This is a genomic window from Tistrella mobilis KA081020-065, assembly GCF_000264455.2.
Lineage (GTDB): Bacteria > Pseudomonadota > Alphaproteobacteria > Tistrellales > Tistrellaceae > Tistrella > Tistrella mobilis.
Genome location: NC_017956.1, coordinates 647488 through 762830, shown reverse-complemented (window position 1 = coordinate 762830; position 115343 = coordinate 647488). Strand labels below are relative to the sequence as shown.

General features: G+C 67.8%; 97 protein-coding genes, 1 tRNA gene and 1 riboswitch (2 of these 99 only partly in view). Of the genes, 66 read left to right on the top strand and 32 right to left on the bottom strand.

Features of this window, described 5'->3' with window-relative positions; translation table 11 throughout:
* The 6 genes from TMO_RS32525 to TMO_RS03405 all read left to right on the top strand — a co-directional run.
* Positions 1 to 875: the 3' portion of an ABC transporter ATP-binding protein gene (locus TMO_RS32525; RefSeq protein WP_051045295.1), read on the top strand. It extends 736 nt beyond the left edge of the window; the window shows 875 of its 1611 coding nt (coding positions 737-1611); its start codon lies off the left edge, out of view; the stop codon is at positions 873 to 875.
* Positions 865 to 1914, top strand: coding sequence for an ABC transporter permease (locus tag TMO_RS03425; RefSeq protein WP_014744193.1), 1050 nt, complete (start codon positions 865 to 867; stop codon positions 1912 to 1914). The genes TMO_RS32525 and TMO_RS03425 overlap by 11 nt, the downstream gene beginning before the upstream one ends.
* An 18-nt stretch (positions 1915 to 1932) precedes the next feature.
* Positions 1933 to 2874, top strand: coding sequence for an ABC transporter permease (locus TMO_RS03420; RefSeq protein ID WP_014744192.1), 942 nt, complete (start codon positions 1933 to 1935; stop codon positions 2872 to 2874).
* Between the two features lie 3 nt (positions 2875 to 2877).
* Positions 2878 to 4170: an amidohydrolase family protein gene (locus TMO_RS03415; RefSeq protein WP_014744191.1), complete on the top strand. Its 1293-nt coding sequence runs from the start codon at positions 2878 to 2880 to the stop codon at positions 4168 to 4170.
* Positions 4171 to 4287: 117 nt separating this feature from the next.
* On the top strand, positions 4288 to 4599 hold the full coding sequence (locus tag TMO_RS03410; protein ID WP_014744190.1) for an AbrB/MazE/SpoVT family DNA-binding domain-containing protein: 312 nt from the start codon (positions 4288 to 4290) through the stop codon (positions 4597 to 4599).
* Positions 4596 to 4979: a PIN domain-containing protein gene (locus TMO_RS03405; RefSeq protein WP_014744189.1), complete on the top strand. Its 384-nt coding sequence runs from the start codon at positions 4596 to 4598 to the stop codon at positions 4977 to 4979. Before TMO_RS03410 ends, TMO_RS03405 begins: the two co-directional genes overlap by 4 nt.
* A 4-nt stretch (positions 4980 to 4983) precedes the next feature.
* On the opposite strand, the gene TMO_RS03400 is transcribed toward TMO_RS03405, so the two are convergent.
* The gene (locus tag TMO_RS03400; RefSeq protein ID WP_014744188.1) at positions 4984 to 7509 is read right to left on the bottom strand and encodes a cation:proton antiporter; all 2526 of its coding nucleotides are present in this window, start codon (positions 7507 to 7509) and stop codon (positions 4984 to 4986) included.
* A gap of 116 nt (positions 7510 to 7625) precedes the next feature.
* Positions 7626 to 8207 carry a hypothetical protein gene (locus TMO_RS03395; RefSeq protein WP_145978055.1) on the bottom strand — a complete coding sequence of 194 codons (582 nt, stop codon included), beginning with the start codon at positions 8205 to 8207 and terminating at the stop codon, positions 7626 to 7628.
* Positions 8208 to 8464: 257 nt separating this feature from the next.
* On the opposite strand from TMO_RS03395, the gene TMO_RS29000 reads away from it, so the two are divergent.
* Entirely contained in the window at positions 8465 to 9310 is an 846-nt protein-coding gene (locus tag TMO_RS29000; protein WP_051045294.1) for a class I SAM-dependent methyltransferase, read from the top strand.
* 36 nt (positions 9311 to 9346) lie between these two features.
* Here the strand turns inward: TMO_RS29000 and TMO_RS03385 are convergent, their stop codons facing one another.
* The 4 genes from TMO_RS03385 to TMO_RS03370 form a co-directional block, all read right to left on the bottom strand.
* Positions 9347 to 10615 (bottom strand): TRAP transporter large permease, encoded by a 1269-nt coding sequence (locus TMO_RS03385; RefSeq protein WP_014744185.1) that lies wholly within the window; start codon positions 10613 to 10615, stop codon positions 9347 to 9349.
* Complete coding sequence (locus TMO_RS03380; protein WP_014744184.1) at positions 10612 to 11223, bottom strand: TRAP transporter small permease; 612 nt, start codon at positions 11221 to 11223, stop codon at positions 10612 to 10614. The genes TMO_RS03385 and TMO_RS03380 overlap by 4 nt, the downstream gene beginning before the upstream one ends.
* 30 nt (positions 11224 to 11253) lie before the next feature.
* On the bottom strand, positions 11254 to 12300 hold the full coding sequence (dctP, locus tag TMO_RS03375; protein WP_014744183.1) for a TRAP transporter substrate-binding protein DctP: 1047 nt from the start codon (positions 12298 to 12300) through the stop codon (positions 11254 to 11256).
* Positions 12301 to 12397: 97 nt separating this feature from the next.
* On the bottom strand, positions 12398 to 13105 hold the full coding sequence (locus tag TMO_RS03370; RefSeq protein ID WP_014744182.1) for a GntR family transcriptional regulator: 708 nt from the start codon (positions 13103 to 13105) through the stop codon (positions 12398 to 12400).
* 116 nt (positions 13106 to 13221) lie between these two features.
* Between TMO_RS03370 and TMO_RS03365 the strand changes: the two genes are divergently transcribed.
* Positions 13222 to 14301 carry a malate/lactate/ureidoglycolate dehydrogenase gene (locus TMO_RS03365; RefSeq protein WP_014744181.1) on the top strand — a complete coding sequence of 360 codons (1080 nt, stop codon included), beginning with the start codon at positions 13222 to 13224 and terminating at the stop codon, positions 14299 to 14301.
* On the opposite strand, the gene TMO_RS03360 is transcribed toward TMO_RS03365, so the two are convergent.
* The 3 genes from TMO_RS03360 to TMO_RS03350 all read right to left on the bottom strand — a co-directional run bounded on the left by TMO_RS03360 (position 14292) and on the right by TMO_RS03350 (position 15369).
* The gene (locus TMO_RS03360) at positions 14292 to 14723 is read right to left on the bottom strand and encodes a DUF6644 family protein (protein ID WP_014744180.1); all 432 of its coding nucleotides are present in this window, start codon (positions 14721 to 14723) and stop codon (positions 14292 to 14294) included. The genes TMO_RS03365 and TMO_RS03360 overlap by 10 nt on opposite strands.
* A 62-nt stretch (positions 14724 to 14785) precedes the next feature.
* Entirely contained in the window at positions 14786 to 15133 is a 348-nt protein-coding gene (locus tag TMO_RS03355; RefSeq protein ID WP_014744179.1) for a DUF6152 family protein, read from the bottom strand.
* 161 nt (positions 15134 to 15294) lie between these two features.
* A tRNA-Val gene (locus TMO_RS03350) sits at positions 15295 to 15369 on the bottom strand.
* Between the two features lie 318 nt (positions 15370 to 15687).
* On the opposite strand from TMO_RS03350, the gene TMO_RS03345 reads away from it, so the two are divergent.
* From TMO_RS03345 to TMO_RS28995, 4 genes are all read left to right on the top strand, one after another.
* Positions 15688 to 16644, top strand: coding sequence for an N-formylglutamate amidohydrolase (locus tag TMO_RS03345; protein WP_014744178.1), 957 nt, complete (start codon positions 15688 to 15690; stop codon positions 16642 to 16644).
* A 137-nt stretch (positions 16645 to 16781) separates the two neighbouring features.
* Positions 16782 to 17357 (top strand): GNAT family N-acetyltransferase, encoded by a 576-nt coding sequence (locus tag TMO_RS03340; protein ID WP_014744177.1) that lies wholly within the window; start codon positions 16782 to 16784, stop codon positions 17355 to 17357.
* A 122-nt stretch (positions 17358 to 17479) separates the two neighbouring features.
* A complete protein-coding gene (phhA, locus tag TMO_RS03335) occupies positions 17480 to 18328 on the top strand; it encodes a phenylalanine 4-monooxygenase (RefSeq protein ID WP_014744176.1) in 849 nt (282 codons plus the stop codon).
* A 907-nt stretch (positions 18329 to 19235) separates the two neighbouring features.
* The gene (locus TMO_RS28995) at positions 19236 to 20171 is read left to right on the top strand and encodes a transglycosylase SLT domain-containing protein (protein WP_014744174.1); all 936 of its coding nucleotides are present in this window, start codon (positions 19236 to 19238) and stop codon (positions 20169 to 20171) included.
* Between the two features lie 72 nt (positions 20172 to 20243).
* On the opposite strand, the gene rpoH is transcribed toward TMO_RS28995, so the two are convergent.
* Positions 20244 to 21191: an RNA polymerase sigma factor RpoH gene (gene rpoH / locus TMO_RS03325; RefSeq protein WP_014744173.1), complete on the bottom strand. Its 948-nt coding sequence runs from the start codon at positions 21189 to 21191 to the stop codon at positions 20244 to 20246.
* A gap of 501 nt (positions 21192 to 21692) precedes the next feature.
* Between rpoH and TMO_RS03320 the strand changes: the two genes are divergently transcribed.
* Positions 21693 to 22277 carry a helix-turn-helix domain-containing protein gene (locus TMO_RS03320; protein ID WP_228382258.1) on the top strand — a complete coding sequence of 195 codons (585 nt, stop codon included), beginning with the start codon at positions 21693 to 21695 and terminating at the stop codon, positions 22275 to 22277.
* Between the two features lie 10 nt (positions 22278 to 22287).
* Here TMO_RS03320 and chrA read toward each other — a convergent pair whose 3' ends face one another.
* Positions 22288 to 23487, bottom strand: a complete 1200-nt coding sequence (gene chrA, locus TMO_RS03315) for a chromate efflux transporter (RefSeq protein WP_014744171.1) — start codon at positions 23485 to 23487, stop codon at positions 22288 to 22290.
* A gap of 251 nt (positions 23488 to 23738) precedes the next feature.
* Between chrA and TMO_RS03310 the strand changes: the two genes are divergently transcribed.
* Entirely contained in the window at positions 23739 to 26060 is a 2322-nt protein-coding gene (locus TMO_RS03310) for a xanthine dehydrogenase family protein molybdopterin-binding subunit (RefSeq protein WP_014744170.1), read from the top strand.
* 82 nt (positions 26061 to 26142) lie between these two features.
* Here TMO_RS03310 and TMO_RS03305 read toward each other — a convergent pair whose 3' ends face one another.
* The 4 genes from TMO_RS03305 to TMO_RS03290 form a co-directional block, all read right to left on the bottom strand.
* Complete coding sequence (locus TMO_RS03305) at positions 26143 to 26724, bottom strand: YqaA family protein (RefSeq protein WP_014744169.1); 582 nt, start codon at positions 26722 to 26724, stop codon at positions 26143 to 26145.
* Positions 26725 to 26885: 161 nt separating this feature from the next.
* Positions 26886 to 29039 carry a methyl-accepting chemotaxis protein gene (locus TMO_RS03300; protein ID WP_014744168.1) on the bottom strand — a complete coding sequence of 718 codons (2154 nt, stop codon included), beginning with the start codon at positions 29037 to 29039 and terminating at the stop codon, positions 26886 to 26888.
* A 281-nt stretch (positions 29040 to 29320) separates the two neighbouring features.
* On the bottom strand, positions 29321 to 30292 hold the full coding sequence (locus TMO_RS03295) for an NADPH:quinone oxidoreductase family protein (RefSeq protein WP_041605404.1): 972 nt from the start codon (positions 30290 to 30292) through the stop codon (positions 29321 to 29323).
* Positions 30293 to 30351: 59 nt separating this feature from the next.
* Positions 30352 to 31080 carry a TetR/AcrR family transcriptional regulator gene (locus TMO_RS03290; RefSeq protein ID WP_014744166.1) on the bottom strand — a complete coding sequence of 243 codons (729 nt, stop codon included), beginning with the start codon at positions 31078 to 31080 and terminating at the stop codon, positions 30352 to 30354.
* A 376-nt stretch (positions 31081 to 31456) separates the two neighbouring features.
* On the opposite strand from TMO_RS03290, the gene TMO_RS03285 reads away from it, so the two are divergent.
* The 3 genes from TMO_RS03285 (at position 31457) to TMO_RS03275 (ending at position 35358) form a co-directional block, all read left to right on the top strand.
* On the top strand, positions 31457 to 32668 hold the full coding sequence (locus tag TMO_RS03285) for an acyl-CoA dehydrogenase (protein WP_014744165.1): 1212 nt from the start codon (positions 31457 to 31459) through the stop codon (positions 32666 to 32668).
* A 173-nt stretch (positions 32669 to 32841) separates the two neighbouring features.
* Entirely contained in the window at positions 32842 to 33300 is a 459-nt protein-coding gene (locus tag TMO_RS03280) for a helix-turn-helix domain-containing protein (RefSeq protein WP_041605402.1), read from the top strand.
* 126 nt (positions 33301 to 33426) lie between these two features.
* Complete coding sequence (locus tag TMO_RS03275; RefSeq protein ID WP_014744163.1) at positions 33427 to 35358, top strand: PhoX family protein; 1932 nt, start codon at positions 33427 to 33429, stop codon at positions 35356 to 35358.
* Positions 35359 to 35446: 88 nt separating this feature from the next.
* On the opposite strand, the gene TMO_RS03270 is transcribed toward TMO_RS03275, so the two are convergent.
* The 3 genes from TMO_RS03270 to TMO_RS03260 form a co-directional block, all read right to left on the bottom strand.
* The gene (locus TMO_RS03270) at positions 35447 to 36493 is read right to left on the bottom strand and encodes a phosphotransferase (protein ID WP_041604810.1); all 1047 of its coding nucleotides are present in this window, start codon (positions 36491 to 36493) and stop codon (positions 35447 to 35449) included.
* Positions 36494 to 36661: 168 nt separating this feature from the next.
* The gene (locus TMO_RS03265) at positions 36662 to 37438 is read right to left on the bottom strand and encodes an SDR family NAD(P)-dependent oxidoreductase (RefSeq protein ID WP_014744161.1); all 777 of its coding nucleotides are present in this window, start codon (positions 37436 to 37438) and stop codon (positions 36662 to 36664) included.
* 79 nt (positions 37439 to 37517) lie between these two features.
* Entirely contained in the window at positions 37518 to 38294 is a 777-nt protein-coding gene (locus tag TMO_RS03260) for a glucose 1-dehydrogenase (protein ID WP_014744160.1), read from the bottom strand.
* A 168-nt stretch (positions 38295 to 38462) separates the two neighbouring features.
* On the opposite strand from TMO_RS03260, the gene surE reads away from it, so the two are divergent.
* Both surE and TMO_RS03250 read left to right on the top strand, forming a co-directional pair.
* Entirely contained in the window at positions 38463 to 39269 is an 807-nt protein-coding gene (surE, locus tag TMO_RS03255; protein ID WP_014744159.1) for a 5'/3'-nucleotidase SurE, read from the top strand.
* Positions 39270 to 39496: 227 nt separating this feature from the next.
* Positions 39497 to 41152 carry a 3-(methylthio)propionyl-CoA ligase gene (locus TMO_RS03250; protein ID WP_014744158.1) on the top strand — a complete coding sequence of 552 codons (1656 nt, stop codon included), beginning with the start codon at positions 39497 to 39499 and terminating at the stop codon, positions 41150 to 41152.
* Between the two features lie 48 nt (positions 41153 to 41200).
* Here the strand turns inward: TMO_RS03250 and TMO_RS03245 are convergent, their stop codons facing one another.
* Positions 41201 to 41662: a MaoC family dehydratase gene (locus TMO_RS03245; protein ID WP_014744157.1), complete on the bottom strand. Its 462-nt coding sequence runs from the start codon at positions 41660 to 41662 to the stop codon at positions 41201 to 41203.
* Positions 41663 to 42036: 374 nt separating this feature from the next.
* Between TMO_RS03245 and TMO_RS03240 the strand changes: the two genes are divergently transcribed.
* From TMO_RS03240 to bfr, 18 genes are all read left to right on the top strand, one after another.
* Complete coding sequence (locus TMO_RS03240; protein ID WP_014744156.1) at positions 42037 to 43302, top strand: branched-chain amino acid ABC transporter substrate-binding protein; 1266 nt, start codon at positions 42037 to 42039, stop codon at positions 43300 to 43302.
* A 262-nt stretch (positions 43303 to 43564) separates the two neighbouring features.
* The gene (locus tag TMO_RS03235; RefSeq protein WP_014744155.1) at positions 43565 to 44515 is read left to right on the top strand and encodes a branched-chain amino acid ABC transporter permease; all 951 of its coding nucleotides are present in this window, start codon (positions 43565 to 43567) and stop codon (positions 44513 to 44515) included.
* Positions 44512 to 45831: a branched-chain amino acid ABC transporter permease gene (locus tag TMO_RS03230; RefSeq protein ID WP_014744154.1), complete on the top strand. Its 1320-nt coding sequence runs from the start codon at positions 44512 to 44514 to the stop codon at positions 45829 to 45831. Before TMO_RS03235 ends, TMO_RS03230 begins: the two co-directional genes overlap by 4 nt.
* Positions 45831 to 46583, top strand: a complete 753-nt coding sequence (locus TMO_RS03225) for an ABC transporter ATP-binding protein (RefSeq protein WP_014744153.1) — start codon at positions 45831 to 45833, stop codon at positions 46581 to 46583. Before TMO_RS03230 ends, TMO_RS03225 begins: the two co-directional genes overlap by 1 nt.
* A 5-nt stretch (positions 46584 to 46588) precedes the next feature.
* Positions 46589 to 47284: an ABC transporter ATP-binding protein gene (locus TMO_RS03220; protein ID WP_041605401.1), complete on the top strand. Its 696-nt coding sequence runs from the start codon at positions 46589 to 46591 to the stop codon at positions 47282 to 47284.
* Positions 47285 to 47459: 175 nt separating this feature from the next.
* A complete protein-coding gene (locus TMO_RS03215; RefSeq protein ID WP_041604808.1) occupies positions 47460 to 49559 on the top strand; it encodes a 3-hydroxyacyl-CoA dehydrogenase NAD-binding domain-containing protein in 2100 nt (699 codons plus the stop codon).
* A gap of 238 nt (positions 49560 to 49797) precedes the next feature.
* The gene (locus tag TMO_RS03210; RefSeq protein ID WP_014744150.1) at positions 49798 to 50994 is read left to right on the top strand and encodes an acyl-CoA dehydrogenase family protein; all 1197 of its coding nucleotides are present in this window, start codon (positions 49798 to 49800) and stop codon (positions 50992 to 50994) included.
* 29 nt (positions 50995 to 51023) lie between these two features.
* Positions 51024 to 52172, top strand: a complete 1149-nt coding sequence (locus tag TMO_RS03205; protein ID WP_014744149.1) for an acyl-CoA dehydrogenase family protein — start codon at positions 51024 to 51026, stop codon at positions 52170 to 52172.
* Positions 52173 to 52332: 160 nt separating this feature from the next.
* Positions 52333 to 54144 (top strand): acyl-CoA dehydrogenase, encoded by a 1812-nt coding sequence (locus TMO_RS03200; protein WP_014744148.1) that lies wholly within the window; start codon positions 52333 to 52335, stop codon positions 54142 to 54144.
* Between the two features lie 60 nt (positions 54145 to 54204).
* Entirely contained in the window at positions 54205 to 55065 is an 861-nt protein-coding gene (locus TMO_RS03195; protein ID WP_014744147.1) for a 3-hydroxyacyl-CoA dehydrogenase family protein, read from the top strand.
* 120 nt (positions 55066 to 55185) lie between these two features.
* The gene (locus TMO_RS31140) at positions 55186 to 58425 is read left to right on the top strand and encodes a beta strand repeat-containing protein (protein WP_014744146.1); all 3240 of its coding nucleotides are present in this window, start codon (positions 55186 to 55188) and stop codon (positions 58423 to 58425) included.
* Entirely contained in the window at positions 58422 to 60494 is a 2073-nt protein-coding gene (locus TMO_RS03185; RefSeq protein WP_014744145.1) for a calcium-binding protein, read from the top strand. The genes TMO_RS31140 and TMO_RS03185 overlap by 4 nt, the downstream gene beginning before the upstream one ends.
* A gap of 83 nt (positions 60495 to 60577) precedes the next feature.
* Positions 60578 to 62803: an intermembrane phospholipid transport protein YdbH family protein gene (locus tag TMO_RS03180; RefSeq protein ID WP_014744144.1), complete on the top strand. Its 2226-nt coding sequence runs from the start codon at positions 60578 to 60580 to the stop codon at positions 62801 to 62803.
* 32 nt (positions 62804 to 62835) lie between these two features.
* Complete coding sequence (locus TMO_RS03175) at positions 62836 to 63030, top strand: YnbE family lipoprotein (RefSeq protein WP_014744143.1); 195 nt, start codon at positions 62836 to 62838, stop codon at positions 63028 to 63030.
* Positions 63030 to 63422, top strand: coding sequence for a YdbL family protein (locus tag TMO_RS03170; RefSeq protein WP_014744142.1), 393 nt, complete (start codon positions 63030 to 63032; stop codon positions 63420 to 63422). Before TMO_RS03175 ends, TMO_RS03170 begins: the two co-directional genes overlap by 1 nt.
* Positions 63423 to 63533: 111 nt before the next feature.
* Positions 63534 to 65183: an acyl-CoA synthetase gene (locus tag TMO_RS03165; protein WP_014744141.1), complete on the top strand. Its 1650-nt coding sequence runs from the start codon at positions 63534 to 63536 to the stop codon at positions 65181 to 65183.
* A 29-nt stretch (positions 65184 to 65212) separates the two neighbouring features.
* Positions 65213 to 65500: a bacterioferritin-associated ferredoxin gene (locus tag TMO_RS03160; RefSeq protein ID WP_322111259.1), complete on the top strand. Its 288-nt coding sequence runs from the start codon at positions 65213 to 65215 to the stop codon at positions 65498 to 65500.
* A 211-nt stretch (positions 65501 to 65711) separates the two neighbouring features.
* Positions 65712 to 66194 (top strand): bacterioferritin, encoded by a 483-nt coding sequence (bfr, locus tag TMO_RS03155; RefSeq protein WP_014744139.1) that lies wholly within the window; start codon positions 65712 to 65714, stop codon positions 66192 to 66194.
* A gap of 90 nt (positions 66195 to 66284) precedes the next feature.
* Here bfr and TMO_RS03150 read toward each other — a convergent pair whose 3' ends face one another.
* The 3 genes from TMO_RS03150 to TMO_RS03140 form a co-directional block, all read right to left on the bottom strand.
* Positions 66285 to 66668, bottom strand: coding sequence for a hypothetical protein (locus TMO_RS03150; protein ID WP_014744138.1), 384 nt, complete (start codon positions 66666 to 66668; stop codon positions 66285 to 66287).
* Between the two features lie 184 nt (positions 66669 to 66852).
* The gene (locus tag TMO_RS03145) at positions 66853 to 69126 is read right to left on the bottom strand and encodes a methyl-accepting chemotaxis protein (RefSeq protein ID WP_014744137.1); all 2274 of its coding nucleotides are present in this window, start codon (positions 69124 to 69126) and stop codon (positions 66853 to 66855) included.
* A gap of 184 nt (positions 69127 to 69310) precedes the next feature.
* On the bottom strand, positions 69311 to 70333 hold the full coding sequence (locus TMO_RS03140) for a nucleoside hydrolase (RefSeq protein WP_014744136.1): 1023 nt from the start codon (positions 70331 to 70333) through the stop codon (positions 69311 to 69313).
* A 200-nt stretch (positions 70334 to 70533) separates the two neighbouring features.
* Here TMO_RS03140 and TMO_RS03135 point away from each other — a divergent pair, with 200 nt between their 5' ends.
* From TMO_RS03135 to TMO_RS03115, 5 genes are all read left to right on the top strand, one after another.
* Positions 70534 to 71754: an MFS transporter gene (locus tag TMO_RS03135; RefSeq protein WP_014744135.1), complete on the top strand. Its 1221-nt coding sequence runs from the start codon at positions 70534 to 70536 to the stop codon at positions 71752 to 71754.
* A 185-nt stretch (positions 71755 to 71939) separates the two neighbouring features.
* Positions 71940 to 72686 carry a methyltransferase domain-containing protein gene (locus tag TMO_RS03130; protein WP_014744134.1) on the top strand — a complete coding sequence of 249 codons (747 nt, stop codon included), beginning with the start codon at positions 71940 to 71942 and terminating at the stop codon, positions 72684 to 72686.
* On the top strand, positions 72683 to 73507 hold the full coding sequence (locus TMO_RS03125) for an FkbM family methyltransferase (RefSeq protein ID WP_014744133.1): 825 nt from the start codon (positions 72683 to 72685) through the stop codon (positions 73505 to 73507). The genes TMO_RS03130 and TMO_RS03125 overlap by 4 nt, the downstream gene beginning before the upstream one ends.
* Positions 73504 to 74163, top strand: coding sequence for a LysE family translocator (locus tag TMO_RS03120; protein WP_014744132.1), 660 nt, complete (start codon positions 73504 to 73506; stop codon positions 74161 to 74163). Before TMO_RS03125 ends, TMO_RS03120 begins: the two co-directional genes overlap by 4 nt.
* Positions 74160 to 74744, top strand: a complete 585-nt coding sequence (locus tag TMO_RS03115; protein ID WP_014744131.1) for a peroxiredoxin — start codon at positions 74160 to 74162, stop codon at positions 74742 to 74744. Before TMO_RS03120 ends, TMO_RS03115 begins: the two co-directional genes overlap by 4 nt.
* A gap of 18 nt (positions 74745 to 74762) precedes the next feature.
* On the opposite strand, the gene TMO_RS03110 is transcribed toward TMO_RS03115, so the two are convergent.
* Positions 74763 to 76034 carry an MFS transporter gene (locus TMO_RS03110; RefSeq protein ID WP_014744130.1) on the bottom strand — a complete coding sequence of 424 codons (1272 nt, stop codon included), beginning with the start codon at positions 76032 to 76034 and terminating at the stop codon, positions 74763 to 74765.
* A gap of 170 nt (positions 76035 to 76204) precedes the next feature.
* On the opposite strand from TMO_RS03110, the gene TMO_RS03105 reads away from it, so the two are divergent.
* Positions 76205 to 76789, top strand: a complete 585-nt coding sequence (locus TMO_RS03105) for a TetR/AcrR family transcriptional regulator (protein WP_014744129.1) — start codon at positions 76205 to 76207, stop codon at positions 76787 to 76789.
* A gap of 6 nt (positions 76790 to 76795) precedes the next feature.
* Here the strand turns inward: TMO_RS03105 and TMO_RS03100 are convergent, their stop codons facing one another.
* Positions 76796 to 77737, bottom strand: a complete 942-nt coding sequence (locus tag TMO_RS03100; RefSeq protein WP_014744128.1) for a homoserine O-succinyltransferase — start codon at positions 77735 to 77737, stop codon at positions 76796 to 76798.
* Positions 77738 to 77778: 41 nt separating this feature from the next.
* Positions 77779 to 77900: riboswitch (SAM-I-IV-variant riboswitch) on the bottom strand.
* A gap of 77 nt (positions 77901 to 77977) precedes the next feature.
* Complete coding sequence (putA, locus tag TMO_RS03095; protein ID WP_014744127.1) at positions 77978 to 81160, bottom strand: bifunctional proline dehydrogenase/L-glutamate gamma-semialdehyde dehydrogenase PutA; 3183 nt, start codon at positions 81158 to 81160, stop codon at positions 77978 to 77980.
* Between the two features lie 180 nt (positions 81161 to 81340).
* Here putA and TMO_RS03090 point away from each other — a divergent pair, with 180 nt between their 5' ends.
* From TMO_RS03090 to TMO_RS03000, 19 genes are all read left to right on the top strand, one after another.
* A complete protein-coding gene (locus TMO_RS03090; RefSeq protein WP_014744126.1) occupies positions 81341 to 81823 on the top strand; it encodes an Lrp/AsnC ligand binding domain-containing protein in 483 nt (160 codons plus the stop codon).
* Positions 81824 to 82018: 195 nt separating this feature from the next.
* Complete coding sequence (locus tag TMO_RS03085) at positions 82019 to 83134, top strand: alkene reductase (protein ID WP_014744125.1); 1116 nt, start codon at positions 82019 to 82021, stop codon at positions 83132 to 83134.
* Positions 83135 to 83411: 277 nt separating this feature from the next.
* On the top strand, positions 83412 to 84890 hold the full coding sequence (locus TMO_RS03080) for an aldehyde dehydrogenase family protein (protein WP_014744124.1): 1479 nt from the start codon (positions 83412 to 83414) through the stop codon (positions 84888 to 84890).
* A gap of 45 nt (positions 84891 to 84935) precedes the next feature.
* Positions 84936 to 85403, top strand: coding sequence for a RidA family protein (locus TMO_RS03075; protein ID WP_014744123.1), 468 nt, complete (start codon positions 84936 to 84938; stop codon positions 85401 to 85403).
* A 74-nt stretch (positions 85404 to 85477) separates the two neighbouring features.
* The gene (locus TMO_RS03070) at positions 85478 to 87202 is read left to right on the top strand and encodes a thiamine pyrophosphate-dependent enzyme (RefSeq protein WP_014744122.1); all 1725 of its coding nucleotides are present in this window, start codon (positions 85478 to 85480) and stop codon (positions 87200 to 87202) included.
* A 122-nt stretch (positions 87203 to 87324) separates the two neighbouring features.
* Positions 87325 to 88461, top strand: coding sequence for a YjgN family protein (locus TMO_RS03065; protein WP_014744121.1), 1137 nt, complete (start codon positions 87325 to 87327; stop codon positions 88459 to 88461).
* 2 nt (positions 88462 to 88463) lie between these two features.
* Positions 88464 to 89642, top strand: coding sequence for a M48 family metallopeptidase (locus tag TMO_RS03060; protein WP_014744120.1), 1179 nt, complete (start codon positions 88464 to 88466; stop codon positions 89640 to 89642).
* A 225-nt stretch (positions 89643 to 89867) separates the two neighbouring features.
* Positions 89868 to 90707 carry an SDR family NAD(P)-dependent oxidoreductase gene (locus TMO_RS03055; protein WP_014744119.1) on the top strand — a complete coding sequence of 280 codons (840 nt, stop codon included), beginning with the start codon at positions 89868 to 89870 and terminating at the stop codon, positions 90705 to 90707.
* Positions 90704 to 92080 carry an ANL family adenylate-forming protein gene (locus TMO_RS03050; protein WP_014744118.1) on the top strand — a complete coding sequence of 459 codons (1377 nt, stop codon included), beginning with the start codon at positions 90704 to 90706 and terminating at the stop codon, positions 92078 to 92080. Before TMO_RS03055 ends, TMO_RS03050 begins: the two co-directional genes overlap by 4 nt.
* Positions 92077 to 92757, top strand: coding sequence for an acetyltransferase (locus TMO_RS28990; RefSeq protein WP_014744117.1), 681 nt, complete (start codon positions 92077 to 92079; stop codon positions 92755 to 92757). Before TMO_RS03050 ends, TMO_RS28990 begins: the two co-directional genes overlap by 4 nt.
* The gene (locus TMO_RS03040) at positions 92754 to 94478 is read left to right on the top strand and encodes an NAD(P)/FAD-dependent oxidoreductase (RefSeq protein WP_014744116.1); all 1725 of its coding nucleotides are present in this window, start codon (positions 92754 to 92756) and stop codon (positions 94476 to 94478) included. Before TMO_RS28990 ends, TMO_RS03040 begins: the two co-directional genes overlap by 4 nt.
* Positions 94479 to 94498: 20 nt before the next feature.
* Positions 94499 to 95047 (top strand): RBBP9/YdeN family alpha/beta hydrolase, encoded by a 549-nt coding sequence (locus TMO_RS03035; RefSeq protein ID WP_014744115.1) that lies wholly within the window; start codon positions 94499 to 94501, stop codon positions 95045 to 95047.
* 133 nt (positions 95048 to 95180) lie between these two features.
* A complete protein-coding gene (locus TMO_RS28985) occupies positions 95181 to 99050 on the top strand; it encodes a non-ribosomal peptide synthetase (RefSeq protein WP_014744114.1) in 3870 nt (1289 codons plus the stop codon).
* Between the two features lie 42 nt (positions 99051 to 99092).
* Positions 99093 to 99428, top strand: a complete 336-nt coding sequence (locus TMO_RS03025) for a hypothetical protein (protein WP_014744113.1) — start codon at positions 99093 to 99095, stop codon at positions 99426 to 99428.
* The gene (locus TMO_RS03020; RefSeq protein ID WP_014744112.1) at positions 99425 to 99823 is read left to right on the top strand and encodes a hypothetical protein; all 399 of its coding nucleotides are present in this window, start codon (positions 99425 to 99427) and stop codon (positions 99821 to 99823) included. Before TMO_RS03025 ends, TMO_RS03020 begins: the two co-directional genes overlap by 4 nt.
* 39 nt (positions 99824 to 99862) lie before the next feature.
* On the top strand, positions 99863 to 101035 hold the full coding sequence (locus TMO_RS03015; protein ID WP_014744111.1) for a GNAT family N-acetyltransferase: 1173 nt from the start codon (positions 99863 to 99865) through the stop codon (positions 101033 to 101035).
* Positions 101036 to 101132: 97 nt separating this feature from the next.
* Complete coding sequence (locus TMO_RS03010; RefSeq protein WP_014744110.1) at positions 101133 to 101411, top strand: hypothetical protein; 279 nt, start codon at positions 101133 to 101135, stop codon at positions 101409 to 101411.
* 16 nt (positions 101412 to 101427) lie between these two features.
* The gene (locus TMO_RS03005) at positions 101428 to 101697 is read left to right on the top strand and encodes a hypothetical protein (RefSeq protein WP_014744109.1); all 270 of its coding nucleotides are present in this window, start codon (positions 101428 to 101430) and stop codon (positions 101695 to 101697) included.
* 73 nt (positions 101698 to 101770) lie between these two features.
* Complete coding sequence (locus TMO_RS03000) at positions 101771 to 102439, top strand: DUF6445 family protein (protein WP_014744108.1); 669 nt, start codon at positions 101771 to 101773, stop codon at positions 102437 to 102439.
* Here the strand turns inward: TMO_RS03000 and TMO_RS02995 are convergent.
* From TMO_RS02995 to TMO_RS02975, 5 genes are all read right to left on the bottom strand, one after another.
* Positions 102372 to 103013 carry a hypothetical protein gene (locus TMO_RS02995; protein WP_145978053.1) on the bottom strand — a complete coding sequence of 214 codons (642 nt, stop codon included), beginning with the start codon at positions 103011 to 103013 and terminating at the stop codon, positions 102372 to 102374. The two genes, TMO_RS03000 and TMO_RS02995, sit on opposite strands and share 68 nt — an antisense overlap.
* Before the next feature lie 248 nt (positions 103014 to 103261).
* Positions 103262 to 105667 carry an ATP-dependent Clp protease ATP-binding subunit ClpA gene (gene clpA / locus TMO_RS02990; protein WP_014744107.1) on the bottom strand — a complete coding sequence of 802 codons (2406 nt, stop codon included), beginning with the start codon at positions 105665 to 105667 and terminating at the stop codon, positions 103262 to 103264.
* The gene (gene clpS, locus TMO_RS02985; RefSeq protein WP_014744106.1) at positions 105667 to 106011 is read right to left on the bottom strand and encodes an ATP-dependent Clp protease adapter ClpS; all 345 of its coding nucleotides are present in this window, start codon (positions 106009 to 106011) and stop codon (positions 105667 to 105669) included. Before clpS ends, clpA begins: the two co-directional genes overlap by 1 nt.
* Positions 106012 to 106289: 278 nt before the next feature.
* Complete coding sequence (locus TMO_RS02980) at positions 106290 to 107129, bottom strand: phasin family protein (RefSeq protein ID WP_014744105.1); 840 nt, start codon at positions 107127 to 107129, stop codon at positions 106290 to 106292.
* Positions 107130 to 107363: 234 nt separating this feature from the next.
* Entirely contained in the window at positions 107364 to 108107 is a 744-nt protein-coding gene (locus TMO_RS02975; protein ID WP_041604805.1) for a hypothetical protein, read from the bottom strand.
* 392 nt (positions 108108 to 108499) lie between these two features.
* Between TMO_RS02975 and TMO_RS02970 the strand changes: the two genes are divergently transcribed.
* The 3 genes from TMO_RS02970 (at position 108500) to TMO_RS02965 (ending at position 111467) form a co-directional block, all read left to right on the top strand.
* A complete protein-coding gene (locus tag TMO_RS02970) occupies positions 108500 to 110074 on the top strand; it encodes a D-alanyl-D-alanine carboxypeptidase (RefSeq protein WP_014744103.1) in 1575 nt (524 codons plus the stop codon).
* Between the two features lie 184 nt (positions 110075 to 110258).
* Entirely contained in the window at positions 110259 to 110414 is a 156-nt protein-coding gene (locus tag TMO_RS31510; RefSeq protein ID WP_014744102.1) for a hypothetical protein, read from the top strand.
* A gap of 33 nt (positions 110415 to 110447) precedes the next feature.
* Complete coding sequence (locus tag TMO_RS02965) at positions 110448 to 111467, top strand: PfkB family carbohydrate kinase (RefSeq protein ID WP_081598745.1); 1020 nt, start codon at positions 110448 to 110450, stop codon at positions 111465 to 111467.
* Here TMO_RS02965 and TMO_RS02960 read toward each other — a convergent pair whose 3' ends face one another.
* Positions 111468 to 112892: a methyl-accepting chemotaxis protein gene (locus TMO_RS02960; RefSeq protein ID WP_014744100.1), complete on the bottom strand. Its 1425-nt coding sequence runs from the start codon at positions 112890 to 112892 to the stop codon at positions 111468 to 111470.
* 300 nt (positions 112893 to 113192) lie between these two features.
* Here TMO_RS02960 and TMO_RS02955 point away from each other — a divergent pair, with 300 nt between their 5' ends.
* A complete protein-coding gene (locus TMO_RS02955; protein WP_014744099.1) occupies positions 113193 to 113873 on the top strand; it encodes a TerC family protein in 681 nt (226 codons plus the stop codon).
* A gap of 85 nt (positions 113874 to 113958) precedes the next feature.
* Here the strand turns inward: TMO_RS02955 and pgmG are convergent, their stop codons facing one another.
* A protein-coding gene (gene pgmG / locus TMO_RS02950; RefSeq protein WP_014744098.1) for a phosphoglucomutase/phosphomannomutase PgmG crosses the window boundary here: on the bottom strand, positions 113959 to 115343 show its 3' portion. Its footprint extends 25 nt past the window's final position; the window shows 1385 of its 1410 coding nt (coding positions 26-1410); its start codon lies beyond the right edge, outside the window; its stop codon occupies positions 113959 to 113961.

Genomic DNA, 115343 nt, shown 5'->3' with positions numbered 1-115343 from the left:
ACCGGGCCACGCTGGCCGAGCTGATGGTCGGCCGCAAGGTCTCAAGGCCCCGCCATACCGCGGCAAACCCGGGGGCCCCGGCTCTGGTCTTCGACCGGGTCTCGGCCACCGGCGCCGGCGGCAAGCCGAAACTGCACGAGGTGTCGCTGACCGTGCATGCGGGCGAGATCGTCGGCATCGCCGGCGTCTCGGGCAATGGTCAGTCGCTGTTGGCCGACCTGGCGGCCGGCATGGCCCGGGTCGAGGCCGGCCGGCTGACCATCCTGGACCACGAGACCCGCAGACCCGATCCGGCGGCGATGGTCCGGCTGGGCGTGGGCCGCATCCCGGAAGACCGCCATGCCGAGGGGCTGGTCGGCGACATGAATGTCTGGGAGAACGTGATCGCCGAGCGGCGCAACCGCCCGGAATTCTCGCGCTGGGGCTTTCTGCGCCGCGCCACCGCCCGCGCCCATGCCGCCGAGTTGGTGCGTGATTTCGAGGTGCGCTGCCCGTCGGTCGATGCGACCGTGCGCCAGCTGTCGGGCGGCAACATGCAGAAGCTGATCCTTGGTCGCGCGCTCGCCCTGCATCCGGGGCTGATCCTGGCCAATCAGCCGACCCGCGGCCTGGATATCGGCGCGGTCGCCTATGTCCATCAGCGCCTGCTCGAAGCCCGCGACGGCGGCGCCGCGATCCTGCTGATTTCCGAGGATCTGGACGAGATCCTGGCCCTTTCGGACCGGGTGGCGGTGATCCATGCCGGCCATCTGACCCCCGCCCGCCCCAGGGCCGAGGTCACCGTCTCGGGCCTCGGCCTGCTGATGGCCGGCGCCGGTGATCCCGATGCCGGCGATCCCCACCCGACCACGCCAGAGGCCGCCCATGCGTCTTGAACGCCGCGCCGAAACCCCGCCGCTTCTGTCGGTGGCGGTGCCGGTGCTGGCACTGCTCGCCGCCTTCATCATCGGCACCCTGCTGATCATGATCTCGGGCGCCTCGGTGCCCGCCGCCTATGCCGCGATGGCCGAGGGCGCCTTCGGCAGCCGGTTCGCGCTGACCGAAACCCTGACCCGCGCCGCACCGCTGATGCTGACCGGGCTTGCCGCCGCGGTCGCCTTCCGCGCCCGGCTGTGGAATATCGGCGCCGAGGGCCAGCTCTATGGCGGCGCGCTGGCGGCCGTCTGGATCGGCACGGCGCCGCTCGGCATTCCCGATACCCTGCTGCTGCCGGCGGTGATCCTGGCCGGCGCCGTCGCGGGCGGTCTGCTGCTGCTCGGCCCCGCGGTGCTCAAAACCCGTTTCGGCGTCGACGAGGTGGTGACGACCCTGCTGCTCAATTTCATCGTGCTGCTCTTCGTCTCGATGATGATCGAAGGGCCGATGAAGGACCCCATGGCCATGGGCTGGCCACAGAGCGAGACCCTGCCGATGGCGGCGGAACTACCCCGGCTGATCCCGCGCACCCGCCTGCATGCCGGGCTGATCATGGCGCTGGTCGCGGCCGGGCTGATCTATGTGATGATGACCCGCACCGTGCTGGGCTTCGAGATGCGGGCGGTGGGCGCCAGCCCGCGGGCGGCGCGCTTCGCCGGCATGGGGGTCGGCCGGGTGATGCTGCTGGTGGCGCTGATCTCGGGCGGTCTCGCCGGTCTCGCCGGCGTGAGCGAGGTGGCCGGCCGCACCGGCTATCTCACCCTCGACATGTCGCCGGGCTATGGCACCGGCGGTGTGGTGGTCGCCATGCTCGCCCAGTTGCACCCTCTGGGCGTGGTACTGGGAGCGCTGATGGTCGCCAGCATTTTCGTCGGCGCCGATGCGATGAGCCGCGCGGTGGGGGTGCCCACCTATATCGCCGATGTGCTGGTCGCCGTGTCGCTGCTCTGCATGCTGACCGCCATGCTCTTCGCCCGCTATCGCCTGCGTCGCGGCTGATCCGGAGGTCCCGATCCCATGGAATTCATCGACCTCCTGATCTCCGCCGGTCTCTGGGCCACGGTGCTCCGCATCGCGACCCCCCTGATCTTCGGCACGCTGGGCGAGCTGATCTGTGAACGGGCCGGCGTGCTCAATCTCGGCATCGAAGGCATCATGACCATGGGCGCCATGGTCGGCTGGATGGCGGTTTTCCAGGGCGCCGATCTCTGGACCGGCCTCGCGGTCGCGGCTGCGGCCGGCCTGCTGGTCGGCCTGCTTCACGGCCTGCTGACCGTGCCGCTCGGCCTGTCGCAGCATGTCACCGGCCTTGGCATCACCATGCTCGCGACCAGCCTGTCCTATTTCGCCTATCGCCTGCTGCTGCCCGAGACCACCACCCCGCCCTCGATCACCCCCTTCGCACCGCTGGGCGACGGCTGGTGGCAGGCGGTGCCCTGGCTGGGCGAGGTGATCGGCCAGCAGACCGCGCCCACCCTGCTGGCCCTGGCCCTGGTCGCGCTGGTCGCCTGGGTGCTCTACCGCACCCCCGCCGGCCTCGCGGTGCGGATGGTGGGCGAGAACCCGGCCGCAGCCGATGCCCAGGGCATTTCGGTCACCGGCGTGCGGCTGGCAGCCGTGATGGCCGGCTCGGCGCTGATGGCGGTGGGCGGCGCCTTCCTGACGCTGTCCGCCTTCAACGCCTTCTTCTTCAACATGATGGGCGGACGCGGCTGGATCTGCATCGCGCTGGTGGTCTTCGCCTCGTGGCGGCCCGGCAAGGCCCTGCTCGGCGCGCTGCTCTTCGCCTTTTTCGATGCCGTGCAGACCCGCCTGCAGCAGATGACCGGCGGCGCCCTGCCCTATCAGCTGTTCCTGATGCTGCCCTATCTGCTCAGCATCCTGGCGCTGGTGGTGATGTCGCGCCGTGCCGCCTATCCCCAGGCACTGATGGTGCCCTTCCGCAAGGGAGAACGTTGAGCCATGTCCCTCGACCTGTTGATCCTGAATGCCCGCCTGCCCGAGGGCGGCACGCCCGTCGACATCGCAGTCAGGGACGGGCGGATCGTCGAGGTGGCGCCCGGCATCGCGGCCCGCGGCACCCCGGCTGCCGAGACCATCGACGCTGCCGGCAACCTGGTCTCGCCGCCCTTCGTCGATGCCCATTTCCACATGGATTCGACCCTCTCCTACGGCATGCCGCGGATCAACCGCTCGGGCACGCTGCTCGAGGGCATCGCGCTCTGGAACGAACTCAAGCCCGAGCTGACCCATGAGGCTCTGGTGGAGCGGGCGCTCCTCTATTGCGACTGGGCGGTCGCCCGGGGCCTGCTCGCCATCCGCAGCCATGTCGATGTTTGCGATCCGCGCCTGCTGGCGGTCGATGCGCTGCTTGAGGTGAAGGCGAAGGTCGCCCCCTATATTGACCTGCAGCTGGTCGCCTTCCCCCAGGACGGGCTTTATCGCCGGCCGGGATCGGAAGACCTGCTGATCGAGGCGCTGAACCGGGGTGTGGACGTGGTCGGCGGCATCCCGCATTTCGAGCGCAGCATGGCCGATGGTGCGGCAAGCGTCCGCCGGCTGTGCGAGATCGCGGCCGAGCGCGGCCTCAGGGTCGACATGCATTGCGACGAAAGCGACGACCCGCTCTCGCGCCACGTCGAGACGCTCGCTTATGAAACCCAGCGGCTGGGGCTGCACGGCCGGGTGACCGGCTCGCACCTCACCTCCATGCATTCCATGGACAATTACTACGTCTCGAAGCTGATCGCGCTGATGGCCGAGGCGGATCTGGGCGCCATCGCCAACCCGCTGATCAACATCACCCTCCAGGGCCGTCACGATACCTATCCCAAGCGCCGGGGCATGACCCGGGTGCCGGAATTGATGGCGGCCGGGCTGACCGTCGCCTTCGGCCAGGACTGCGCCATGGACCCCTGGTATCCGCTGGGCTCGGGCGACATGCTGAGCGTCGCCGCCATGGGTCTGCATGTCGCCCAGATGACCGGGCTCGACCAGATGCGGAGCTGCTTCGACGCCGTCACCACCAACCCGGCCCGACTGCTGGGTCTGGAAGGCTATGGCCTGGCCGCCGGCTGCCGCGCCGACATGGTGATCCTGGATGCGGGCGACCCGGTGGAGGCGCTGCGCCTCAGCGCCACCCGCCTCTCTGTGATCCGGGCCGGCCGCGTCATCGCCCGCACGGCCCCCGCCGAGACCACGCTGATGCTGGGCGACGAGACCCGGACCACACGGTGCCGGCTGGGGCGGGGCTGACACTGTCGGCCTGATCAGCGCCCTTCCCATGTCGTCTTCACCGGCGGCGTGGCACGCACAGGGGGACCGCTCTATATTCGTAAGATGAGGGCGACAGACAGGGAGTCTCAGGGTCTCATGGTCGCATCCCGCAAGCAGAGTTCGGCTCCGCCGTCCGAGACAACCGGCCTGCGCGGCCATGTGAGCGAGACGGGGCGGCTCCAGCTTCCCGCAGAATTACGTCGTGCCGTCGGCCTCGAACGGGGCGGGCCCGTGCGGCTTGAAATCGTCGATGGTTCGATCAGGATCCAGACCATGAAGGACGTGAAGGAGCACATCCGGGCCCTGGCACGCGACAGCGGCCTGAGCGACAAGGCCAGCGTTGCCGATTTCCTGAACTGGCGAGAGAAGGAGCGTCAGCAGGAAACGGGCGAGGCGGACGACGCGTGATCGTCGTCGACGCCTCCGCAATCCTGGCCGCCATCCTCGGCGAGACGGGTGGCGATCGTGTTTTCGATCACCTCGACGATGCGCTGGTCAGTTCGGTCAATGTCGCCGAGGTCTATACCTATGCGACGGTCAATCGTCTTCCCGTCGGCGCAATCGACGCATTTTTCACGGAAACCGGGATCAACGTCGTCGCCTTCGATCACGCGCAGGCCGTGCTGACCGGGCAGCTGGCGGACATCACCCGCAAGAGCGGGCTGTCGCTCGGCGACCGGTCCTGTCTTGCCCTCGCAAAACTGCAGGCGGCCGAGGTGCTGACCGCCGATCGGGCTTGGCAGCGATTTTCTGACGCACTCGGGCTGACGATCACGCTCCTCAGGTGACGTCTCAGGTCGCCGCACTCCGGTTCTGCGCCGCGCGGGCGCGGGCGATGCTTTCGAAGGTTTCGAGCAGGTCGGGGTCGCGGCGCATCAGCCGGCGGAAATCATCGGCATCCAGGAAGAGCAGCTGGCAATAGCCGAGGGCGGCGATCTCGGCGCTGCGCGGGCGGTTGTCGAGCAGGGCCATCTCGCCGAAGAAGTCGCCGCGGCCGAGCCGGATGCGGCGATCCTCGATCCGGACCTCGACGGCGCCCGACGAGATGAAATAGACGCCGTCGCCCTTGTCCCCCTGCCGGAAGATCACCGTGCGCGGCAGCACGAAGACCGGCCGCAACAGCTGACGCACTCGGGCCCGCAGCTCGTCGCCGAGATCGGCGAAAAGCGGCAGGCGGCGCATCAGTTCGTCGGTGTCGAGGCCCAGATCCAGCCGGGGCAGGTCGTCCCGGCGCGACTGCGCCCGGGTGACGCCCCGATAGAGATCGTCGTAGAGCTCGGCATCGAGCAGGCCTTCCTGGGCGAGCGTGTCATAGCGGGCAAGCTCGTGCCGTTCGGCCATCCGGGCCAGGAAACGCCGCTCCAGCGCCTCGGCGTAATCGGGATACTGCAGGCGCATGGCGTCGAGCGCGCCCGCCACCTGTCGGGCGCGGCCGTCGAGCATATCGGCGATCAACTCGGCGATGCGCCGGCCCAGCATCGGCCGGATCCGCTCGTCGACATAGGGCCGCAATTCCTGGATCGCGAGGCGGAAGGCGAGCAGCATCTCGAAACGGTTGGCGAGCCGGCGGGCGAGCGGCCGGTCCATGCGCAGCCGGCGGTGCAGCCAGTAGGCGAAGCGGAAGCCGCGTTCGAAATCGAGCGCGGTGCGCACCACGCGCATATAGCCGAGACGGCCTTCATTGCGCCCGCCTTCGAGCAGCGCTTCGGTCAGCCGCAGCAGTCGGTCGACGGTGGCGGTGGACAAGGTCCGCCGGTCGTGAAGGTCCAGGATCAGGCCGCGCTCGCGCACCGCCAGCGCCACCAGCCCCACGCCCAGACGCTCGCGATCGGCGATTTCGGCCTCGACATCGGTGTCGCTGGTCACCTGATCGGCGCGGCGGGCATAGGACTGGGCGATCTCGCGCACCACGCTGGGGCTGACGTCATAGCGCCGGCCGGCCTCTTCGACCGCGCCGCGGACATCGGTCAGCGACAGGGCCAGAACCTGACGGCGCAGCACCTCGCCCACCGGCGACAGCCGGTCGAGCCCCAGCCACGAGATCAGCGGCCGGAGCGTGGTGCCGTTCACGAACAGGGTGAAGAGCACATAGCCTGTGGCGGTCACAGCCACGAAACGCTTGAGGCCGTCGGAGAGGCCCGGCGCCTCGACGACGCCGAGGGCCAGAACCAGGGTCAGCGCGCCGCGCAGCCCGCCCCAGAGGATCACCGCCCGATAGCGATGGGTCACCCGGGTGGACAGCTTCAACATGCTGAGCACCGGCAGCAGCAGCCAGAGGGTGATCGCCCGGCCGATCAGCGCGAAAAGCGCCAGCGCCAGGATGGTCAGCACGTCGTAGAGATCGACATCCGCCATCAGCCGCGGCACCACCAGGGCGGCGAGCACGAAGATCATCGACCCGGCCCAGAAGGCGATCTGATCCCAGACCGCCAGCAGATGGCGCCAGTTTTCGGGCGAGATATGCGCCCGGCCCTGGGCCGAGACCACCAGCCCCGCCACCACGGCCGCCACCACACCCGACACACCGATGCCGTATTCGCCGGTGACGAAGATGATATAGGCCGCCGCCACGGTCAGCGTCGCCTCGGCCGGCTTGATATCGTCCAGGAGCGGCAGCAGCATCACGACCAGCCGCCCCGTCAGGGCGCCGAACAGGGCACCACCGATCAGGCCGATGCCCAGATCGCTCAAGGCCTGCCAGGCCATGTCGGCATTGGGCTCTTCGATACCGGTAGCACGCGCGGTAACCAGCGCCCCCATCAGCACGGTGAACAAGGCGATGGCGGTGGCATCGTTGAGAATGCTCTCGCCTTCGACCAGCCGGGTCAGGCGGCCGGGGGCGCCGATATCGCGGAAGATCGCGACCACCGCCGCCGGATCGGTGGTGGCCACGATCGCGCCGAGTAGCAGGCAGCCCAGGATCGGCACGCCGAACACCGCCGAGAGCCCGAGGCCGATCGAGGCGGTGGTCAGCACCACCGCCACCACGGCGAGCAGCAGGATGGGGGCGATGTCTTCCACCAGCCGCCGCACATCGATGGTGAGCGCCGTCTGGAACAGCAGCAGCGGCAGGAAAATGGTGATGACCGTCTGGCTCTCGATCCTGAGATAGACGACGGCACGGGCGGCTTCGTTGAAGACGTCGGTGAAGGAGGTGAAGAGCAGAAAGGCCGCCAGCGCTCCGATGGCCACGCCCACGGCCGCCAGCAGCACGTTGGATGCCACGCCGAGGCGGCGGGCCAGCGGTTGTATCCCTGCAATGATGACCAGCAGAACGGCGAGCGTCAGTACCAGTCCCGTAATTCCGCCCGTCGTCACCCGTCGCTCTCCCCCGTCAGCCGCCCGAACGCCGCCGGATCATAGCAGAAACCGGCCGGCACCGCGGTAACCAGTCTGTGACGGCTCGTGCATCACACATCCGGACCGAGGTTCCGTCAGGATGCGGTCCCGATGCCATAGGCCATAATGCCGCCGAGCGTCAGCCAGGTGGAGGCATCGACCAGGCTGCCCGGATCGGGCGGAGCGACACCGCCCGCCACCAGATCCAGATCCTCGTCGTCGAATTCGAGATCGTCGGCACCCGCCCGCCGCCCGGCCATCGCCGGCACCCGTTCCGGCAGAATGATATCGATCAGCCCGGGTTCGGCATCGATCACGTCGACGACCAGCCCGGCCGCCATCTCGACCCCCTGCGCCCTGAGGGTCGCAACGGGTGCCACCCGCAGATCGGCCCGGAAGACCGGATCCGTCGCCGCCCGCCACATCGCGGCCTCAAGCGGCCCGAGCCCCGCCGGTACGGGCGCATCGGTGAAGGGCGGCAGGGTCAGCAGCAGCCGGCCGCGCCGCGGCCTGTGGACCCTGAGCTGCGCGCCTTCAGGCAGCAGGATCCCCATGGTAGCAAGCGCCGTGGCCGGGTCCGAAAGAAAGAGGTCGTGATAGCCGTCATCGGTCACCGCACGCGCCAGGGCGGCGCGCAGCACATCCGGATCCGGCAGGACGAGTGGCGGGACGGTCATGTGGCACCCCGGCGCGGGCGGTGATGGCGAATACAGAGGCAGGCGAAGAATGAGGCATCGGCCGGAAGGGCGCCCCCCGCACCGACATGTGACCATGGCAGTGTATTATGGGGTGCGGCCAGAGATCCCGTGTCGCCGATCAATCGCGGTTAATCGCATCCCGCGGCAGTGGCCGCTTCAACTCTTGCAGGGCCGCGAGAAGACCTGCATCGTCGTCCGGCAGACAGATGATCCATATGTGCCTCGAGGTGACATGCATGCCAAGTCCGCGCCGCTATCCGGAGGCCGCTCTCTCCCGCTACCTGGACAATGGGATCAACGCAGTCCACGGCTGGCTCGACGGCTTCAGCGCCAGGGCAATCGCAAGGCTTGGTGAAGCGCAGGCCGATCACGGCGTCGCCGGTGCGGTGGCCGAGATCGGCGTCCATCGCGGCAAACTGTTTCTGGTGCTGCAGCTCACCACCCGGGCCGATGAACAAGGGCTGGCGATCGATCTTTTCGAGCAGCAGGAGCTGAACATCGATCGGTCCGGGCGTGGAGACCGGTCCCGGTTTCTCGAAAACCTTCGCAAGCATTGTGGTTCGGAGGATGGGGTGGTGGTCCGCGCCTGCAGCTCCACCGATGTCGCGGCCAGCGAGATCCGGGCGACAGTCGGTCCTGTGCGCCTGTTCAGTGTCGATGGCGGCCATACCGAGGCGCTCACGGCGAACGACCTCAAACTGGCGGCCGACTCGCTTGCCGAAGGCGGGATTGTGGTCCTCGACGACCACTTCAACCCCTATTGGCCGGATGTCGCCGCCGGCCTCGGTCGGCACATCTTCGTCGACCAGTCGCCACTGCGCCCCTTCGCCATCACCCCGGGCAAGGTCTTCCTCTGCGCCCCGGAATGGTCGGAGACCTGGCGCGGCGTCCTGACCGCGGCCTTCCCGACCTCATTCGAGAAGCAGGCCGAGATGTACGGCGCGTCCGTAGCCATCCTTGGTATCGGCCGGTTTTCCATGCGCGCCGAGACTGAACGCCATGTGATGCAGCTCAAGGCCTTCGTGAAGACACGGCCTTCTCTCGCGGCCTGGGCTTTGAAAATCATGGGCCGCGAGAAATGACCATCTGCGGGGACCCGGCCCGCACACCGGCTGCCGTCACCGCATGGTCGACGGCAGCCAGAGCGCGATGTCGGGCCAGATCATGACCAGGACCAGGCCGATCACCATCAGGAACACATAAGGCGCGACGCCGCGGATCACCTCGCCCATCGGCGCCTTCGCGACCGCCTTGATGGTGAACAGGTTCATGCCCACCGGCGGCGTGATCAGCGCCAGTTCCAGGTTGATGGTCAGCAGGATGCCGTACCAGATCGGGTTGATGCCCAGATGGGCCATCACCGGCAGCACCACCGGCGTGGTGATCAGGATGATCGAGATCGTCTCGAGGAACATGCCGAGCAGCGCGATCAGCACCATCATCGCGATCAGGAAGCCGGCAACGCCCACATCCCAATGGACCACCAGCTCGACGATCTGCTGCGGCACGCGCATCTTGGTCAGCACATGGCCGAAGACGCCCGCCGCCGCCAGGATCATGAACAGCATGGCCGAGGTGCGGACCGAATCCATCGCCGACGCCCAGAGATCGCGCAGGCCGAAATTGCGATAGATGACGGCCGAGACGACCAGCGCCGCCAGCGCACCGGCCGCCGCCGCCTCGGTGGCGGTGAAGACGCCCGCATACATGCCGCCCAGCACGAAGACCGGCAGCGACAGGGCCCAGCCGGATTTGCGCAGCGCCCGGCCCATCTCCCACAGAGAGGCCCGCGGCTGACGGAGCGTCCCGCGATCGTTGACCGCACACCAGACGGCGAAGAGCACCGCGATCATCAGCCCGGGCAGAATGCCCGCCATGAACAGGCCGCCGATCGAGGTGTCGCTGATCACGCCATAGAGCACCATCGGCCCCGAGGGCGGGATCAGAATGCCGAGCGTGCCGCCGGCCGCCACCACCCCATAGGCGACGCGCGGCTTGTAGCCGTAATGGATCATCTGCGGGATGGCCACGGCCCCCACGGTCAGCGCCGTGGCGATGCTGGAGCCCGAGATGGCCGCGAAGATGGTGCAGGCGAAGACCGTGGCGATGCCGATACCGCCGGGCAGGTGCCGCAGCAGGGTATGGGCGGTGCCATAGAGATCGTCCACCACCCGGCCGCGGATCATGATATGGGCCATCAGGGTGAAAAGCGGGATCGCGACCAGCAGATAGCTGTCCAGCTGGCCGAACACCACCTCGCCGAGTGCCCCCAGATCCCCCTGGGTTACAAGCAGCAACCCGCCGGCGAACAGGCCGAGGCCGGTGAAGACCGGCAGGCCGGTCAGCAGCACCAGCACCACACCGACCAGGATGAGCAGGAAGGTCATGGACGCAGGCCCCCCTCTCCCGGTGCCGCGGGCGTGCCCGGCTCGTCGATCGGGGACAGCCCGGCCGCCATGCGGGCAAGGCCGCCGAGGGCGCCCAGCACCAGCAGGATGCCGCCGATCCCGACGAAGGCCTGGGGATATTCCATCGGCATGGCCAGATAACCGGTCGAGACGATGCCGATCATCCGGGTGAAGGAGACCATTTCCCAGGCCTCGATGATCAGGATCACGCCGACGATGCCGACGGCGACCAGCCCCGCCGCGGCGACCGCGGCCCCGGCCCGGCGGCCCAGCCGCTGGGTCAGCACGTCGACCGAGATGTGCTCACCGCGGCGCAGCGCATCCAGCGCCCCCAGCATCACGATCGCAACCAGGCCGTAGCCGACCAGTTCATCGGTCCAGACCACCGGCCGGCCGGCGAAATAGCGCTGCACGATCGACCAGCAGATCAGCACGAAGGCCGTGAGCAGCATCACCGCCGCGATCCCGGCGGCCAGAAGCGAGATCAGGCGCACCACCCGGTCGAAACCGAGCAGCAGGCGGGCGAGACCGCCCGCGACCACCGGGGATGGTGGCGGCGGGCGGTGACCGGTCGGTTCATGCGACATCGGCCGGGAGCGTCCCCTTGTCTTCCCCGCTCAGAGCGCGTTGACGAGGTCGACGAGCTTCGCCGCATCGGGGCTGGACGCCTTGAAGGCCTCCATGACCGGCGGCTGCATCACCGCTTCGAAAGCGGCCGCCTCTTCGGGGGTCTGGACATGGATGGTCATGCCCTTCTCCTGAAGCTGACGGATCGCATCTTCAGCGGTCTTCTCGGTCAGCGGGATCGACGCCGCCTCGGCCGACTGCGCGGCATCGTCGACCACCTTGCGCAGCTCCGGCGCCAGGCCGTCATACCAGGACGGGTTGACGTAGAGATGGAAATAGACGCTGAAGAAGGGCGAAACCGTGCCGTATTTCTGCACTTCGTAGAACCGGCGGCTATACGCGGCCGACACGTCGGTCAGGCCGGCATCGATCACGCCGGTCTGCAACGCCTGATAGACTTCCGAGCCCGGCATGGCCGCCGGTGCAGCACCGGCAGCGATCAGCCCTTCGTCGACCAGCTTGTTCAGGCCGCGGATCTTGATGCCCTTGAAGTCGTCGACCGCGACCAGCGGCTTTGCGGCCGAGGTAAAGATCGACTGGCGGGTGGTGTAGAACCAGGCGATGTTGCGCACGCCCTTTTCGAGCAGCTTCTGATCAAGCAGCTCTTCGGCGGGCGAGCCCGGGAACTTCTCGATCCGCTCCAGCTTCGTGAAGAAATAGGGCAGCGTGACGACGTTCATCTCGGGGATGGTGTTGCCCCACTGGAAATTCGTCGACACTGCCGCCTCGACCTGGCCGCGGGCCACGGCCGGGTGATTCTGATTGGCCTTGTAGGCCTGCTCGGCCCCGAAGATCTGGACGTCGATGGCGCCGTTGCTCTTCGCTTCGACATCGGCCGCGAACTGGTCGATCAGCTGCGCGATGTGATGCGCGGGCGGCAGCTGGTGGCTGATCCGCATCACCACCGGATCGGCGGCATCGGCGCCCTGGCCGGCGACCAGTGCCACGGCGAAGGCCGCCGCAGAAAGAAGCCCCGCGAGATGCTTGCGCAGCGGCCGCTTTGCGGCAGACAGCCGGGTGTCGGCAGGCGTGGTCATGACGTTTCGTCTCCCCTTGGATCGTCTCGTTGATCGTCTGAAATGAGGGCCGGTCACGGGTCCGGCCTCATGCGGGCCGGTTACCGCCGCCCCGTCGTCAATCCGCCTCGGTCCCATCGAGGACGGCAAAACCGCGTACCGCGAAGCCGCGGCGCTGTGTCTTCAGGGCATCGAGCAGCCGGTCGCGACCATGGCGGACATGGGACTGGATGGCAGCGGCCGCCGCCTCTCCATCCCCGGCCTTGACCAGCTCCACGATCCGTTCATGTTCGATGAAGGCACGCTCCCGCCCGCCGGTCGACCAGATCTCCAGCCAACGGCCGCGGGCGATGCGGGTCATCACATCGTCGATCGCGCGTACGAAAAAGGCGTTGCCGGCAAGCCGCGCCAGCTCGACATGGAAAGCGATGCCGATGTCGAACCACTCGTCGCTGGAGGTGTCCCGGACCTCGGGCAGGATCAGCGGTTCGATACCCGACAGGTCGAGCGCATCGGCGCGCGCGGCGGCAAGCCGCACGACCGTGGTCTCGATGGTCTCGCGGAAGACATAGGCCTGCTCGATTTCACCGATATCGATCGGCGTCACCACATAGCCGCGGCCCTGGCGCTGCACCAGCCCCTCGCCCTCCAGCCGGACCAGAGCCGAGCGCACCGGCGTGCGCGACGCCGCCAGCCGCCCTTCCAGCCAGCGTTCCGAGATCGCCTCACCCGGCCGCAATTCCACGCCCAGGATCGCATCGCGCAGCGACTGGTAGACGGATTGGGTCTGGGTCAGGCTGGGGCTGCGGTCGCGTGTCGCGGTCATCGGGGTCCGGGTTCGCTGGGGGCGTTGCTCAGAGAGTGGTATACCATCTGCCGGTCGCGCAAGGGAATTCGCCGGAGGACCGGCGATCCCTTGCCCGCGCAGAGGAGCAGAACGAGATGCGGATCATCGATCACGAGGTCTTGCGTGCCGCGGCAGCGGCGCTGATCGAGGCGGGCGGCAGCTCGCCCGAAGAGGCAGGCGTCGTCGCCCGCCACCTGGTCGAGGCGAACCTCGCCGGCCATGACAGCCATGGTGTGGGCATGATCCCGCGCTATCTGCAGAATGCCGCCGCCGGCGTTCTCCACCCGGGCCGCACGGGGCGGGTCGTGGCCGATGCCGGCGTCATGATCGTGATCGACGGCGAACAGGGATATGGCCAGGTGATCGCGAAAGCCGCCACCGAGACGGCGATCGCCCGCGCCCGCGAGACCGGGGCCGCCGTGCTGGCGCTGCGCAACTGTCACCATATGGGCCGGATCGGCAGCTATGGTGAGCAGGTGGCGGCCGCCGGCCAGGTGGGGCTGATGTTCGTGAACGTCACCGGCTCGCCGTCGCTGGTGGCGCCGCATGCGGGGTTCGACCCGCGCTTTTCCACCAACCCGATCTGCCTGTCCTTCCCCGGCGCCGATGGTGCGCCGCCGGTGATCTTCGACGCGGCCACCAGCGGCGTCGCGCTCGGCAAATGCCGGGTGGCGATGAACAAGGGCGAGCCGATGGCGGAGGGGCTGCTGATCGATGCCGAGGGCCGGCCGACCACCGATCCGGGGGTGATGTTCGCCGAGCCCCAGGGCGCGCTGCTGCCCATGGCCGGCCACAAGGGTTACGGGCTGGCCCTGTTCTGTGAACTTCTGGCCGGCGCGCTCACCGGTGCCGGAACCTCCCAGCCCGGCAATCCCCGCTCCGACGCCATCCTGAACAGCATGTTCGCGATCGTGATCGAACCCGGCCGGCTGGTCGACACCGCCTGGCTCGCGGCCGAGACCCGCGCCCTGCTCGACCACATGCGATCCTCCCGCTCGGCCCCGCGGCAACCGGTGCTGATCCCGGGCGAGCCCGAGATCGCCGCCCGCGCCGCCCGGCGGGCCGGGGGCATCCCGATCGACGACACTACCTTCGGCCAGCTGCGTGCGGCCGGGCTGGCGGCGGGAATGTCCGCCGCGCGGCTCGATGCGCTTGGACTCGACCTTCAGCCATAGGCAATCATCCGTCCCTCGACCGCGACCCAGCACCAGAGGGCAAGCGACACCGCCGCCTGAATGCGGAGCCCCGGCGGCATTTGCCGGCCGGGCTCCTGCCAGGCGGATCGACGCAGCCAGATGGCATGCACCAGGCCGGCATTCATCACCCCGGCCAGGATCAGCAGAAGCTTCAGCCGGAAGCCGTCATGCTTCGCCAGTGCCGTCGCATCGGCGGCAAACATGGCAATGCCCGAGGCGATCAGCAGGACCAGTCCCAAGCCCGCAGCCGGCACCATATAGCGTATCATCGCCGCTACCGGCAGGGCACGCACCGCTCCCAACAGACGGAGATCGAGCAGGCCGATACAGCCGATCAGCAGGACCAGCCCCGCCAGATGAACCAGATTTGCGAGCGGGTAGGCGAGAATGGATCCGCGCATGAACGTGCCTGCTGCCGAGGCCTCGACAGCCGCCGCGGTGAGCTCCGTCAGCACCCCCGCCATCAGCGCAGTTCGATGGTTTTGCCTTCAGCCGTGATGCGCTCGGCCCGGATTTCCGGGGTCCCATCCTTGCGCGGATAGCCCTCCACCGTCACTTCACGGCCTTCGGCAATCATGTCGGCCGAAAGCCCACGGGCGGTCATGCGCGACGGGGGCGCCAGAACCACGCTCCAGAGCGCGCCCTCGTGCCGGATTTCGAGAGAGCCATGGGGGTTGCCATAGGTTGATGAGACCACCGGCCCGGTGACGACCATGGGCCTGGAGGCATCGTAGCTGCTCCAGCCATGGTGAGCATAGGCGACGGCGGGAATGGCGAGCGCAAGGAAGGCGGCCGCAGTTGCGATGCGCATGAAACGTCTCCCCGATTGAGCGGCACAAGCTGTCGTGACGCGGTGCACTGCCCGGGATGTGGTTGACGCGGCCTGTGGCGCCCAGCATCGGCATGAACGGGCTGTGGCCTTTCCCACAGCCTGAAAACGACGAAACCCCTTGGTTTCCCAAGGGGTTTCGATGGTGGACGCGACAAGGATTGAACTTGTGACCCCCACGATGTCAACGTGGTGCTCTACCGCTGAGCTACGCGTCCATGTCCGCACCGCATGGGGCTTGTCTGCACCCGGTGTCGGTGTGGGCGTTCATATAACGCAGCCCGAAAGGCCGTGCAAGCCCGGAAATGCAGCCCCGTGACGGTTCCGTGTCGCCGCCCCGGGAATGCGCCGGCGCCGCAAGGTGTTGCCCATGCGACGCGGACATGACCGCCCTGTGCCGCGCGAGCCGGTCGCGGGGACCGAATGGCATGACATGGGGGGCGGAATGCCGTATTCATGTGGGCCTGGATCGATGCGGCACCCGGATGGGACCGGGCAGCGGGCATCGGCGGCAGATCGGGGGACAAGACCGACCGATGGCCGATTTGGGCTTCGATACGGAAGACCGCCTGGAGATGGCGGGGGCAGCGACGACCGGGACCGGGTTCGACGACTGGGTCGATCCGGCGGTCGAGGTGCTGCGCCCGGCCGAGCTCCGGCTGCCCTTCGTCTTCGCCTCGCCCCATTCCGGGAACTGCTATCCCGCAGGCTTTCAGGCCTCGTCGAAGCTCGATCCGCTGACGCTGCGCAATTCCGAAGACGCGTTCGTCGACCGGCTGTGGGCCGCCGCCCCGGCGCTGGGGGCGCCGCTGATCCGCGCGCGCTTCCCCAGGGCCTATGTCGACGTCAACCGCGAGCCCTGGGAAATCGACCCGCAGATGTTTGCCGATGCGGTACCGTCTTTCGTCAACGCCACGTCCCGGCGGGTGATGGGAGGGCTCGGCACCATCGCGCGCGTCGTAACCAACGGCCTGGAGATCTATGGTCGCAAGCTGTTCTGGGCTGAGGCGGAGCTGCGCATCGCCCGCTACTACTTCCCCTATCATGCGGCGCTGAAGGCGACCATCGAAGAGGTGCGCAGCCGGTTCGGTGGCGTGCTGCTGGTCGATTGCCACTCCATGCCTTCGGTGGGCGGGCCGATGGATCACGATCCGGGCGACCGGCGGGTGGATTTCGTGCTGGGCGACCGTTTCGGCGCCGCCTGCGCCCCCCGGGTGATCGATGCCGCCCAGCAGGTGCTGGAGGGGATGGGCTATAACGTCGCCCGCAACCGGCCCTATGCCGGCGGCCATGTGACCGAACATTACGGCCGCCCGGTCACGGGCGTGCACGCCCTGCAGGTCGAGATCAACCGCGCCCTCTATATGGATGAGAGCGTGGTGGAGCCGCTGCCGGAGTTGGCGCGGGTCGCCGCCGACCTCACCCTGCTGATCGAGACATTGGGTCGCGACAGCGCCCTGCTCGCCGCCCTCGGCGTGGAACGACGAGGCTGACCGCCGCGGTTCGCCGGCCCTCTGCCGCCGTCCCGGCACCCCGGCATCCCTTGCGGATGCCCGCTCATGGGTCCGACCGTCGCCCGCGGTCGGCTCCGCTGCCAGCCTCGACGCATTTCGAAGGGCGCCCCGATCAGATGGCCGTGCTCACCATGCCCAAACCCGATCGTCATCCGCTTCCCCAACCCGGGGTCGTCGTCCGCGACGCCACCGAGGCCGATATGGCCCAGGTGCATGCGATCTACAGCTATTACGTCTCCAACACCACGGTCAGCTTCGAACTGGCGGCACCGGATCTGAACGAGATGCGGGCCCGGCGGCTGGCGGCGCTGGATCGCGGCCTGCCCTTTCTGGTCGCGGTCGAAGCGGGCGAGGTGAAGGCCTTCGCCTATGCCTCACCCTTCCGGATGCGTGCCGCCTATCGTTTCACGGTCGAGAACTCGGTCTATGTCGGCCGGGGCCAGACCGGGCGGGGGCTGGGGCGGGCGGTGCTGGCCGAACTGGTCCGGCGCTGCACGGCGGCGGGTTTCCGGCAGATGGTGGCGGTGATCGGCCATCCGGGCAATCCGGCCTCTCTGGCGCTGCACCAGGGGCTGGGCTTCACCCATGCGGGCGAATTCAAGGCGATCGGCTACAAGTTCGGCCGCTGGATCGACGCGATCATGCTTCAGCGCAGCCTGGGCGAAGGCTCTTCCACCGCGCCGGAAGATTGAGCCCGGACTCTCAACCCGAAATTCGTTTCATTTGAAACTTTCTCGGCTTGAAAAAGCCGCGGGACGCACGCAGACTCGTCCTCAAACGCCCCCTTCAACGGTGCGACGAGGACTTGACGACCATGACCCAGGGTTATCGCGACCACGCGGCAGAGATCCGGGACGACTTCACCAGGGATCAGCATTGGGAGAAGCTGACCCAGGAGGAGCACGCGATCTGGCGCTTTCTGTTCGAACGCCAGGCCCGGATTCTGCGCGACCGGGCCGTTCCGGCCTTCATCGACGGGCTTTCAGGCCTGGGCATTGCCGCAGACGGCGTGCCGGAATTCGAGCGCCTCTCCGACGTTCTGGAAAAGACCACCGGCTGGCGGATCGTCTGCGTGCCGGGGCTGGTACCGGACGACGTGTTCTTCCGCCACCTGTCGGAACGCCGCTTCCCCTCCACCAGCTTCATCCGCACCCGCGAGCAGCTGGACTATCTGCAGGAACCCGACGTTTTCCACGACATCTACGGCCATGTGCCGCTGCTGATGAACCCGGTTTTTGCCGATTACATGCAGGCCTATGGCCAGGCCGGGCTCAGGGCCGATGCCCGTCACTGCCTGCACAATCTGGCCCGGCTCTACTGGTACACGGTGGAGTTCGGCCTGATCGCCACGGATGACGGCCTGCGCATCTACGGATCGGGCATCGCCTCGTCGAAGGGGGAATCGATCTATGCGCTGGAGGATCGGCGCCCCAACCGGCTGGGCTTCGACCTGCGGCGGGTGATGCGCACCCGCTATCGCATCGACGATTTCCAGGAGACCTATTTCGTCATCCGGTCCTTCGAAGAGCTGTTCGAAGAGACCGCGCAGGACTTCCAGCCGATCTATGACGAGATGGCCAGCGCCGGCGACTATGGCCCCGGCGACGTCCTGCCCGAGGACCGGCTGTACCAGCCCAACCCACCGGGCGCCGAAGCCGCCTGACCACCGGGCCATCGGCAGCTTTGCACCCCGTCATCCCCCGGATGACGGGGTTTTGCATAGGCACATTTCGCAAGTGCAACACAAGTCTGACCACCTCGCCCCAGCCAGAGGTCCGGACAAAAAAAAGGCCGTACCAGCAATCTGATACGGCCCAAGTCTAGGGAGGAAACGCCCAAGAAGATGGGCAGCATCACCAGACGCGAAGCGTCTTATGACGCACTGCAATATATACGCTGCGACGCAGCAGCGGTCAAGAGGGAATTGTAATCGGTTTCACACGCGCGAAACGGGCCTTCGCATTTGCGAAATCACAGACCCGCCGGCCCTTCGCGACGCACCATCGAGACAAAAAAAAGGCCGTACCAGCAATCGGTACGGCCCAAAGTCTAGGGAGGAAACGCCCAAAAACTGGGCTGCAACAGCGGCGCCGCCAAGCGCCCGTTACAGGCATGAAGATACGTTGCGGCGCACAAACGGTCAAGGGCCTTCTCGGGTGGAATGGACAAAAAACGCCGGGGAGGTCCAGGAATTCCGGGGGGTTATGCCGGTGCCGCATGCCCTGCATGCCAACCGGGCATCTGTGCAGGTGCAGCACGAACATCTTCCGACCTGATACGCGTCAGACGTCCGGCGCAAAAAAAAGGCCGCGCCAGCAGACTGACACGGCCCTAAGTCTAGGGAGGAAACGCCCAAGGATCTGGGCAGCGGCCGCGAACGCCTGAGCGTTCACCTGCCGCGCTGCAACATATAGAGCCTGCCCGCGAATGAGGCAAGAAGATTTCGTGCCTCGATATTGAGCAGCAGCTCTGCAACCGCCTCTCCCGACGGTTGGCACGGGATTTGAAAGAACGGAGCTGCACCGGCAGCCCCGCTGCAGCCCCTCCAACGCCACCCGGATCCGCCGATCATGTCCGAGACCCCCCGCCCGACCAGCCCGGAACGCCCCCGCCATGCCGCACGCCGCGGCGCGGTGCTGACCGCCATCCTCGTGGCCGGATTGGCAGCTTTCCTGGGCTCCGCCCCCGCCCGGGCCGGTGGCGACCCCGACGGAAAGGCCCGGGACTGGATGCTCTGCGACCAGGCCATCTCGGCGGCGGAGCGTCGCCACGGCCTGCCCGACGGGCTTCTGGCGGCGATCGCCCTGGCGGAATCGGGCCGCTGGAGCAAGGAGCGCTCGGCAAGAACTGCCTGGCCCTGGACCATCTATGCCGAGGGCCGAGGCCGCTACCTGCCGAGCAAAGCGGCTGCCCTGGCGGAGATCCGCGGCCTGCGCGCCAAAGGGGTCCGGAACATCGATATCGGCTGCATGCAGGTGAACTTCCACTTCCATGGCGAACAGTTCGACGACATCAACCAGATGATCGATCCTGCCTACAATGCCGACTACGCCGCCCGCTTTCTGAAAGATCTCCAGGGCGAGACCGCGACCTGGACCGAAGCGGTCGGCTTCTATCACAGCCGCACGCCTTCCAACTCCAAGCCCTACCGCAACCGGGTGCTGGATTTCTGGCTGGAGCGCAACGGCCATGCCCCGGCCGGCTCGGCTTCGGGCAAGCGCACGCCGGCGATCACGACCGCCGCCGAGGATGCCGCACAGCGCCAGGCACCGGCGGCTGACGAGACCCAGCTTGCCGCCGCCGACATGGCGCCCGAGACTGCCGGCGCTGACGACGCACCGGGCGCCATCGCCCCCCGCCCCGCCGCCCCGCGGGTGCATATGCCCTCTCCCGCCCGCGGCGCCACGCTCGGCCCCGTCACCAGTTCGACCCGCGGGGTCTATCGTGCACCCAGCGGTCAGGTTCTGCGCATGATGCGCCCCAACGGGGCGATCGGGCTGAACTAACGTTCCGCCACGAAAAACCCGCACCCGCCAAAAGGCGGGTGCGGGCACATCCGGCCGGCAGAGACTGGCGGATCAGTTCGGCTGGGTGCTGCCGCGCAGCTGACGATGGCCACCCGCCGCACGGGCGGCAATCATCTGATCCTCGTTGACCACGCCGTCGGCAATGGCCAGTTCCAGCGTCTTCTTCTGCACCTTCTCGAAGGCCCTCACCTCGATCTGGCGCACCCGCTCGCGGCTGATGCCGTAGACCTGGGCCAGATCCTCCAGCGTCGCCGCCGGCTCTTTCAGGCAGCGCTCGGTGAAGATGTGGCGCTCGCGCTCGTTCAGGTCTTCCAGCGCCGACTGCATCAGGCCCAGGCGCTTTGACTGCTCCTCGTCCTCGGCCACCATGGTTTCCTGGCTGGGCCGGCTGTCGGTCAACCAGTCCTGCCATTCGGCATCACCCTCGGCCGAGACCGGTGCGTTCAGCGACTGGTCGGGACCGGCGAAGCGGCGGTTCATCTCCACCACCTCGTGCTCGCCCACATCCAGCTCGGTCGCGATCTTCTTCACCACCTCGGGCGGCAGGTCGCCGGCCTCAATGGCATTCATCTGGTTCTTCAGCCGGCGCAGGTTGAAGAACAGCTTCTTCTGGGCGGCGGTGGTGCCCATCTTGACCAGCGACCACGAGCGCAGGATGAACTCCTGGATCGAGGCACGGACCCACCACATGGCATAGGTCGACAGGCGGAAACCACGGTCGGGATCGAACCGCTTGACCGCCTGCATCAGGCCGACATTGCCCTCGGCGATGACGTCTTCCAGCGGCAGACCATAGCCGCGATAGCCCAGGGCGATCTTGGCGACCAGGCGCAGATGGCTGGTGATCAACCGGCGCGCGGCGTCGGCATCGGCATGGTCCCGCCACCGGCAGGCGAGCATAAACTCCTCGTCGGCGGTCAGGATCGGGTACTTCTGAATCTCGTTCAGATAGGTCGACAGATTACTGCCGCCCGATATGGCGGGAAGTTGAGCGACCAAGACCTTCTCCTTTCGTCGTCGAGACCGAAGATGCGGCCGGACCCGGCGGTCGGCATCCGGACGGCATGTATCACGTCAAAATGGGGTGTCGCGGACGCAAGGGCAAGGGATCCCCCCGTGACCGTTGCATGTCTGTGCCGGGCCCGGAAAAGACCCTCGGCAAAGCTGCATCCATCCGGCTCATCGACGGCGTAGGGAGGTTGAGCATGCGCGCCGCCCGGGGGCGAAACCATGCGGTGCTTTGCCGCGGGCGCCCCGACCGCTCATGCGCCTCCGCTCGCCCCCCTGTTCACGGGGGACCGGGTGGCACAGGACTTGCGCTTTTGCCCTCAATCAATGCCGGACATGGCCGGCAGGGCCGGATTTCTGCGCCCCGCCTCGCGGAATGCGACGCGTATCGCAGTGATCGTTGCAAGTTGCGTCTCGGTGACGAAGACACAGCGCCCGCCGCCATCCGCCTGTCCACAGTCCGGGGCTTTGCCCTTGAAAGACGAGATGCTGATGAACCGTATGACACCTGTCACCGATCGCCGCCCCGCCCTGCTGCTCGTCGGCCGTGGCGACAGCTTTCCGGTGTTCGATCAGGCCTCGGGGTCGCTGATGCGGATGCCGCGCACAGCCGTGCCCGACGCCCAGCGCGCGCTTGCCGCCATCCGCGTCTCCCACCCGCCGGTGGTGATCGTGGGGCGCTTCGACGACATGCCGCGCGCCGGGCTGATCCAGCGGCTGATCGCCATCGTCCCGGACATCCGGCCGATTTTCGTGCGGCTGCCCGAAGACGACGACGAGGTGGTGGTCGGTGCCATGCGCGCCGGCGCCATCGACGTGGTGCCGCAGGACGCCTCTCCAAGCCGCATCGCCCATGCGGTCACCATGGCCATGACCTGGCGGGCCGGCTCCCTCGCCCTGCCCGAGGACGATCCGGCACAGCTGATCCGGCCGCTGGACGACGTGATCGACGAGACGATCGAACGCGCGATCCTGCTCTGCCAGGGCAATGTCACCCGGGCCGCCCAGCTGCTGGGCATCAGCAGCTCCACCATCTATCGGCGCCGGGAGCGCCGGGCCGGGAACGCAGCCGATTGACCTGCACCCGTCAACCGAGGGCAGCCACCGCCATACCGGCGGCGGCGGCCAGCGGCACCAGCACCCAGACCGGCAGCCGCCAGACCAGCAGCGCCAGCAGGACCAGAATGGCGAGCGCGGCGTCCCGTGGGCCGGAGACAGCTGTGACGAAGACCGGATCGTAGAGCGCCGCGGCAAGCAGCCCCAGCACCGCGGCATTGACCCCAGCCACAGCCCGCCGCGCCCCCGGATGGCCGGCGATGCGGTCCCAGAAGGGAAGCGCCGCCACCAACAGCAGCGCCGCCGGCACGAAGATCGCGATCAGGGCGATGATCCCCGCCAGCCATCCCGGCAGCCCGCCCCAGATGCCGGCGGCCCCCAGAAAGGCCGAGAAGGTGAACAGCGGCCCCGGCACCGCCTGGGCCAGACCATAGCCGGCCAGGAAGGCCTGGCCATCGACATGGCCGCCGGTTTCCGCGGCCAGCAGCGGCAGAACCACATGGCCACCGCCGAAGACCAGACTGCCGGCCCGATACATGCCGTCGACCAGCCGGCCGGTGGCATCGCCCGTGGCCGCCCAGAGCGGCAGCAGGATCAGCCCGGCCAGGAAGATGAGCAGGGCTGCTGCCCCGGCCCGCTTCAGGGGGCGCCGGCCGGCGGGAGCCGCGGCGGCGGGTGTCGCCGGCGGATCCAGAAGCGGAACGGCCAGAAGCCCGATCAGGATGGCGCCGAGCTGCCCGGCCAGCCCGGGCAGGGTCAGGGCGACCACGGCCGCGACGGCGGCCACGCTTCGCCGGGCGCGATCGGGCGCCAGACTGCCCGCCATGCCGGCCACCGCCTGAACCACCACGGCCAGCGCCGCGATCTTAAGCCCGGTGGTCAGTCCCTCGGGCAGCCGGCCCGCCTCGGCACCGGCACCGATGGCAAGCCCGGCCAGGATCATCAGCAAGGCGGAGGGCAGGGTAAAGCCGGCCCAGGCGGCGGCGGCCCCCGCCCAGCCGGCACGGCCGAAGCCGAGAGCGATGCCGACCTGGCTGCTTGCAGGCCCCGGCAGGAACTGGCAGAGCGCCACGATCCGCGCATAGGCCTCGTCGTCCAGCCAGCCGCGGCGGGCGACGAATTCGGTGCGGAAAAACCCCAGATGCGCCACGGGGCCGCCAAAAGCCGTCAGGCCCAGCTTCAGGAAGGCCCGGAAGACCTCGCCCGCACTGCCGTCGCTGCCTGTGCCCATGCCTCGCCCCCGCGCCGCTATCTTTCGCGGGGACGATATCGTTCGACCTGGCGCCCTGGCAATCCGGGCCGCGGGCGTCATGAAATCATCATGATCTCCCGCTGATGCCTGAATCGCCCGCCGATGCCTGAAAACCCCGCCTCTGGTTCCGCGGCGTGGACCCTGCCACCGGCAGCATTGCGCCGCCGCGCCGGGATCGGCTACCGTTCCGAAGTGACCCGCCGGACAGATACGTCAGGGAAGATCGCCCCATGCTGAAATTCGGAATCGGCCAGGCCGTGCGTCGCGTCGAGGACCGGCGCTTTCTGACCGGCCATGGCCGCTATACCGACGACATTTCCTTCGAAGGCCAGCTGCATGTGGCCTTCGTGCGCAGCCCCCATGCCGCGGCCCGCATCCTGGCGGTCGATACCGCCGATGCGGCGGCCGCCGAGGGCGTGGTCGCCGTCTTCACCGGCGCCGATCTGGATGCCGACGGCGTCGGCGGCGTGCCGGCGGTCGCGCGGGTGAAGAATGCCGACGGCAGCGGCATGCAGGCGCCGAAGCGTCCGGCGCTTGCCGCCGATGCCGTGCATTTTGCAGGCGAAGCGGTGGCGATGGTGGTCGCGACCGATCCGGTCGCCGCCCGCGATGCCGCCGAGCTGGTGGTGGTGGATTATGACGAGCGCCCGGCCGTGGTCGATCCGCTGAAGGCAGTGGAAGAGGATGCGGTGGTCGTGCATGACGGCACCCCCTCGAACCTCTGTTTCGACTGGCGCCAGGGCAAGGCGGCCGAGGTGGAGACGGCGATGGCGGCCGCGCACCAGGTGGTCGAGATCGACATCGTCAACAACCGGGTATCGGCCAATCCGCTGGAACCGCGGGCGGTGAACGCGACCATCGATGCCGAAACCGGCCAGACCGTGGTCTATACCAATGGCCAGGGCGTGCATGGGCTGCGCGGCATCCTGGCCGATGCCGTGTTCAAGGTGCCGGCAGACGAATTCCGGGTGGTGATGCCGGATGTCGGCGGCGGCTTCGGCATGAAGATCTTCCTCTACCCCGAACATGTCGCCGTGATCTATGCCGCCCGCAAGCTGCGCCGGCCGGTGAAGTGGACCGGCGACCGCTCGGAAAGCCTGCTGACCGACGCCCACGGCCGCGATCTGCGCACCCATGCCCGACTGGGGCTGGATGCCGATGGCCGCTTCACCGCCTTCGAGGTCTCGACCGTCGCCAATCTGGGTGCCTATGCTTCGCAGTTCGGCGCGATGATCCCGACCTCGGCCGCAGCCGGCCTTGCCACCACGGTCTATGCGATCCCCGTGGCGGCCCTGCATGTGAAGGGCGTCTTCACCAACACCGCCCCGGTCGATGCCTATCGCGGCGCCGGCCGGCCCGAGGCGAATTACCTGATCGAGCGGCTGATCGACACCGCCGCCCGTGCCACCGGCCGCAGTCCGGCGGAACTGCGCCGGATCAACTATATCCCTGCGACCGCGATGCCCTATACCAACGCCATGGGCACCACCTATGACTGCGGCGACTTTGCCCTGATGCAATCCCGCGCGCTGGAAGCGGCCGACATGGCCGGCTTCGCCGAGCGCCGCCGGCAGTCGGCGGCCAAAGGCCGCCTGCGCGGCATCGGCATGGCCAGCTATATCGAATGGACCCAGGGCAACCCCAAGGAAGAGGTGCGGATCCGCTTCGAAGCCGATGGCAGCGCCACCGTGCTGGTCGGGACCCAGTCCAACGGCCAGGGCCACGAGACATCTTTCGCCCAGGTGGCGGCCGAACTGCTGGGCATGCCCTTCGAAAAGGTGCAGGTGGTGATGGGCGATACCGCCCGGGTGAAGACCGGCGGCGGCACCGGCGGCTCCCGCTCGCTGCAGATGGCGGGCTCGGCGATCCGTCTGGCGTCCGAGGCGGTGGTGGAACGGGCACGGTCGATCGCGGCCGAAAAGCTCGAGGCCGCGGCGGAGGATCTGGTGTTCGAAGACGGCCGCTTCACGGTTGCGGGCACCGATCTCGGGATGGATATGGAGGCGGTGGCGCAGATCGCGCTGGATGCCGGCGCGCCGCTCGACGAAAGCCGGACCTTCGACCGCCCCGCCCCCACCTTCCCCAATGGCTGCCATGTCGCCGAGGTCGAAATCGACCCCGAGACCGGCCGGGTGGAACCGGTGCGCTATGTGGTCGCCGACGATTTCGGCAAGGTGGTCAACCCGATGATCGTGATGGGCCAGGTGCAGGGCGGCGTCGCCCAGGGGCTGGGCCAGGCGCTGATGGAACATGCCGTCTATGACGAGGACAGCGGACAGCTGCTCACCGGCAGCTTCATGGATTACGGCATGCCCCGCGCCGAGGACATGATCTTCCTCGACATCCGGCTCTACGAGGATCTGCCGACGGCGTCGAGCGGCCTCGGCTCCAAGGGATGCGGCGAGGCCGGCACCATCGGCGCCTGCCCGGCGATCATGAACGCGATCAACGACGCCCTGATCGCCGAGGGCGCGGGCGAGATCGACATGCCGGCAACCCCGGCCCGCGTCTGGGCGGCACTGGGTGCTGCACGCAGCACTGCCGCAGCCTGATCAGATGCCTCCATGAACGGAAACGGGCCCTGCGGTTTCCCGCGGGGCCCGTGTCATGTCGGGATACGGATGGATCGGTCGGTCAGAGGATGTAGCGCATCAGCACGAAACCACCGACCAGCAGGACGCAGAACAGAACCGTGAACAGGCCGAGCCGCTTCTCGACGATGGCAAGGGTCTTGGGCCCGAACCAGTAGATGATCGCGGTCACCGCATAGAACCGGATACCGCGCGCCACGATCGCCGACAGAATGAAGCTGACGACATTCATGGCCGTGACGCCGCTGGTGATGGTGATCACCTTGAACGGGATCGGCGTGATGCCGGCCAGCAGGACCATCACCCAGCCCAGCTCGTTATAGCGTGCGGCGGCGGCGGCGAAGTCCTCGCGCAGACCATAGATATCGAGGATCGCCTGGCCGACGCTTTCAAACAGCAGATAGCCGATCAGATAGCCCAGCACCGCCCCCGCCACCGAGGTGAGGGTGCAGATGAGCGCGAACCGCCAGGCCTTGGAGCGCTGGGCCAGCACCATGGGGGCGAGGATCACGTCCGGCGGGATCGGGAAGAACGAGCTTTCGGCGAAGCTGACGACACCGAGGGCACGTTCGGCGTGACGATGGCCGGCAAGCGCCATGGTCCGGTCGTAGAGGCGGCGGAGCATCGGGACCTTTCGGGATGGGTCGGCGAAGCCTGGAGACTAGCACCGGCCATGCCCCCCGGCATCCCCAATTCAGGGCGGCGAGAACACCATCTCCGCATGAAGACGCCCCGGACGGTTTCCCGTCCGGGGCGTCTTCGCCGTCAGGCGTGCGGTAAACCGGCTCAGCCGGCGCGCACCGCTTCAAGGAAGCTGCGGACTTCGCTGTCCAGATCGGTGGCCTGGCGGGCGAGTTCGCCGGCCGAGGACAGGATCTGCTGCGAGGCGCTGCCGGTGGCCTGGGCGGCATCGCGCATGTCGTCGACGCTGCGGCTGACCTGCTCGGTACCGCGGGCGGCCGCCTGAACGTTCGAGGCGATCTCCTGAGTCGCGGCACTCTGCTGTTCGACCGCGCTGGCGATCGAGGTGGCGATGTCGTTGATCTCGACGATGATCTTGCGGATACCCTCGATCGCGCCGATCGCCTGGTTGGTCTCGCCGCGCACCGCCGCGATCTGGGTCGAGATTTCCTCGGTCGCCCGCGCCGTCTGGTTGGCGAGGCTCTTGACCTCGGAGGCCACGACCGCGAAGCCCTTGCCGGCTTCGCCCGCCCGGGCCGCCTCGATGGTGGCGTTGAGCGCCAGAAGGTTGGTCTGCTCGGCAATGTCGGTGATCAGCCGCACCACGTCGCCGATCTTCTCGGCCGCGGCCGCCAGGCCATAGACGGTCTGGTTGGTGCGCTCGGCCTCGTCGACCGCGCGGCCGGCGATGGTCGAGGACTTGTGGACCTGCCGGCCGATCTCGGAGATCGAATGCGACAGCTCTTCAGCGGCAGCTGCCACCGTCTGCACGTTCTCGGTCGCCTGGGCGGTGGCATGGGCCACCTCGTCCGACTGATGGCGGGCGCCATCGGCGGTAGACGACATCGAGCGGGCGGTGGCATCCAGCTCGGTCGCGGCCGCCGTCACCCCGCGCAGCACGCCGCTGACCCGGTCGTCGAAACCGCGGGTGAGGCGCACCAGTTCCTCGGCGCGCTTCGACTTCTCTTCCTGATCAAGCCGCTGAGCCTCGGCAAGGCGCTGGCTTTCGACCATGGCGTCCTTGAAGACCTGCACCGAGGCGGCCATTTCGCCGATCTCGTCGCTGCGGTCGCGATCGGGAATGTCGATCGAGAGGTTGCCGTTCGAGAGTTCCTTCATCGCTCCGGTCATCCGGCCGAGCGGGCGGGTAACGCCGCGGGCGACCAACATGCCGATGGAGCCGACGATCACGATCAGGCCGACGGCCACCGCAGCGATCATGTTACGCATGTCGACGACCGGCGCCAGGATCTCGTCCTCGGCGACGTCGGCGATCACCGCCCAGCGCTGCCCCAGGAATTCGAGCGGCTGATAGGCGCTCAGCACGGCATAGCCACCGGGCCCGACATCCCGTACCGAGCCACTCTTTCCGGCAAGAGCCGCCGCAACGGCGTCGGTATTGACCTGCCGCTCCAGCACGGTTGTATCGGCCGACAGCCGCGAGTTGGACCGCATATAGCCGTCGGAGCCGACCAGATAGGTCTCGCCGGTCTCGCCCAGACCCTGGGCGCTCTGCATGACGTTGTCGACGCCGTTGACCGACAGACGCACGACCACGGCACCGACATAGCCGCCGTCACCGAAGACCGGCACCGCCAGGAAGGCGCTGACTTCGTTGTTGGCCTGGGGGTGATAGGTGAAGTCGATCAGCGACACCTGGCCCGGTTCGGTGGCCGCCTGCGCGGCGGCGACGGCGCGGCCGAGACCGGTCTGGCCGACATCGCTCTCGTCGAGCTTGACCGCAAAATCCGTGTTCTTCTCGACCGAGTAGACCACCCAGCCGTTCTTGTCGACGAGATAGAGATCGGCATAGCCCTTGGATCGTGAGGCTGCCCGCAGCCAGGGATGATAGCGCTCGTGACTGTCGCTGAAGAAGGTGCCGTCACCGGCCTTGTTCAGCACCGCCCGGTCGGTTTCGGGATTGTCGGTGATATACGACTTCTGAAGGATCTGATCGGGCTTATCGTCCATAAGCGAGATCAGCTCGAAGGCGTAGGTGAAGTCGATCAGGGTCTGGCGCAGCACCGAATTGTCGGCCAGCACCGCCACATCGGACCGCACCCGTTCCAGATAGTCGTTCAGACGGGCCTTGCGGCCCTCGGTGATCGCTTCCAGCTTGGTTTCCGATGCCTCCACCAGCTCGCGCGACGACACCAGATAGGCGACGACGCCGAGTACGATGGATGTGATCGCGACCGCAGCCACGATGGCACCGGGAATTTTATGAACGATGCGCAGCCCACGCGCCGCAGCCGCCATATCGGTGTCCCTCTTCCCAAGATGTCCCGTGAGCGGGTCTCTCACTGCCAGCCCGGACCCGCCATGCCCACTGTTCAATATCCCGAAACTCCCCCCGGTCGGAAGTTATCGCAGGGGAGAAGTTAATCATTTGTTAGGATCGGCAGGCAAATCGCCACGACGGGCACGAAAATGCGTCGCAATTCGCATATGCATCGTATTTTAGCTAAATGAAACCGGCCGCAGACCATAATCCACGACCGGCCATGCTTCCGGATGCAGCTCTGGCGAGGGTTCCCGGATCAGTTGAGGTCGATGACGACCTTGCCGGTCGAGCGCCGCTCCATCAGGGCCCTGAGCGCCTTGGGCGCTTCGACCATCGGGAAGGTCTCGGAGACATGCGGCTTGAGCTTGCCTTCGGCATACCAGCCGAGCAGGGTCTTCAGGCTGTCGCCCAGCACCTTGGGATCCTTGTGCATATAGGCGCCCCAGAAGGTGCCGACGACCGACACGTTCTTGACCAGCAGCAGGTTGGCGGGGATCTGCGGGATGGTGCCGCTGGCGAAGCCGATGACCAGGATACGGCCTTCCCAGTTGATGCAGCGGAGCGAAGCATCGAAGGCGGCACCACCGACCGGGTCGTAGACCACGTCGACGCCGCCGACCAGCTCCTTCACCTTTTCGCGCAGATCATCCTTCGAATAGTCGATCAGATGGGTGGCGCCATGGGCGCGGGCGACTTCCAGCTTCTCGGGGCTGCTCGCCACCGCGACCACCTCGGCACCCATGGCGGCGCCGATCTCCACCGCCGTCAGGCCGACGCCACCGGCAGCCCCCAGCACCAGAAGCTTCTCACCCGCCTTCAGATGCGCCCGATGGTCAAGCGCCACATGCGAGGTGCCATAGGCGACCGGGAAGGCGGCGGCGCTTGCGAAATCCATCATGTCCGGGATCGGCACGACGGCGGTCGCCGGCAGCACGACTTCCTGGGTGTAGGCACCGCTCTGCGCCATGCCCATCACCCGCTGCCCGGGCTTCAGATGGGTCACGTCGGCCGCCACTTCCATCACCTCGCCCGCCAGTTCGATGCCGGGCGAGAAGGGCAGTTCGGGCCGCACCTGGTACTTGCCCTGGATGATCAGCGTGTCGGCGAAGTTCACACCCGCCGCCCGCACCCGCACCCGCACATGGCCGGGCTTCATCTCGGGCGCCTGAATCTCCTTGATCTCAAGATCCTCAGGGCCACCCAGCTTCGTGCACAGAACCGCCTTGATCACGTCTTTCCTCCGTTCGACCGGTTTCGATCCGTATCCGTTTCAGTCTTGAGCGCCCGTCAGGACGCCGCCTCTACCGCCTCATCCTCTTCCGCCTGCGCGCGCGGCGACGCCGCCGGGGCGTTCTGGCCAAGGGTGAAGACGGGTATCTGGTGCAGCGGCGGCGCATTGCGGAAGCCCGCCGCGGCAAAGGCCACCATCCGCCGGATCAGCGCGTCGTAATCCTCCAGATCGCAGACGCCCTGCGAAATCGCCTCCAGGCGGCTGAGATCGGTGATGGTGTAGTGCATCATGCCCAGCGAGAAATGCAGCCGCCAATAGATCTCCTCGGCCGCCAGGTCCGGCAGCGCCCGCTGCAGGGCCGGCACGAAGCGGTGCAGGTGGCGCACGTCGCGGTCCAGCAGCGCCTTCATTTCGGGCGTGCCGTCGGCGCGGCAGCGGGCCAGAAACTGCACGAAAACCGACAGCCCGCGCCCGGGATCCGACATCCAGCGCATCGGCGGCGCCAGAAGGGCGTAGAGCACCTCTTCCAGCGGCAGCGGCCGGTCGCCGGACTTGGCCTCGATCTCGGCCAGCAGCGCCACGCGCTCGCGGTTGAGGTCGCGCGCCCGACGGTGAAACACCGCCTGCAGCAGCGCATCCTTCGATCCGAAATGATAGTTCACCGCCGCCAGATTGACGTTCGCTTCGGCCGTGATGGTGCGGAGCGACACACCGGCATAGGTGTGCTCGGCGAACAGACGCTCGGCCGCGTCCAGAATCCTCTCCTTGGTGTCGGTGCCCGCCATCGATGCGTTCCCATCCGATGCTGTTCGCCCGTTGCGGCGGCCGGACCAGCGATGCAATGCGGGGGCATCACATGCGGGCGCTCCATGGCCATTCGTTTCAGGCGACGTTTTAAATCAACGTTCGTTCGAATATCGATGACACAGGCGTGACGGCGCGACAATGTAAAACATGCATGTCCGGACAGCGGGGCGATCCAGCCCGCCATCACCGCCCGCTGCCTGCGTCGCCTCCCCGGCCCTCACCTCTCTTGCGGTTTCTCCATCGACAACGCCCCAAGCCCTGTGCTATCACAGCCTAGATAAAACGTTTGTTTGATACAAGTGTTGGCAAGCCAGCCGGGCCCCGAAGGTCCGGCCAGATCAGGAGGAAGCCCCCATGGAGTTCGGCATCAGTCCGCGGGCGCAGGAAATCCGCGAACGGCTGATCGAGTTCATGGACGCCTACGTCTATCCGGCGGAGGCCGTCTTTGAAGAACAGCACCGGGCGTCGCCCGACCGCTGGGTCACGCCCCCGATCATCGAGGAACTGAAGGCCAAGGCCCGCGCTGCCGGCCTCTGGAACCTGTTCCTGCCGCACAGCGAGCGCGGTGCCGGCCTCAACAACCTCGACTACGCGCCGCTGTGCGAGGTGATGGGCCGTTCCGAGATCGCGCCGGAGGTGTTCAACTGCAACGCCCCCGACACCGGCAACATGGAAGTGCTGGAGCGCTACGGCACCGAAGAGCACAAGCGCCAGTGGCTGGAGCCGCTGCTGGACGGCAAGATCCGCTCGGCCTTCGCCATGACCGAGCCGATGGTCGCCTCGTCGGACGCGACCAATATCGAGAGCCGGATCGAGCGCGACGGTGACGACTACGTCATCAACGGCCGCAAGTGGTGGACCAGCGGCGCGCCGGATCCGCGCTGCAAGATCCTGATCTTCATGGGCAAGACCCGCTTCGACGGGCCGCGCCACAGCCAGCAGTCGATGGTCCTGGTGCCGATGGACACCCCGGGCGTGACGGTTCTGCGTCCGCTGAAGGTGTTCGGCTATGACGACGCGCCCCACGGCCATGCCGAGGTTCTGTTCGAGAATGTCCGTGTACCGGTCGAAAACATCCTTCTGGGTGAGGGCCGCGGCTTCGAGATCGCTCAGGGCCGCCTTGGGCCGGGCCGCATCCATCACTGCATGCGCCTGATCGGCCTTGCCGAGCGTGCGCTCGAGTCGATGTGCAAGCGCGCCCAGCAGCGCACCGCCTTCGGTAAGACGCTGGCCGAGCATGGCATGACCCGCCACTACATCGCCCAGTCGCGCATGGAAATCGATCAGGCCCGCCTGCTGACCCTGAAGGCGGCCTGGATGATGGACACGGTCGGCAACAAGAACGCCAAGTCCGAAATCGCGGCCATCAAGGTCGTGGCGCCGAACATGGCGACCCGCGTGATCGACCGCGCGATCCAGGTCCATGGCGGCGGCGGCGTCTGCCAGGACTTCTTCCTGGCGAAGGCCTATGCCGGCGCCCGCACGCTGCGCCTGGCCGACGGCCCGGACGAGGTCCATCAGGAGACCATCGCCAAGCTCGAGCTGGCCAAGCACGCGCTCGGCTGATCCTTGATCAGACCACCGGCCCCGCCTGCACCGCGAGCGAGGCCGGACTGCCTTCGGAACCCCCCGTCCGGCTGCGGACGGGGGGTTTTCGTGTGTCGCGGCCCCACTGCCCCCTCGCTCTTGCCTCTTGTGAAAAGTATCATAATGATATCTCAATCACGATGGAGGCAGCCGTGACCGACACCCTCTACCCCTACACCGAATGCGGGCTGGATAACGTCTATCTCGCCAACGGCTACACCCTGCGCGAGACACCCTATGGCGAGACGCTCGCCATCCACGACATCGACCGCCTGCATCGGGCGATCGGTCTTGCCCTGGTTCGCAGGCCAGGCGGGCTGAGCGGTGCCGAGCTCAGGTTTCTGAGGGTCGAGCTCGGCTGGTCACAGGAAGAGCTGGCCCGGCTGCTTGGCCGCGACAAGCAGACCGTCGGTCGATGGGAACGGGGTGAGAGCAACATCGATCCGCTCGCCGAACGGGTCCTGAAGCTGATCTTCACCGAACATGCCGGTGCGGAGAACACACCACGCCTGACCGAGCGGCTGTCGGCCTTCGCGGCAGAGACGGCCGGCGGAGGCCGGATGGATGTGGTGATGGAAGAGCGTGGCGGGTGGCAGAGCCGGGCGGCGTGACCTGCATCGACCGCCGTCATCCATCCACCTCACGCATAGCACCAGAACCGTAACATACCAGGACTAGCATCTGCGCCCGGCCGGCCGCACGACCGACCCTGTCCTGGATGTTCGGAGATCTGTTCCATGTCCACTCTGCCCGAGGCTTCGCGCCGCACGGTTCTCCGCCTGCTGGCGGGCATGCCGCTTCTGCCCGTGGCGGGGCTTGCCGCCGGCTCGACGGCGACCGCCTTCGGCCGCACCGCTTTCGCCGCGACCGGTGGCGCCGCCGCGGCGCCCAGGTCGGTGGAGTTCGTCGCCATGTCGGCGCCTGCCACCGCGGCGGCACAGGCCACCACCACGGTCGGCTCGTCGATGGTGGTGACCTATGCCGACGGCAAGACGCAGAATTTCGCGCTGGGCTACGAGCCGCTGTTCATCACCGGCGACGACCTGCCCGACGGCAAGGGCGGCAAGGTGCTGGCCGGCGGCTATGTCGACATCAACGGCAAGCCGATCATGGACGCCTCGGGCGAGAAGCCGGTGCAGTTCTTCTCCGACTGCCCGGACGGCTGCAACATGCTGATGCCGATGGACGCGAAGGTCGCGGGCGTGAAGGGCAACACCGTGTTCGCGGTGGTGCAGTTCGAATACACCACCCGCGATGCCGCCGATAAGGACATGTATGGCCGCCTGCCCTCGCCCATCGCGGTGCTGACGCTGGACCAGGATCCGGCGACCGGCGCGCTGAAGCTGGTGCAGTACCACAATGTCGACACCAGCCGGGTGCACGGCCTGTGGATCACCTGCGGCGCCAGCCTGTCGCCCTGGAACACCCATCTGTCGAGCGAAGAGTACGAGCCCGACGCGCCCTTCGCCAGGACCGACGAGCAGTTCCGCGCCTTCAGCCAGAACCTGTTCGGCGATCCGGATAAGGCCAACCCCTATCACTACGGCCATCTGCCCGAGGTGAAGGTGAATGCCGACGGCACCGGCACCATCACCAAGCACTATTGCATGGGCCGCATCTCGCACGAGCTGGTGCAGGTGATGCCTGACCAGCGCACCGTGCTGATGGGTGACGACGCCACCAATGGCGGCCTGTTCATGTTCATCGCCGACAAGCCCGCCGATCTGTCGGCCGGCACGCTTTATGCGGCGAAGCTGGCGCAGCGCGCGGGCGTCGACATCGACAAGGGCGGTTCGTTCGATCTGACCTGGGTGAAGCTCGGCCATGCGACCAGCGACGAGATCCGCAAGCTCGCCGACACGCTGACCGCCGCCGACATCGTCGAGGTGGTGAAAGAGGATCCGAAAGACGCCTCGTTCACCCAGATCGGCTTCAACGGCAAGGCCCAGTGGGTGCGCTTCAAGCCGGGCATGGAGAAGGCGGCGGCCTTCCTCGAAACCCATCGCTGGGCGCCGCTGCAGGGGGCCACGCTGGCGCTGAGCAAGCTGGAAGGCGTGACCGTCAACGCCAAGGACAAGACCGCCTATATGGCCGTGTCCTACATCTACAAGTCGATGAGCGACGGCAAGAGCGGCATCAAGGTCGACAAGATCGATGCCGGTGCGGTCTATCAGCTGCCGATGGAAGGCGGCCGCAAGGATGCCGCCGGCAACGCCATCGACAGCGACTGGGTGCCGGTGCATTTCTCGGCCGTCCCGGCCCTGGTCGGCCGCGATCTGGCGGAACCCGACGCCACCGGCAATACCGCCGATGTCGACCTGGTCGCCAATCCCGACAACGTGAAGTTCTCGGAGCGGCTGCGCACGCTGTTCATCGGCGAGGACAGCGGCAACCACGTCAACAACTTCCTCTGGGCCTATGAGGTCGATACCGGCCGCCTGTCGCGGCTGCTGTCCTGCCCGGCCGGCGCCGAGTCGACCGGCCTGCAGGCGGTCGACGACGTCAACGGCTTCGCCTACATCATGAGCAACTTCCAGCACCCGGGCGACTGGGGCAAGGGGCTGCACGACAAGGTGAAGGCCGAGGTCGCCCCGCTGATCGACGCCAACTACCGCAACCGCCGTGCCGGCGGCGTCGGCTACATCGCCGGCATGCCCAAGCCGGCCTGAGCACGTCGCGACAAGCCGGTCACCTCACGAAAAACGGCCGCCCGGAGCTTCCGGGCGGCCGTTTTGCCGTCAGCGACAGCCGGTTCGGTTACGACACCTGCTGCCAGCCCAGTTCGGCGAGCAGCGAGGCGCGGGCACCCACGACCTTGGCACGCTCGGAACTGGCATTGCCGGTGATGCCGCGGTGGTAGACGCCCTGAAGAATGGCGGCCAGGCGGAACATGGCGAAAGCCTTGTAGAACGGCCAGTTGTCGATGCCGTCACGGCCGGTGCGGCGGCAATAGGCGGCGACATACTCGTCTTCGGTCGGCACGCCGATCGAGCCGAGATCGATCCCACCAAGGCCCGGGAAGCCCTCGTCGCCGGCCGGCAGGCTGTAGAACATGGCGTTGTAGGCAAAATCGGCCAGCGGATGGCCGATCGTCGCCAGTTCCCAGTCCAGCACCGCCAGGATCTTCGGCTCGGTCGGGTGGTAGATCACATTGGCGATGCGATAGTCGCCATGGGCGATCGACACGCTGTCATCGGCCGGAATATTGGCGGGCAGCCAGGCGATCAGCTGATCCATCGCCGGGATCTCGTGGGTCTTGGTGGCCTCGTACTGCTTCGACCAGCGGCCGATCTGACGGGCCATGTAGTCGGTGGCCTTGCCCATATCGGCCAGACCCGCCGCCGTGAAGTCTACGCTGTGCAGCGCCGCCATCACCCGGTTGAGTTCGTCATAGGTGGCACGACGTTCGTCGGAGCCAAGCCCGGGCAGGGTCGGATCGGTCAGCACCCGGCCTTCGACATAGTCCATGACATAGAAGGCCGTGCCGATGATGTCTGCATCCTCGCAGAGCAGCCGCGCCGGCGCGACCGGGACATCGGTGTCGGCGAGCCCGGCGATGAAGCGGTATTCCCGCTCCACCATATGCGCCGAGGGCAGCAGCTTGCCCGGGGGCTTCTTGCGCAGCACATAGCGGCGCCCCGCGCTCTTCAGCATATAGGTCGGGTTCGACTGCCCGCCCTCGAACTGCAGGATCTCGAGGTCGGCGGGGTCGAAATCGGGCAGACGGTCGGCCAGATAGGCCGAAAGCGCCGCCTCGTCGAGGCGATGAGCCTCGCGGACCGGAACGAGATTGGGGCCGGACATGTGGCGCAGGATCTCCGGAGGTTCAGTGGTGGATGCAGACAGCCGCGGCCGGACATGACGAAACGGAAGGGCCGGCGTCACCGCCCGCCCCTCCGCTTCAATGTTCCGGCCGGGCTCGTATCGGCCGGGCTCGTATCGGATGGGCCGGTCCCGGATGGGTCCGCCCGCTCAGAGCGTGTCGCCGACGGTGACACCGCCGTCGATCACCAGCAGCTGGCCGGTGATGAAGCGGGCGGCGTTCGATGCCAGGAACACGGCGGCACCGCCGATATCCTCGGGTTCGCCGATCCGGTGCAGCGGGGCCGACTTCTCGACCTTCTCGCGCATCTTGGGGTTCTCCCAGAGCGCGCGGGCGAAATCGGTCTTGATCAGGCCCGGGGCTATGGCGTTGATGCGGATGTTGTGCGGCCCGTATTCGATCGCGAGGTTGCGCACCATCTGCGCCTCGGCGGCCTTCGACGCGGCATAGGCGCCCAGCACCGGCGTGCCGCGGATGGCGGCGATCGACGAGATCAGCACGATGGCGCCGTCGCGACGCTCCTTCATCTCGGGCACCACCTGATTGCAGAGCCAGAGATTGGAGAGCACGTTGTTCGACATGATCTTGACGAAGGCTTCGTCAGGCATCTCCGCCGCCGGGCCGTAATAGGGGTTGCTGGCGGCGTTGCCGACCAGGATGTCGACCCGACCGAACGCCTTGCGGGTCTCGGCGATCAGGTTCTCGCAATCATCCTTGCTGCTGATGTTGCAGGGAACGTCGATCGCCTCGGCGCCCTTGGCCACGAGTTCCGCACGCACCTCGGCGCAGGGCTCGGGCTTGCGGCTGGAAATCACAACCTTCGCACCGGCGGCCGCCATCTGCTCGGCGATCGACTTGCCGATGCCGCGGGTGGAGCCGGTGATGACCGCGACCTTGCCGGTCAGGTCGAACATCGGATTGGTCATGGGTCAGGAACCTCCCTCGGGGACTGTCATGGTCCGGCCTCTCGGGCGGGCCGGCTGGATTGGCTGCGAAAGACCGCGATCAGGCGGCGGTGTTGCCGCCGTCGACCGCAAGCTCGGTGCCGGTCACGAAGCTGCTCTCGTCGCTGGCGAGATAGAGTGCGGCATAGGCGACCTCTTCCGGCCGGCCCATGCGCCCCATCGGTGCCGCGGTGGAGAGCGCCGCCTCCATCTTGTCCGGGTTGCGCGCGGCGGTGATCATGTCGCGCACCATCGGGGTCTCGGTGAAGGACGGGTGGACGGAGTTCACCCGGATGTTGTAGCCGCGCCGGGCACAATGCAATGCCGCCGCCTTGGTGAACAGGCGCACCGCCCCCTTGCTGGAGCAATAGGCGGCCAGGTTCACCGCACCGATCAGGCCGGCGATCGACGAGATGTTGACGATCGAGCCGCCACCCGTGCCCTTCATCACCTTGATCGCCTTGCGGGTGCCGAGGAAGGGGCCTTCCGAATTCACCGCATGGACGCGCTTCCACTCGGCAAGCGTGGTCTCTTCCAGATCGGCCATATAGCCGATGCCGGCATTGTTGATCAGCACGTCCAGCCGGCCGAATTCGGCGACACCGGCATCGACCACTTCTTCCCAGCGGGCTTCGTCGGTGACGTCCTGCTCCATCACCATCACCCGGTCGTGGCCATCGCGCGCCAGATCCGCCTTCAGCGCGTCAAGCCGGTCGGCCCCCATATCGGTCAGGATCAGCCGGGCCCCTTCGGCCGCGAACAGATGGGCCATCGCCCGGCCCAGGCCGCCAGCGGCCCCCGTGATCAGAACCACCTTCTCCGCAAGCCGTCCGCCCATGTCCGGGGCCTCCTCCACTGAAAGACATGACGGGTGGGACCGGTCTCGCCGCGGCCCCTTCCCGCTTGATCTCGGGCAGTGTTTCCGGTTTCATCGCCTACGTCAAACGTTCGTTTGAACGAGACATCATCTCCACACGTCTCGATCTACCCGAGGATGCCGCCACCGATGACCTCTGCGACCGCCGCCCCGCGCCGGATGCCTGCCCGCATCCTGCTGACCAATGACGACGGCATCGACGGCGAGGGCCTGGCGGTGCTTGAGCAGATCGCGCGCGAGCTGGCGCCCGAGGTGTGGGTCGTGGCTCCCAGCCGCGACAGCAGCGGCGGGTCCACGGCGCTCACCATCCGACGGCCGCTGCGGGTGCACGAGCTGGGACCCCGACGCTACAAGGTCGACGGCACCCCGGCCGATTGTGTGGCGGTGGCCCTGTCCTATCTGATGCCCGAGGCGAAGCCCGATCTGGTGCTCTCGGGCATCAATCGCGGCGCCAATCTGGCGGAAGAGGTGATTTATTCGGGAACGGTGGGGGCGGCGACCACGGCACAGCTGATGGGCATTCCGGCCATCGCCCTCAGCCAGACCTTCCGCGACCCGGCCTTCATTCCCTGGGACACGCCGCGGACGCTTGCGCCCGCCATGCTCCGCCGCCTGATCGAGGCCGGGTGGCCCGGGGATGTCACGCTCAGCCTCAACTTCCCCGACTGCGCCGCCGACGAGGTTCGCGGCGCCCGGCTGACCCGTCAGGGCCGCGGCATGATCGGCGGCATCCGGATCGAGTCCACCGTCGACCACCATGGCGACACCGATCTCTGGCTGCGCTTCGACCGGGCCGGCCTGGACCGGACGGAAGACTGCGACATCCAGGCGCTGCGCGATCGCCATGTGTCGGTAACCCCGCTCGGCGTGGATCGCAGCTGGGCCGGGGATCGCGCGCCGCTCGCCACACTCGCCCAGGGGCTGATCGATCGCTGAACCTGCTGCCGTCGGTGGCGTGCCGGCACGCGATCGCACCGTTTGGTGGCATTTGTGCGAAACGGGCAAAAAGGGGTGAGACAAACGTTTGACCTGTCGCGCAAGACCAGCCACGATAACGGCGACCGGCCGCTCAAGAGCCGGCACTCAACGATAAACGGTACCGCACGCCGGGGGTGTGCGAAGCGGTGCCGGCCGTGCTGCTGCTAGGGAGGAATATCCGTATCATGTCCCGTCCTCTGCCGCTTCTGGGGCAGATGATGGACAGGCCGCTGTCCATCATTGCGTTGCTGCAATACGCAGCCCGTTGCCACGCCACGACCGAGATCGTGTCGCGCAACTGCGAAGGCACCATCCACCGCTACGGCTATGGCGACGCCTATGCCCGGGTGCAGAAGCTGGCCCACGCCCTGGTTTCGCTGGGGGTGACACCCGGCGACCGCGTCGCGACGCTGGCCTGGAACAACCACCGGCATTTCGAGCTGTATTTCGCGATTTCGGGGATGGGGGCGGTCTGCCACACCATCAACCCGCGCCTCGCCGCCGACCAGATGGCCTATATCCTCAACCATGCCGAGGACAAGGTCCTGTTCGTCGACCCGACCTTCGTGCCGCTGGTGGCCCGGCTTGCCGGCCAGTTGCCCAGGCTGCAGGCCGTGGTGGTGATGACCGACCGGGCGCATATGCCCGAGGCGCCGGCCGGCTTCGAGACGCTCTGCTATGAAGAGCTGATCGAGGGCCAGCCCCAAAGCTATGACTGGCCGGAGCTGGACGAGCGCACGGCGTCGTCGCTCTGCTACACCTCGGGCACGACCGGCAAGCCCAAGGGCGTGATGTACAGCCATCGCTCCACCGTGCTCCATGCCATGGCAGCGGGTGCGGCCGAAGGCGTCGGCATCTCGGGCCGCGAATGCGTGCTGCCGGTGGTGCCGCTGTTCCATGTGAACGCCTGGGGCATCCCCTATGCCTGCGCCATGTTCGGCGCCAAACTGGTGATGCCCGGGCCGCGGCTGGACGGCGAAGGCCTGCACGAGATGTTCGAGGCCGAGAAGGTCACGATCACCGCAGGCGTGCCGACGGTCTGGCTGAACCTGATCAATTATCTCCGCCAGTCGGGCAAGCGGCTCGACATGCTGAAGCAGCTGATCATCGGCGGCTCGGCCGCACCGCTCGCCATGATCCGGACCTTCGAGGAAGAGTTCGGCGTGCCGGTGGCCCATGCCTGGGGCATGACCGAGATGAGCCCGATCGGCACGGTCGGCACGCTGAAACTGGCGGACGAAGGGAAGCCGGCCGACGAACGCTGGCTGCTCAAGACCTCGCAGGGCCGGATGATCTGCATGGTCGACATGAAGATCGTCGATCCGATGGGCAACCGCCTGCCCCATGACGGCAAGGCTTTCGGCGAGCTGCTGGTCGCCGGGCCCTGGATCACCAGCGGCTATTACGAGAATGCCGAGGCCAATGCCGCGGCCTTCGACGATGACGGCTGGTTCCGCACCGGCGATGTGGCCACCATCGACCCCGACGGCTATATGCGCATCGTCGACCGGGCGAAGGACGTGATCAAATCGGGTGGCGAGTGGATCAGCTCCATCGACCTCGAAAATGCGGTGATGGGCCATCCCAAGGTTGCGGAGGCCGCGGTGATCGGCGTCACCCATCCGAAATGGGACGAACGGCCGCTGCTGATCGTGGTGCCGAAGCCGGGTGAGACCCCCACCAAGGACGAAATCCTGTCCTGGTTGTCGAGCCGCGTGGCGAAGCTCTGGCTGCCCGACGACATGGTGCTGGTCGACGAACTGCCCCATAGCGGCACCGGTAAGGTGCTGAAGGCACAGCTTCGCCAGGCCTTCCGCGACTACGCACTGCCCACGGCCTGACCGGCATGAAACACCCCCGGCCCGCCTTTGCGGACCGGGGGTGGCGGATCAGGCGAAGTTCACGATCGACAGGGTCTCGGCGACGCAGACCGGCCGCTCCTGGCCTTCCCGCTCCACCGTGATCTCGACCGTCAGGCGCAGCGAGCCGGGCCCCTGCTCGTCCACCGCCTTCAGGACGCCCCGGCCGCGCACGCGGCTGCCTGCCGGAACCGGCGCCGTGAAGCGGACCTTGTTGGAGCCGTAATTGATCGAGGAGGCAACGCCTTCGATCTTCCAGATACCGGCCATGATCATCGGAACCAGAGACAGGGTCAGATAGCCATGGGCGATGGTGGATTTCCACGGGGTTTCACGGGCGGCACGCTCGACATCCAGATGAATCCACTGGAAATCACCGGTCGCCTCGGCAAACTTGTTGATCCGATCCTGATCGACAAGAATCCAGTCGCTGACCCCCAACTCGGATCCGACGGCAGACTTCAGCTCTTCCGCTCCGCTGATAACGCGCATGAGTTTAAGGTCTCCTCTTTGGTTGCGCCTTTTGGTGGATTTTAAATACTGTTCATCCACCTGGAATTATATGACCACCCTCATGGATTTTCAAAGAGTTTGCTCTGAATTCTGCACTGCGAAATGATATTTCGCTGTTTTTGAAGCCCGGGATCGATTAGGTTATAAACAACTGTGGTGCAAGGCTCCGAGAGGCCGCACCACCAACAACATACCGGCCGGGTAAAGGCCGGTCCGGATGCCGGTCCGCCAGGGACGGGCATCCGTCAGGAACAGGCACCGCCGATGGCGGCGCGCGCCCCCGGGAGGGCGCCCGTGTCCGCGCCGGCAGATGTGCCGCTACGCAACGACGTAGGATGCCAAGGGAGGCTGCGTTGACGCCCAAGACCACTCTGACCGCCATGACCAGCGCGATTGCGCTTGCTGTGGCCGCATTCGGCATGGCTGGTGCTGCTTACGCCGACGACACGATCAAGATCGCGTATATCGACCCGCTCTCGGGTCCGTTCGCGAATGTCGGTGACGCCGGTGCGAAGCACTTCTCGTACTTCATCGACTATTTCAACGAGCATGGCGGCTTCAACGGCAAGAAGCTTGAGCTGATCGCCATCGACAACAAGTCGAGCCCGAAGGACAGCCTGGTGGCGCTGAAGAGCGCGATCGACCAGGGCGCCCATTTCATCACCCAGGGTAATGGCAGCCATGTCGGCGCGGCGCTGAGCGAGGCCGTGGCCAAGCACAACGAGCGGAACCCCGACAACCGGGTGCTTTATCTGAACTACGCGGCCGTCGATCCGGCACTGACCAACGACGCCTGCAATTTCTGGCATTTCCGCTTCGACGCGAACAGCGACATGAAGCTGGAAGCCATCACGAACTACATCAAGGATCAGCCGGAGATCAAAAAGGTCTACCTGATCAATATGGATTATTCGCACGGCCAGTCCGTGTCGAAGATTGCGCGCAAGCTGCTGAACGAGAAGCGGCCGGACATCGAGGTCGTTGGTGACGACCTGCATCCGGTCGGCAAGGTGAAGGACTTCTCGCCCTACATCTCGAAGATCAAGGCCTCGGGTGCCGATACCGTCATCACCGGCAACTGGGGCGCCGATCTGGCGCTGCTGGTCAAGGCCAGCGCTGCGGCGGGTCTCGACGTCCAGTACTACACCTATTACGGTGGCGGCCTGGGTGCACCGACCGCGATCGGCCCGGCCGGCGAAGGCAAGGTGAAGCAGGTCACCGAGTGGCACGCGAACCTGCCGGTGGAGACCCCGTCGGAACAGGGCAAGGTTCTTGAGGACGCCTATGTCGGCTTCCTGCAGAAGTATGACCTCGACTTCTACTATGGCCGCATCCGGACCATGCTCGGCATGCTCCAGGAAGCCATGAACGAGGCCAAGAGCGATCAGCCGGTCGCCGTCGCCAAGGCGCTGGAAGGCATGACCTATCAGACCGCCATGGGCCCCGTCACCATGCGCGCCGATGACCATCAGCTCGCCCAGCCGCTCTTCATCTCGACCTTCTCGAAGGGCGTGAAGTACGACACCGAGCACACCGGCCTCGGCTGGAAGACTGACGCGAAGATCGACGGTCCGGCGACCGAGACGCCGACCACCTGCAAGATGCAGCGCCCGAGCTGACGACGCCCGGCGGGCCGGTGGTGATGCCACCGGCCCGCCGACGCCCTCATCCGCTGTCCATCCGTCCGGCCTCCGCCCGGCGGATTGACAGCCGACCGGGGGAAACAGCCCGACACCGGACGCCGGGATGCCCCTTCCCGGGACCGCGACTCCCGGGACCGCAACACGATCCCGCAGCGGCCTCGGACCGGCCCCCGACCGCGCGCCATCGACGCGCAGGCCGACGCCGGCCGCGCCACACCTCGCAAAGACGAAGGGCGAGATGCTGGAAATCCTCGTCTTCTCCCTCCTCAACGGCGTGCTGTTCGGCATGCTGTTGTTCATGCTGTCGAGCGGGCTCACGCTCATCTTCAGCATGATGGGTGTCCTCAATTTCGCGCATGCCAGCTTCTTCATGCTGGGCGCGTATTTCGCCTATCAGATCAGCACGGTCACCGGCTTCTGGATCGCCCTGATCCTGGCCCCGCTGCTGGTCGGTGGCATCGGCATGCTGATCGAACGCTACGGCCTACGGCGCGTCCACAAATATGGCCATGTCGCGGAGCTGCTGTTCACCTTCGGTCTCGCCTTCCTGATCGAAGAGGTGGTGGTGATGATCTGGGGCCGCATCCCGGTCGATTACGGGGTGCCGACCGATCTGAACTTCACCTTCTTCACGCTCTTCGGCTCGAATTTCCCGGCCTATCGCGCCTTCATCCTGCTGATCGCGGTGATGATGTTCGTGGCCCTGTTCCTCACCATCACCCGCACCCGCATCGGCCTGATCATTCAGGCGGCGCTGACCCACCCGGACATGGTGGCAGCGCTTGGCCACAACGTGCCGCGGGTGTTCATGATGGTGTTCGGCGGCGGCACCGCGCTGGCAGCGCTCGCCGGCGTGATCGGCGGCCCGATTCTGGTCACCGAACCCGGCATGGCCTTCCTGCTCGGCCCCATCATCTTCGTCGTGGTGGTGTTCGGCGGCATGGGCTCGCTTGGTGGTGCCTTCGTGGCCTCGCTGCTGATCGGCGTGATCCAGACGCTGGCCGTGGCACTCGACTGGTCGCTGGGCGGCACGCTCGCCGCGATCGGCATCCCCCTGCCGGTCGATGGCTTCATCGGCACGCTGTCGCGGATCACCGTGTCGCAGACCGCACCGATCCTGCCCTATCTGATGCTGGTGCTGATGCTGATCTTCCGCCCGAAGGGCCTGATGGGGACGCGCGAATCATGACCGACCGCACCCTTCCCACCGGCAAGACCACCGCCGCGGCGATGCGCGGCGGCGCCCGCCCCGGGGGCCCCGGCTTCCTGGCCCGCTACGGGCTGTGGATCTTCGCCATCATCGTGATGATCGCGGCCCCCCAGTTCATGACCTCGGGCTTCTCGCGCTCGATGCTGAGCCAGATCGGCATCGCGATCATCTTCGCGCTCTCCTACAACATGCTGCTGGGCCAGGGGGGCATGCTGTCCTTCGGCCACGCGGTGTTCTACGGCCTGGGTGGCTTCGCCGCCATTCATGTGCTGAACGAGATCTCGCCCGACGGCTTTCCCCTGCCGCTTGAGCTGCTGCCGCTGGCGGGCGGCATTGGCGCCATGGTCTTCGGGGTGATCTTCGGCTGGATTTCCACCGCCCGTGCCGGCACCACCTTCGCGATGATCTCGCTCGGCATCGGTGAACTGGTCTATGCCGGCACCTCGATGTTCCCTGACCAGTTCGGCGGCGAGAGCGGCATCTCGGGCAACCGGGTGACCGACACCAGCCTGTTCTTCGGCTATGGCCCCCAGGTCGAGGTCTACTACCTGATTGCCGTCTGGTGCCTGATTTCCACCGTGGTCATGTACCTGCTGACCCGCACACCTCTGGGCCGCATGGCGAATGCCGTGCGCGACAACGAAGAGCGGGTGCGCTTCGTCGGCTACGACCCGCGCATCGTGCGCTTCGTGCAGTACGTGCTCGCCAGCTTCTTCGCCGGCATCGCCGGTGGCCTGACCGCGATCAACTACGAAATCGTGACGGCCGAGAATGTCAGCGCGGTCACCTCGGGCTCGGTGCTGCTGATGACCTTCATCGGTGGTGTCGGCAATTTCGCCGGCCCCATCATCGGCGCCATTCTGGTGACCATCCTGCAGCTCAGCCTGTCGTCGGTCACCGAGACCTGGCAGCTCTATTTCGGGCTGCTGTTCGTGGTGATGGTGATGTTCGCACCCATGGGCTTCGCCGGTGTGATCATGGCTCATCAGCCGGTCTGGCAGGCGGGCCGGATGGGGCGGCTGGTGGTGCCCTATGCCATCGGCCTCGTCACCTTCCTGATCATGGGGGCGGGTCTCGTCGCCCTGATCGAGATGAACTACTACATGTCGACCACCTACGACGCCTCGATCCCGATGGTGCTGTTCGGTCAGGAGGTCTCGGTTCACGAGACATTGCCCTGGGCGCTGGCAGTGGCCGCAACGGTGATCGGCGGCTATCTCTTCCGTCTGGCCATCCGGCGGATCATCCGGGCCTGGGATGCCGTGGTCGCCGAGATCAAGCAGGGGGGGGCCTGATGTCCAAGCTTGCACTCGAACTCACCGATCTCCGCAAGAGCTTCGGCCCGACCGAGATCATCCGCGGCCTGAACCTGCAGGTGCAGCAGGGTCATCGTCACGCCGTCATCGGCCCCAACGGCGCCGGCAAGTCGACCCTGTTTCATCTGATCAGCGGCCGCTTCCCGCTCACCTCGGGCTCGATCAAGCTCAACGGCGAAGAGATCAGCGGCCTGCCCGCCCAGCAGATCAATCGCCGCGGGCTCAGCCGCAGCTTCCAGGTCACGAACATCTTTCCCAAGATGAGCGTGTTCGAGAACATCCGTTGCTCGCTGCTCTGGTCGCGCGGCTACAAATACTCGTTCTGGCAGATGGTCTCGAAACAGCGGAAGCTGAACGAGGATGCCGAGCGGATCCTGGAGCGCATCCATCTCCAGTCCCGCCGCAACGTGCTTGCCGGCTTCCTCTCTTATGCCGAACAGCGGGCGCTGGAGATCGGGCTCACCATCGCGGGCGACCCCGATGTCATCCTGCTCGACGAACCGACCGCCGGCATGAGCAATACCGAGACCGAACAGGCGGTGGAGCTGATCCGCGAGGTGACCGTGGGCAAGACCCTGGTCATGGTGGAGCACGACATGGGCGTGGTCTTCGGCCTGGCCGACCGCATCTCGGTGCTGGTCTATGGCGAGGTGATCGCGACCGACACGCCCCAGGACATCCGCAAGAACCGCGCCGTGCAGCAGGCCTATCTCGGCGAGGAAGCCGCATGACCACGATGCTCGACGTCCGCGACCTGCACGCCTATTACGGCAAGAGCCACATCCTGCAAGGGGTGAGCTTCGACGTGAAGGAGGGCGAGATCGTCAGCCTTCTCGGCCGGAACGGCGTCGGCCGGTCGACCACCATCAAGGCGATCATGGGGCTGGTGCCGCCGCAGGGCACGGTGAACTATCGCGGCCGCAACATCGCCGGGATGACCCCGCACGAGATCGCCCATCAGGGGTTGGGTTATGTGCCGGAAGACCGGTCGATCTTTCCCACCCTGACCGTGCGCCAGAACCTGCTGCTCGGCCAGAAGAGCACCCGCAAGCAGGGCCGCTGGTCGGTCGACGACATGTACAAGCTGTTCCCAAGACTTGAGGAACGTGCCGACACGCTGGCCGGCGTGCTCTCGGGCGGTGAACAGCAGATGCTGACCATGTGCCGCACTCTGCTCGGCGATCCCGACCTGATCATGGTCGACGAGCCGACCGAGGGGCTTGCGCCCAAGATCACCGAACAGGTGGGTGATCTGCTGTCGGAAATCGCCCGGCGCGGCGTCAGCGTGCTGCTGGTCGAACAGAAGCTCACGATCGCGCTGCGCATCTCCCAGCGCCTCTATGTCATGGGCCATGGCCATATCGTCTACGAGGGCACGCCGGATGCCCTGGCAAAAGACGAGGCCGTGCGCAAGGAATGGCTGGAGGTCTGAGGCGAGGCGTCGTCTGATACACACGCCCGGGCCACCGGCCCGGCACATTCACGACGCGGCCGGCACCGGCCTTCCGGTGGCGGCCGCGTCGTCCGGTCCAAAACCCGCATCCGGCCGCGCAAAGCGCTCCCTCCCCGGGCAGATGCCGGATCCGACAGTCGAGGTGACCAGTTTCATGAGCACGAGTGTCCGCTACGAACGCCAGGGCGATGTCGGCGTCATCACGGTCGACAATCCGCCGGTCAACGCCCTCAGCCAGCATGTCCGGCAGGGGCTGCTCGACTGCCTCGCCGAAGGCCTGGCCGATGACGAGGCGAAGGCGCTGGTTCTGGTCGGCGCGGGCCGCACCTTCATCGCCGGTGCCGACATCCGCGAATTCGGCAAGCCCCTGGCCGAGCCCGATCTCAATGGCGTGATCTCGACCTACGAGAATGCGACCAAGCCGGTCGTGGCCGCGATCCACGGCACCGCCCTCGGCGGCGGCCTGGAAGTGGCGCTCGGCTGCCACTATCGCGTCGCCGTCGCCCAGGGCAAGGTGGGCCTGCCCGAGGTGAAGCTCGGCATCCTGCCCGGTGCCGGCGGCACCCAGCGCCTGCCGCGCGTGGCGGGTGTGGAAGCCGCCATCGACATGATCACCACCGGCAAGTTCGTGCCGGCCGGCAAGGCGCTCCAGCTCGGCATCATCGACGCCGTGGTCGACGAGCTGATCCCGGGCGCCGTCGCCTTCGCCCGCAAGCTGGTCGAAGACGGCGCACCGCTGCGCCGGGTGCGCGACATGGACGAGAAGGTGAAGGCCTTCGATGCCGCGAAACTGCCCGAGATCCGCAAGCAGGTGGTCAAGGCCGCCCGCGGCCAGATGTCGCCGGTGGGCTGTTTCGACGCCGTCGCCGGCGCCGTCACCCTGCCCTTCGACGAGGGGCTGAAGAACGAGCGCGAGATCTTCGGCGGGCTGATGGCGTCTGACCAGTCGAAGGCGCTGCGCCATATCTTCTTCGCCGAGCGCGAGGCGCTGAAGATCCCGGACGTGCCGGGCGACACCCCGACCCTGCCGATCCGCCAGGCCGCCATCATCGGCGCCGGCACCATGGGCGGCGGCATCGCGATGAACTTCGCCAATGCCGGCATCCCGGTGAAAGTGCTGGAGATGAGCGCCGATGCGCTGGAGCGCGGGCTCGGCATCATCCGCGCGAACTATGCCGCGACCGTCTCCAAGGGCCGCCTGACCCAGGACGCCATGGACAAGCGCATGGGCCTGATCGAAGGGGTGCTCGACTACGACGCTCTCAAGGACGCCGACATCATCATCGAGGCGGTCTTCGAGGAGATGGACATCAAGAAGAAGGTCTTCTCGACCCTCGACGCGGTGGCCAAGCCGGGGGCGGTGCTCGCCTCGAACACCTCGACGCTCGACATCGACGAGATCGCGGCCACCACGTCGCGGCCGGAATTCGTCATCGGCACCCATTTCTTCAGCCCGGCCAATGTCATGCCGCTGCTGGAGCTGGTGCGCGGGGCCAAGACCTCCTATCAGGTCATCTCGACCTCGATGAAGCTGGCCAAGACCATCGGCAAGGTGCCGGTGCTGGTCGGCAATTGCGACGGCTTCGTCGGCAACCGCATGCTGGAGCCCTATGTCCAGCAGGGTGAACTGATGCTGGTCGAAGGCGCCCTGCCCGCCCAGGTCGATGGCGTGCTGCAGCGCTGGGGCCTGGCGATGGGGCCGTTCACCATGGGCGACATGGCCGGCCTCGACGTCAGCTGGCGGATCCGCAAGCGCCGCGCGGCCACCCGCCGCAACGACCTGTTCTGGCCGACCGTGTCGGACCAGATCTGCGAGATGGGCCGCTTCGGCCAGAAGACCAAGGCCGGCTACTACCTCTATGAGGGCGGCAGCCGCACGCCGGTGACCGATCCCAAGATCGAACAGCTGATCGTCGAGGCCTCGAAGGCCGCCGGTGTCGAGCGCCGCGAGATTTCGGAAGACGAGATCCTGAAGCGCTCGCTCTATGCCCTGATCAATGAAGGCGCCAAATGCCTTGAAGAGGGCATGGCGATCCGGGCGAGCGATATCGACGTGATCTACTGCTTCGGCTATGGCTTCCCGGCCTGGCGCGGCGGCCCGATGTTCCAGGCCGATCTTATCGGTCTGGACAAGGTTCTCGCTGACATCAAGCAGTTCCATGCCGATCTCGACGATCGCTGGAAGCCGGCGAAGCTGATCGAGACGCTCGTCGCCGAAGGCAAGTCCTTCGCCGACTACGATCGCAGCCGGTGATCCGGCAGGCCGGCCGCCACGTTTTACGGGGCGGCCGGTCGTCCATGATCTGCAGCCGGGCCGTGACGCCTTCCCCTCTGCCGCAATGGGACGTATCGACGAAATGTCCCGATCTCGCGGTTTTCACTGGCCTCGGCGTAAAACAGTCGTATGTTTCAAAGACGGATCGACCTTGAGGGGGGGACGGTCCTGAACCAGGGGTCCGGGGACCCCGCAGATTTCAGGGAGCAGGGGCGCGATGAAGCTTACCCTCAGCGCCGAAGATCAGGCGTTCCGCGAGGAGGTCCGCGAGTTCATGCGGACGTCGTTGCCGGAGGACATCAAGGCGCGCTTCGAGCGCAGCATCCATCTGCCGAAGGAAGATTTCGTCCGCTGGCAGAAGATCCTCTACAACAAGGGTTGGATCGCCCCGGCCTGGCCGAAGGAATATGGCGGAACCGGCTGGGACCCGATCAAGCGCTACATCTTCGATCAGGAGATGAACGCCGCCGGCGCGCCGCCGCCGATCGCCTTCGCCTTCAGCATGGTCGGCCCGGTGCTCTACACCTTCGCCAACCAGGCCCAGAAGGACCATTTCCTGCCGCGCATCCTGTCGTCGGAAGATTTCTGGTGCCAGGGCTTCTCGGAGCCGGGCTCGGGCTCCGACCTCGCCTCGCTCAAGACCCGCGCGGTGCGTGACGGCGACGAATATGTCGTCAACGGCTCGAAGATCTGGACCACGCTCGGCCAGTATGCCGACTGGATCTTCTGCCTGGTGCGCACCGACAGCTCGGTCAAGAAGCAGGAGGGCATCTCCTTCCTGCTGATCGACATGAAGACCCCGGGCATCTCGGTCACCCCGATCATCACCATCGATGGCGGCCACGAGGTCAACCAGGTCTTCTTCGAAGACGTCCGCGTCCCGGTCGAGAACCTGGTCGGCGAGGAAGGCAAGGGCTGGACCTATGCCAAATTCCTGCTGAGCCACGAGCGCACCGGCATTGCCGGCGTCGGCCGCTCGCGCCACCAGCTGCGCAAGCTGAAGGCGCTGGCCGCGAAGGAAGTGGACGACGAAGGCCGCCCGCTGATCGAGAATGCCCGCTTCATGGAGCGGCTGGCCGCGGTCGAGATCGAGCTGATGGCGCTGGATGCGACCGTCATGCGCATGATCACCACCTCGAAGAGCGGCCGTCCGGGCCCTGAATCCTCGCTGCTCAAGATCAAGGGCACCGAGATCCAGCAGGCGATCACCGAGCTGCTGCTCGAAGCCGTCGGCCCCTACGCGCAGCCCTATCTGCCCGAGAGCCAGCATCCCGGCTGGAACGGCGAGCCGATCTCGAGCCTCGAGGCCAATCTGGCCGCGCCCTACTACCTCAACTGGCGCAAGAGCTCGATCTACGGCGGCTCGAACGAGATCCAGAAGAACATCATCGCCAAGGCCTTCCTGGGCCTCTGACGCACGACCGGGACAAGGATCCGAGTTTCATGGACTTCTCACTCAGCGACGAACAGCAGCTCCTGGTCGAGAGCGTCGAGCGCTTCGTGCGCAATGAATACCCCTTCGACGCGCGCCGCAAGCTGGCCGAGAGCGAGGACGGCATCTCGGCGAAGAACTGGGGCACGCTCGCCGAAATGGGCCTGCTGGCGGTGATGGTGCCTGAAGACCAGGGCGGCATCGGCGGCAGCATGGTCGATGCGGCCCTCATCCTGGAAAAGCTGGGCGCGGGCCTGGTGCTCGAGCCCTTCATGCCGACGGCGGTGTTGGGCGTGCGCGCCCTGACGGCCGGCGCCAAGGGCGACGTGCGCGATGCCTTGCTCGGCCAGGTCGCGGAAGGCGCGCTCAAATTCGGCTTCGCCCATTACGAGCCGCGTGGCCGCTATGCCCGCACCCGGGTCACCACCCGCGCCGAGCGTTCGGGCGAGGGCTTCACCCTCTCGGGCGTCAAGGCGGTGGTGCGCAACGCCCAGCATGCCGACAAGCTGATCGTCAGCGCCCGCACCGCGGGTGGCGAGCGTGATGCCCAGGGCATCACCCTGTTCCTGGTCGATGCCGGGGCCGCGGGCGTGTCGCTCAAATCCTACATGACCGTCGATGGCGGCCGGGCGGCCGACGTCACTTTCGAAGGCGTCCAGGTCGGCCCCGAGACGGTTCTGGGCGAGGTCGACGGCGGGGCCGCCCTGCTCTCCGACCTGCTCGACCATGGCGCGGTGGCGGTTTCGGCCGAGGCGGTCGGCGCCATGAAGGCGCTGCACATGCTGACGGTCGACTATCTGAAGACCCGCGAGCAGTTCGGTGTGGCGATCGCGAACTTCCAGGTGCTGCAGCACGCCGCGGTCGACATGATGAACCACATGGAGCAGAGCCGTTCTCTGGCCTACGCCGCCGCCATGGCCCTGGCCGAAGAGGATGATGCCACTGCCCGCGCCCGTGCGGCCGCAGCCTGCAAGGCGCATACCTCGCGCTCGGGCCGTCTGGTCGGCCAGGCCGCGATCCAGCTGCATGGCGGCATCGGCATGACCGAGGAATATGCCGCCGGCCACTACTTCAAGCGGCTGACCATGATCGAGGGCGAGTTCGGCGATCACGATCACCATCTCGACCGCATGGTGGCGATGATCCGTCGCGCCGCCTGACCGGATTCCCCAGGAACCGGACCTCAAAAGGGGGCGGCGGCCGCTTGCGGCGCCGTCCCCTTTTTCGTGGCCATCCGCACCGACCGAACATTTGGTCTGCATGTCCCTCGCCTCGACTGCGGGCCTGAATTTCCAAGATCTCCAGGGAGGATCGAGGCTCATGGACTCGAAGATCATCAACCGGCGCGACCTCGACTTCATGCTCTACGACATGCTCGACGTCGAAAGCCTGACCACCCGGCCGCGTTTTGCCGACCATAGCCGCGACACCTTCGATGCGGCGATCGACCTGTCGATGAAGATCGCGACCGATCACTACCTGCCGCATCTGCGCAAGAACGACACCAACGAGCCGCGCTTCGAGAACGGCCGGGTGGTGATGATCCCCGAGGTGAAGGCCGCGGTCGATCAGTTCATCGAGGCCGGGTTGCTGGCGGCAGGACAGGAAGAGGAATGGGGCGGCATGCAGCTGCCCACCACCGTCGCCCATGCCTGCTATGCCCTGTTCGACGGCGCCAATGTCGCCACCGCTTCCTACACCTTCCTGACCATCGGCGCCTCGAACCTGATCAAGAGCTTCGGTTCCGACGTACAGCGCGAACGCTATCTGCGGCCGATGCTGGCCGGGCGCTTCTTCGGTACCATGGCGCTGACAGAGCCCCAGGCCGGATCGGGCCTGGCCGACGTCCGCACCCGGGCCGTTCCCCAGGACGACGGCACCTACAGGATCACCGGCAACAAGATCTTCATCTCGGCCGGTGATCACGAGCTGTCCGAGAACATCATCCACATGGTGCTGGCCCGGATCGAGGGCGCGCCGGCGGGTGTGAAGGGCATCTCGCTGTTCATCGTGCCCAAGGTGCTGGTCAACGAAGACGGCAGCCTGGGTGCGCGCAACGACGTGGCGCTGGGCGGGCTGATCCACAAGATGGGCTGGCGCGGCACCACCTCCACCATGCTGAATTTCGGCGAGAACGGCGGTGCGGTCGGCTATCTGGTGGGCGAGCCCCACAAGGGCCTCAGCTACATGTTCCAGATGATGAACGAGGCCCGGATCGGAGTCGGCCGCTGCGCGGTGATGCTGGGCTATGCCGGCTATCTCCACTCGCTGGATTATGCCCGCAACCGCCCGCAGGGACGACTGCCCACCGACAAGGATCCCGCCAGCCCGCAGGTGCCGATCGTCAACCATGCCGATGTGAAGCGCATGCTGCTGGCCCAGAAGGCCGCCGTCGAAGGCGGGCTGGCGCTCACCCTCAGCTGCGCCCGGCTGGTCGACGAACAGGAAACCGGCGAGACCGAGGCCGCCCGCGCCGAGGCGCAGCTGCTGCTCGACATCCTGACCCCGATCGCCAAGGCCTGGCCGTCGGATTACTGCCTGGAAGCCAATGTCCATGCCATCCAGATCCATGGCGGCTATGGCTTCACCCGGGAGTACCAGGTCGAGCAGTATTACCGCGACAATCGGCTGAACCCGATCCATGAAGGCACCAACGGCATCCAGGCGATCGACCTTCTGGGCCGCAAGGTGACGATGATGAACGGTGCGGCCCTGCAGGCCCTGGGCAAGCGCTACGCCCAGGCGATCACCGACGCCCGCGCCTCGGGTGACGATCGGGTGCTGTGGCTGGCCGACCGGTTCGAGGAGGCGGTTGCACGCCTGCGGAAGACCACCGAGACCCTGGTGCCGATGGGGGCCGAAGGCAAGGTCGAGCTGTTCCTCGCCAATGCCACGGCCTACCTGCACCAGTTCGGCCATACCGTGCTGGCCTGGATCTGGCTGCGCCAGGCGACCACCGCCGCCCGGCTTGCCGCCGCTTCCCCCCATGACGCGGAACGCGCCTTCCTCGACGGCAAGTTTGCGGCCGCCCGGTACTTCTATGTCTGGGAACTGCCCAAAACCGCGGTCTGGGCCGGGATCCTGGAATCGAAGGACGACACCCTGCTCGCCACCGCCGACGCCTCGTTCTGAGGCGCCGGCGGCGCAGAAAACCGACCGATAAAAAGACGCTCCACGGAAGGAAACACCACCATGACCACCCGCATCGGCGTCGTCGGCGCCGGCATGATGGGCTCGGAGATCGCCCTGATCTTCGCGCTGGCCGGCAATGACGTGCTGCTGACCGATCAGAATGTGGAGGCGGCCCGGGCCGCGATCGGCCGGCTCGAGGGCGTGCTCGACCGCGGCATCGGCCGCGGGCTGTTCTCGGAGGCCGACAAGGGCCGCGCCCTCGGCCATCTTCGCGCGGCGGAAAGCCTTGAGGCCTTCGCCGATCGCGAGCTGGTCGTGGAGGCGGTGTTCGAGGATCAGGAGATCAAGCAGGCGGTGTTCCGCCGCCTCGACGGCATTCTGGGAGCGGAGGCGATCATCGCCAGCAACACCTCGACCATCCCGATCTCGACGCTCGCCTCGGCGGTCTCGGCCGGGCGGCAGACCCGGTTCCTGGGCACGCATTTCTTCTCGCCCGTGCACCGCATGAAGCTGGTCGAGGTGATCCCCGGCTTCGACACCACCGACGAGGTGATCACGCAGGTGATGGACCTCTGCCGGGAGGCCGGCAAGGAGCCGATCCGGGTCAAGGACGTACCCGGCTTCGCGGTCAACCGCGTGCTTCACGCCTTCCTGATCGAAGCGGTGAAGCTGGTCGAGGAAGGTGTCGCCACCCCGGAGGACATCGACAAGGCCTGCCGGCTGGGCCTGGGGCACCCGATGGGGCCGTTCGAGCTGATGGATGTGGTGACCAACAGCCTCAGCCTGCAGGCGCAGGAGATCATGCACGACGCCTATGGCGAGCGGTTCCGCCCGGCCTCGTTGCTCAAGCAGAAGGTCGCCGCCGGCCATGTCGGCCGGAAGGCCGGGCGCGGCTGGAAAATCTACTCGCCGACCCGGTGATCGAATAATCGCTCCACGTGAATACCGTGCATCGACATTGCCGCAGGCGATACGCGATGGTAGGCTCCGCGGGTTTCATCTCAAATGCTGCCTATCAGCACGCCGGCATATGGAGCAGACATGGCCACGATCATGGGGACCACGGGCAACGATATCCTGATCGGCACGACCACGGCCGATATCCTGCGGGGGCTTGCCGGCGACGATCTTCTGAACGGCGGCCCCGGGGCCGATCTGCTTGATGGCGGCGACGGACACGACACCGTGACCTATGCGGACGCCAACGGAAGCGTGGTCGTCGACATCTCCGCTGGCGGTATCGCCGGCGGAGATCGTTTTATATCGGTGGAGAGCCTTACCGGATCTTCGTACGACGACACCCTCCTCGGTGATTCCGGCAGCAACACACTTTCAGGCGAGGATGGTGACGATATTCTCCGCGGCCGCGGTGGCGCCGATCTGCTCGAAGGCGGGGCCGGCACCGATCTCGCCAGCTATGCCGGAAGCGCCGCGGCCGTCACCATCGACCTCGCGGCCGGCACCGGACGGGGAGGAGACGCCGAAGGCGACCGCCTCACTTCGATCGAGATCGTCCATGGCAGCAGCCATGGCGATACGCTCTATGGTTCTGCCAATGGCGACACACTGCGGGGATGGGATGGCGACGACATCCTCCGCGGCCGCGGCGGCGCCGATCTGCTCGAAGGCGGGGCCGGCACCGATCTCGCCAGCTATGCGGGAAGCGCCGCAGCCGTCACCATCGATCTTGCGGCCGGCACCGGAAAGGGGGGAGACGCCGAAGGCGACCGCCTCACTTCGATCGAGATCGTCCATGGCAGCAGCCATGGCGATGCGCTCTATGGTTCTGCCAATGACGACACACTGCGGGGGTGGGATGGCGACGACACTCTGCAGGGCCGTGGCGGCGCAGATCGGATAGAGGGTGGGAATGGCAATGACACAGCTTCGTATGCCGATGCCCCAAGCGGCGTGACCGTCAATCTGACGACCGGCCTGCATCTCGGCTCGGATGCAGCGGGTGACGTCCTCGTTGACATAGAAAACCTCACCGGCAGTCATTTTGACGACGTCTTGACGGGCAACGATACCGCCAATGTACTAACGGGAGGCGGTGGAAACGATCGCCTGATCGCCCAAGGTGGTGCTGACCAGCTCGACGGCGGCGATGGCATCGACATCGCAGACTACTCCGCCTATAACCACGCAGTGATCGGTGGGCGCACGGGCATCTCCGATCGCATCACCGAGCAACTCGACTTTCTTTCCTCGATTGAAATAGTTATTGGAACAGCATTCGATGATCTGATCTGGAACGTTGGATTTGACGGCAAGAATCAGGTACTTCATGAGATTCATGGTGGTACCGGTGATGACTTCCTCATGGATGGCGTGGATGATGCGGTCGATACCATTGAAGACCATTCCACGCTCTTCAACGGGGGTGATGGGAATGACTGGATCCAATACATATCGGCTGGCGGCGCGCTGACAATCAACCTGGACTCAGGTCTGGGGGCGGGTGACATCGCCCAGGGAGATAGCTATGTCGGGATCGAGAATGTCATCATCACCGCCCGGCGCATAACTTCGATCGAAGGTGGCGTGACGACCGTCACGTATCGCACCACAGACGACACCATTATCGGCACGGACGGTGCAAATCAGATCGATGGTGGTGGTGGAGCCGACGCCATATGGGGTGGCGGAGGGGACGACTACCTCATTGGGCGGGCCGGCAACGCACGCTATGACGGTGGGGGCGGCCTCGATACGATCGATTATGCCACCGGACACTCCGGAACTGCAGGTGTGACAGTGGATCTGGCCCAGGGGAAGGGTCTGGATGGTGCCGCAACAGGCCATACATATTTCTCCATCGAGCAAGTCATCGGAACCGCTGCCAGCGACATTCTGATCGGAAACAGCCACGACAATCTGTTGACGGGCGGTGGCGGCGCTGACCGGCTGACCGGTGGAGGAGGCATCGACACCGCCATCTACGCCGGGGCGGCTGTGATGGTGGATCTTGCTGCTGGCACAGGTCACAACGGCGATGCTGAAGGCGATGTACTGACGGGCATCGAGAATGTCATCGGCACGGCTGCCAACGATCAGCTGTCGGGCGATGCGGGCGCGAATGTCTTCGACGGCCGCGCCGGTGACGATCGCCTTGACGGGCGCGAGGGAGACGATGTCCTGATCGGAGGGGCCGGAGCAGACCGATTGATCGGAGGCGACGGGCGAGATACGGCCAGCTACCGCGGCTCATCCCAGGGCGTTCAGGTTGATCTGGACAATGCCACGGCCGCCGGCGGCCATGCCGCGGGCGACGTGCTGATCGGTATCGAGAATCTGACGGGCTCAGCGCATGCAGATCGCCTCGTCGGAGATGCCGGCCCCAACATGCTGACCGGCGACGACGGCGATGACACGCTCGTCGGAGGTGGTGGCGACGATGTTCTGATCGGTGGGGAAGGTGCAGATTCGCTGAATGGCGGCGAAGGGCAGGACAGCGCCGTTTACGATACGTCCACAGGTGCCGTGACGATCAGTCTCACCACCGGGATGGGCAGGGGTGGCGACGCGGAAGGTGACGTCCTGGTCGCGATCGAAGTCGTAAGCGGTAGCAGCTTTAACGACCGTTTGACCGGCGATGCCGACAACAACACTCTGTCTGGCAATGATGGCGATGACATTCTCGCCGGAGCCGCAGGAGATGACACTCTTTCGGGAGGAGCAGGCGCCGACCGTCTCGACGGCGGTGCCGGCACAGATTTTGCGCTCTACGATACGTCTGCGGCAGCCGTTACCATCGATCTTGCCGCCGGCACGGCTTCTGGCGGCTCTGCCTCGGGGGACCTGCTGATCTCCATCGAAAACCTGATGGGGAGCAGCTTTGATGACCGCCTGACCGGAAATGGTGGTGTAAATGTCCTGATTGGCGGAGAGGGTGACGATGTCCTCGACGGAGGTGGCGGCAATGACAGCCTCATCGGTGGCGCGGGTGCCGATCGCCTGATCGGTGGCGCGGGTATGGATCGCGCCGGCTACGGGACGTCTGCGCATGCTGTGACCGTAGACCTTTCAAGCGGCTCCGCATCGGGAGGCGACGCCGAAGGCGACGTGCTGAGCAGTATCGAATCCGTCGACGGCAGTCGTTTCGATGACAGGCTGACGGGAGATGCGGCTGCGAACACCCTCTCCGGTGGCGAGGGAGACGATGTGCTCTCTGGTGGGGCCGGCAACGATGTCCTCATCGGTGGAGCCGGTGCCGATCAGCTTACCGGGGTGCTGGAATCGATACTGCGGTCTACCAGGCATCGGCATCGGCGGTCATGATCAATCTCGGTCTCGACACGGCAAAAGGTGGCGATGCTCAGGGGGATCATTTCGACGGCATCGAGAACCTGATCGGAAGCGACTTCGCCGACACCCTTACCGGTGATGGTGCCGCCAATCAGCTGGATGGAGGCATGGGAGATGACGTGCTGTCTGGCGGAGATGGGGATGACACGCTCATCGGTGGGGCCGGTGCAGATCAGCTCGTGGGCGGCAATGGGACGGATATAGCGCTTTATGGCAATTCGACTGCAGCGGTTGTCATTGATCTTGCTGCCGGTACCGCATCGGGAGGGCATGCCAGTGGCGATACCTTCTCAGGCGTCGAAAACATCATCGGCAGTGATTTTGCCGATCGCCTGACAGGCAATGGAGATGCCAATCTGTTGAGCGGTGGCGCCGGGAACGACAGGCTCCTGGGTGGGGGTGGGAACGATGTCCTGATTGGCGGAGCAGGCGCGGATCGGATCGATGGCGGCGCAGGTCACGACCGGACGAGTTATGCTGCCTCCTCAGCCGGCATTACTGTCAATCTGTCCAACGGCACCGGCATGGGCGGCGATGCCGAAGGCGATGTTCTTATTGACATCGAAAGCGTGGAAGGAAGCACCTTCGCAGACCGGCTGACCGGCACGATCGGCGACGACATCCTCAACGGTGCCGAAGGCGACGACGTCCTGAACGGTAGCGACGGCGACGACGCCCTCATCGGCGCTGCGGGGGCCGATCAGATGATCGGCGGCAATGGAAATGACACCGCATTCTACGATGCCTCGAACGCCGGAGTGACCATCAATCTTGCGACCGGCATTGCGACGGGTGGGCATGCCACGGGCGATGTCCTGACCGACGTGGAAAATCTGAGTGGCAGCCTGTTCGCCGATCAGCTGACCGGCGATGTGCTGGCGAATGTCCTGAGCGGTGGCGACGGAGACGATGTCCTTGATGGCGGCGCCGGCGATGATGCCGTAATCGGAGGGGCTGGAGCCGATCGGTTGACCGGAGGCGCAGGAACAGATCGGGCGATCTATGCAACGTCCAACGCTGCGGTCACCATCAACCTGGCGACAGGCGCCGCGGCGGGGGGACATGCGACAGGTGACCTGCTGATCAGCATCGAGAGCCTGGAAGGAAGCGCGTTTGCAGATCGCCTGACCGGTGATGCCGGAGCCAACACCCTCTCTGGGAATGGGGGCGACGACATCATTGCAGGCAATGGCGGTGATGACATTCTCTCAGGCGGTACCGGGGCCGATCGGATTGATGGCGGCATCGGTGTCGACCTTGTTCTGTACACGGCATCGGCCTCTGCCGTGACTGTCGATCTGCGGAGCGGCGGTGTGATCACTGGTGGTGATGCCACGGGCGACACACTGATCAACATTGAAAGTGTCGGTGGCAGCGCTTTCAACGACCGCCTGACCGGCGATACCGGAGACAATGCTCTGATCGGCGATGCCGGAGACGATATTCTCTCGGGCAATGAGGGGGCCGACTACCTCGACGGCGGTGATGGGTTTGACACTGCCGACTATTCGGCTGAGACAAGCAATCTCACTATCGACCTGCTGTCGGGCCTTGGACAAGGCGGAACGGCGGAAAACGATCAGTTGATCTCTATCGAGGCCGTCGTAGGGGGAGCCGGGGCCGATCTGCTGCGCGGCAGCATCGGGGACGACAGCCTGTCTGGTCAGGCCGGAAACGATCGCCTCGAAGGTCGTGCGGGTGCAGATACTTTGATTGGTGGCAGCGGAGCCGATCGGTTTGTCTATACCGACTCCACCGATAGCACCAGAACAGCGGCGGATATCATCCAGGATTTTTCCCGGTCCGAAGGCGACCGCATCGATCTTTCCGGTATCGATGCCCTCCCCGGAACGACCGGAGACCAGGCTTTCACCTTCCTCGGAGCCAGTGCGTTCACCGGTGCAGGCGGCGAAGTGCGCGCCATCATCCAAAACGGACAAACCCTGATTCTGGCCGATCTCGATGGCGACCGCGTGGCCGACATGCAGATCACCCTCGCCGACGTAGCCAGTGCTCTCAGCGCATCGGACTTCATCCTCTGATCCTGGTACGAGCGCGCCGGATGGATGTCGCGATTGGTATCGGCTAGACTGACCGCCAGGAAGCTTCACGCAGGGGAGACGGGATGGCCGGCCGGCGGCGCACGATCATCCTGGCAGCGTCCATCGCTGCGGTCACCGCCCTGGGCCTTGGGGTCTGGCGCTACGGGCCGGGCCTGGCAGTCGACCTCGCCGCAGACGCGCTCACCCGGCGTGGGCTCGGCCCGGTGGCGGTGGGCGCGCGCCACTTCGCGGACGGTGCCCTGGTCCTGAGCGATGTAACGCTCGGCCAGCCTGCCGACGGCGCATCTCCGGCCTCGGGCGCCCATGCCCGGCAGATGACCTTCGCCTTCACGCTCGATGCGCTTCTCGACGGTCGGCTGGCGGATCTCAGGATCGACGGCCTGACGCTGCGGTTGGTCGACGGGCAGCCCGGGCCGTTTGCGCCGCTTCTTCAGCCGGCCTCCGCCGCGGAAGAGACCGCGCCCGCCCCGCTGACCCTGCCGGTCGACGGGGCCACGATCGACGATGTCGACGCAGCCTGGCTCGCAGCCGACGGCACGCCCCTGCTCCGCTTCCAGGGCAGCGCCGGCGCCGATCGCCTCTCCTCCGATCCGGACATCACCCTCACCGGCCGGCTCGCCTGGTCGACGGCCGACGGTGCTACCGACGCCGCCGCCGATCTGGCCCTGTCCGCCCGGCTGTCGCGCGCAGACGGCCGCGAACGCATCGAACTGGGCGGCGATGTGGCGCCGGCCGGCGGCGGCCCCGGCTGGCATGTCGATCGCGACCGGCCCGTTCCGGTCGCCTTCACCCTGACCCGCAGCCTGATCGACGGCGGCGTGCGGATCGACCTTGCCGATTGTCTCAACCTCCCGACCCTGACCCTGGACGCAGAAGAGACAACGCTTCGCCTGACCGAGGGACGGCTCTGCCCCGTAGAGGGCCAGCCGCTGCTCGATCTGACCGATGGCGCCAGATCGGTGCAGGGGGTGCTCGCCGGGGCCCGGATCGACGGGGACGCGGTGACCGGCCGGCTGCCGACCGTCACGCTGGCCGGCGACCCGCTGAACGGCCCCCTGCAGATGACCGCGTCGGACGGGGATCTCCGGCTGCCGTCCGCCGATCTCGCGATTTCGGGGCTGGCGGTCGAAGCCGGCATCGAAGCGCCGGATGCGCCGGAACCGGTGGTCACCATCGGCCGGCTGTCCGCCCGCCTGACCGACATCGCCAGCCCGCTGCGTTTCGCGCCCCTCGACATCGCGCTCTCGGGCCGGGCTGCCGCCCAGGGCATCGAACTGGCGGGCGACGTCCGTGATCCGCAGCGACGGGTCCGGGCCGATATCACCCTCTCCCACGACCCGGCCGCCGGGCGCGGCACGGCCCTGGTCAGACTGCCCGCCATCACCTGGGCGCGCGAGCGGCTGCAACCGGCCGATCTGGTGCCGGCGGCTGGCGGCATCGTCACCGGTGTCACCGGCCAGACGGCCGCCACCGCCACGATCCGTTGGGGCGGCGGGCCGCTGCGGCTGCGGCTGGTGGCCAGCCTCGCCAATGCGGGCTTCACCGCCGAGGCGGCGACCGTCTCGGGCCTGACCGGCCAGATGGTGTTGACGGGCCCCGATCCCTGGGTCACCGACGGGCCGCAGACGCTCGAAATCGGGCGGATCGAGGCGGGGCTGCCCCTGACCGACGGCCGGATGACCGCGATCCTGACCCCCACCACCTTCGACGTCGTCAACGCGGAATGGCCCTTCGCCGGCGGCCGCTTGTCGGTGGAACCGGTACGGGTGCCGCTGAGTGCGGGCGACCGGCGGGTGATCCTGCGAGCCGAGAACCTGGAACTCGGCCTGCTCGCCGCCTTTGCCGACGAACCGGCGCTGAATGCCGACGGACGCATTTCCGGCTTCGTGCCGGTGGTGCTGGGGGAAGAGGGCATCCGGATCGACCATGCCGAATTCACCGGCCAGGCCGGCCGGCTGAGCTGGGCATCGGATACGGCCGAGGCCGCGGCCGGCAGCGCGAGCGAAGGGGCAGACCTGCTGGCGCGTGCGCTGGAAGACTTCCGCATGCGGCATCTGCGCCTCACCCTCGACGGCCCGCTGGAGGGCGAACTGACCGCGGGATTGTCGCTCGCGGGATCGAGCCCGGCGGTGTATGACGGGTATCCGATGGAGATCAACCTCGACGTCCGCGGGCCACTCGCCCAGCTGCTCTCCGTCGAAGGGCGGCTGTTCGATTCCGGTGCGGAGGGTTTCGGCCAGTCCCTCGTGAAAGAGCAGTCGCGGATGAAGAGCCGGTCGCCCGAATAGCGACCCGATACCGCAGGCCGGGGAGGACAGGAATGGCCGGACCGATACGTTTGCTGCCGCTGGCCGGCATTCTGGTGCTGCTGGCGGCCTGCCAGCCGACCGTGAGGGTCGAGGCGCCCGAGAAGCCGATCGTCATCAACGTCAACGTCAAGATCGAGCACGAGGTCCGGGTCCGGGTCGAAAAGGACATCGAGGATCTGCTCGCCGAAGAGCCGGAGCTGTTCTGATGCCGACCCTGCCCGCCCGTCGCCGCACCGCCGCCCGGTTCCTCGCCGTTCTGCTGGCCGCCGCCCTGCCCGCCGCCGCCGTCCCGCCATTGGCCCTGCCCCGCGCCGCCATGGCCCAGGAAGCCGGCCTTGATGCGCTGAAGGCGCAGGGGCTGGTGGGCGAGCGCTTCGACGGCTATGTGGGTGCCGTAAAGTCCCAGACCGATGCCGCCACGCAGCAGGTGATCGACCGGATCAACCTGCAGCGCAAGGACCGCTACCGGGCCATCGCCGCCAAGCGCGGCGCTTCGCTCTCGGCCGTCGAACGCATCGCTGGCGCGCAGGTGATCGAGCGCGCGCCCTCGGGAACCTGGGTGATGCCCGAAGGCAGCGGCTGGGTGCAGAAGCCCTGAGGTCATGCCCCCGCGGGCGGAAGCCTTGCCGGACCCGGGCAGACGCGGCAGGATCGGCAGGCCCCGGCAGGCCATGGAAAGAGCCTCGGGGCCAACCGGAGGACCCGCCCGATGCTCGACGCCCCCCGCCCCGACGAGGCCATTGCCGAATGGCGCGCCCGCTTCCGCTGGCAGATCCCGGCGCGGCTGAACATCGCCGCCCAGACTGCGGGGCTCTGGGCGCATCAGGCGCCGGATCGCACCGCCCTGATCCATGTCGAGGAAGACGGCAGCCGGAAAGTCTTCAGCTTTGCCGAGATCGACCGGCTGGCGGGGCGACTGGCGGCCGGGCTTCTGCATCTGGGGATCGGGCGCGGCGACCGGGTGGGGATCTGCCTGTCGCAGAGCCCCGAAGCGGCGCTGGCCCATATGGCGATCTACCGGATCGGCGCCATCGCCCTGCCGCTCTTCACCCTCTTCGGCCCCGAAGCGCTCGCCTATCGCCTGGCCGACAGCGGCACCCGCGCGGTGATCGTCGATCCCGGCCGGCTGGACGCCCTGATGTCGGTGCAGGCCGACTGTCCGGATCTTGCCCGGGTGATCGTGACCGGCCCCGAGCCGGTGCCGGCCGGCACCATCGCCTTCGACCGGCTGATCCGCGATGCCACCGGCACCCCGCCCGCGATCCTCGACACCGCGGCCGATGATCCCGCCGTGATCATCTATACCTCCGGCACCACCGGCAATCCCAAGGGTGCGCTGCATGCTCACCGGGTGCTGCCGGGCCATCTGCCGGGTGTGCAGATGCCGCACGACTTCCCACCCCGGCCGGACGACCTGTTCTGGACACCGGCCGACTGGGCCTGGATCGGCGGGCTGTTCGACGTGCTGCTGCCGGCCTGGGCGATGGGGATCGGTGTCGTTTCGCAGCGCATGCGCAAATTCGACCCCGAAGCCGCCCTCCGGCTGATGGCGACGGAGCGGGTGCGCAACACCTTCCTGCCGCCGACCGCGCTGAAGCTGATGCGCGGCGTGCCCCGCGACCGGGTGCCCGCCGATCTGACGCTCCGCTCCGTCGGCAGCGGCGGAGAAAGTTTGGGGTCCGAGTTGCTCGACTGGGGGCGCGAGGTGCTGGGCGTGCCGATCAACGAATTCTACGGCCAGACCGAATGCAATCTGACCGTGTCCTGCAACCAGCGGATCGAACCCTCGCCCCCGGGCGCCATGGGCCGCGCCGTGCCCGGCCACGAGGTGCTGATCGTCGACGAGGCGGGCCAGACCGTGCCCGATGGCGAGACCGGCGAAATCGCGGTCGGTGCCCCCGACCCGGTGATGTTCCTGCGCTACTGGAACAATCCCGCCGCCACCGAGGCCAAGTTCCGCAATGGCCGGCTGCTGACCGGCGATATGGGCCGACGCGATGCCGACGGGCTGTTCCACTTCATGGGCCGGGCCGACGACGTGATCACCAGCGGCGGCTACCGCATCGGCCCGGCCGAGATCGAGGACTGCCTGATCCGGCACCCGGCGGTGGCCATGGCCGCCGTGATCGGCAAGCCCGATCCGGTACGCACCGAGATCGTGAAGGCCTTCGTGGTTACGGCCCCGGGCGTCGAACCGTCGGACGATCTGGCCCGCGCGCTGGGTGCCCATGTTCGCGACCGTCTGGCGGCCCATGAATACCCGCGCGAGATCGCCTTCGTTACGGAACTGCCGATGACCGCAACCGGGAAGATCATGCGGCGCGTTCTGAAGCAACGCGAGGCGACAATAGGCGATTGACAATCATTCTCAGCATTGCCACTCTATCCATGCGAACGGTTCGCAGTTGCGGCGAAGGGCCTTTTCCCGCCACTGCGACCAGCCCCCGGATCGGAGTGCGGCTCAGCATGTATGTCTGCATCTGCAACGGATTGACGGAACGGCGTGTGCGCGAGGCTGCGGCCGGTGCGCGAAGTGTCTCGGGCGTCTACCGCGCCCTCGGGACCCGGCCGCAATGCGGCAAATGCATCGACTGCGTCCGGGCCATGCTGCCCGGCTGCGGCAGCACCGGTGCCGAGGCGGCAAATGCGGCGGTTCCGGCGTCGATCCGCGCCTGACAGTCACTCTCAGGCATAAATCGCGCAGTTGCGACGCAAACTCAAGAAAAGCTCGAAGCTGCGACGCAAACTCAAGTAATTCCACGACTTTTTGAAGAATTCCAGCCTGTCCGCACTGGCCGCGGGACAGAGTTGTGGCTATAGTCTCGTTCAAAGCCGGCGCCTTCCCCTGCAGCCGGCATCGGGTCACGAGAACGAGGACGAGACGGCCATGAAGGGCGATCCCAAGATCATCAAGCACCTCAACACGGTGCTGAAGAACGAACTCACCGCCATCAACCAGTATTTCCTTCATGCCCGGATGCTGAAGGACTGGGGCTATCGCAAGCTCGGTCACGTCGAGTACCACGAGTCGATCGACGAGATGAAGCATGCCGATAAGGTGATTGAGCGGATCCTGTTCCTGGAAGGTCTGCCTAACCTTCAGGATCTGGGCAAGCTGCACATCGGCGAGACCGTGCCCGAAATGCTCCAGGCCGATCTGGATCTGGAGATGAAGGCGGTCGTCGACCTGCGCGTCGCAATTGCCGATTGCGAGACCAAGGCCGATTTCGTCACGCGCGATCTGCTGCGCGAGATTCTGAAGAGCGAGGAAGAGCATATCGACTGGCTGGAGACCCAGCTGGGCCTGGTCGATCAGCTCGGCATCCAGAACTATCTCCAGACCGCGGCCGGCGAGATCGAGGAACCCTGATCCGAGCGCCGACAGAGTTGACCAAGGGAAGGGCCGGCAGTTTTCACTGCCGGCCCTTCTGCCTGAAGCCTTACCGGAAATCCCGCTGGCTCATCCATTGGGATCGACCCACCGGCCCTCGTTGACCATGGCGATCGCGCGGTCGGTCTCTGCCTCAATTTCGCGCAGGCGCGCGGCACGGCGGTTGAGGTCATCGGCAATCCCGCCCAGCCGCTCGACATGCCGGGCCAGCTGACCGCGCTGATCGTCCAGACGCCGGTGCTGATGATCGAGCGCCCCCCGCGCGGCAGCAAGATCGGCACCGGCGGCATCGATCGCCGCCAGCGCCCGCGACAGCCGGTCGACCGCGCGCTGCCGGCGATCGAAAGCAACCACCACCGGTGCAGCCCCACGCACCGCATCCTTCGGCGGCATCGGCACGCGCTCGCCGCGATGCCGGCCGAGTTCAACGATCTTCGCGCCATCCTCGGTCATGTGGGGCCTCCCATTCCGGTGGATCTGCCGGCCCCGGATCTGGAAGGGCCATTCACATAAAGGTGGGACGATGGCCGCGTAAGGGAAAGGCATGATCGGCGTGAAAGACACGGCAGGATATCCGCGTCAGCCGACATGCCCCGCCTCGACATGCCCCGCCCCCGCCGTCCTGCCGGCCCCGGCCTCAGGCGCTGCGCAGACGATCCAGGAAGCCGCTCATCGACCGGTCGAGATTGCGGGAGGCCGTGCCCAGCGCATCGGCTGCATGCCGCACCTGGTCTGCCCCTTCAGATGTCCGGCTGCTGGCATCGGCGACATCGGCGATAGAGGTCGACACCTCGCGGGACCCGGCACTCAGTTCGGCCACGCTGCGGGCGATCTCCTGGGTGGAGCTGCCCTGCTGCTCGACCGCGGCCGCGATCGCACTCGCGATCTCGTTCAGGCGCAGGATCGTGTCTCGCACGTCTCGGATCGCCTGAACCGCCTCTCCGGTGCGGCTCTGGATCGCCTCCACCCGCTGGCTGATCCGGCCGGTCGCCTTGGCGGTTTCGGCCGCAAGGGTCTTCACCTCGCCCGCCACCACGGCAAAGCCCTTGCCGGCCTCGCCGGCGCGCGCCGCCTCGATGGTCGCGTTCAAGGCCAGCAGATTGGTCTGGCCGGCGATCTCGCCGATCAGCCGCACCACCTCGCTGATCTCCTCGCTGGCCTTGCCCAGCTCCTCGACCGTGGTGTCGGTGCGCTCGACCTGGGCGACCGCACCCCGGGCGATGGTCGATGCCTCCTGGACCTGATTGCCGATCTCGGCGACCGCACCCGAGAGCTGGCGGGTGGCATCGGAGACCGTCTCGGCGTTGCGTTCCGCCTCTTCGCTGGCCGCCGCGACGGTCTGGGCACGCTCGTCGCCCCGGGCCGCAGCTGCGGTCAGTTCGGACGAGCTTGCGCCCAGGGCCGAAACCGCTTCCGCCAGCTGATCGACAACGCCCTTGACCTCGGCCTCGAACGTGGCCGCCAGGTTGAGCATCTCGCTGCGGCGGATCTCCCGCTGCCGCTCTTCCTCTGCCGCGGCGCGGGCCTTGGCCGCCTCGACCTCGGCGGTGGTGTCTCGGAAGACCTGCAGGGCCTCGGTCATCCGGCCGATCTCGTCGCCGCCCGCCGGCGGCAGATCGACGGTCAGATCACCGGCCGCGACCGAACGCATCGCCCGCTCCAGACGCCGCAACCGGCCGATGACCCGCCGGCCGACATAGCCGAGCGCGATCAGCAGCGAGACCGCGACGCTTGCGCCGGCCAGAGCGATCAACACCGTCCGGCTGCGGGTCAGATCTTCGGTCGTGCGGCTGCGCACTTCGGCGATGGCGCCCGATGTCTGGAAGACCAGCCCGTCGACATCTTCCGCCAGCAGCTGGCCGGCCTCGCGGGCGGCCTGCAGGCGCTGGTCGACCTGGGTCAGCGCGGTAACTTCGGCGGCACGGATCTCGAAGACGTTGTTTTTGTCGCCGGCCGTCGCCGCCTGCGAGAAGCGGGCCACAGCCTCAAGCAGGGGGCCCTTGTTCACCCGATCGTCCAACGCCTTGGTGTCGCGATCCAGCGCATAGGCGGCCGCCTGAAGCCGCTGGCGCAGCCGTTCCAGATGGGCGGAATTGGTGATGGTCGCGGTCTCGGCAACGATGCCCTGGGCGGCCGCGATATCGCCCCGCAGCTGGATGCTGAGCTGAAGGGCCGGCAGCTGCCGGCTGGTCAGATCGTAGACCGCCTCCTGCAGAGTGCCGAACTCGAACATGCCGGCGGTCGCCTCCGCCTTGTTGCGGAAGTCCTGGGAGATCCGCTGCGCACCCGGAGAGATGGCCGCCAGATAGGTATCGCGTGCACCGGCCAGGTCGCGGATGGCGGCTTCGCGCCGGGCGGTCAGCGCATAGCGCTCTTCAACCGCCTTGAGCAGTTCATCGAGCCGGGCGATCAGGGCGTCGACATCCTCGCCGACCATGCCGACCAGGCCGGCATCCAGCCCGGCCGATTGCAGGGCGGCAAGATCGCCGCGCATGCCGCCGATCGCAGAGGTGATCGCCTGGCGTTCCTTGTCAAGCGCCTCGGCAGAGCCGGCACTGGCGACAGCCGGGGCCGATGCCGCCAGCACCTCCGCCTGTCGGGCAAGACGCAGAGCCGCGGTCAGCGGCCGCACGCCCTGTTCCTGCACCTCCTCGAAGCCACGCTCCACCCGACCGTAAGAGATCCAGGCGACACCGCTCGCCACGACGGCCAGGATCGACACCACCGCAAAGGCCAGGAACAGCTTCGGACCAAGTCCGATCCGGCCCAGCCACCCGGGGCGCCGGGCGTCGCGGCCGCGAGGCCTCTCGGCCCGCCGGCGCCGGAAACGTCGGCGACGGCCGGTTTCCGGCGCCGGCGTGGTCATGACATCGGCTCCTGCATCGGTGGCCTGCTGGTCATGCTCGCTCATGTCGTCCCAACCTCCCCTGATCGTTCTTCTTTGTCGTTTCCGCGTCCTGCCCGCGGCATGCAGCGGTCGGAGCCCCCCCGGCCCGGCCGTCGCATGGACCTTGATGACAACATCATTAAAGGATGAAACTTATCGGTCCGTTAACGCCAGACGATGATCAGCCGTTACCGAGGCCCGCCACAGCTTAGAAACTGGTCACAGCAGAGAAACCGGACACCGCAGAGAAGAGAGCGGCGCGCAGACGTCCGGCATCGCCCTCCACCATCCAGATCACCCGCGATCCGGCCCCGACCTCATCCCCGGCATCGAAAGAGGCGAGCGTCTGCCCCCGCGCCGGCCCGTGGAGGACGACCCGCAATCGTCCCGGTACCGCCCTGACGGCCCCCGGCGCCAGCAGGTCGGCGATGACGCAAGGGTCGTGCAGAGGCGCCTCGTCGGCGGGCGCGCCGCCCATGCCGGGCAGCGGCGCCACACGGTGCCGGTCGAGATAGGCCCCCAGCATGCCGGCGACGGCCCGCCCCACCCGGCTGTCGAGGGTGGCATATCGGGCGATCTCGGTGCGATCGGCGGTGACGGTATGGGTGAGCGTCAGCCCGTAAACGTAGAACGGCACGCCGTCGGCACCGGCCGCATCCAGGGTGGTCGCCACCCGTTCCAGTGCCTCGGGATCGACATAGGCGTTGAATTCGGCCGCCGGCGTGATGTTGCCGCGCCCGGCACTGCCGATCATGGCGCGCACCTCCAGCAGCCCGTCTGCGATGTCGGGCGCCATGATCAGCGCCGTCGCCAGATTGGTCAGCGGTCCCAGCGTCACCAGCCTGACCCGGCGGCCCTCTGACGCCGCCCGCCGCAGCCGGTCGATCAGAAAGGCCACCGCATGGATCGGTTCCACCTCTCCCTGCGGCTCGGGCAGGCCGGCACCGTCCAGACCGTCGGCACCGTGGACGTCAGCGGCGTCGGTCAGGGCGCCGATCATCGGCCCGGGGCAGCCGGCATAGACCGGAAGCGCTGCGGCATCCAGCCCGGCCACCTCGCGGATCCGCAGCGCATTGCGCCGGGTGTGACGGAGCGCGACATTGCCCGCGACCACCGTCACCGCCTCGAGGCCGCTGAGGTGCCGGGCACCGATCGCCGCGAACAGGGCATGGGCATCGTCAACGCCCGGGTCGCAGTCGATGATGGTGGGCGGCACGGCGACAGCGGTCATGGGCACGGCTTTCAAATGACGTTCGGGGCCGACAGAGTGACATGCCCGATACCCGGGGGGGAAGAGGTCCGATACATGATATGGACGCCACGCCATATGGACGCGGCGGTTTCAACAGGTCAGGATGGTGAAAACACCCCGGGCCCGCCGGCTGAAGCGGGGCACATCCCGGACCAGAAGGATGCGGAGTTCCCACCCCCATGACCGCCACCGTCACCGACCCGGCCCATGCGCCGGGCGGCAGCCGCCGCGCCATTGCCCTGCTGTCCCTGTCGCAGGGCTTCTACACCATCATGACCATGCTGCTGGTGACGGTGTCGGCCCTCGCCGGCCATATGCTGGCCGAAGACAAAAGCCTGGCCACCCTGCCCTTCGCGCTGACCTTCATCGCCAACACCGCCACAACCATCCCGGCCTCGATGCTGATGGCGCGGCAAGGCCGGCGGGCGGGCTTTGCGCTCGGTGCCTGTCTCGGCATCGCCGGGGCGCTACTCGCGGCCGTCGCCATCGCCATGGCCAGCTTCCTGCTGCTCTGCGCCGCCATGGTGCTGGTCGGCATGTCGAACGGCTTCAGCGTCTTCCTGCGCCATGCGGCGGGCGAGGCCGCGCCACGCGGCGGCGAGGCGCGGGCGATCGCCTTCGTCATCTCGGGCGGGCTGCTCGCCGCCCTGGTCGGCCCCACGCTGGCCGGCGCCTCACGCGACGCAATATCGCCCTATCCCTTCCTCGGCACCTATCTGGTGATCGCCGGTGCCGCGGTTCTGATGCTGATCGCCGCCCTGGCCCTGGACCTGCGCAAGCCGGCCGGCACGGTCAAATCGCTCTCGGGCGGGCTGGGTGCCGCCTTCCGGCGGCCGCGTTTCGTGATCGCGATCCTGGCCGGCATCACCGCCTATACGGTGATGAACCTGCTGATGACCGCAACACCGCTGGCGATGGTCGCCTGCGGGCTGGATTTCACCTCCACCGCCCAGGTCATCCAGTGGCATGTGCTCGGCATGTTCGCCCCGGCGCTGATCGTCGGCCGGCTGATCGAACGTTTCGGCCTGATGCCGATGATGCTGGCCGGCTGCCTGCTGATGGCGATGGCGATCGGCGTCGGCGCCTCGGGGATCAGCGTCTGGCATTTCAGGATCAGCCTCACCCTGCTCGGCCTCGGCTGGTCGGCCCTGTTCGTCGGTGCCACCACCCTGGTATCGCTGTCGCTGCTGCCGGCCGAACGGGGGCCGGGTCAGGCTGCCAATGATTTCCTGGTCTTCGGGCTGGTGGCGCTCTCGGCCTTCTTCTCGGGCCAGCTCATCGAACGCTTCGACTGGGCCACGCTCACCCTCTCGGCCCTGCCGCCGGTCGCGCTGACGGCCTGTGCCCTGGCCTGGCTCTGGGCCATGGAAGGCACTCGCCCGCGCGCCATAGGCGTCTGATCGTCATGCGTCACAACGCCCGGACGAACCATCCGGGCGTTTTTCTTTTCTGAAAAGAAATCATCAGTAGAATTTCGGATTGAAAAAGAAACATCTCCGTGGAATCTTCTGCTGGCGAAAAGGCAGGGGGCAGTTCCATCCGCCGCGCGGCCACGCCACCGGTCCGCGCCGCACGGAGACCACTGATGACCGCGACACCGGAGACATCCCGGATCGTGGAGCTGGCCGCCGGTGACGGTATTGCCGTTGCACCGGCCCGTTGGAGCTTTGCCGGCGACGTCGCCGGCAAGTTCGACGGCCATGTCTCCCGATCCGTGCCGCTTTACGACAGCGGGCACGATCTGACGGCCAGGCTTTCGGACTATTTCGTCCGGGCAGGATCCACCGTCTACGAGATCGGCACCTCCACCGGCACCCTGCTGCACCGGCTGGCCATGCGCCATGGCGATCTCGCCGAGACCCGCTTCATCGGGCTGGACGTGGAACCCGACATGATCGCCCACGCCCGGCAGGTCCATGCCGACATGCCAAACATGTTCTTCCAGACCGCCCGGGCGGAGCGCTTCGCCTTCGAGCGTTCCGACCTGATCACCGCCCATTACACGGTGCAGTTCATCCCGCCCAAACATCGTCAGGCCCTGTTCGACCGGATCTGGGACGCCCTCGACTGGGGCGGCGCCTTCATCCTGTTCGAAAAGGTGCGGGCCAACGACGCCCGTTTCCAGGATGCCTTCACCACGCTCTACAACGAATTCAAGCTCGCCAACGGTTACGACCACCGCGAGGTCCTGGCCAAAAGCCTGAGCCTGAAGGGCAAGATGGAGCCCTTCACCTCCGAGGCGAATGTCGACTTCATGCGCCGGGCCGGGTTCACCGACATCATCACGGTCCAGAAATATCTCTGCTTCGAAGGGTGGCTCGCGATCAAATGACCGACATGTCCCTGCCCCTGACCCGTTTCGCGGTGCGCGGTACCAGCTTCGCCCTCCACGATCCGGGCGACACCGTGGCGCGCGAAACCTTCTCGGCCCTCGGCTATGAACCCGCCGTGGTCGATCTGCTCGACCGGATCGCGAACAGGCTGCCGGCCGCCACCTTCTGCGATGTCGGCGCGCTGCACGGCTATTACCCCTGCCTCGTCGCCGCCCGCTATCCCGGCTGGCGGGTGGAGGCTTTCGAGCCCAACCCCCAGGCTTTCGAAGTGCTGGCCGGCAATATCCGCCGCGCCGGGGAGGTCCACGCCACCAGAGAACCCGGCCGCGCCCATTGTCTGGCGCTCAACGACACCGGCGACAGCCTGCATTTCCGTGGCCGGACCATCGTCGCCCCCGACACGCCGGACGCGATCATCGTGCCCGGCCGGCGCTTCGACGATCTCGCCCGCGACCTGCCCGCCGGGCCGCTGGTGGTGAAGATCGACGTGCACGGCGCCGAGGGGGTGGTTCTGGCCGGCATGACCGCCTGCCTGGCCGGCAGCCTGCCCGGCATCGACTTTCGGGCCGTGCTGATCGAGATGCATGCCCATCATCTTCTGGTCGGCGGCCACGACTATGAAGCCATGCTGGGGCGGCTGGAAGGCGCGGGGCTTGAGGTGTTCGAGGTCCGCGACTTCCGCGACACCGATACCGCGCTGCCGGTACCGCTGATCGGGGAAACCCGGCGGCGCTTTGTGGATCCCGCGCTCTGGACCCAGGCGCAGATCGATCGCGAACGGCTGATCCTGGCCACTCGTCCCGGGACCTTCCGACATTGACCGCACAGCTGTTCGGATCGGTGATGCTGCTGGCGGTGGTGCATCTTGCCGCCATGCTCTCCCCCGGGCCGACCGCACTGATCGTGCTGCGCCACGGCGCCGAACCCCGCATGGGGCCGATGGCGCCGCTGGTCTCGGGCATCGTCGGGGCGACGGTCACCAATGTCGCGCTGATGATGGCGGGGGTGGCGGCGGTGATCGCCGCCTCCCCCGCGCTCGGCCTGGCCCTGGCGCTGGGCGGCGCCGCCTATCTGGTCTGGCTCGGCATCCGCAATCTGATGGCCGCGGTCACCAAGATGCGGCATCGCCGCGCGGCACGCGCTGCGGCAGCCCCGGTCCCGCCCCCGCCGCAGCGTCGCTCTCCGGCGGCGCTGTTTCGCGACGGCTATCTGGTCAACCTGCTCAACCCCAAGATCGCGATCTTCTATGTCAGCATCTTCTCGCAGGTCGCCGCCCCCGATCTGCCACGTGCAGCCCTTGCAGTCTTCGGCGGCCAGCTGATCCTGCAATCGGCGCTGTTCTGGTCGTGTTTCGCCATCCTCGCCCGATCGGGCGTGATCGCCCGGGCGATCGATGCCTCCAACGGCTGGGTCGATTTCGTCTTCGGCGGCGCGCTGATCGGCTTTGCCACCACACTTGCATGGAGTGCCCTGTGACCGGCCCCTCCCCCGCCAACCAGCCCTCTTTGACCCGTGTCGACTGGAGCAGCATCCCGGCCCCCGTCGATGACGGTGCCGCCGCACATCTGACCGGCGCCCGGCTGCCGGATCTGGCCCTGCCCTCGACCACAGGCGGCACCGTCCGTCTGGCCGATCTCGCCGGCTGGGGCGTGCTCTATTTCTATCCGATGACCGGCCGCCCCGATCAGCCCCTGCCCGAGGGCTGGGACATGATCCCCGGTGCCCGCGGCTGCACGCCCCAGTCCTGCGCCTTCCGCGACCATGCCGCCGAGCTGGCAGAGGCCGGCGTCGCCGCGCTCTATGGCATCTCCACCCAGGACACCGCCTGGCAGCGCGAGGCGGCCGAGCGGCTGCATCTGCCCTTCCCACTGCTGTCAGATGCCGGTCTGCATCTGACCCGGGCCCTGAACCTGCCGGTGATGGAGGTGGGCGGGCACAGGCTGATCCGCCGGCTGACCCTGATCACCCGGGATGGTGTGGTGCAGCAGGTGTTCTATCCGGTCTTCCCGCCCGACCGGAATGCGGGCGATGTGCTGGACTGGCTGCGCCGGCGCTGACGGTCAGCCCCCTGCCGGTCAGCCCCGGACTGGCGGCCGCAGCGTGCGGACGGCGCCGGCCGCCAGGAAGCACAGGATGCCGGCGGCGAAGAAGGCCGGCAGATAGGTGCCGAGTTCGCTCCGCGACAACCCGGCACCGAAAGCCGCGGTGGCGGCGCCGATCTGGTGGCCGGCGAAGATCCAGCCGAAGACCATCGGCGCCCGCTCGCGACCGAACCGGTCGGCGGTGAGTTTGATGGTCGGCGGCACCGTCGCCACCCAGTCGAGGCCGTAGAACATCGCGAACAGCGACAGGCCGTAGAGGGTGAAATCCGAATAGGGCAGGAAGACCAGCGACAGCCCGCGCAGGCCGTAATACCAGAACAACAGCTTTCGGTTGTCGTAGCGATCCGACAGCCAGCCGGACAGCACCGTGCCGATGAAGTCGAAAACGCCCATCAGAGCCAGCAGCCCGGCGGCCCTGACCTCCGCCACGCCGAAATCGACGCAGAGCGGTACCAGATGGGTCTGGACCAGACCATTGGTGCTGGCGCCGCAGATGAAGAAGGTCAGGAACAGCACCCAGAAGACCCGGGTACGCGCCGCATCCTTCAGCGCACCGATCGCCGCCAGGGCCACCGATGCACCGCCCATGCCGGCGGGGGGTGGGCTCACCTCCGTCTCGCCATAGGCGGGCAGGTCCAGATCGGACGGGCGGTCACGAAGCAGGATCAGGGCCAGGATCGCCGCCAGCGCCATCAGCCCGCAGAGCAGCATCACCGCCGGACGCCAGCCCATGCCATCGGCGATCCAGGCGATCAGTGGCATGAACACCAGCTGGCCGGTGGCGGTGGAGGCGGTCAGCAGGCCGATCACCATGCCGCGCCGCTTCACGAACCAGCGGGTCGCGACCGTCGCCCCCAGCACCATGGCGATCATGCCGGTGCCGATACCGACCACCACGCCCCAGAGCAGGATCAACTGCCAGAGTTCGGTCATCGCCAGCGAGAGCGCCAGCCCGCCGCCCACGGTGGACAGCGAGGTCAGCACCATGCGCCTGACGCCGAAGCGGTTGATCAGCGCCGCTGCAAACGGCCCCATCAGGCCGAACAGCAGCAGGCGGATCGCCATGGCGCCGGAGATCTCGGACGTCTCCCAGCCGAAATCCCGCTGCAAAGGCAGCAGCAGCACGCCGGGTGCGCCCACCGCCCCTGCCGCCACCAGCATGGTGAGAAAGGTGGTTCCGGCAACCACCCAGCCGTAATGGACCTGCCGGCGGGCCAGTGCCGCCGCGATCACCGTCGATGCCATTCATCCGCTCCCGTCGGGAAGCCGCCACATTCGCCGCATTGCCGCCCAACGGCGTTCGGTTTATGATGACGATCATCATGTTTTATTGATGATGAACGTCATGCCCGCCGTCAAGAGCAGATCGATGCGTGCGCGGCCGGTCGACGTGCGCAGGAGAGAGGGCTGAAGCGGTGAAGGTGACCAGGGAACAGGCGGCGGCCAACCGGGCTGCGATCGTGAAGGCTGCGGGTCGGCTGTTTCGCGAGCGTGGCTTCGATGGTGTCGGCGTGGCCGAGATCATGAAGGCCGCCGGTCTCACCCATGGCGGCTTCTACGGCCATTTTGCGTCCAAGGACGCACTCGCCGCCGAGGCCTGCGGCAAGGCCTTCGGCGACACGATCGAGCGGCTGGAAACCGGACGCGATCAGGCGGGCCGCGATCTCGGCCGCTATGTCGAAAACTATCTGTCCGAAGCCCATCGCACCCGGCGCGACATCGGCTGCCCGATCGCAGCACTCGCGACAGAGGTGCCGCGCCAGGACGCCGGCATACAGGCGAGCTATGCCGAAGGGATCGACCGGTTCATCGACACGCTGGCAGCCCGCTTCCCCGCCCTTGCCGCCAGCGAGGGCGACCGCGGCCGCGCGATCCTGGTGATATCGGCCCTGGTCGGCGGTCTGGCGCTCGCCCGCGCCACCGAGGCCAGTGACCGCGCGCTGTCGGACGAGATCCTGGCCGCGGTGCGCGACGAGATCACGAAGCTTCCCGCGACCTGACCGCCGTCACCGGCCGGAGGGCACGTGATCCTCGATCCCCACCCGGTCGAGGTCGAAGGGGGTGGTCTGGTAAATCTCGTTGATCCAGTTGCCGATCAGCAGATGGGCATGGCCGCGCCAGAGGTTGTGAGGCAGACGGCCGGGATCGTCGCCGGGGAAATAGCCGACCGGCAGGGTCACCGGCACCTCGGCCGCAACGTCCCGGTGATATTCTTCCGCCAGCGAGACCGTGTCGTATTCCAGATGGTTGAACATATGGAGTGCCCGGTGGGCCGGGTCGTCGAGCAGACAGAGACCGGTCTGATCGCTTTCGGCCAACACGGTCATGCCGCTCGAAGCGGGCACATCCTCGGCCCGCACTTCGGTCCAGCGCGAGACCGGCGTGGTGAAGATGTCCGGAAATCCGCGCAGCCAGGGCGAGGCCGGCGCCAGCACCCGGTGGGCATAAAGCCCGAAGGCCTTGGCGGGCAGGTCGTATTTGGCCATGCCGTGGAAGTGATGCACCGCCGCCTGCGCGCCCCAGCAGATCGTCAGGTTGCGATGAACATTGGTCTGGGTCCAGTCCAGGATCCGGCGCAGCTCGTCCCAGTAGGTGACCTCTTCGAAGCGCAGCCGTTCGACCGGCGCGCCGGTGATCACGAACCCGTCGAAGCGTTCGGTCGCAACCTCGGCCCAGGGCCGGTAGAAGGCCGACATATGGTCGGTGGCGGTGTGGCGCGAGACATGGTCGGTGATCTTGACCAGGGTCAGCTCCACCTGCAGCGGCGTGGAACCGAGCAGCCGGGCGAACTGGGTCTCGGTCCGGATCTTGTTGGGCATGAGGTTGAGCAGGCCGATGCGCAGCGGACGGATGTCCTGGCGGACCGCGTCGGTCTCGCCCATCACCATCACCCCTTCCGCTTCCAATGTGCGGCGGGCGGGCAAATCGTCAGGAATCTTGATCGGCATCGGCGCGTCCCCACTCGATCTTTCAGGGGCGGACGCGGTGGCGTGATCCGTTTGATTGCCGGCTCGGCCACATCTTCCCAATCGCAGGGATCGCGAGGGAGTGCCACCTTGCCCGGATGCGGCAGGTTGGCGTTGGGCGTCGCCCCAACTCTTGATGTGGCGCGGATCATAAGGCCTTCGCACCCGCTCCGCAATGGCCGCCACGCGCAGCACTGCGGAGCAGGTGACGGGCCGGAATGCTCAGTCGCCGCCATCGGCGATGGTGGTCATCAGCCGGGTGTCGCCGCCGGCCGCGGCGGTGTTGACCGACAGCACGCGCTCGACCGCAAAACGGTGCAGATAGCGCGGGCCACCGGCCTTGGGACCGGTGCCCGACAGCCCCTCGCCGCCGAAGGGCTGGGTGCCGACCACCGCGCCGATCATGCTGCGGTTGACGTAGAGATTGCCCACCCGGGCCAGCTCCGCCACCCGGCGCACCGTCCGGTCGATGCGGCTGTGCACGCCCATGGTCAGGCCATAACCATAGGCGTTGATCCGCTGCACCACCGCCTCCAGATCCCGCGCCTCGTAGCGCCAGATATGGAGCACCGGCCCGAAGACCTCGCGGGTCAGGCGGTCGGGGCTGTCGATCCGCCAGGCGGTCGGGGCAAGAAAGGTGCCGGCTTCGGCCCTGGCCGGCAGCGGTGCCTCGGCGATTTTCGTCTGGCCGGCCGCCTTCAGCGCCGCCAGATGGGCCTTCAGGCCGTCCAGCGCTTCGGCATCGATCACCGGCCCGACATCGGTCGCGAGCCGCATCGGGTCGCCCACCTCCATTACCGCCATGGCGCCGGCGAGCATGGTCTCGATCCGGTCGGCGACATCCTTCTGCACACACAGCAGGCGCAGCGCCGAACAGCGCTGTCCGGCAGAGCCGAAGGCCGAGGTCAGCACATCCGCCACCACCTGCTCGGGCAGGGCCGAACTGTCGACGATCATGGCGTTGAGCCCGCCGGTCTCGGCGATCAGCGGCACGATCGGCCCGTCACGCCCCGCAAGGCCGCGGTTGATCAGCTTCGCGGTCTCGGTCGAGCCGGTGAAGGCGATGCCGGCGATCCGGTCGTCGGCGACCAGCTTCGCACCGACCCGGGCGCCGTCGCCCGGCAACAGCGCGATGGCGCCGGCCGGCACGCCGGCCGCCAGCATGTGGCGCACCGCCCAGGCGGCGATCAGGGGCGTCTGCTCAGCGGGCTTGGCCAGAACCGCGTTGCCGGCGGCCAGCGCCGCCGAGACCTGGCCCGTGAAGATCGCGAGCGGGAAGTTCCAGGGCGAGATGCAGGCGAAAACACCGCGCCCCGCGAGCCGGATCTCGTTGCTCTCGCCCACCGGCCCGGGCAGGGTGACGGGGCCGGCGAAATCGGCGCGGGCCCGGGCGGCGTAGTAGCGCAGGAAATCGATCGCCTCGCGGATCTCGGCCAGGGCATCGGGCCAGGTCTTGCCGGCCTCGCGGATCAGGATCGCGAAGGCGCGGTGGCGGTCGTCCCAATAGCGGTCGGCAATGGCCTCCAGCACGGTGGCGCGGGCAGGCCCGCCCAGCGCATCCCAGCGGCCCCAGGCAGCGCGGGCGGCCGTAATCGCCGCCTCGACCGCGGCATCGTCGGCCTCGGCCACGCGGCCCACGACCTCCGACCGGTCGGCGGGGCTGCGGATCTCCGCAAAGGCGCCGCCGCGATCGCGGCCCTCGACGATCGCCGAGGCCTCGGCGGGTGTGGCGGCGGCAGCGGCGACGGCGGCGTCCAGCTCCATCACCACCAGCGGATCGGCCAGATCCAGCCCCTGGCTGTTCGGCCGTTCGGGGGCATAGATCGCACCCGGCAGCGGGATCGACGGGTTGGGCCGCGAGGCCCGGCCGGCAAGCTTCGCCACCGGGTCGGCGACCAGATCGCCGATGGCGACGCTCTCATCGGCCAGGCGATGCACGAACGAGGTATTGGCCCCGTTCTCGAGCAGACGCCGGACCAGATAGGGCAGAAGATCCTCATGTGCGCCGACCGGCGCATAAATCCGGCAGCTGACGCCGCCCTTCGACGGCGCATCGCCCAGCGCGGCCTCGTAAAGCGGCTCGCCCATGCCGTGCAGGCGCTGATATTCGAAGCGGCGGTCATGGCCGGCCATCACGTCGATCGCCGCCACGGTATGGGCGTTATGCGTGGCGAACATCGGATAGAGCCGGTCGCGGGCCGCCAGCATGCGGCGGGCGCAGGCCAGATAGGAAACGTCGGTCGCCTCCTTGCGGGTGAAGACCGGGAAGGAGCTGAGGCCGCGTTCCTGCGCCCGCTTGATCTCGGTGTCCCAATAGGCGCCCTTGACCAGCCGGGTGGGGATGATGCGGCCGGTGCGCCCGGCCAGCTCCACCACATGATCGATCACCGCATGGGCGCGCTTCTGATAAGCCTGGACCGCCAGTCCCAGCCCGTTCCAGCCGGCAAGCGCCGGGTCGGCCGCGGCACCTTCCAGCAGGTCGAGCGAGATGTCGAGCCGGTCGGCCTCTTCGGCATCGATGGTGAGCCCGATGCCCACCGCCTTCGCCTCGCGCGCCAGTTCGGCCAGCCGGCCGCCCAGCGCCTTCAGCATGCGGCCGTCCTTGGCCGCCTCGTAGCGCGGATGCAGCGCCGACAGCTTCACCGACACGCTGGGGCGGGTAATCTCGTCCAGCTCCCGCGGGGCGACCTTGCCGACCGCGCGGATCGCCGCCAGATAGGCCTCGTGATAGCGGGTGGCATCGGCCTCGGTGCGCGCCGCCTCGCCCAGCATGTCGAAGGAATGGCGCCAGCCCTTCGCCCAGCCGGCGCGGGCGCGATCCAGCGCTTCCTGGATGTTCCGCCCCTGGACGAACTGCTTGCCCATCATGCGCATCGCGGCATGCAGGGCCTGGCGGATCACCGGCGCGCCCGACCGCGACACCAGACGGCCGATGGCCGAAGAGGCACCGCCGGCCACATCCTCGGGCGCCAGCCGGATCACCCGGCCGGTCAGCATCAACCCCCAGGTTGATGCATTCACGAACAGGCTGTCGGCGCGGCCCAGATGCGCATCCCAGTCGGCCTCGCCCAGCTTGTCGCGGATCAGCCGGTCGGCGGTGGCGGCATCGGGCACACGCAGCAGGCTTTCGGCCAGGCACATCAGCACGACACCTTCGCGGGTGCCGAGCCCGTATTCCTTGAGGAAGGCTTCGACGCCGCGCGCCGGCTCGTCCCCGGCGCGAACCTTGGCGACCAGCGCCTCGGCACGGCTGCGGACGGTTGCGGCCATGCCCTCGGGCAGCCGGGCGTCCTCGATCAGCCGGGCGGTGATCTCGGCCTCGGGGGCGAGGTTCAGCTCCGCGATCCGGCGGCGGCCGGCATCGGTGGTGAGAGCGAAGGGACGGGCGTCGGTATCGCGGATCATGATGTGTCGTCTCCGGAGGGGCGGCACGCGGTTGGGCGCCGGGGCCAGACCGGAAGAGACCGGGCCGACGGGCGCAATCTCCGGAGATTACCGGCGAGCAGGCAGAATGTGCGGCTGTTCTGCGGGTTGCAGCGTTATATTCTCTGCCTGAACCCCGATCTGGCAGCATGAGATCCGCCGATGACCGATGACGCCACACCCCGCCCGCTCGACCGCATCGACCGGCGTATCCTGACCGAGCTTCAGGGCGACGGCCGGCTGACCAATGTCGAGCTGTCACGCCGGGTGCATCTCTCCCCCACCCCCTGTCTGGAACGGGTCCGGCGGCTGGAGCGCGAGGGCTATATCCGCGGCTATCGCGCCGAACTCGACCCCGCGAAGCTGGATCGCGCGCTGCTGGTCTATATCGAGGTCAGCCTGGATCGCACCGACGAGACCGTGTTCGAAGCCTTCAAGGCCGCGATCCGCCAGCAGCCGGATGTGCTGGAATGCCATATGGTCGCCGGTGGATTCGACTATCTGGTCAAGGCGCGTCTGGCCGATATGGCCGCCTATCGCCGCTTCCTGGGCGACTGCCTGGTCAGCCTGCCGGGGGTGCGCACCACCCACACCTATGTGGTGATGGAAGAGGTGAAGACCGACGCGCGGTTGCCGGTGGATTGATCCCCGACCGCGAGATGTGACGTCTGTTGTCACGCTCTGGAAACGGCCTGTTCACGAGAGCGGCCACTTCCGCACCGCAACAGGCCGCCCCATCTGCACGGATGCATGCCCGCGGCATCTGACGGGCCCACCCCGGCGCCTCGGCCGGCGGCGGTCCCGCCGCTCCGCATTTTTCGTCCGAGGATACCCGACCCGATGACCGACCAGATTTCCGATGCCCGCCTGTTCCTGCCGGTGACGCTGGGCTCGCTGACGCTCGCCAATCGCATCGCCATGGCACCGCTGACCCGCTCGCGCGCCGGCGCCGACGGTGTGCCCTCGCCGCTTGCCGCCACCTATTACGCCCAGCGCGCCGCGGCCGGCCTGCTGATCACCGAGGCGACCAATATCAGTGCCGAAGGCCGCGGCTATGCCTGGACCCCGGGCATCTTCACGCCCGAGCAGGTGGCCGGCTGGAAGGCGGTCACGCAGGCGGTCCATGCCCGGGGCGGCCGGATCTTCATGCAGCTCTGGCACACCGGCCGGATCTCGCATCCCAGCCTGCAGCCGGGGGGCGTGCCGCCGGTGGCGCCGTCGGCCATCCGCCCGGAAGGCCAGGCCTTCACCGAAGCGGGCTTCGTGCCCTTCGAAACCCCGCGCGCCCTTTCCGCCGACGAGATGCCGCGGCTGATCGAGGATTATCGCAAGGCGGCGGAGAATGCCAAAGCCGCCGGGCTCGACGGTGTCGAAATCCACGGCGCCAACGGCTATCTGCTGGAACAGTTCCTGCGGGATGCCACCAACACCCGCACCGACGACTGGGGCGGCAGCATCGAGAACCGCGCCCGGCTGCTGCTGGCGGCGACCGACGCCGCGATCTCGGTGTTCGGCGCCGACCGGGTGGGCGTGCGGCTCTCGCCGGTGACGCCGGCCAATGATGCAGGCCAGGATTCCGACCCGGCCGTGCTTTATGGCTATGTCGCCGCGGAACTCGGCCGGCGCGGCATCGCCTTCATCCATGTGATCGAAGGCGCGACCGGCGGCCCGCGCGACAATCAGCCCTTCGACTATGCCGCCCTGCGCAAGGCCTTCGGCCGCCATGGCTGGATCGTGAACAACGGCTATGACCGCGCGGCCGCGATCGCTGCGATCGATGAGGGCCGGGCCGATATGGTCGCCTTCGGCCGGCCGTTCATCTCCAACCCCGATCTGGTCGACCGGCTGCGCCGAAACGCGCCGCTGGCACCGCTCGATCGAGACACGCTCTATGGCGGTGGCGCGAAGGGCTATGTCGACTACCCCACGCTCGACGGCCGCGCCGCTGCCGAGTGAACTGAGACATCCCTCCGACGAGCCGGGCCCCGCCTGCAATTGCAGGCGGGGCCCGGCTCGTTCGCGTTTCGGTGACGAACGGGCTTCCCCCTTGATGGACGCGGGTTTCCGCCCGGTGGACGGCAGTGGAAATCTGCCAGGACCACGGCTTGCGGGAATTGTGCGGCCGCCCCGGGGCTGGCATGCTGCCCGGCGCGCCGGCCCCCGCAGACGACCGCTATCGTGACGACCACGGGGCCCGGATGGCGCAACGACCACCAGGGAGGCTAAGGAACCCATGAGCGGCGCGAACGAGATCAAGCGGAGCTGGCAGCACTATATCGACGGCCGCTTCGTCGACAGCCTGGACGGCACCCGCATCCCGGTGGTCAACCCGGCGACCGGCGAGGTCATCGCCGACATCGCCTGCGCCAAAGCCGCCGATGTCGACATGGCGGTGGCCGCCGCGCGCAAGGCCTTCAACGCCCGCCTGCTGCAGAACATGAGGCCGGTGGAACGGTCGCGGATGATGCACCGCATCGCCCGGATCCTGCTGGAGCGGACCGAGGAGATCGCGCTGGTCGAAACGCTCGACAACGGCAAGCGGATCTCGGCCGCCCGCGGCGACGTCGCCGCCGCCGCACGCTATTTCGAGTATTATGCCGGCATGGCCGACAAGCTTGAAGGCAAGTCGATCCCGCTCGGCCCCGACTATATCGACTACACCGTGCATGCGCCCTTCGGCGTGTCGGCCCAGATCGTGCCCTGGAACTTCCCGCTCCAGATCGGCGCCCGGTCCATCGCCTGTGCGCTCGCCACCTGCAACACCGTGGTGATGAAGACGCCGGAGCTGTCGGCCCTGTCGCTGGCAGCACTCGCCCAGGCGGTCCACGATGCCGGCGTGCCGGCCGGTGTCGTCAACATCCTGACCGGCTTCGGCCACGAGGCGGGTGCCGCCCTCGCCGGCCATGGCGATATCGACCATCTGGTCTTCACCGGCTCGGTCCAGACCGGCAGCCGGATCCTCCATGCCCTGGCCGACCGGGTCGTGCCGGCGGTGATGGAGCTGGGCGGCAAGTCGGCCGGCGTGGTGTTCAGGGATGCCGATATCGATCAGGTCATCACCTCGACCCGCGGCGGCATCTTCACCAATGCCGGCCAGGTCTGCTCGGCCTCGTCCAGGCTGGTGGTGGAACGGCCGGTCTATGACCAGGTGGTGGAGCGCATGGCCGCCGCCGCCTCGGCGCTGAAGATCGGCCCGGGCATCGAGGATGCCGAGCTGACCCCGGTGATCTCGGACGGCCAGCTCGACAAGATCGAGGCCATGTGCCTGCGCGCGGTCCAGGCCGGTGCCACTGCCGCATCCGGCGGCCGCCGGGTCGACCGGCCGGGCTATTTCATGGCGCCGACCGTCATCGCCGGCACCACGCCCTCCTCCGAAATCGCCCAGAACGAAGTCTTCGGCCCGGTGTTGACCATCCTGCCCTTCGATGATGCCGAAGAAGCACTCGCCATCGCGAACGGCACCGATTACGGTCTCTGTGCGGGTGTCTACACCCGCGATCTGGCCCGGGCGCATCTGGTGGCGGACCGTCTGATCGCCGGTCAGGTCTTCGTGAACGAGTGGTTCGCCGGCGGCATCGAAACGCCGTTCGGCGGTATGAAGCGGTCGGGTTATGGCCGGGAGAAGGGCGTCGAAGCCCTGCTCGGCTATGTCCAGACCAAGAATGTCGCGATCCGGCTGACCGCCGGCGCGACCGGCCGTCCGGGCGCCTGACAGGGTCCGGGCGTCCTCCCCACGACCGAAGGAGCAAGCTGAGCCATGTCGGGCAAGATCGAGGCGCGTCTCGCAGAACTGGGCATCACCCTGCCGGTGCCCGCCGTCCCCGTCGCGAATTACGTGCCTTACGCCGTGACCGGCAATCTGGTCTACACCTCCGGCCAGGTTCCGGTCGCCGATGGTGCGGTCGTCTGGAAGGGTAAGGTCGGCGGCGAGCGGTCGATCGAGGACGGCGCCGCCGCGGCGCGGCTCTGCGCGCTCAACTGCATCGCCCAGCTCAAGGCCGCCTGCGGCGGTGATCTCGACCGCGTGAAGCGGATCGTGAAAGTGGTGATCTTCGTGTCCTCCGCCGCCGGCTTCAACGGCCAGCCGCAGGTGGGCAACGGAGCCTCGGACGTGCTGGTCGACATCTTCGGCGATGCCGGCAAGCATGCCCGCTCGGCGGTGGGGGTGAACGAACTGCCCCTGGACGTGACGGCGGAAGTCGAGATCGTCGCCGAGATCGCCTGATCCGGATCCGAACCGCCGCAGCCCCCGGGGCTGCGGCGGTTTCGCTTGTGCCCCCCGCTGCAGGATCCCCGCCCATGACCGGACCCGACGCCTCCGCGACGACGCCGCCCTCGGGCGGCGAGGCCATCATCCGCACCCTGATCGCCCATGGCATCGACACCGCCTTCTGCGTGCCGGGCGAAAGCTACCTGGCCGTGCTGGAGGCGCTGCGCATCCATGCCGACCGCATCCGCCTGCTGGTCCATCGCCACGAGACCGGCGCCGCCTGCGCCGCCGAAGCCTGGGCGCGGGCCCGCCGCCTGCCCGGCATCGCCATGGTCACCCGCGGCCCCGGCGCATCGAACGCCGCCCATGGCGTCCATGTCGCCGCCCAGGATTCCACGCCGCTGGTGCTGATGGTCGGCCAGGTCGCAACCCGCGAGCATGGGCTGGAAGCCTTCCAGGAGGTCGATTACGGCGCCATGTTCGGCCATGCGGTCAAGGCGGTGATCGAACCGCGCACCGCCGCCGATTGTGCCGGGGCCACCGCCCGCGCCCTGCGCATCGCCATGGCCGGCCGTCCCGGCCCGGTGATCCTGGTCCTGCCCGAGGACGTGACCGAAGGCGAGACCGCGGCGGATGCCCTGCCCGATATCGCCGGCGGCGTGCGCGCCAACGGCCCCGATCTCGGCCGGCTGCGGGCCGCGGCCGGCCTGCCCGGTGCCGCCCAGACCATCGCCGCCGCCGAGGCGCTGGCGGCAGCCGCCCGCCCGATCGTGATCGCGGGCGAGATTGCCGCCTTCGACCGCGCCCATGCCGCCCTCGACCGGCTGGCCCGGGTCAGCGGCTGCGGCCTCGCCACCGCCTTCCGCCGCCAGGACCTGGTGCCGGCCGATCATCCGGCCTGGTTCGGCCATCTCGGGCTGGGCCGCAGCCCGGCGCAGAAGCGCGCCTTCGCCGAAGCCGATCTGATCCTGGTCGCCGGCAGCCGGCTCGACGACGTGACCAGCGAGGGCTGGACGCTTCCGGCCCCGCATCAGACGGTCATCCATCTCTACCCCGATGCCGGGGAAATCGCCCGCGCCGCCGGCCGCAGCGCCCGCCTGCCGGACCATATGCTGGTGGCGGATGTGGCGGCCGGGCTCGACGCGCTCGCCGACCGGCTGGCAGAGCATCAACCGCCGGCCGACCGGATCAACTGGCGCGATGCGATCCACAAGGGTGTCGCCGATTTCGCAGCCCGGCCGGTCACCCCGGTGCTGGGTGCGGTCGACATGGCCGCGGTGGTGACGATGGCCGCAGAGATTGCCGGCCCCGAGGCCGCGGTCGCGATCGATGCCGGCAACTTCGCCGGCTTCGTCCACCGCTACTGGCCCTTCCTGCGGCCCGACACCCAGTTCGCCACCCAGGCCGGCGCCATGGGCTATGGCCTGCCGGCGGGGCTTGGGGCCGCCATGGCTGATCCCGATCGCCCGGTGGTGGTCTTTGCCGGCGATGGCGGCTTTCTGATGACCGGTCAGGAACTGGCGACCGCCGTGCTCGAAGACCTGCCGGTCAAGGTGGTGGTGGTCGACAACGGCGTCTACGGCACCATCCTGATGCACCAGACCCGGCGCATCGGCCGCGATCGCGGCCATGGGATCGCCTTGTCACGGCCCGATTTCGCCTTGCTCGCCCGGGCCTATGGCGCCGCCGGTTTCACGGTGGAGCGGACGGAGGATTTCGCCGAGGCCTTCCGCGCGGCCATGGCCCATGACGGCCCGGCGCTGGTGCATGTGAAAACCGACCCCAGGGACATCTCGGCCTACGGGCCGCTCTGACCACCCCACCAAAAGGTGATGAGAACGGCTCGCATGAACACAGGGTTGCGCGGGGCGCCGTTGCCGGCTATCTGAGAAGACCGCCGTGTGCCGGCGCCCCCCAACCTTCCCGAGCCGCCCCCATGGACCAGACACTGCCCGCCCCCGCCCCGTCCACCCGCTGGACCCGCTTCCACGGGGTGCGGCGGGCCTTCCGCAACCTGGTTCTGCGGGGTGCGCTGCTTGAACTCGTCACCTTCGGCTTCTACCGCTTCTGGCTGGCCACCGACATCCGCCGGCACCTGTGGTCCCATACCCTGGTCGACGGCGACCCGCTGGAATATGTCGGCCGCGCCCGCGAACTGCTGATCGGTTTCCTGATCGCAACCGCGATCCTGATGCCGGCTTATCTCGTGTATTTTCTGGTCGGTATCGAGGCCGAGCGGGTGCAGGCCTTCGCCAGCCTGCCGCTCTCTCTGTTCCTCTATCTCTTTGCCCAGTTCGCGATCTATCGCGCCCGCCGCTATCGGGTGACCCGCACCGTCTGGCGGGGGCTGCGCTTCACCATGACCGGGTCGGGCATCGGCTATGCCTGGCGCGCGGCACTCTGGGATCTGGCGGTGCTGCTGAGCCTGGGTGCCGCCCTGCCCTGGCGGCAGGCGGCGCTGGAGCGCTATCGCATGCGCCACACCGCCTATGGCGACCTTCAGGGCGGGTTCGACGGCACCGGGCGGGAGCTGTTCCGCCGCGGCTGGCATCTCTGGCTGCTGACCGTGCCGGCCCTGCTGACCATTATCCCCCTGCCCTTCCTGATCGCCGCCTGGCGGGCGACCATGCTGCAATGGTGGGTGTCCAATGTCCGCTTCGGCGAGGTCCGCTTCCACAGCTATCTTGAGCGCAAAGCACTCTTCGGCATCTATTGGAAGGCGACCGGCTGGTGGGTCCTGCTGGGCACTCTGATGGGTCTTTGGGTGTCAGGCATCTTCGGCCTCGCCGCCGCCCTGGCGCAGCCCGCCCCCGACGGCACGCCCGATTACGCCGCCGCCTTCGCCCATCCGCTGGCGCTGGCAGGTCTGGGTCTCGGCTATCTGCTGATGGCGCTCGCCGCGGGCGTGGTGGTGCGGATCTACCTGACCCGCGATATCTGGGCACGGATCGTTGAGACCACCGCGGTCTACGGGCTGGAGGCGGCAGACCATGCAACCGGTCAGGGCGAGGCGGTGGACGCGATCGGCGAAGGCTTCGCCGGCGGGCTCGATCTCAATATCGGGGGTCTCTGAGCATGACCGAGGCGTCCGGAACCGATGCCCGCGCGATCTTCTTCGACGGCCGGAGCGCGCGCCGACGGCAGGTCGCGATCATCATCGGCCCGGTGCTGGAGATCGTCGAAGAGGGCACGCCGCTCGCCCGCTGGGCCTGGGACGACATCCGCCGGGCCGACGGCCACGGCCGGCTGCGCCTGAAAACCCTGGCGGGGAGCAACCCGCTGGCACGGCTGGAGATCGCCGACCCCGGGCTTGCGCGCGCCGTCGAAACGCGCTGCCCCGCGCTCGATCATGGCCAGGGCCGCGGGCGCACCCGCCAGGTGCTCGGCTGGTCGGTCGCCGCCTGCGTCTCGATCGTGCTGCTGGCGCTTTATGGCATCCCATTCGCCGCCGACCGGATCACGCCGCTGGTGCCGCGTTCGGTCGAGGCCCGGCTGGGAGATGCCACCGACCGTCAGGTCCGGGCGCTGCTGGGTGGCGAGGCCTGCACCCGCCCCCAGGGTCAGGCCGCGCTGGGGCAGATGGTCCAGGCCCTGATCGATGCCGGCCTGCCGCCCGAGGACGACGAGACCGTCGTCGACGTGGTGGTGCTGTCGTCCGACGTGGTCAACGCCATCGCCCTGCCGGGCGGGCGGATCTACGTCTTCGACGGCCTGTTGCAGAAGGCCGAAACCCCCGACGAGCTGGCCGGGGTCATCGCCCACGAGATCGGCCATGTTCATCATCGCGACGGGCTCCGGATGGTGATCCGGGCCGGCAGCACCTCTTTCGTGATCGGGCTGCTGTTCGGCGACGTGGCAGGTGGCGCGGCGATCGTCACCGCCGCCGATGCCGTGCTGAATGCCGCCTATTCCCGCGATGCGGAAACCGCCGCCGACGACTTTTCGGCCGCGGCCATGACCAGGCTGGGCCGCTCTCCCGCGGCCTTCGGCGACCTGCTGGTGCGGGTGACCGGCGAAACCGAAGGCCATGGCACCCTGCTGGACAGCCACCCCTTCGGGGCCGACCGGCTGGCCCGCCTGACCGCGGCCGGAACCGCCGCGCCCGGAACCGCCACCGACGGCCCCGCCCTGCTGAGCGAAGCCGACTGGCAGGCGCTCAAGGGCATATGCGGCGGTTCTTCTGCATCCGGCCCGCCGGCCTCGGGGCCGGAACGTCAGCGGCTGAAGAACAGCGACAAGCCCTCCGGCTCGTGACCCTGAACGCCGGGCACCATCCGCGTACCATGGGGCGATACGCGTATATCATTGAATATATCACAACCAAAAATAAGGTTGGATATTGCCAGAGCGCAGGTCTACCCTGAATTAAGCAACCCAGACGTTCATATCTCAAGCCGCTCGCCGTGGATGACGAGCGATACGGAGTGATGCTGGCAAGCGATCAACCCCAGGGTAATTTCTTCTTCGAGGTTGCACCTCATGGATGAAGACGCCCCGCTTCCGGCCGAGGACGGCACGACAGAGACGACCCCAGGCGCCAGCCGGGCGGCGTCTGTCGCCCGCGGGCCGGACGTATCCGGCCGGGTGGTGGTGGTGACCGGGGCCAGCAAGGGGATCGGCCGGCGGACGGCTGCACATTTCCTGGAACGGGGTGATCTGGTGCATGGCTGTGCCCGCAGCCCCTCGCCCATCGAGCATCCGGCCTATGTCCACCACCGGCTGGACGTCGCCGACGAGGCGGCGGTCAAGGCGATGATGTCGGCCATCAGGCGCGCCCATGGCCGGATCGACGTGCTGATCAACGCCGCCGGCGAAGCCTCGATGAACCATGCGCTGCTGACCCCGGCCGAAACGCTGGAGGCCCTGCTGCGCACCAATGTGATCGGCAGCTTCGTCTGCGCTCGGGAAGCGGCGCGGCTGATGCGGCCCGAAGCCCACCGCCGGGATCGGGACGCCCCGGCAGACACGCCCCCGGCGGGCGGTCGTATCGTCAACCTCACCAGCGTCGCCGTGCCCCTGAAGCTCGCCGGTGCGGCCGCCTATGCCGCCGCCAAGGCGGCGGTCGAAAGCCTGACCCAGACGCTGGCGCGGGAACTCGCCCCCATGGGCATCGCCGTCAATGCCGTCGGCCCCGGGCCGGTGCGCACCCGCATGACCCGAACCGTGCCGCCCGAGACGATCGACCGGCTGCTTTCGGCCCAGACCGTGTCGCGGCTGGCCACCACCGACGAGGTGGTGCGGGTGATCGATTTCCTGGCCGACCCGGCGGCCGCGATGGTCACCGGCCAGATCATCTATCTGGGAGGGGTATCCCGATGACCGAAAGCCTGCTCGACCGGATCGCCGGTATCGGCGCGGCGGTCGCCCTGATCGACGATTCAACCGGCATCGAGACGTCATTCGCGGCCCTCGCCGATCAGGCCCGGGACGCGACGGAACGGCTGCGGGCGGCCGGGGTTTCCGCCGGCGATGTGGTCAAGCTCGACGGCGAGGCCGGCGCAAATACCCTGGCCCTGCTGCTGGCGCTTCAGGCGCTGGGCACCGTCGTGGCGCTCGACACCTCGACCGTGCCGGCCGAACGCAGCGACAAGGCCGCGCTTGCCCGGGCGGTCTGGCAGCTGCGCCCCGAAACCGGCCACCGGCCGGAAGCGATCCCCCCCGAAGGCGACGAGGCGCCGCTGGTGGCACAACTGCGCGAGGCGGGCCATGCCGGGCTGATCCTGTTCAGCAGCGGCACCACCGGCCGGCCCAAGGCGATGCTGCACGATCTGGACCGGCTGAGCGCCAGCTATCTGGGCGGCGCCCCCCGCACCAAGCCCCTGCGCCTGCTGCTTTTCCTGATGTTCGACCATATCGGCGGCATCAACACCATCTTCTCGAGCCTCGCCCAGGGCACGACCCTGGTGCTGCCGGCGGAGCGCACGCCCTTGGCGGTTGCCGGCGCCATCGCCCGGCACCGGGTCCAGGTGCTGCCCGCCTCGCCCACCTTCCTCAATCTCATGCTGATGAGCGGCGCAGTCGAAGCCCATGATTTCTCGACCTTGCGGATGATCACCTACGGTACCGAGCCGATGCCCGAAGGGCTGCTCGGCCTGCTGCGCAGCCGCCTGCCCCGCGCCCGGCTGCTCCAGACCTTCGGCACCTCCGAAACCGGCATCGTCTCCACCGTCAGCCGGGCGTCGACCAGTCTCGCGATGCGCTTCGACGACGACGCGGTCGAGCATCGCATCGTCGATGGCGAGTTGTGGCTGCGCAGCCGGCGGCGGATCGTCGGCTATCTCAACCACCCGATGGATGCCTTCACCGATGACGGTTGGTTCCGGACCGGCGATCTGGTCGAGGAAACCCCCGACGGCTTCCTGAAAGTGAAAGGGCGCGCCAAGGAGATCATCAATGTCGGCGGCGAGAAGGTGTTCCCGGCCGAGGTCGAAGGCGTGCTGATGGCCTCGGGTCTGGTCGCCGACTGCAAGGTCTTCGGCCAGCCCAACGCCATCACCGGTCAGGCGGTGATGGCCGAGATCGTGCCGGCCCCCGACGCGGTGCCCGCCGATCCCGCCGCCCTGGTGAAAGCGGTCAAGGCCCATGCCCGCGAGCGGCTCGACCCGTTCAAGGTGCCGGTCCGGGTGAAGATCGTGACCGACATCCCCTATTCGGCCCGGTTCAAGAAGCTCATCTCGCGGGAGGCGTCATGACGGATCTGGTCATCTTCGGGTCGGGCGGTTTCGCCCGGGAAGTCGCGGCCTATGCCGCCGATGCCGGCTTCACGCTCCGCGGCTTCCTCGACCTGTCCCGTACGGCCTGGGAAGAGCACGGCGCACCGGCCCCCGCCTGGCTGGGGCGGCCCGAGGATTATCAGCCGGCCCCGGGCGAGGTCTTCGCGCTCGGCATGGCCGAGATCGCGGTGCGCACCGAGCTGATCGCCCGCTGGTTCGACGACGCCGGCTGGCCCGTCGCCACCATCATCCATCCGACCGCAACCGTCATGCCGGGTGCGGAGATCGGCCCGGGCACGGTGCTCGGGCCCCGGGTCCATATCGGCGTCAACGCCCGGCCCGGCCCCTTCACCGTAATGAATTACGGCTGCTCTTTCGGCCATGACGGCGTCTCGGGCCGCAACAACGTGTTCTCGTCGGGGGTGCAGCTTGCGGGCTATGTCACGCTCGGCGCCAACAACTTCTTCGGCGTTGCCGCCTCGGTTCAGCCGCGGCTGACGCTGGGCGACGGCAACCGCATACAGGCCGGCGTGTCGGTCGCGGCCAATGTCTCGTCCGGTGCCTTCGTCTTCCGCAAGGACCAGCCCAAGACCGCCTTCCTGTTCGCCCCCCAAGCTGCCACGCCCACCCCGTCCAACGAGGTCACGACCCCATGAGCGATCCCGTGCTGATCATCGGTGCCGGCCCGGCCGGCTGCGTTGCCGCCCTCACCCTGCGTCGCCGCGGTCGCGACGTCGTCCTGCTCGAACGTGCGACCGAACCCGCCTACAAGATCGGCGAAAGCCTGCTGCCCGGCACGCTGTCGCTGCTCGACCGGCTGGGGCTGATGGACCGGATCATGGAGCGCGGCTTCGTGCGCAAGCCCTCGGCCACCTTCGTCTGGGGGCTGGGCCAGGCGCCCTGGACCTTCTCCTTCGCCACCCCGCGGCCCGAGCCCTGGATCTACGACCACGCGATCCAGGTCTACCGCCAGGAATTCGACGGCCTGCTGCTGGATGCCGCCCGCGATGCCGGGGTCGATATCCGCATGGGCCATGCCGTCGCCTCGGTCGATTACGACCATGGCGACGGCGTGCTGGTCCGCGCAAGGCGGGTGGCCGACGATGCCGAGGTGGTGCTGCCCGGATCCTATGTCGTCGATGCCACCGGCCAGAACGGGCTGATTGCCCGCGAGCTGGGGCTCAGGCGGTATGACGAGTTCTACCGCTCGCTCGCGGTCTGGAACTACTACCCCTCGATCCGCAAATTCACCGGCGATCTGGACGGCACCACCTTCTCGATCACTTTCGAGAAGGGCTGGGTGTGGATGATCCCGCTGAAGGACGGCACCTACTCCGTGGGCGCGGTGGTCGATGTCGACAATGCCGCCGAGATCAACGCCCGCGGCCGCCAGGCATTCCTGGAAGACTGCCTGCGGGCCGCGCCGGAGGTTGCCTCCATCGTCGATCTGGACGATCCCCGCGCCGAGGCCCGGATCATCCGCGAGTGGTCGTACAATGCCGAGCGCATGTCGATGGGCCGGGCCTTCCTGGCCGGCGACAGCGCCTGCTTCACCGACCCGCTGTTCTCGCAGGGCGTGCATCTCGCCACCCAGTCCGGTGTCTATGCCGGGGCTGCGATCGACTTCCTGATCGACCATCCCGACCGGGCCGATGATGTCCATGCCTGGTATGACGCCGCCTATCGCGAGAGCTATTCGCAGTATCACGAGTTCCTGGCCTCGTTCTACAGCTACGCGTCGGAGGTCATGCCGGCGTCGAGCTTCTGGTCCAAGCGCCGGGTGCAGGGGCTGGAAGACAAGCGCTTCTCGGACAAAACCTGGTTCGCCCGCCTGACCGGCCAGGCCGAAGAGACGGACGAGGACGAGCTGCTGCGCAAATTCGTCAACCGCTCCGGCAACATGATCAGCCTTGGCCAGCATCTGCGCACCGAACTCACCGACGACTTCACCGAAGAGGAACTCGCCGCCAAGCGGGTGCAGTGGATCGGGGCGCTGACCCGCAATCTCAATTCGATCAAGCGGTTCGAATGGACCGGCGGCGAGGTCTCACTGGTGCCGACCTTCAAGGTCGACCCGATGGATTTCAGCCTGGTCGAGCGCCAGTTGGTCGCCGACGGGCGCGGCCGGCGGATGATGAAGTATTCGATGACCGAAGCCCATCGCGACGTGCTGGCCGGGCTGTCGCACGAAACCGTCGGCTATCGCGAGCTGGTGAAACGGCTGAAACAGGCCGATGACGGCCCCGACCTGTCGTCGCAGATCGTGATCCGCCTGATCGAGGCCGGGATGCTGAAAGGCTATGACCGCGACGACCAGCCGGTCGAGATCCAGCACCGGCTGCGCTTCGACGGTGTCGGCGCGGAATACGAGGTCTGAGCGTCGAGGCAGGAGACCCCATGGTGACCCCAACCGTTCTGATCGTGCCGGGGCTGGGCGGATCCGGCCCCGACCATTGGCAAAGCCTGTGGCTGGACGAAAACCCCGCCTGGCGGCGGGTGGAACAGCGCGACTGGGACCGCCCGGTCGCGTCGGAATGGCTTGCGGCCCTGGACGAGGCGGTCGCGCTGGCCCCCGGACCGGTGGTGCTGGTGGCGCACAGCCTGTCCTGTGCGCTGGTGGTGCGCTGGGCGGAAACCTCCGCCCGCGCTGGCCGGGTGACGGGCGCCCTGCTCGTCTCTCCGGCCGATGTCGACAGCCCGGATCACACGCCGGAAGAGGCGCGGGTCTTTGCCCCGATGCCGACCCTGGTCCTGCCCTTCCGCACCCTGGTGGTGGCGAGCGACGACGACCCCTATGTCGCGCCCGAGCGGGCCGCCGGCTTCGCAGCCGCCTGGGGCGCCGATCTCACCCTCATTCCCGGCGCCGGCCACATCAACGCCGATTCGGGCTTCGGCCACTGGCCGCTGGGCCAGGATCTCTTGAGAGAATTGATGGAGGACCTCTGAGCGGCCCCGCACCTCACCCTCTCCTCCCGCCGCCCGCGGCGCCCCCGCCCGCCGCCCACGGCACCCCCCGCATATTCCGTCCCCCCGCATATTCCCTCAACGGGCGCAGATGCCCCGTCCGGGAGGCAGCCCCATGCTGCATCACCTCAACCTTGCCCAGCGCGACATATTCTTCGATCGCACGCTCAACCCCGACCGGCTCTATCTGGTCGGGGGCGAGATGCAGGTGGACGGCGCCTTCGACGATCGGGCGGCGGCGGCGGCCTATCGGGCGGTCATGCGCGACGTGGCGGCCATGCGGGCCCGCCTGGTACTGCGGGATCATCAGCCGATGCTGGCGGTGGCCCCGCCCGACGACGCAGGTCCCATCCCGTTCCGGCTGGAAGATTTCAGCGCCGACGCCGAACCCGGGATGAGCGTCGCCGCCCGGGCAGCCGCCCTCTGGGCCGAGCCGATCCGTCCCGAGGACGGCCGGGTCATGCACGACATGTGGATCCTGAAGGCGGCACCGGACCGGCGGACCATTCTGTTCCGCTGCCATCATCTGATCGTCGACGGCTGGGCCGGGCTCGCGCTCTTCGATCGTTTCCGCCGGGCCTATGACACGATCCTGGCCGGCGGGACGCCGCTGCCCGACCCGGCACCGCTGCCCGATCCGGCCGCCGAACATGCCTGGATCCAGAGCCCGAAGGCGGCCGAAGACAGCGCCTTCTGGGCCCGCGAGCTGGGCGATCTGCCCGCCCGGGCCTTTCTGCGCCGCCCCCCCTTCGGGCCGTCGCTCAAGGCCCGGATCACCCGCGACCGGGCGGCCTTTGCCCGGATCGAGGCGGTCGCCGCTGCGGCCGGCGTTCCCCTGCCGGCCCTGCTGCTCACCCTGTTCGCGACCCTGGTCCACGAATTGACCGGCCGGGCGGCGATGATCGTCGCCACCCCGGTCCGCAACCGGATGACCGCGGCCGAACGTGCGGCCATCGCCCCCTTCGTGCGGCTGATGCCGCTTGGCCTGCAGATCGACCCTGCCACCTCCCTTGGGGAGGCCGCAGCCGCGGTTCAGGCGGCAATGCGCCGTGGCTTCCGTCATCAGCGCCTGCCCATGGGCGCGATCGGCAAGGCACTCGGCCGCAGGCCCGGCGCCGGCGATGCCATGCTCGGCGATGTGCTGTTCTCCTTCGAGACCCGGCAGGCCACACAGGGCTTCGCCGGCTGCCGCACCCTGCTCCACCCGGTCAGTCACGAGGGCGACAAATACGCCCTCGCCCTGCATGTCCGCGATCTGGGCGGAGAGGGGCCGGTCGATTTCGATCTGGCGTTGGATGCTGCCCATTGGGACCCGCTGGGTGCCGCACCGGTGGTGGACCGGCTGGGGCCGATGTTGGAGGCGCTGGAGCGGGCGACCCCGGACACGCCGCTGGCACACCTGATCCCGCCCATGCCCGCGGCCGAACGGGCCCTGATCGCGCGGGTGAACGACACGGCCCGGCCACTGCCGGGGCGGGCCGGCGGCGCCGCGAGCGTCGTGGAGCTGATCCGCGACACCGCGCGTCTCAGATCCGCCGATCCCGCCCTGGTGACCGCGGCGGGAGAAGTCACGAGCTTTGCGGCCCTCGATCTCTGGTCCGACAGGGTCGCCCGGGCCCTGATCGCCCGCGGGGCCGGCCCCGGGCGGATCGTGGGCGTGATGATCGACCGGCGGCCCGCGATGATTGCGGCGGTTCTGGGCGTGCTCAAATCCGGGGCGGCTTTCCTGCCGCTCGACCCCGCCCTGCCGGCGGCGCGGCTGACGGAGATTGCCGCGGATGGCGAGGCGATCACCGTGATCACCTGCCGGGATTTCGCTGCCATCGCGACGAGCCGGCCGCTGCTGGTGATGGATGACGCGGGTGCGCTCGACGCGCCCGAAGTGACACTATCGGATCCGGCCCCCGACCATCTGGCCTATCTGCTCTATACCTCCGGCACCACCGGGCGGCCGAAGGGGGTGATGGTCGACCATGCCGCCCTGCTCAACCGGCTGGTCTGGCAATGGCATGCCCTGGGCCACCGGCACCACGAGCCGATCCTGCACCGCACGACCGCCAGCTTCGACGTCTCGGTCTGGGAGATGCTGATGCCCCCCGCCATGGGCGCGCCCATGGTGCTCTGCCCGGCGGTGACCGCCCATCACCCGCAGGCGCTGGCCCGGTTGATCGAGGCGCGGGGCGTCGCCTGCCTGCATTTCGTGCCCGGCGCCCTGGATGCCATGCTGGCCGGCCTGCCCGCCGGCGATGACGAGCGCCTGTCACGGCTGCGGCTGATCGTGACCAGCGGCGAGGCCTTAAGGGCCGAAACGGTGCGCCGGGTCGCGGCCCGCTGGCCGGGTGTCCGGATCGTCAATCTCTACGGGCCGACAGAGGCCGCGATCGACGTCGCCCGCCATGATGCCGATCCCGAAGAGACGGTGGTGCCGATCGGCCGGCCGGTCTGGAACACGCAGCTTCTAGTTGTTGATCCCGACACACTGCAACCAGTCGCGGTCGGCCGCCCCGGAGAGCTGGTGATCGGCGGCGTTCAGCTCGCCCGCGGCTATCTGGGCCGGCCGGAGCTGTCGGCCGAACGCTTTCCCGAGGATCCGGCAAACCCGGGGGCCCGACTCTACCGCACCGGTGACGAGGCACTGCTGACGCCGGACGGGGTCTTCCTCTATCTGGGCCGGCTGGATGATCAGGTGAAGATCGATGGTGCGCGGGTGGAGCCGGGCGAGGTCGCGGCACGCCTGGCCGGCCATCCCGCCGTGCAGGAGGCGGCCGTCCGGGCCATCACCGGCCCCCGCGGCCCAAGGCTGGCCGGCTGGTATGTCGGCGAGGGCGTCTCCCCGGCCGAGCTGCGGAGCTGGGCCGCCGGGCGCCTGCCCGGCTGGATGGTGCCCGCCGTGCTCACCCGCCTGGACCAGCTGCCACGCCGGCCCAACGGCAAGCTGGACGCCGCAGCCCTGCCGGTGCCCGCCCTCGCCGAAGGGCCGGTCCGCACCGCCCCGGCGACAGCCCTTGAAGCCGCCATCGCCGGCGCCTTCGCCCGGGTACTGGACGGGGTAGCCGTGGACGCCGCCACCGACTTCTTCCTGGCCGGCGGGCATTCGCTGACCGCGCTCCGGCTCACCGCCGAGATCCGCGCGGCGACCGGTCTCGAGACGGACCTGAAGCAGCTGTTCCTCAACCCGACGCCGCGGCTGCTGGCGGCGGCGCTGGATCAGGCCCGCATCGCCGCCGGCGATCACGAGGATGACGGGCCGCTGCCGCTGTTCCGGCCAGCGTCGGGGCAGCCAGCGTCGGGGCTGCCAGGGACGGGGCGAACCGCGCCGGTCTTCCTGATCCCGCCGGTCGCCGGAGAGCCGGCCATCTTCCTCGATCTTGCAGCGCGGCTCGGCCAGACCGCCTGGGGGCTGCGCTTCCCGGCGCATCCGGCCGCGGGCCTGCCGGAATTCGCCCGCCATCTTGCCCGCACGGTGCTGGAGATCGCACCCCGCGGACCCTGGCGGCTGATCGGCTATTCGCTGGGCGGCATGGCGGCCTTCGATGCCGCCCGGCTGATCGAGGCCGAGACCGGCGGCCGGGTCGATCTGGTGCTGCTCGACACCTCGGCCGAGCCGGTGCCGATGCATCCCGATGCGGTCGCGGCCAAGTTCGACCGCGAATTCGCCCGGGCCGCGGCCGACAGTACGGATGCCATGGGCCGCCTTGCCGCCGGTCTCGGCCGGCCGGCGGTGGCACGGCTGAAGGCGCGGGTGCTGCGCAATGCCCGGGCCACCACCGGCTGGCGGGCTCGCGGCGTCATCCACGGCGACATCACCATGATCACCGCCCGGCGCGACCCGGCAGAACGCCGTCCCGAACGCTGGGCCGCCCATACCACCGGCCGCTTCCGGCTGATCGGGCTGGATGCCGGCCATTTCGATCTGCTGTCGGACCGGATGATGCCGGATCTGGTCCGGGCGCTGGCGCCAGCCCCCGAACCGGTCCCCGCCTGACCCTTCGCCACAGACCCCGCCCAAGACAGAGGAGGCCCGAAGATGGCCGATGAAGCAGCAATCCGCGACATGATCCTGGCCACCCTCGCCGAGGTGAACGAGGAACGCGAGGAACCCTTCGATCTTGCCCCGGGGCCCGCGCTCATCCTCTACGGCAGCGGCGGCGTGTTCGACAGCATGGGGCTGGTCAACTTCCTGACCACGGTCGAGGAAAAGCTCGAGGATGACTTGGGCGTCACCGTGTCGCTGACCTCGGAAAAGGCCGTGTCGCGCAAGGTCAGCCCCTTTGCCAGCGTCGAGGCCCTGACCGGCTTCGTGATGGAAGAGATCGCCGAGGCCGACGGCGCCGACACGCCTTTGCAGGCGGCCGCCTCTTGAACCGGCGGGCGCTCGTCCTGGGCACCGCCTCCGGCCTGCTCTATGGCGGCTGGGCGTTCTTCGCCAATCACGGCGCGGGGATGCCTGCGGGGCTCAGGGCCGCCGCGGTTCAGTTCCTGCTGAGCTTCGGCGCGACCGCCGTGCTCACGCTCGCCATGGATGCGATCCTGGCGCGACGGCTGCGGGCCGGCGCAATCGTGGCGGCGGTGGTGCCGATCACCCTGCTGGCCGTGGTCTTTGCCACGGCACATGCCCTGGCAGGCACGCCCCATGTGCTGGCCACCATCGCGCCCTCCTATGGCATCGGACTGGTGTTCTGCACCGTCTATGTCCGGGCACGGCGGGCCGCGGTCGCGCGAGAGACTTGTCCATCGCCGGCCGGGCGCCAAGTATAGGAGGGCCGCCGCCCACCCGATCCGCCGGAACCGGAGCCGATGACCGACCAGGACCAGCGCCTGACCCTGACCACCGCAGAAAGCATGGCAGAGATCGCCCCCGAGGCGTGGAACGCCCTTGCCGGCCCGGACAACCCGTTCCCGTCGCACGCCTTCCTGCACGCCCTGGAAACCTCGGGATCGGTGTCGGAGCGCACCGGCTGGCTGCCGCGTCATCTGCTGCTCAGCACCGCCGACGGGCGGCTGATCGGCGCGGTGCCGCTCTACCTCAAGGCTCATTCCTGGGGCGAATACGTCTTCGATCAGGCCTGGGCGCGCGCCTATGAACAGGCCGGCGGCGCCTATTATCCCAAGCTCCAGGCCGCCGTGCCCTTCACGCCGGTACCTGGCCCGCGCCTGCTGGCCGGCAACGGCCCCGATGCCCCCGCCATCCGCCGCACCCTGGCCGAGGGGCTGGCGGCGGTGGCGGGCAGCCTCGACGTCTCGGGCGTGCATGTGACCTTCCTCGCCCCCGAAGACGTGGCCCCGCTCGCCATGGCGGGCTTCATGGCGCGGCATGACGTCCAGTTCCACTGGCACAATCGCGGCTATGGCAGTTTCGACGACTTCCTGGCGGCGCTGTCCGCCCGCAAGCGCAAGATGATCCGCAAGGAGCGCGAGAAGGTCCGCGACAGCGGCCTGGTCTTCCGGGCGCTGTCGGGCGCGGACATCACCCCCGCGGCCTGGGATGCCTTCCACCGCTTCTACCGCGCCACGGTCGATCGCAAATGGGGCGAGGCCTATCTCACCCGCAGCTTTTTCGACCGGCTGGGCGAGACCATGGCCGACCGGGTGGTGCTGATCATGGCATATGACGGCGACCGCCCGGTGGCCGGCGCGCTCAACCTGGTCGGCAAGGACACGCTCTACGGCCGCAATTGGGGGGCGGTGGTCGACCTGCCCTTCCTGCATTTCGAAACCTGCTACTACCAGGCCATGGAGGTCGCCATCGACCGCGGCCTGGCGCGGGTCGAAGCCGGCGCGCAGGGCGGTCACAAGCTGCTGCGCGGCTACGAACCCGTCACCACCCGCTCGGCCCACTGGCTGGCCGATCCGCGGCTTGCCCATGCCGTGAAGGACTTCCTGGACCGCGAACGGGCCGCCGTCGATGCCGAGGCCGAGGCGCTTGGCGAGCATCTGCCCTTCAGACGGGATCAGACCTCCGCAGAATAAACGACGGGCAACGCCGGGCGACGGACAGGCTGGGCAGCAGCGGCGATCAGGCGCATGCTCTGCCTCACGATCCGCCACCGCCGATGGAGCCGCCGCCATGGTGCCCACCTCTCACCTGCTGATGCTGACCTCCGATCCGACCGTCGCCTGGGCACTCGCCTCTGCCATCTCTGCCGAAGAGGCTGCCAAGGTGCTGGGCGATGCCGGTGAAGCCAAGGGCTTCAAATTCGACTGGCGCTCGCTGATCCCCCGGCTCAAGCGCCGGTCGGAAGATACCGAGATCGACGATGCGGCGCTGGAAGGCGTGGCCGGCGGTGTCGCGGTGAACGGCGCCTATATGCCGCTGGGTGGCGGCTGGATGATTTCCGGCAACTGAGCGGCGGAGCCCGACGATGATCTCGACTTCGCAGCTGATGGCGCTTGCCAGCGACCCGGCCACCGCCGCAGCGCTGATCGCCGCCATGACCCCGGAAGAGGCCGCCCGCATCCTGGGCGAAACCGGCGAAGCCCGCGGCTTCAAATTCGACTGGCGCGCCCTGATCCCCCGGCTGAGGCGCCGGACGGATGATGCCGCACTCGATGACGCCGCCCTGGAAGGCGTGGCCGGGGGCGCCGCCTCGGCCGCGATGATCCTGCCGGGCGGCTGGACGTTCGGCGGCTGAGCGAGCGGGTTGAAGCCGGTTCGCGGGCATGGTGGAATGCGCGCGAACCGGAAGCTTCAGCGGAGCGCATGCCATGCATCAGTCGATGATCGTCGTCGACGACTTTTACGAGAACCCGCTCGAAGTGCGGGCGCAGGCGCTCAAGCTCGACTATCCGCATCTGTCGGGACCCGAGATCTATTATCCGGGCCGGAATTCGAAGCAGTTCATGCTGCCGCCCGACAGCGACCGCATGTTCAGCTACATCCTGCGCGAGCCGGTGATCGGCAATCGCGATATGGCGCATGGCAAGTGCCGGCTGTCCTTTGCCTCGGATACCCGCGCCGGGGTGGTCCATATCGACCCGGGCTGCGCCTGGGCCGGGATCGTGTTTCTCAGCCTCGACGAGCATGCGCAGGGCGGGACGGAATTCTTCCGCCACAAGGCCAGCGGCAGCGACAGGGCACCGTTGAGCGATCAGGAGGCGCAGGAGAAGTTCGGCCTGCCGACCCGCGAGGCCGTGCTGGATACCGTGCTGAAGCAGGACGGCCGCGACCGGTCGAAATGGGAGCAGATCACGGTTCTGCCGATGAAGTTCAACCGGCTGATCCTGTTCCGCCCCTGGCTGTGGCACACCAGCGGGGTGGATTTCGGCGATGCCCCCGAAAACGGCCGGCTGGTCCAGATCCTGTTCTTCAAGCCCGGCCCGACGCCGGCCCCGGCAGCCCGTCCGACCGTGATGCCGCCGTCGCAGCGACGCTGACCGGCCGCCGCCAGGCCGGGCTTCTGGCGGCCGTGAGGGTTTCGCGCAGCACGTTTTCGACGAAGGGGCCGAGCCCGCCTTCCATGGCGGGACCGATGACCAGAAGTGTCAGACCAAGCCCTGCCCGCAGGGTCTCTGACGCCATCGCCACCTCGGGCCCCGAGATACCCTCGAGGCGCAGCAGGATGCCAGTGATCGGCAGGCTGAGCCGGACCATGCTGGCGACGAGCAGCCCCTCGCTGCAGAGCGTGGGCCCCCCGGCCGGGGGCATCTGATCGACCCCCTCCGGATCCAGCACCGCCGAAATCCGGTCGAGTTCCGCCGCCAGCCTGGCCAGCTTGAGATCGAGCGGAATCGGCGCACAGGGCAGCGCCGAGGCGCGGATCTGATGTGCCAGATGCCGCACCTCCTCCGCCGCCCAGACGAGTGCGGCGGCGCGACTGTCATGGGCCGGCACAAGCACCGGCGCCGGCGGCCCGGCCGCAATGGCCGCCCGGACGACGGCGCGGCGATAGGGCCCGGGGGGCAGCGGGTCGCCGAGACGCGGATCTTCGGCGGTGATCGCAGGAATCATGGGGTGTGCCGATCTGACGACGGTCCCGGCGGTCTGGCCCGGCATGCCCCGCCGGCGATCGGGCACGCCGCTGTCACACGTTCATCCGTGTAGATATTTTTCTACTATAGGTTATTGGACAAATGACCGCCGGGTCAAGTCTTTCCCCGCGATCCGGCGTCGACAACTGGCGGGCCATGGCCCTGAACGCAAACACGGCCGCATGCGTCGCATGCGGCCGTGCAGCTTTCAGAGAGGCACCGGAGATGTCAGGCAACGGGCTCCGGCATCTCGTCCCGGCTGGGATCCAGCTTGTGTCCATCCTCCGGCCCGGCATCGGGCCCGGAACCGCCGCCGCCCTTGCGGCCGCTCCGCGGCTTCGGCTCGTTCGCTTCGAACCGGAAGACAGGCTTGTCCTCTTCGATATCGATGACCACGTGGCCGCCATCGACCAGATGGCCGAACAGCACCTCCTCGGCAAGCGGCTGCTTGATCTTCTCCTGGATGACCCGGGCCAGCGGCCGGGCGCCCATCGCCTCGTCATAGCCGGCATTGGCCAGCCAGCGCCGCGCCTCTTCGGTGAGCGAGATCGTGATCTTGCGATCGGCGAGCTGCGCCTCCAGCTGGTTGACGAACTTGTCGACCACCAGTTCCACCACCTCGATCGGCAGGCGGCCGAAGGGAATGGTGGCATCCAGACGGTTGCGGAATTCAGGCGTGAACATCCGCTTCACCACATCCTGATCCTCGCCAGCCCGGTCGACACGGCCGAAGCCGATCGGCGCCTTGGCGATTTCAGCCGCACCGGCATTGGAGGTCATGATCAGCACGACATTGCGGAAATCGACCGTCTTGCCGTTGTGGTCGGTGAGCTTGCCGTAGTCCATGACCTGCAGCAGCACGTTGAACAGGTCGGGATGGGCCTTCTCGATCTCGTCCAGCAGCAGCACCGCATGCGGGTTCTGGTCGATGGCATCGGTCAGCATGCCGCCCTGGTCGAAGCCGACATAGCCCGGGGGCGCGCCGATCAGCCGCGACACCGAATGCCGCTCCATGTATTCCGACATGTCGAAGCGGATCAGCTTGATGCCCAGGATCTCGGCCAGACGCTTGGCGACCTCGGTCTTGCCGACGCCGGTCGGGCCGGTGAAGAGATACGAGCCGATCGGCTTCTCGGGGTCGCGCAGGCCGGCCCGGGCCAGCTTGATCGCATTCGCCAGCGCGCCGATCGCCTGATCCTGGCCATAGACCACGGTCTTCAGATTGTCGGCCAGATTGCGCAGGCTGTCCTTGTCGCGCGCCGAGACGCTCTTCTCGGGGATCCGCGCGATCCGGGCGACGATGCCCTCGATCTCCTTGACGCTGATCTGCTTGCGCCGGCGCGAGGGCGGCAGCAACCGCTGGGCGGCGCCCACCTCGTCGATCAGGTCGATCGCCTTGTCGGGCAGCTTGCGCTCGTGGATATAGCGCACCGACAGGTCGACCGCAGCCTTCAGCGCCGCCTCGGTATACTGGACGTCGTGGAACTTCTCGTAATAGGGCTTCAGGCCCTTCAGGATCTTGACCGCATCCTCAGGGGTCGGCTCCGACACGTCGATCTTCTGGAACCGGCGCAGCAGCGCGCGGTCCTTCTCGATGTAGTTGCGGAACTCCTTATAGGTGGTCGATCCCATGCAGCGGATGGTGCCGGCCTGCAGGGCGGGCTTCAGCAGGTTCGACGCATCCATGGCCCCGCCCGAGGTGGCGCCGGCACCGATGACGGTGTGGATCTCGTCGATGAACAGGACCGCATGATCCTGGGCCTCAAGCTCGGTCACCACCGCCTTCAGCCGCTCTTCGAAGTCGCCGCGATAGCGGGTGCCGGCCAGCAGCGCGCCCATGTCGAGCGCGTAGATGGTGGCATCCTTCAGCACCTCGGGGACGTCACCGGTCACGATCCGGCGCGCGAGACCTTCGGCGATCGCGGTCTTGCCGACGCCGGGGTCGCCCACCAGCAGCGGGTTGTTCTTGGTCCGGCGGCACAGCACCTGGATCGCGCGCTCGACCTCGCCGTCACGGCCGACCAGCACGTCGATCTTGCCGGCCCTGGCTTTGTCGTTCAGGTTCACGCAATAGCTGGTCAGCGCCTTGGCGGCGCCCTTCTGGGCACCCTTCTGCGCCTCGCGCTGGGCTTCTTCCTCCTGGGCGGAGCCGGTCACCGGCGCGCCGCGGACGCTGCGATTCTCGGTCATGCCCGGCGCCTTGGCGATGCCGTGGCTGATATAGTTGACCGCATCCAGCCGCGACATGTCCTGGGTCTGCAGGAAATAAACCGCATGGCTCTCGCGCTCCGAGAACAGCGCGACCAGCACGTTGGCACCGGTCACTTCGGCCCGGCCCGAACTCTGCACATGGATGGCCGCGCGCTGGATGACGCGCTGGAAGCTGATCGTGGGCTTCGCCTCGACACCGCTGTCGGTGACAAGGCTCGCCAGCTCGTTGTCCAGGAAATCGTTCAGGTCGACACGCAGGCGGTCGACATCGACGTCGCAGGCCTTGAGCACGGCCACGGCGTCCTGATCGTCCAGCATCGCGAGCAGCAGGTGTTCGAGCGTCGCGTATTCATGACGCCGCGCATTCGCGATGGCGAAGGCGCGGTGCAGGCTCTGCTCGAGGTTCTTGGAAAGAATCGACATCAGTCCTTTTCCATCGTGCACTGGAGCGGATGCTGGTTGCGGCGGGCGTAATCCATCACCTGGTTGACCTTGGTTTCGGCCACCTCGAACGGAAACACGCCGCAGACACCGACGCCGTGGTTGTGAACGTGCAGCATGATGCGGGTCGCTTCCTCCGCACCCTTGCTGAAGAAGCGCTGCAGAACGTCGATCACGAACTCCATCGGCGTGTAATCGTCGTTCAGCAGCAAAACCTTGTACATCGACGGCTTTCGGGTCGCCGCCTTCGGTCGGGTCGCGACCTCCGTCACCGTCCCGAAGCCGGGACGGTCGTCATCGGATCTGCGTTCGCCGCTCATGCCCATTCCGTCGTGTTCGGCCATTCCGTCGCAATCGATCAGGTTCCTGGCACCCTTCCTCGGAATGAGGATATTGGATTCGCCCCGGAGAGGAAAAGACCTTGAAAACAGTGATGCGTCGCCCTATCGGCGCAAGCCCTGCCCGAGAAATTTTCACCACGCCCGCCGGTGTCGCTTCCCTGCAACGACGAAGACCCGCAACCGGCGTGCCGGCTGCGGGTCTGGACGATGGCACACCGGGCCCCTGGAGCCCCGGCATCCGGGCTTCGAAGGCTGTGACGCGGTCAGACCCGCGGCCGGGCGGACGGCGGAGTAAAAGCGTTCTGCCACTGCCGGTTCAGAGGGGCGAGTGCCGCGCCCGCCAGACGAATGCCGACCTCGGACATCTTGGCCGCGTGCTCGACATAAAGATCGACCAGCCCGCGGGCATAGCGCTCCTGCACCGCCGCCATCTCTTCGAAGGACTGCGCGGCAAAGGCCTCGCGCGCCGTGTTGACGCCGAAATCGATCCGGGCCTGGGTGAAGGCGATGATGCCGTCCGTGGCGTCGCTCAGCGCCTTGGCGGTCTCGTTCGAGGCCTCCATCAGATCCTCGACCGCACGTTCACGAAGCCGGTTTGCCTCGTCGAGCATCACGGTACCGTCGGCCATGCCCTCGGGCGCGACCGACTTCTTCACGCCGTCGAACACCTCCATGGCCGCCTTGGCCGAGCGTTCGGCGATGGCGCTGGCGGTGCGCACCGCCTCGGCGGCGATGTCGGCTGCGGTGGTGGCGGCCGCCATCGCCGCCATCTCTTCCATCAGCTCGGCCCCGCTCTTCATCGCGGGGACGGCCGGAGATGCGGGCGCCGGAACCGGCGCCTCCACCACGGTCTCGGTTACGTCGGCTGCGGCCTCTGCCGCTGCCTCGGTGGTTGCCGTCACCGTCTCGACAGCGGTATCGGTTGCCGTCTTCACCGTTTCAGCGGCGGTATCGGTCGCGGCCTTAGTCGCTTCGGCGGCGGCCTCAACGGGGGCTGCCTTGGTTGCGGCGACCTTGGGCGTGGCGGTACCGGTCGCGTCGGACGCGGTGCCGCGGGTGGTCCGGCCACGGGTGCCGGTGCCGGGAGTCTTGCGGGTGGTCATGCGTCTCTCTCCGTTCGGTTCCGCGTGGAGCGGGCTGCCGATCCTGGGCGGCGAAGCGCGGGTCCCTGTGTCCGATCGGCCCCGGGCAAACGGCCGGGGCGGTGGGGCTGCGGAACAATGAAACCGGACAGCGAGGCCGGGGCATGCAGTCGCCCTGGCCATGCTGCGCTGCAACATAACTTAACGCCTTCATACCACTCAGGTCAAGCCGGTCCGGCTCTCGCGGTGCAGCCGTCAGCGACCGTAATCGACCCCGGCGAGGCCGTTTTCCACCACGGTCAGGGTGAAGGGCGAATGCCCGTCGACCATGCCACCGTCCCGCGACCGCGTCGGCGGGTTGGTCACCGTCGGCCGCGGTTCCCTGGGCGGCACCGGGTTGCCGTCCACGGAGAACAGGATCTGGGGGTGAAAAGCCTGGAACGCCGGGTCCGGATATTCGGCCGCCCAGAAACCGAACCGGCCGTCCACGCAACGCGCCACCGTCCAGTAGAAACCCAGCGAATGCAGCCGTTCCCCCGCCGGGGCCGGCGCGAAGGCACCGCCTGACGCAAACCGGTCCAGGATCGCGGCGGTCTGTGCGGCATCCAGACGCACCCGCGCCTCCACCGGCGCCCAGGGTGCCCCCAGCTGCGGCACCTGGATCCGCGTCAGATCCGCGCGCTGCCAGACATTGGTGGTGAGTTCAGACCCCGAGATGCGGGCCCGGCTGTCGCGGAGGACGACCAGATCATAGGTGCGGACCTGCTCGGGGAAGACGGCATTATAGACCAGCCGATAGCGGTCGGGCGCCCCGATCATGCAGCTGCGCGCCAACTCGCCGCCGCCGACATAGTCGAACCAGGTGAAGCTGCGGGTGATCGGATCGCCCGCGGGCCCGGTGGCCGCACAACCTGAGGTGACGAGCGCCACCACCGCCGCCGCGAACCAGGCGAACCGCCGGGGCCGCATGTCGCGGCGGGCGGCGGGCTTCGGGGGCATCTTTCCTGACATACGCGCTCCTTCGGTCACACCCTGGGCGAGGAAACAGAATTAAGCCCATACACAACAAGAATTTTCAGGTTGCCGCAACCACCCGGGCATGGCTAGGATGCGAGTCCACGGATTAACAGCCGTTCATCCACCACATCATGCCGGGTTGCACCCTTCCGCCGACGGAACGGGTCCGGATGCGGCGGATGCGGACGGGTTGCGCGCGGATGTTCCACCAGACGCGTGAAACCTGCGGTCGTGCCTTCGTGCAGACCGGCCGGCCCACGGGAGGCCGGGCGGTCTGCCCTCGGGCGATAAGGTCGGGATCCGGGACGCGGAGATCAATGGTTCCAGCCCGACCGGGACGCACGGTCCGGGCGAAAACGACGGGGACGGACGCTATGACATTCGGTCGCAACAGCCGGCTGCGGATTGCCCTGCCCGACGGATGCGCCCGGCCTGGCGCCTTTGCCCGTCGGCCCGCCGCTCTGCCCGCCATCGGCCTGGTCCGGCTGATGATGGTGCTGCTGGTGGCGCTGATCGCCGGCACCGGCTTCGCCCGCACGGCCGCCGCCGGCTATGCCGCATTGATCGTGGAGGCCGAAACCGGCCGCGTGCTCTATGCGAAGAATGCCGACGTGCGCAACTACCCGGCGTCGCTCACCAAGATGATGACGCTGTACATGACCTTCGAAGCGCTGAAGGCAAAGCGGCTGACCATGGATCAGGCGCTGCCGGTTTCGGCCCGCGCCGCCGGCATGGCGCCCACCAAGCTGGGCCTGCGCGCCGGCCAGACCATCAGGGTCGAGGATGCGATCTACGGCCTGATCACCAAATCGGCCAATGACGCGGCCGTGGTGCTGGCCGAGGCGCTGGGCGGCAGTGAAATCGCTTTCGCGCGCATGATGACCGCCAAGGCCCGCAAGCTGGGCATGGACAAGACCACCTTCCAGAACGCCAACGGCCTGCCCAACCGGCATCAGTTCTCCACCGCCCGCGACATGGCGACGCTGGCCGTGCATCTGATGAACGACTTCCCGCGGGAATACGCCATGTTCTCGACCAAGTCGTACAGCTACAAGGGCCAGGCCCTGCGCAACCACAACCGGATGCTCAGCTCTTACACCGGCACCGACGGGATCAAGACCGGCTATACCCGCGCTTCGGGCTTCAACATCGTGGTCTCGGCGGTGCGCGACGATCACCGGCTGATCGGCGTGATCTTCGGCGGCTCCAGCGCAGCCTCCCGCGATCAGGCGGTGGCCGGGCTGCTGGACAAGGCCTTCGTCCGCCTGGCAGCGGAAAGCCCGGCCGAGCGTCAGCGCGCCATCGCCCAGGCCCGCGCCCGCGGCGAACTGCAGATCGCCAAGCTGGAGCGTGACCTCGACGATATCGGCGGGGCCTCGGTCAAGGTCGCCTCGATCAGCGACGCCCAGGTGAGGGCGGCCGAACGCGAGATGACCGGCGAGGCCGCAATCGCCGCCGTCGATGAGGACGATGCCGAGTTCGGCAGCGATGCCGCTCCCCAGGCGACAGTCCAGACCGCAGCGCTCGAGGTTCCGGCAGCAGCCCCGGTTGCAGCAGCCCCGGTTGCCGCGACGCCGGTTGCGGCCGTGGCCGCGGCCCCCGCGCCGCAGCCGGTCGCCCAGGGCGACACCCAGTATGCCGCCATCGCCCCGAAGCCGCGGGTCTTCGACACCCAGGGTCGCTGGGGCATCCAGTTCGGCGCCTTCGGCCGGGTCGATGCCGCCCAGGGGCTGGTGACCCGCGCCCAGGATCTGCTGCCGGCCGATCTGCGGGGCGGCGCGCAGACCGCGGTGGAGCCGCACGCAATCGGCGGCCGCTATATCTACCGCGCCCGCATGATGGGTTTCGAGGGCGAGCGCCCGGCCCGCCAGGCCTGCGCCCTGCTCGACAAGCGCGGCATCGCCTGCATCCTGGTGCCGCCGATCACGGCGCTGTCCGCCGCCGGCTGATCCGTCTGCATCGCGATATCAAAAGGCGCCCGGCCTCCGGCCGGGCGCCTTTTTTTGTGGGCATGCCCGGCGGGTCGAGGGGCGGCTCCCGCCCCTTGACCGGCGCTGCGGCCGACGCCACCCTTGACCCTCCCTTCACGCCAACCGGTTCCCCGGGGCGCCGGCCGACAGGATGCACACCCGCATGAAAACCTATCTGATCGTCATGGCCCCGGTGCTGCTCGGCATCCTGTTGCTCGGGCTTTCGGTGGGCGCGGTCGACTGGCTGTCGGTCGTGGTGGTGGTGGCGATCATGACCGTGCTCTTCGCCTTCACCATGTGGTACCGGCCCCGACGCTGACATCCGATCACTGACCTGCGGGGCCCCCCGACTATGAACACCCCCTCCGCGACGCAGAGAGCCCCCGAACCGGATGGGCGCGTGCTGGTCTTCGGCTCGGTCAATCAGGATCTGGTGCTCGCCTGCCGGCATCTGCCGACGGCGGGAGAGACTGTCGCCGCCCGCGACCCGCTGCATCTGCCGGGCGGCAAGGGCGGCAACCAGGCCTTCGCCGCCGCCCGTGCCGGTGCCCGCGTCTCTCTGATTGCCGCGGTCGGCGACGATGCAGCGGCCGATATTGCCCTGGGCGGCCTGGCCGCCGCCGGTTGCGACATGTCCGGCGTGATCCGCACGCATCGCCCCACGGGCCTCGCAATCGTCGCCGTCGGGCCGCGCCGGGCGGGGGATGATCGCACCGACAACCAGATCATCGTCTCCCCGGGCGCCAATGACGATCTGGACGATGCGGCGGTGGCCGATGCGCTGCTCGCAAATGCCGTACTGGTCACCCAGAACGAAACCCCCGCCGCCGGTATCGGCCGTCTGCACGCCCGGGCGGCGGCATCGGGGGCCGTGGTCGTCCACAATGCCGCCCCGGCCCGTGGGGCGGATGACCTGCCGATGGCGCCGGTAAACCATCTGGTGGTCAACGAAACCGAATGGGCGGCCTTCGCCGGTGCGACACTCGATCCCGATGCGCCCGATGCGGCCCTGGCCGCCGCCATCCGGTCCGGCCGCAGCGCCGCCGGGCTGCGGCCGGATCAGCTGGTGGTCATGACCCTGGGGGCCGCCGGTGCGCTGATCGCAGACGCAGCCACTCTGGTGCGCCAGCCATCGGCCCCTGTCGCCGTGGTCGACAGCACCGGAGCGGGCGACGCCTTCGTCGGCGCCTATGCCGCCGCCCTCGCCCGTGGCGCGGAGGCAGCCCGGGCCCTGGCCGAGGGGGTGGCAGCCGGCGGGCTCGCCTGTGCCGCCCTGGGGGCGCGCGCCGCCACCCCCGATGCCGCGGCGATCCGCAGGGCAGCGGCGGCCCTGCCGGCCGCACACCGCATCCCCCTTGCCCCGGTCAGCTGATCATTCCGCGCGATAGGCCAGGCGGATCGCCCCCCAATGGCGGCCGCGGATCGTGATCGGCACCGCCAGATCCTTCATCAACGCGAACTGCCCGCCGCCCATGTCGCGACGATAGGTCTGCAGCAGAAAGCGTTTGGTGCTACGCGCCGCACGCAATCCCGTGCGGTCGTCGAACTTGCGGCGATTGCGGGCATTGGCCGCATTCCAGACCGCGTCGCGCCCCTGGGGTTTCGAGAACTTCGCGTTGTGGGTGGGCAGATAGCCGTTGCGGTCCACCGCGGCACAGAACACGATCCCGGGATTGATCGCCAGAACCGGCTCCTGAATCGCCGGCAGGACCCGGTCGCACAGCTCGGTGAAGCGGGTTGTGTACTGCACCGGATCCGATCCCTGGACCGGCCGATAGCTTTCGTCGAACAGGCCGGCCATATCGATCCGACCGGCCGCCAGTGCCGCTTCGAACGCCTCGGTCGCCTGCGCCGCAGCCCGGGTTGCGGCCGCGATGAACGGCGTGTCGACCGTCTCCGCCCCGGCCCCGGCCGTCAGCTCGATCAGGTTCTCGGACAGATCGAGCAGCTCCACCAGGCGCGCATCGGCCTCGTCGAGGCGGGTACGCGACTGGGCGACACCGGTGTTCAGCTCCCGCATTTCGGCGCTGACCTGGTTGCAGACGGTGGTGTTGGAGGCGGCCTGACCGGCAATCCGCCCGACCTCGCCGCCGATCATGCCCACCGCATCGGCCAGCCCGTCGATGACGCCGCCGATCCGCCCGGTGCCCTCGCGCACATGCTCCGCCTTGCCGAGTGTCCGGCCGCTGGCATCGACCAGGGCCCGCACCTCCAGGCCCAGCTCGCCCAGGGTCTGGGAGATCTGGGCGGTGGCTTCCTGGGTGGACCGGGCAAGGCTTTTGACCTCTCCGGCCACGACGGCGAAGCCCCGGCCGGCCTCTCCCGCCCGCGCCGCCTCGATCGTGGCATTGAGCGCAAGCAGGTTGGTCTGTTTGGCGATGCCATCGATCTGGCTCGAGACCTTGCCGACCCGGTCCAGCGCCTGGGCAAGCACATCCAGCCGGCGGGCGATGTCGGCCACGCTGCCGGTCAGCTCGCGGATCTCGTCCAGCGTCTGTGCCGCTTCGGCACGAGAGCTTGCGGCCTGCCGGGCTGCCTCCGCCGCCCGCTCGTCGGCGGTCCGGGCCGCCTGATCGATCGCCCGGTTGTCTTCGGCCATGCGGTCGACCAGGCCGGTCAGCCCGCCCAGACCGTCAGACTGGCCACGCAGGGCGCGGGCAACCTCGTCCACCTTGCCGACGATGTCGGCAATCCGCACCCCCAGCCCTCCGGCCCGGTCGGCCAGCCGGGCGATCGTATCGCTCATCGACAGGCCGTCACCATGGGCAGAGTGATCCTTCATGGTCATTGCGGTCATCTATGCCTCCCCAGGATTCGGCGCCCCCATACGGCTTGATGCGCTTTGCACGCATTCTTTCCGCCATGATGTCGCAACTATACCGTTCGTGCCAGTCTGCCGCTCCCGATGGCAAAGGCCCAGGGACCAAGGTCGGGGGTAACAGAGGGGGCGGGCCGGGCGCCGGGCTGCGGGGCGGGGCTTGTGAAGGCGGTTGGGCAGGCATAGAACAAGGGCGCGCCCCCTGCACCCGAGGGACGCCCGTCTCCCGCGGCCCCCTCCCCCTCTCATCATCCGGGCCGCTGCACGAAGGTTGGGATCTTGCCCGAATTCCTCGTCTCCGCCGACGGCCTCGGCGCGCTTCTGACCGTCATCATGATCGACGTCGTGATGTCGGGCGACAATGCGGTGATCATCGGCATGGCCGCAGCCGGCCTGCCGGCAGCCCTTCGCCGCAAGGCGATCATCTACGGCATCCTGGCGGCCACGGTTCTGCGCATCACCTTCGCCGCCGTGACCGTCGAACTGCTCGAAATCATCGGCCTGACGCTGGCCGGCGGCATTCTGCTGCTCTGGGTCGCCTGGAAGATGTGGCAGGAACTGCGCCAGGCCCGCAAGGCCGCAGCCGCCGAGGCGGCGGCCGCAGCATCCGCCCCAGGCAGCGCCCCTGCCGACGGCGTCGACGAACTGCCGGAAGAAAAGGCGGCGGCGCCCAAGACCATGCGTCAGGCACTGACCGCCATCATCATCGCCGACGTATCGATGTCGCTCGACAACGTGCTGGCGGTGGCCGGCGCCGCGCGTCATCACATGGAGGTGCTGATCATCGGTCTGGTGCTGTCGATCGCGCTGATGGGCCTGGCGGCGAACTATGTCGCCAAGCTGCTGGAACGCCATCATTGGCTGGCCTATGTCGGCCTCGCCATCATCAGCTATGTGGCGCTCGACATGATCTGGCGCGGCAGCAACGAGGTGATGCACGCAGCCGGCGCCGGCTTCTGACCACCGCCCTCCCTGCCGCCGACGCAAAGAAAAGGGCCGCCCCAACCGGGAGCGGCCCTTTCCATATAGGAAGACGGCAGGCGGATCAGACTGCGAGGGCCGCCGGCACCTCGACGCCGGCCGCCGTCAGCACCCGGGCCAGTTCGCCCTTCAGCGCCGCCAGCCGGGCATCGTCGGCCGCCTCGGCACGGGCCACCAGCACCGCCTGGGTGTTGGAGGCGCGCAGCAGCCACCAGCCGCCATCGACCTTCACCCGCACGCCGTCGGTCCGGTCGACCTGGGCGCCCTCGGCCGCCAGCTTGGCGGCGATATCGGTAACCACCTGAAACTTGCGGTCGTCGGCGCAGGGAATGCGGATCTCAGGCGTGTTGACCATCTCGGGCAGGCCGTCACGAATGGCCGTGATGCTCTCGCCGGTGGTCGCCAGCTGGTCGAGCAGGCGGACCGCGGCATAGAGCGCATCGTCATAGCCGTAGTAGCCGTCGGCGAAGAAGACGTGACCGCTCATCTCGCCGGCGAGCGGGCTTGCCGTCTCCTTCATCTTGGTCTTGATCAGCGAATGGCCGGTCTTCCACATCACCGGCGTGCCGCCCAGGCGGGCGATCTCGTCGAACAGCGCCTGACTCGCCTTCACATCGGCGATGATGGTGGCGCCGGGGATGCGGTCGATGATCGGGCGGGCCAGGATCATCAGCAGCTGATCACCCCACAGGATGCGCCCCTTGCCGTCGACCACGCCGATGCGGTCGCCGTCGCCGTCGAAGGCGATGCCCAGATCCGCACCTTCCTCGGCCACCTTCGCGATCAGGTCGACCAGGGTGTGCGGCTCGGTCGGGTCGGGGTGATGGTTCGGGAAGGTGCCGTCGATATCGGCATAGAGCAGCACATGGCGGCCGGGAAGGTTGCGCGCCACCATGGTCAGCGCCTCACCCGCCGCACCATTGCCGGCATCCCAGACCACCACGGGTTCGCGGGCGACCGTCTTGAACAGCCCCTCGGTCAGCCGGGCGACATAAGCCGACAGCACGTCGGGCGCGTCGTTGTCGGCCCCCGTCGCCGGTGCCGGCAGAAGCTCGCCTTCGGCGGCGATGCGGCCCATCTCGCGGATGTCCTCGCCGAAGAAGGGCTTGCCGAGCATGACCATCTTGAAGCCGTTCTGGTCCGGCGGGTTGTGCGAGCCGGTGACCATGATGCCGCCGTCCACGCCGCGGGTCTGGGCGGCGTAATAGAGCATCGGGGTGGGGCCCAGGCCCACGCGGATCACGTCGACGCCGCCTTCGGTCAGCCCGCGCACCAGCGCCGCTTCCAGATCGGGCGAACTCACCCGGCCATCGCGACCGACGGCAGCGGACGCGCCGCCGCGGGCCTTCAGCATATAGGCGAAGACCCGCCCGATGGCATAGGCGTCCTCGGTCCCCAGGGTCTCGCCGATGATGCCGCGGATATCGTATTCGCGCAGCACGGTCGGAT

Coding starts and splice junctions, on each gene's coding strand:
- TMO_RS03165 (WP_014744141.1), top strand. CDS start 63,534: ATGCTCGACGCCCCCCGCCCCGACGAGGCCATTGCCGAATGGCGCGCC.
- dctP (WP_014744183.1), bottom strand. CDS start 12,300: ATGACCACGCCTGCCGACACCCGGCTGTCTGCCGCAAAGCGGCCGCTG.
- TMO_RS03125 (WP_014744133.1), top strand. CDS start 72,683: ATGACCGACATGTCCCTGCCCCTGACCCGTTTCGCGGTGCGCGGTACC.
- TMO_RS03425 (WP_014744193.1), top strand. CDS start 865: ATGCGTCTTGAACGCCGCGCCGAAACCCCGCCGCTTCTGTCGGTGGCG.
- TMO_RS03275 (WP_014744163.1), top strand. CDS start 33,427: ATGTCCACTCTGCCCGAGGCTTCGCGCCGCACGGTTCTCCGCCTGCTG.
- TMO_RS28990 (WP_014744117.1), top strand. CDS start 92,077: ATGACGGATCTGGTCATCTTCGGGTCGGGCGGTTTCGCCCGGGAAGTC.
- TMO_RS03080 (WP_014744124.1), top strand. CDS start 83,412: ATGAGCGGCGCGAACGAGATCAAGCGGAGCTGGCAGCACTATATCGAC.
- TMO_RS03420 (WP_014744192.1), top strand. CDS start 1,933: ATGGAATTCATCGACCTCCTGATCTCCGCCGGTCTCTGGGCCACGGTG.
- TMO_RS02995 (WP_145978053.1), bottom strand. CDS start 103,013: ATGATTCCTGCGATCACCGCCGAAGATCCGCGTCTCGGCGACCCGCTG.
- TMO_RS03270 (WP_041604810.1), bottom strand. CDS start 36,493: ATGTCCGGCCCCAATCTCGTTCCGGTCCGCGAGGCTCATCGCCTCGAC.
- TMO_RS28985 (WP_014744114.1), top strand. CDS start 95,181: ATGCTGCATCACCTCAACCTTGCCCAGCGCGACATATTCTTCGATCGC.
- TMO_RS03100 (WP_014744128.1), bottom strand. CDS start 77,737: ATGCCGATCAAGATTCCTGACGATTTGCCCGCCCGCCGCACATTGGAA.
- phhA (WP_014744176.1), top strand. CDS start 17,480: ATGACCCAGGGTTATCGCGACCACGCGGCAGAGATCCGGGACGACTTC.
- TMO_RS03010 (WP_014744110.1), top strand. CDS start 101,133: ATGGTGCCCACCTCTCACCTGCTGATGCTGACCTCCGATCCGACCGTC.
- surE (WP_014744159.1), top strand. CDS start 38,463: ATGACCTCTGCGACCGCCGCCCCGCGCCGGATGCCTGCCCGCATCCTG.
- TMO_RS03230 (WP_014744154.1), top strand. CDS start 44,512: ATGACCGACCGCACCCTTCCCACCGGCAAGACCACCGCCGCGGCGATG.
- TMO_RS03300 (WP_014744168.1), bottom strand. CDS start 29,039: ATGGCGGCTGCGGCGCGTGGGCTGCGCATCGTTCATAAAATTCCCGGT.
- clpA (WP_014744107.1), bottom strand. CDS start 105,667: ATGTCGATTCTTTCCAAGAACCTCGAGCAGAGCCTGCACCGCGCCTTC.
- TMO_RS03090 (WP_014744126.1), top strand. CDS start 81,341: ATGACCGATGACGCCACACCCCGCCCGCTCGACCGCATCGACCGGCGT.
- TMO_RS28995 (WP_014744174.1), top strand. CDS start 19,236: ATGTCCGAGACCCCCCGCCCGACCAGCCCGGAACGCCCCCGCCATGCC.
- TMO_RS31510 (WP_014744102.1), top strand. CDS start 110,259: ATGAAAACCTATCTGATCGTCATGGCCCCGGTGCTGCTCGGCATCCTG.
- TMO_RS03305 (WP_014744169.1), bottom strand. CDS start 26,724: ATGCTCCGCCGCCTCTACGACCGGACCATGGCGCTTGCCGGCCATCGT.
- TMO_RS03195 (WP_014744147.1), top strand. CDS start 54,205: ATGACCACCCGCATCGGCGTCGTCGGCGCCGGCATGATGGGCTCGGAG.
- TMO_RS03130 (WP_014744134.1), top strand. CDS start 71,940: ATGACCGCGACACCGGAGACATCCCGGATCGTGGAGCTGGCCGCCGGT.
- TMO_RS03075 (WP_014744123.1), top strand. CDS start 84,936: ATGTCGGGCAAGATCGAGGCGCGTCTCGCAGAACTGGGCATCACCCTG.
- TMO_RS03005 (WP_014744109.1), top strand. CDS start 101,428: ATGATCTCGACTTCGCAGCTGATGGCGCTTGCCAGCGACCCGGCCACC.
- TMO_RS02965 (WP_081598745.1), top strand. CDS start 110,448: ATGAACACCCCCTCCGCGACGCAGAGAGCCCCCGAACCGGATGGGCGC.
- TMO_RS03170 (WP_014744142.1), top strand. CDS start 63,030: ATGCCGACCCTGCCCGCCCGTCGCCGCACCGCCGCCCGGTTCCTCGCC.
- TMO_RS03000 (WP_014744108.1), top strand. CDS start 101,771: ATGCATCAGTCGATGATCGTCGTCGACGACTTTTACGAGAACCCGCTC.
- TMO_RS03025 (WP_014744113.1), top strand. CDS start 99,093: ATGGCCGATGAAGCAGCAATCCGCGACATGATCCTGGCCACCCTCGCC.
- TMO_RS03260 (WP_014744160.1), bottom strand. CDS start 38,294: ATGGGCGGACGGCTTGCGGAGAAGGTGGTTCTGATCACGGGGGCCGCT.
- TMO_RS29000 (WP_051045294.1), top strand. CDS start 8,465: ATGCCAAGTCCGCGCCGCTATCCGGAGGCCGCTCTCTCCCGCTACCTG.
- TMO_RS03365 (WP_014744181.1), top strand. CDS start 13,222: ATGCGGATCATCGATCACGAGGTCTTGCGTGCCGCGGCAGCGGCGCTG.
- TMO_RS03285 (WP_014744165.1), top strand. CDS start 31,457: ATGGAGTTCGGCATCAGTCCGCGGGCGCAGGAAATCCGCGAACGGCTG.
- TMO_RS02960 (WP_014744100.1), bottom strand. CDS start 112,892: ATGACCGCAATGACCATGAAGGATCACTCTGCCCATGGTGACGGCCTG.
- TMO_RS03060 (WP_014744120.1), top strand. CDS start 88,464: ATGACCGAGGCGTCCGGAACCGATGCCCGCGCGATCTTCTTCGACGGC.
- TMO_RS03175 (WP_014744143.1), top strand. CDS start 62,836: ATGGCCGGACCGATACGTTTGCTGCCGCTGGCCGGCATTCTGGTGCTG.
- TMO_RS03040 (WP_014744116.1), top strand. CDS start 92,754: ATGAGCGATCCCGTGCTGATCATCGGTGCCGGCCCGGCCGGCTGCGTT.
- TMO_RS03410 (WP_014744190.1), top strand. CDS start 4,288: ATGGTCGCATCCCGCAAGCAGAGTTCGGCTCCGCCGTCCGAGACAACC.
- TMO_RS03135 (WP_014744135.1), top strand. CDS start 70,534: ATGACCGCCACCGTCACCGACCCGGCCCATGCGCCGGGCGGCAGCCGC.
- TMO_RS03200 (WP_014744148.1), top strand. CDS start 52,333: ATGGACTCGAAGATCATCAACCGGCGCGACCTCGACTTCATGCTCTAC.
- TMO_RS03340 (WP_014744177.1), top strand. CDS start 16,782: ATGGCCGTGCTCACCATGCCCAAACCCGATCGTCATCCGCTTCCCCAA.
- TMO_RS03245 (WP_014744157.1), bottom strand. CDS start 41,662: ATGCGCGTTATCAGCGGAGCGGAAGAGCTGAAGTCTGCCGTCGGATCC.
- TMO_RS03065 (WP_014744121.1), top strand. CDS start 87,325: ATGGACCAGACACTGCCCGCCCCCGCCCCGTCCACCCGCTGGACCCGC.
- TMO_RS03215 (WP_041604808.1), top strand. CDS start 47,460: ATGAGCACGAGTGTCCGCTACGAACGCCAGGGCGATGTCGGCGTCATC.
- TMO_RS03235 (WP_014744155.1), top strand. CDS start 43,565: ATGCTGGAAATCCTCGTCTTCTCCCTCCTCAACGGCGTGCTGTTCGGC.
- TMO_RS03220 (WP_041605401.1), top strand. CDS start 46,589: ATGCTCGACGTCCGCGACCTGCACGCCTATTACGGCAAGAGCCACATC.
- TMO_RS02975 (WP_041604805.1), bottom strand. CDS start 108,107: ATGCCCCCGAAGCCCGCCGCCCGCCGCGACATGCGGCCCCGGCGGTTC.
- TMO_RS03380 (WP_014744184.1), bottom strand. CDS start 11,223: ATGTCGCATGAACCGACCGGTCACCGCCCGCCGCCACCATCCCCGGTG.
- clpS (WP_014744106.1), bottom strand. CDS start 106,011: ATGGGCATGAGCGGCGAACGCAGATCCGATGACGACCGTCCCGGCTTC.
- TMO_RS03290 (WP_014744166.1), bottom strand. CDS start 31,080: ATGGCGGGCACCGACACCAAGGAGAGGATTCTGGACGCGGCCGAGCGT.
- TMO_RS03385 (WP_014744185.1), bottom strand. CDS start 10,615: ATGACCTTCCTGCTCATCCTGGTCGGTGTGGTGCTGGTGCTGCTGACC.
- TMO_RS03085 (WP_014744125.1), top strand. CDS start 82,019: ATGACCGACCAGATTTCCGATGCCCGCCTGTTCCTGCCGGTGACGCTG.
- TMO_RS03140 (WP_014744136.1), bottom strand. CDS start 70,333: ATGACCGCTGTCGCCGTGCCGCCCACCATCATCGACTGCGACCCGGGC.
- TMO_RS03145 (WP_014744137.1), bottom strand. CDS start 69,126: ATGAGCGAGCATGACCAGCAGGCCACCGATGCAGGAGCCGATGTCATG.
- TMO_RS03055 (WP_014744119.1), top strand. CDS start 89,868: ATGGATGAAGACGCCCCGCTTCCGGCCGAGGACGGCACGACAGAGACG.
- TMO_RS03250 (WP_014744158.1), top strand. CDS start 39,497: ATGTCCCGTCCTCTGCCGCTTCTGGGGCAGATGATGGACAGGCCGCTG.
- TMO_RS03355 (WP_014744179.1), bottom strand. CDS start 15,133: ATGCGCATCGCAACTGCGGCCGCCTTCCTTGCGCTCGCCATTCCCGCC.
- TMO_RS03310 (WP_014744170.1), top strand. CDS start 23,739: ATGCTGAAATTCGGAATCGGCCAGGCCGTGCGTCGCGTCGAGGACCGG.
- TMO_RS03415 (WP_014744191.1), top strand. CDS start 2,878: ATGTCCCTCGACCTGTTGATCCTGAATGCCCGCCTGCCCGAGGGCGGC.
- TMO_RS03345 (WP_014744178.1), top strand. CDS start 15,688: ATGGCCGATTTGGGCTTCGATACGGAAGACCGCCTGGAGATGGCGGGG.
- TMO_RS03185 (WP_014744145.1), top strand. CDS start 58,422: ATGATCAATCTCGGTCTCGACACGGCAAAAGGTGGCGATGCTCAGGGG.
- TMO_RS03320 (WP_228382258.1), top strand. CDS start 21,693: ATGAACCGTATGACACCTGTCACCGATCGCCGCCCCGCCCTGCTGCTC.
- putA (WP_014744127.1), bottom strand. CDS start 81,160: ATGATCCGCGATACCGACGCCCGTCCCTTCGCTCTCACCACCGATGCC.
- TMO_RS03150 (WP_014744138.1), bottom strand. CDS start 66,668: ATGACCGAGGATGGCGCGAAGATCGTTGAACTCGGCCGGCATCGCGGC.
- TMO_RS03395 (WP_145978055.1), bottom strand. CDS start 8,207: ATGACCGTCCCGCCACTCGTCCTGCCGGATCCGGATGTGCTGCGCGCC.
- TMO_RS03160 (WP_322111259.1), top strand. CDS start 65,213: ATGCGAACGGTTCGCAGTTGCGGCGAAGGGCCTTTTCCCGCCACTGCG.
- TMO_RS03210 (WP_014744150.1), top strand. CDS start 49,798: ATGAAGCTTACCCTCAGCGCCGAAGATCAGGCGTTCCGCGAGGAGGTC.
- TMO_RS03180 (WP_014744144.1), top strand. CDS start 60,578: ATGGCCGGCCGGCGGCGCACGATCATCCTGGCAGCGTCCATCGCTGCG.
- TMO_RS02970 (WP_014744103.1), top strand. CDS start 108,500: ATGACATTCGGTCGCAACAGCCGGCTGCGGATTGCCCTGCCCGACGGA.
- chrA (WP_014744171.1), bottom strand. CDS start 23,487: ATGGGCACAGGCAGCGACGGCAGTGCGGGCGAGGTCTTCCGGGCCTTC.
- TMO_RS03205 (WP_014744149.1), top strand. CDS start 51,024: ATGGACTTCTCACTCAGCGACGAACAGCAGCTCCTGGTCGAGAGCGTC.
- TMO_RS03265 (WP_014744161.1), bottom strand. CDS start 37,438: ATGACCAATCCGATGTTCGACCTGACCGGCAAGGTCGCGGTCATCACC.
- TMO_RS03070 (WP_014744122.1), top strand. CDS start 85,478: ATGACCGGACCCGACGCCTCCGCGACGACGCCGCCCTCGGGCGGCGAG.
- TMO_RS03035 (WP_014744115.1), top strand. CDS start 94,499: ATGGTGACCCCAACCGTTCTGATCGTGCCGGGGCTGGGCGGATCCGGC.
- TMO_RS03370 (WP_014744182.1), bottom strand. CDS start 13,105: ATGACCGCGACACGCGACCGCAGCCCCAGCCTGACCCAGACCCAATCC.
- TMO_RS03360 (WP_014744180.1), bottom strand. CDS start 14,723: ATGCGCGGATCCATTCTCGCCTACCCGCTCGCAAATCTGGTTCATCTG.
- TMO_RS03015 (WP_014744111.1), top strand. CDS start 99,863: ATGACCGACCAGGACCAGCGCCTGACCCTGACCACCGCAGAAAGCATG.
- TMO_RS03110 (WP_014744130.1), bottom strand. CDS start 76,034: ATGGCATCGACGGTGATCGCGGCGGCACTGGCCCGCCGGCAGGTCCAT.
- TMO_RS31140 (WP_014744146.1), top strand. CDS start 55,186: ATGGCCACGATCATGGGGACCACGGGCAACGATATCCTGATCGGCACG.
- TMO_RS02980 (WP_014744105.1), bottom strand. CDS start 107,129: ATGACCACCCGCAAGACTCCCGGCACCGGCACCCGTGGCCGGACCACC.
- TMO_RS03225 (WP_014744153.1), top strand. CDS start 45,831: ATGTCCAAGCTTGCACTCGAACTCACCGATCTCCGCAAGAGCTTCGGC.
- TMO_RS03050 (WP_014744118.1), top strand. CDS start 90,704: ATGACCGAAAGCCTGCTCGACCGGATCGCCGGTATCGGCGCGGCGGTC.
- bfr (WP_014744139.1), top strand. CDS start 65,712: ATGAAGGGCGATCCCAAGATCATCAAGCACCTCAACACGGTGCTGAAG.